At 52.4% G+C, this 115,343-nt stretch carries 102 protein-coding genes, 1 tRNA gene, 1 pseudogene, 1 riboswitch and 1 other annotated feature (2 of these 106 cut by a window edge); of the genes and pseudogenes, 57 read left to right on the forward strand and 47 right to left on the reverse strand.

The genetic code is table 11. The features are described 5' to 3' along the window. From FAZ14_RS15195 to FAZ14_RS15230, 8 genes are all read left to right on the forward strand, one after another. A protein-coding gene (locus tag FAZ14_RS15195) for a baseplate J/gp47 family protein (protein WP_153508834.1) crosses the window boundary here: on the forward strand, nucleotides 1-16 show its 3' end. 3,752 nt of this gene lie to the left of the window's left edge; 16 of the gene's 3,768 nt are visible here — the last part of the coding sequence; its start codon lies beyond the left edge, outside the window; the stop codon is at nucleotides 14-16. After that, nucleotides 13-2,856 carry a hypothetical protein gene (locus tag FAZ14_RS15200; protein WP_153508835.1) on the forward strand — a complete coding sequence of 948 codons (2,844 nt, stop codon included), beginning with the start codon at nucleotides 13-15 and terminating at the stop codon, nucleotides 2,854-2,856. The genes FAZ14_RS15195 and FAZ14_RS15200 overlap by 4 nt, the downstream gene beginning before the upstream one ends. Then, nucleotides 2,853-6,770, forward strand: coding sequence for a contractile injection system tape measure protein (locus tag FAZ14_RS15205; RefSeq protein WP_153508836.1), 3,918 nt, complete (start codon nucleotides 2,853-2,855; stop codon nucleotides 6,768-6,770). The genes FAZ14_RS15200 and FAZ14_RS15205 overlap by 4 nt, the downstream gene beginning before the upstream one ends. Nucleotides 6,771-6,832: 62 nt before the next feature. Continuing rightward, the gene (locus FAZ14_RS15210) at nucleotides 6,833-8,605 is read left to right on the forward strand and encodes a hypothetical protein (protein WP_153508837.1); all 1,773 of its coding nucleotides are present in this window, start codon (nucleotides 6,833-6,835) and stop codon (nucleotides 8,603-8,605) included. A 19-nt stretch (nucleotides 8,606-8,624) separates the two neighbouring features. After that, nucleotides 8,625-9,764: a hypothetical protein gene (locus tag FAZ14_RS15215; protein ID WP_038925939.1), complete on the forward strand. Its 1,140-nt coding sequence runs from the start codon at nucleotides 8,625-8,627 to the stop codon at nucleotides 9,762-9,764. A gap of 116 nt (nucleotides 9,765-9,880) precedes the next feature. Continuing rightward, on the forward strand, nucleotides 9,881-11,257 hold the full coding sequence (locus tag FAZ14_RS15220; protein ID WP_016941232.1) for an ATP-binding protein: 1,377 nt from the start codon (nucleotides 9,881-9,883) through the stop codon (nucleotides 11,255-11,257). Further along, nucleotides 11,254-11,529, forward strand: a complete 276-nt coding sequence (locus FAZ14_RS15225; protein WP_016941233.1) for a hypothetical protein — start codon at nucleotides 11,254-11,256, stop codon at nucleotides 11,527-11,529. The genes FAZ14_RS15220 and FAZ14_RS15225 overlap by 4 nt, the downstream gene beginning before the upstream one ends. Nucleotides 11,530-11,544: 15 nt before the next feature. Then, complete coding sequence (locus FAZ14_RS15230) at nucleotides 11,545-15,612, forward strand: eCIS core domain-containing protein (RefSeq protein ID WP_153508839.1); 4,068 nt, start codon at nucleotides 11,545-11,547, stop codon at nucleotides 15,610-15,612. 82 nt (nucleotides 15,613-15,694) lie between these two features. On the opposite strand, the gene argS is transcribed toward FAZ14_RS15230, so the two are convergent. Next, on the reverse strand, nucleotides 15,695-17,425 hold the full coding sequence (argS, locus tag FAZ14_RS15235) for an arginine--tRNA ligase (protein ID WP_016941235.1): 1,731 nt from the start codon (nucleotides 17,423-17,425) through the stop codon (nucleotides 15,695-15,697). 700 nt (nucleotides 17,426-18,125) lie between these two features. On the opposite strand from argS, the gene FAZ14_RS15240 reads away from it, so the two are divergent. From FAZ14_RS15240 to FAZ14_RS15250, 3 genes are all read left to right on the forward strand, one after another. Continuing rightward, on the forward strand, nucleotides 18,126-18,713 hold the full coding sequence (locus tag FAZ14_RS15240; RefSeq protein WP_016941236.1) for a VOC family protein: 588 nt from the start codon (nucleotides 18,126-18,128) through the stop codon (nucleotides 18,711-18,713). A 281-nt stretch (nucleotides 18,714-18,994) separates the two neighbouring features. Then, nucleotides 18,995-19,759: a copper homeostasis protein CutC gene (cutC, locus tag FAZ14_RS15245; protein ID WP_016941237.1), complete on the forward strand. Its 765-nt coding sequence runs from the start codon at nucleotides 18,995-18,997 to the stop codon at nucleotides 19,757-19,759. A gap of 268 nt (nucleotides 19,760-20,027) precedes the next feature. After that, a complete protein-coding gene (locus FAZ14_RS15250) occupies nucleotides 20,028-20,324 on the forward strand; it encodes a hypothetical protein (protein WP_016941238.1) in 297 nt (98 codons plus the stop codon). Nucleotides 20,325-20,416: 92 nt separating this feature from the next. On the opposite strand, the gene cmoB is transcribed toward FAZ14_RS15250, so the two are convergent. The 4 genes from cmoB to FAZ14_RS15270 all read right to left on the reverse strand — a co-directional run bounded on the left by cmoB (nucleotide 20,417) and on the right by FAZ14_RS15270 (nucleotide 23,724). Then, nucleotides 20,417-21,388, reverse strand: coding sequence for a tRNA 5-methoxyuridine(34)/uridine 5-oxyacetic acid(34) synthase CmoB (cmoB, locus tag FAZ14_RS15255; protein WP_016941239.1), 972 nt, complete (start codon nucleotides 21,386-21,388; stop codon nucleotides 20,417-20,419). Then, a complete protein-coding gene (cmoA, locus tag FAZ14_RS15260; RefSeq protein WP_016941240.1) occupies nucleotides 21,385-22,128 on the reverse strand; it encodes a carboxy-S-adenosyl-L-methionine synthase CmoA in 744 nt (247 codons plus the stop codon). The genes cmoB and cmoA overlap by 4 nt, the downstream gene beginning before the upstream one ends. Nucleotides 22,129-22,261: 133 nt before the next feature. Next, the gene (locus FAZ14_RS15265; protein ID WP_012884874.1) at nucleotides 22,262-22,657 is read right to left on the reverse strand and encodes an MAPEG family protein; all 396 of its coding nucleotides are present in this window, start codon (nucleotides 22,655-22,657) and stop codon (nucleotides 22,262-22,264) included. Between the two features lie 254 nt (nucleotides 22,658-22,911). Next, the gene (locus FAZ14_RS15270) at nucleotides 22,912-23,724 is read right to left on the reverse strand and encodes a DUF72 domain-containing protein (protein ID WP_038925937.1); all 813 of its coding nucleotides are present in this window, start codon (nucleotides 23,722-23,724) and stop codon (nucleotides 22,912-22,914) included. Between the two features lie 327 nt (nucleotides 23,725-24,051). Here FAZ14_RS15270 and aspS point away from each other — a divergent pair, with 327 nt between their 5' ends. The 7 genes from aspS (at nucleotide 24,052) to ruvB (ending at nucleotide 30,753) form a co-directional block, all read left to right on the forward strand. Further along, nucleotides 24,052-25,842: an aspartate--tRNA ligase gene (gene aspS / locus FAZ14_RS15275; RefSeq protein ID WP_153508840.1), complete on the forward strand. Its 1,791-nt coding sequence runs from the start codon at nucleotides 24,052-24,054 to the stop codon at nucleotides 25,840-25,842. A gap of 1 nt (nucleotide 25,843) precedes the next feature. Further along, entirely contained in the window at nucleotides 25,844-26,293 is a 450-nt protein-coding gene (gene nudB / locus FAZ14_RS15280; RefSeq protein ID WP_153508841.1) for a dihydroneopterin triphosphate diphosphatase, read from the forward strand. Between the two features lie 71 nt (nucleotides 26,294-26,364). Further along, entirely contained in the window at nucleotides 26,365-27,108 is a 744-nt protein-coding gene (locus FAZ14_RS15285) for a YebC/PmpR family DNA-binding transcriptional regulator (protein ID WP_016941244.1), read from the forward strand. Nucleotides 27,109-27,148: 40 nt separating this feature from the next. After that, entirely contained in the window at nucleotides 27,149-27,670 is a 522-nt protein-coding gene (gene ruvC, locus FAZ14_RS15290; RefSeq protein ID WP_016941245.1) for a crossover junction endodeoxyribonuclease RuvC, read from the forward strand. A 229-nt stretch (nucleotides 27,671-27,899) separates the two neighbouring features. Next, nucleotides 27,900-28,928 (forward strand): HoxN/HupN/NixA family nickel/cobalt transporter, encoded by a 1,029-nt coding sequence (locus FAZ14_RS15295; RefSeq protein ID WP_038925935.1) that lies wholly within the window; start codon nucleotides 27,900-27,902, stop codon nucleotides 28,926-28,928. 189 nt (nucleotides 28,929-29,117) lie between these two features. Beyond that, nucleotides 29,118-29,735: a Holliday junction branch migration protein RuvA gene (ruvA, locus tag FAZ14_RS15300; RefSeq protein WP_016941247.1), complete on the forward strand. Its 618-nt coding sequence runs from the start codon at nucleotides 29,118-29,120 to the stop codon at nucleotides 29,733-29,735. Between the two features lie 7 nt (nucleotides 29,736-29,742). Beyond that, nucleotides 29,743-30,753, forward strand: a complete 1,011-nt coding sequence (gene ruvB, locus FAZ14_RS15305) for a Holliday junction branch migration DNA helicase RuvB (protein WP_020477026.1) — start codon at nucleotides 29,743-29,745, stop codon at nucleotides 30,751-30,753. 141 nt (nucleotides 30,754-30,894) lie between these two features. On the opposite strand, the gene znuB is transcribed toward ruvB, so the two are convergent. Beyond that, nucleotides 30,895-31,680 carry a zinc ABC transporter permease subunit ZnuB gene (gene znuB, locus FAZ14_RS15310; RefSeq protein ID WP_153508842.1) on the reverse strand — a complete coding sequence of 262 codons (786 nt, stop codon included), beginning with the start codon at nucleotides 31,678-31,680 and terminating at the stop codon, nucleotides 30,895-30,897. Then, a complete protein-coding gene (znuC, locus tag FAZ14_RS15315) occupies nucleotides 31,677-32,435 on the reverse strand; it encodes a zinc ABC transporter ATP-binding protein ZnuC (RefSeq protein WP_016941250.1) in 759 nt (252 codons plus the stop codon). Before znuC ends, znuB begins: the two co-directional genes overlap by 4 nt. Nucleotides 32,436-32,510: 75 nt before the next feature. On the opposite strand from znuC, the gene znuA reads away from it, so the two are divergent. The 5 genes from znuA (at nucleotide 32,511) to FAZ14_RS20390 (ending at nucleotide 37,299) form a co-directional block, all read left to right on the forward strand. Next, nucleotides 32,511-33,536 (forward strand): zinc ABC transporter substrate-binding protein ZnuA, encoded by a 1,026-nt coding sequence (gene znuA / locus FAZ14_RS15320; protein ID WP_029456329.1) that lies wholly within the window; start codon nucleotides 32,511-32,513, stop codon nucleotides 33,534-33,536. A gap of 12 nt (nucleotides 33,537-33,548) precedes the next feature. Continuing rightward, nucleotides 33,549-34,967, forward strand: a complete 1,419-nt coding sequence (gene mepM, locus FAZ14_RS15325) for a murein DD-endopeptidase MepM (protein WP_016941252.1) — start codon at nucleotides 33,549-33,551, stop codon at nucleotides 34,965-34,967. 149 nt (nucleotides 34,968-35,116) lie between these two features. Beyond that, nucleotides 35,117-36,103 carry a lauroyl-Kdo(2)-lipid IV(A) myristoyltransferase gene (gene lpxM, locus FAZ14_RS15330; protein WP_038925933.1) on the forward strand — a complete coding sequence of 329 codons (987 nt, stop codon included), beginning with the start codon at nucleotides 35,117-35,119 and terminating at the stop codon, nucleotides 36,101-36,103. A 412-nt stretch (nucleotides 36,104-36,515) separates the two neighbouring features. Next, a complete protein-coding gene (locus FAZ14_RS15335) occupies nucleotides 36,516-36,920 on the forward strand; it encodes a hypothetical protein (RefSeq protein ID WP_016941255.1) in 405 nt (134 codons plus the stop codon). A 256-nt stretch (nucleotides 36,921-37,176) separates the two neighbouring features. Next, nucleotides 37,177-37,299, forward strand: a complete 123-nt coding sequence (locus FAZ14_RS20390; RefSeq protein ID WP_268906969.1) for a hypothetical protein — start codon at nucleotides 37,177-37,179, stop codon at nucleotides 37,297-37,299. A 153-nt stretch (nucleotides 37,300-37,452) separates the two neighbouring features. Here the strand turns inward: FAZ14_RS20390 and pyk are convergent, their stop codons facing one another. Continuing rightward, entirely contained in the window at nucleotides 37,453-38,895 is a 1,443-nt protein-coding gene (pyk, locus tag FAZ14_RS15340; RefSeq protein WP_016941256.1) for a pyruvate kinase, read from the reverse strand. 184 nt (nucleotides 38,896-39,079) lie between these two features. Next, nucleotides 39,080-39,949 (reverse strand): MurR/RpiR family transcriptional regulator, encoded by an 870-nt coding sequence (locus tag FAZ14_RS15345; protein ID WP_016941257.1) that lies wholly within the window; start codon nucleotides 39,947-39,949, stop codon nucleotides 39,080-39,082. Nucleotides 39,950-40,314: 365 nt separating this feature from the next. On the opposite strand from FAZ14_RS15345, the gene zwf reads away from it, so the two are divergent. Then, entirely contained in the window at nucleotides 40,315-41,790 is a 1,476-nt protein-coding gene (gene zwf, locus FAZ14_RS15350; RefSeq protein ID WP_016941258.1) for a glucose-6-phosphate dehydrogenase, read from the forward strand. 154 nt (nucleotides 41,791-41,944) lie between these two features. Then, on the forward strand, nucleotides 41,945-42,586 hold the full coding sequence (locus tag FAZ14_RS15355; protein ID WP_016941259.1) for a bifunctional 4-hydroxy-2-oxoglutarate aldolase/2-dehydro-3-deoxy-phosphogluconate aldolase: 642 nt from the start codon (nucleotides 41,945-41,947) through the stop codon (nucleotides 42,584-42,586). 95 nt (nucleotides 42,587-42,681) lie between these two features. Here the strand turns inward: FAZ14_RS15355 and purT are convergent, their stop codons facing one another. Next, nucleotides 42,682-43,860, reverse strand: coding sequence for a formate-dependent phosphoribosylglycinamide formyltransferase (purT, locus tag FAZ14_RS15360; RefSeq protein ID WP_153508843.1), 1,179 nt, complete (start codon nucleotides 43,858-43,860; stop codon nucleotides 42,682-42,684). A 277-nt stretch (nucleotides 43,861-44,137) separates the two neighbouring features. Here purT and FAZ14_RS15365 point away from each other — a divergent pair, with 277 nt between their 5' ends. Beyond that, entirely contained in the window at nucleotides 44,138-46,189 is a 2,052-nt protein-coding gene (locus tag FAZ14_RS15365) for a S9 family peptidase (RefSeq protein WP_016941261.1), read from the forward strand. 626 nt (nucleotides 46,190-46,815) lie between these two features. Here FAZ14_RS15365 and FAZ14_RS15370 read toward each other — a convergent pair. Then, nucleotides 46,816-47,046, reverse strand: coding sequence for a DNA polymerase III subunit theta (locus FAZ14_RS15370; protein WP_016941263.1), 231 nt, complete (start codon nucleotides 47,044-47,046; stop codon nucleotides 46,816-46,818). A 161-nt stretch (nucleotides 47,047-47,207) separates the two neighbouring features. Here FAZ14_RS15370 and copC point away from each other — a divergent pair, with 161 nt between their 5' ends. The 3 genes from copC to ftnA all read left to right on the forward strand — a co-directional run bounded on the left by copC (nucleotide 47,208) and on the right by ftnA (nucleotide 49,338). Beyond that, nucleotides 47,208-47,588 (forward strand): copper homeostasis periplasmic binding protein CopC, encoded by a 381-nt coding sequence (gene copC / locus FAZ14_RS15375; protein WP_016941264.1) that lies wholly within the window; start codon nucleotides 47,208-47,210, stop codon nucleotides 47,586-47,588. An 18-nt stretch (nucleotides 47,589-47,606) separates the two neighbouring features. Then, nucleotides 47,607-48,485, forward strand: coding sequence for a copper homeostasis membrane protein CopD (gene copD / locus FAZ14_RS15380; protein ID WP_016941265.1), 879 nt, complete (start codon nucleotides 47,607-47,609; stop codon nucleotides 48,483-48,485). 343 nt (nucleotides 48,486-48,828) lie between these two features. Next, on the forward strand, nucleotides 48,829-49,338 hold the full coding sequence (ftnA, locus tag FAZ14_RS15385) for a non-heme ferritin (RefSeq protein ID WP_016941266.1): 510 nt from the start codon (nucleotides 48,829-48,831) through the stop codon (nucleotides 49,336-49,338). 208 nt (nucleotides 49,339-49,546) lie between these two features. Here the strand turns inward: ftnA and FAZ14_RS15390 are convergent, their stop codons facing one another. The 6 genes from FAZ14_RS15390 to FAZ14_RS15415 form a co-directional block, all read right to left on the reverse strand. Continuing rightward, nucleotides 49,547-50,818 carry an alanine racemase gene (locus FAZ14_RS15390; RefSeq protein WP_016941267.1) on the reverse strand — a complete coding sequence of 424 codons (1,272 nt, stop codon included), beginning with the start codon at nucleotides 50,816-50,818 and terminating at the stop codon, nucleotides 49,547-49,549. A gap of 11 nt (nucleotides 50,819-50,829) precedes the next feature. After that, on the reverse strand, nucleotides 50,830-51,567 hold the full coding sequence (locus tag FAZ14_RS15395) for an amino acid ABC transporter ATP-binding protein (RefSeq protein ID WP_016941268.1): 738 nt from the start codon (nucleotides 51,565-51,567) through the stop codon (nucleotides 50,830-50,832). Continuing rightward, nucleotides 51,564-52,208, reverse strand: a complete 645-nt coding sequence (locus FAZ14_RS15400; protein ID WP_016941269.1) for an amino acid ABC transporter permease — start codon at nucleotides 52,206-52,208, stop codon at nucleotides 51,564-51,566. The genes FAZ14_RS15395 and FAZ14_RS15400 overlap by 4 nt, the downstream gene beginning before the upstream one ends. Continuing rightward, nucleotides 52,205-52,945, reverse strand: coding sequence for an amino acid ABC transporter permease (locus FAZ14_RS15405; protein ID WP_016941270.1), 741 nt, complete (start codon nucleotides 52,943-52,945; stop codon nucleotides 52,205-52,207). The genes FAZ14_RS15400 and FAZ14_RS15405 overlap by 4 nt, the downstream gene beginning before the upstream one ends. Nucleotides 52,946-52,993: 48 nt before the next feature. Continuing rightward, complete coding sequence (locus FAZ14_RS15410; RefSeq protein ID WP_016941271.1) at nucleotides 52,994-53,830, reverse strand: ABC transporter substrate-binding protein; 837 nt, start codon at nucleotides 53,828-53,830, stop codon at nucleotides 52,994-52,996. A gap of 132 nt (nucleotides 53,831-53,962) precedes the next feature. Continuing rightward, the gene (locus FAZ14_RS15415) at nucleotides 53,963-54,355 is read right to left on the reverse strand and encodes a RidA family protein (RefSeq protein WP_016941272.1); all 393 of its coding nucleotides are present in this window, start codon (nucleotides 54,353-54,355) and stop codon (nucleotides 53,963-53,965) included. 403 nt (nucleotides 54,356-54,758) lie between these two features. On the opposite strand from FAZ14_RS15415, the gene FAZ14_RS15420 reads away from it, so the two are divergent. Next, complete coding sequence (locus tag FAZ14_RS15420; protein ID WP_016941273.1) at nucleotides 54,759-55,511, forward strand: IclR family transcriptional regulator; 753 nt, start codon at nucleotides 54,759-54,761, stop codon at nucleotides 55,509-55,511. An 899-nt stretch (nucleotides 55,512-56,410) separates the two neighbouring features. On the opposite strand, the gene FAZ14_RS15425 is transcribed toward FAZ14_RS15420, so the two are convergent. After that, nucleotides 56,411-56,749: a YebY family protein gene (locus FAZ14_RS15425; protein ID WP_016941275.1), complete on the reverse strand. Its 339-nt coding sequence runs from the start codon at nucleotides 56,747-56,749 to the stop codon at nucleotides 56,411-56,413. 295 nt (nucleotides 56,750-57,044) lie between these two features. On the opposite strand from FAZ14_RS15425, the gene FAZ14_RS15430 reads away from it, so the two are divergent. Then, entirely contained in the window at nucleotides 57,045-57,440 is a 396-nt protein-coding gene (locus FAZ14_RS15430) for a hypothetical protein (RefSeq protein WP_016941276.1), read from the forward strand. 101 nt (nucleotides 57,441-57,541) lie between these two features. Here FAZ14_RS15430 and FAZ14_RS15435 read toward each other — a convergent pair whose 3' ends face one another. Together FAZ14_RS15435 and yeaG are read right to left on the reverse strand one after the other, a co-directional pair. Further along, entirely contained in the window at nucleotides 57,542-58,819 is a 1,278-nt protein-coding gene (locus FAZ14_RS15435; protein ID WP_033581391.1) for a YeaH/YhbH family protein, read from the reverse strand. A gap of 36 nt (nucleotides 58,820-58,855) precedes the next feature. Continuing rightward, entirely contained in the window at nucleotides 58,856-60,790 is a 1,935-nt protein-coding gene (yeaG, locus tag FAZ14_RS15440; RefSeq protein ID WP_012884836.1) for a protein kinase YeaG, read from the reverse strand. Nucleotides 60,791-61,239: 449 nt separating this feature from the next. Here yeaG and FAZ14_RS15445 point away from each other — a divergent pair, with 449 nt between their 5' ends. Next, complete coding sequence (locus tag FAZ14_RS15445) at nucleotides 61,240-61,989, forward strand: MipA/OmpV family protein (protein ID WP_153508844.1); 750 nt, start codon at nucleotides 61,240-61,242, stop codon at nucleotides 61,987-61,989. Nucleotides 61,990-62,103: 114 nt separating this feature from the next. After that, nucleotides 62,104-62,955 carry an aldo/keto reductase gene (locus FAZ14_RS15450; RefSeq protein WP_153508845.1) on the forward strand — a complete coding sequence of 284 codons (852 nt, stop codon included), beginning with the start codon at nucleotides 62,104-62,106 and terminating at the stop codon, nucleotides 62,953-62,955. 67 nt (nucleotides 62,956-63,022) lie between these two features. Here FAZ14_RS15450 and FAZ14_RS15455 read toward each other — a convergent pair whose 3' ends face one another. Together FAZ14_RS15455 and gapA are read right to left on the reverse strand one after the other, a co-directional pair. Continuing rightward, nucleotides 63,023-63,895: a D-hexose-6-phosphate mutarotase gene (locus FAZ14_RS15455; RefSeq protein ID WP_153508846.1), complete on the reverse strand. Its 873-nt coding sequence runs from the start codon at nucleotides 63,893-63,895 to the stop codon at nucleotides 63,023-63,025. An 88-nt stretch (nucleotides 63,896-63,983) separates the two neighbouring features. Next, the gene (gene gapA / locus FAZ14_RS15460) at nucleotides 63,984-64,979 is read right to left on the reverse strand and encodes a glyceraldehyde-3-phosphate dehydrogenase (protein WP_012884832.1); all 996 of its coding nucleotides are present in this window, start codon (nucleotides 64,977-64,979) and stop codon (nucleotides 63,984-63,986) included. Nucleotides 64,980-65,329: 350 nt separating this feature from the next. Between gapA and msrB the strand changes: the two genes are divergently transcribed. Next, nucleotides 65,330-65,746 carry a peptide-methionine (R)-S-oxide reductase MsrB gene (msrB, locus tag FAZ14_RS15465; protein WP_016941280.1) on the forward strand — a complete coding sequence of 139 codons (417 nt, stop codon included), beginning with the start codon at nucleotides 65,330-65,332 and terminating at the stop codon, nucleotides 65,744-65,746. Between the two features lie 84 nt (nucleotides 65,747-65,830). Beyond that, nucleotides 65,831-66,106: a YeaC family protein gene (locus FAZ14_RS15470; protein WP_016941281.1), complete on the forward strand. Its 276-nt coding sequence runs from the start codon at nucleotides 65,831-65,833 to the stop codon at nucleotides 66,104-66,106. A gap of 105 nt (nucleotides 66,107-66,211) precedes the next feature. Here the strand turns inward: FAZ14_RS15470 and pncA are convergent, their stop codons facing one another. The 3 genes from pncA to sppA all read right to left on the reverse strand — a co-directional run bounded on the left by pncA (nucleotide 66,212) and on the right by sppA (nucleotide 69,893). Continuing rightward, the gene (gene pncA / locus FAZ14_RS15475) at nucleotides 66,212-66,850 is read right to left on the reverse strand and encodes a bifunctional nicotinamidase/pyrazinamidase (protein ID WP_016941282.1); all 639 of its coding nucleotides are present in this window, start codon (nucleotides 66,848-66,850) and stop codon (nucleotides 66,212-66,214) included. A 53-nt stretch (nucleotides 66,851-66,903) separates the two neighbouring features. Then, nucleotides 66,904-67,923 carry an asparaginase gene (gene ansA / locus FAZ14_RS15480; RefSeq protein ID WP_016941283.1) on the reverse strand — a complete coding sequence of 340 codons (1,020 nt, stop codon included), beginning with the start codon at nucleotides 67,921-67,923 and terminating at the stop codon, nucleotides 66,904-66,906. A 119-nt stretch (nucleotides 67,924-68,042) separates the two neighbouring features. Further along, entirely contained in the window at nucleotides 68,043-69,893 is a 1,851-nt protein-coding gene (sppA, locus tag FAZ14_RS15485) for a signal peptide peptidase SppA (protein ID WP_016941284.1), read from the reverse strand. Between the two features lie 246 nt (nucleotides 69,894-70,139). Between sppA and FAZ14_RS15490 the strand changes: the two genes are divergently transcribed. The 3 genes from FAZ14_RS15490 (at nucleotide 70,140) to FAZ14_RS20490 (ending at nucleotide 73,144) form a co-directional block, all read left to right on the forward strand. Further along, nucleotides 70,140-70,691 (forward strand): NAD(P)H nitroreductase, encoded by a 552-nt coding sequence (locus FAZ14_RS15490; RefSeq protein WP_016941286.1) that lies wholly within the window; start codon nucleotides 70,140-70,142, stop codon nucleotides 70,689-70,691. Between the two features lie 84 nt (nucleotides 70,692-70,775). After that, nucleotides 70,776-72,701 (forward strand): DNA topoisomerase III, encoded by a 1,926-nt coding sequence (locus FAZ14_RS15495; protein WP_153508847.1) that lies wholly within the window; start codon nucleotides 70,776-70,778, stop codon nucleotides 72,699-72,701. A gap of 164 nt (nucleotides 72,702-72,865) precedes the next feature. Then, the gene (locus FAZ14_RS20490; RefSeq protein ID WP_050544595.1) at nucleotides 72,866-73,144 is read left to right on the forward strand and encodes a DUF1496 domain-containing protein; all 279 of its coding nucleotides are present in this window, start codon (nucleotides 72,866-72,868) and stop codon (nucleotides 73,142-73,144) included. A 36-nt stretch (nucleotides 73,145-73,180) separates the two neighbouring features. Here FAZ14_RS20490 and xthA read toward each other — a convergent pair whose 3' ends face one another. Next, on the reverse strand, nucleotides 73,181-73,987 hold the full coding sequence (xthA, locus tag FAZ14_RS15505) for an exodeoxyribonuclease III (RefSeq protein ID WP_153508848.1): 807 nt from the start codon (nucleotides 73,985-73,987) through the stop codon (nucleotides 73,181-73,183). Between the two features lie 242 nt (nucleotides 73,988-74,229). After that, a riboswitch (glycine riboswitch) is annotated at nucleotides 74,230-74,324 on the forward strand. A 21-nt stretch (nucleotides 74,325-74,345) separates the two neighbouring features. Here xthA and FAZ14_RS15510 point away from each other — a divergent pair. Further along, the gene (locus FAZ14_RS15510) at nucleotides 74,346-74,966 is read left to right on the forward strand and encodes a trimeric intracellular cation channel family protein (RefSeq protein WP_016941290.1); all 621 of its coding nucleotides are present in this window, start codon (nucleotides 74,346-74,348) and stop codon (nucleotides 74,964-74,966) included. A 195-nt stretch (nucleotides 74,967-75,161) separates the two neighbouring features. Here the strand turns inward: FAZ14_RS15510 and FAZ14_RS15515 are convergent. The 3 genes from FAZ14_RS15515 to FAZ14_RS15525 form a co-directional block, all read right to left on the reverse strand. Further along, nucleotides 75,162-75,246 (reverse strand) — tRNA-Tyr (locus FAZ14_RS15515). Between the two features lie 200 nt (nucleotides 75,247-75,446). Further along, entirely contained in the window at nucleotides 75,447-76,298 is an 852-nt protein-coding gene (purU, locus tag FAZ14_RS15520) for a formyltetrahydrofolate deformylase (RefSeq protein ID WP_016941291.1), read from the reverse strand. 77 nt (nucleotides 76,299-76,375) lie between these two features. Then, nucleotides 76,376-76,843 (reverse strand): YchJ family protein, encoded by a 468-nt coding sequence (locus FAZ14_RS15525; protein ID WP_016941292.1) that lies wholly within the window; start codon nucleotides 76,841-76,843, stop codon nucleotides 76,376-76,378. A 237-nt stretch (nucleotides 76,844-77,080) separates the two neighbouring features. On the opposite strand from FAZ14_RS15525, the gene rssA reads away from it, so the two are divergent. From rssA to galU, 3 genes are all read left to right on the forward strand, one after another. Further along, nucleotides 77,081-77,983, forward strand: a complete 903-nt coding sequence (gene rssA, locus FAZ14_RS15530; protein WP_029456332.1) for a patatin-like phospholipase RssA — start codon at nucleotides 77,081-77,083, stop codon at nucleotides 77,981-77,983. Between the two features lie 60 nt (nucleotides 77,984-78,043). Further along, nucleotides 78,044-79,060 carry a two-component system response regulator RssB gene (gene rssB / locus FAZ14_RS15535; RefSeq protein ID WP_016941294.1) on the forward strand — a complete coding sequence of 339 codons (1,017 nt, stop codon included), beginning with the start codon at nucleotides 78,044-78,046 and terminating at the stop codon, nucleotides 79,058-79,060. A 395-nt stretch (nucleotides 79,061-79,455) separates the two neighbouring features. After that, nucleotides 79,456-80,367: a UTP--glucose-1-phosphate uridylyltransferase GalU gene (gene galU / locus FAZ14_RS15540; protein WP_016941295.1), complete on the forward strand. Its 912-nt coding sequence runs from the start codon at nucleotides 79,456-79,458 to the stop codon at nucleotides 80,365-80,367. Between the two features lie 296 nt (nucleotides 80,368-80,663). On the opposite strand, the gene hns is transcribed toward galU, so the two are convergent. Next, a complete protein-coding gene (hns, locus tag FAZ14_RS15545) occupies nucleotides 80,664-81,071 on the reverse strand; it encodes a histone-like nucleoid-structuring protein H-NS (RefSeq protein WP_029456333.1) in 408 nt (135 codons plus the stop codon). 380 nt (nucleotides 81,072-81,451) lie between these two features. Between hns and FAZ14_RS15550 the strand changes: the two genes are divergently transcribed. Beyond that, complete coding sequence (locus FAZ14_RS15550) at nucleotides 81,452-82,051, forward strand: thymidine kinase (RefSeq protein ID WP_016941297.1); 600 nt, start codon at nucleotides 81,452-81,454, stop codon at nucleotides 82,049-82,051. A gap of 529 nt (nucleotides 82,052-82,580) precedes the next feature. On the opposite strand, the gene adhE is transcribed toward FAZ14_RS15550, so the two are convergent. Continuing rightward, a complete protein-coding gene (gene adhE / locus FAZ14_RS15555; RefSeq protein ID WP_153508849.1) occupies nucleotides 82,581-85,274 on the reverse strand; it encodes a bifunctional acetaldehyde-CoA/alcohol dehydrogenase in 2,694 nt (897 codons plus the stop codon). A 556-nt stretch (nucleotides 85,275-85,830) separates the two neighbouring features. Between adhE and FAZ14_RS15560 the strand changes: the two genes are divergently transcribed. The 6 genes from FAZ14_RS15560 to oppF all read left to right on the forward strand — a co-directional run bounded on the left by FAZ14_RS15560 (nucleotide 85,831) and on the right by oppF (nucleotide 93,229). Then, nucleotides 85,831-86,475 carry a YchE family NAAT transporter gene (locus tag FAZ14_RS15560; RefSeq protein ID WP_016941300.1) on the forward strand — a complete coding sequence of 215 codons (645 nt, stop codon included), beginning with the start codon at nucleotides 85,831-85,833 and terminating at the stop codon, nucleotides 86,473-86,475. Nucleotides 86,476-87,639: 1,164 nt separating this feature from the next. After that, a complete protein-coding gene (gene oppA, locus FAZ14_RS15565; protein ID WP_153508850.1) occupies nucleotides 87,640-89,283 on the forward strand; it encodes an oligopeptide ABC transporter substrate-binding protein OppA in 1,644 nt (547 codons plus the stop codon). 100 nt (nucleotides 89,284-89,383) lie between these two features. Next, a complete protein-coding gene (oppB, locus tag FAZ14_RS15570; protein WP_012884812.1) occupies nucleotides 89,384-90,304 on the forward strand; it encodes an oligopeptide ABC transporter permease OppB in 921 nt (306 codons plus the stop codon). A 12-nt stretch (nucleotides 90,305-90,316) separates the two neighbouring features. Next, on the forward strand, nucleotides 90,317-91,225 hold the full coding sequence (gene oppC / locus FAZ14_RS15575; RefSeq protein WP_038908034.1) for an oligopeptide ABC transporter permease OppC: 909 nt from the start codon (nucleotides 90,317-90,319) through the stop codon (nucleotides 91,223-91,225). A 16-nt stretch (nucleotides 91,226-91,241) separates the two neighbouring features. Beyond that, nucleotides 91,242-92,228, forward strand: coding sequence for an ABC transporter ATP-binding protein (oppD, locus tag FAZ14_RS15580; RefSeq protein WP_023639746.1), 987 nt, complete (start codon nucleotides 91,242-91,244; stop codon nucleotides 92,226-92,228). Continuing rightward, nucleotides 92,225-93,229, forward strand: a complete 1,005-nt coding sequence (gene oppF / locus FAZ14_RS15585; protein WP_038904421.1) for a murein tripeptide/oligopeptide ABC transporter ATP binding protein OppF — start codon at nucleotides 92,225-92,227, stop codon at nucleotides 93,227-93,229. The genes oppD and oppF overlap by 4 nt, the downstream gene beginning before the upstream one ends. A 111-nt stretch (nucleotides 93,230-93,340) precedes the next feature. On the opposite strand, the gene FAZ14_RS15590 is transcribed toward oppF, so the two are convergent. Together FAZ14_RS15590 and cls are read right to left on the reverse strand one after the other, a co-directional pair. Beyond that, the gene (locus FAZ14_RS15590; protein WP_012884808.1) at nucleotides 93,341-93,664 is read right to left on the reverse strand and encodes an HI1450 family dsDNA-mimic protein; all 324 of its coding nucleotides are present in this window, start codon (nucleotides 93,662-93,664) and stop codon (nucleotides 93,341-93,343) included. A gap of 53 nt (nucleotides 93,665-93,717) precedes the next feature. After that, nucleotides 93,718-95,178 carry a cardiolipin synthase gene (gene cls / locus FAZ14_RS15595; RefSeq protein WP_016941305.1) on the reverse strand — a complete coding sequence of 487 codons (1,461 nt, stop codon included), beginning with the start codon at nucleotides 95,176-95,178 and terminating at the stop codon, nucleotides 93,718-93,720. Nucleotides 95,179-95,385: 207 nt separating this feature from the next. Between cls and FAZ14_RS15600 the strand changes: the two genes are divergently transcribed. After that, entirely contained in the window at nucleotides 95,386-95,562 is a 177-nt protein-coding gene (locus FAZ14_RS15600; RefSeq protein WP_012884806.1) for a YciY family protein, read from the forward strand. 75 nt (nucleotides 95,563-95,637) lie between these two features. On the opposite strand, the gene FAZ14_RS15605 is transcribed toward FAZ14_RS15600, so the two are convergent. Continuing rightward, a complete protein-coding gene (locus FAZ14_RS15605) occupies nucleotides 95,638-97,341 on the reverse strand; it encodes a methyl-accepting chemotaxis protein (protein WP_153508864.1) in 1,704 nt (567 codons plus the stop codon). Nucleotides 97,342-97,475: 134 nt separating this feature from the next. After that, nucleotides 97,476-97,772, reverse strand: a complete 297-nt coding sequence (locus FAZ14_RS15610; protein ID WP_016941307.1) for a YciI family protein — start codon at nucleotides 97,770-97,772, stop codon at nucleotides 97,476-97,478. A gap of 175 nt (nucleotides 97,773-97,947) precedes the next feature. Between FAZ14_RS15610 and tonB the strand changes: the two genes are divergently transcribed. Then, nucleotides 97,948-98,700 carry a TonB system transport protein TonB gene (gene tonB, locus FAZ14_RS15615; protein WP_153508851.1) on the forward strand — a complete coding sequence of 251 codons (753 nt, stop codon included), beginning with the start codon at nucleotides 97,948-97,950 and terminating at the stop codon, nucleotides 98,698-98,700. A gap of 80 nt (nucleotides 98,701-98,780) precedes the next feature. Here the strand turns inward: tonB and yciA are convergent, their stop codons facing one another. From yciA to FAZ14_RS15635, 4 genes are all read right to left on the reverse strand, one after another. Further along, nucleotides 98,781-99,203, reverse strand: coding sequence for an acyl-CoA thioester hydrolase YciA (gene yciA / locus FAZ14_RS15620; RefSeq protein WP_012884802.1), 423 nt, complete (start codon nucleotides 99,201-99,203; stop codon nucleotides 98,781-98,783). Between the two features lie 52 nt (nucleotides 99,204-99,255). Beyond that, nucleotides 99,256-99,816 (reverse strand): septation protein A, encoded by a 561-nt coding sequence (locus FAZ14_RS15625; RefSeq protein WP_016941309.1) that lies wholly within the window; start codon nucleotides 99,814-99,816, stop codon nucleotides 99,256-99,258. A gap of 197 nt (nucleotides 99,817-100,013) precedes the next feature. After that, entirely contained in the window at nucleotides 100,014-100,766 is a 753-nt protein-coding gene (locus tag FAZ14_RS15630) for a YciC family protein (RefSeq protein ID WP_016941310.1), read from the reverse strand. Between the two features lie 113 nt (nucleotides 100,767-100,879). Further along, on the reverse strand, nucleotides 100,880-101,248 hold the full coding sequence (locus FAZ14_RS15635; RefSeq protein WP_016941311.1) for a YkgJ family cysteine cluster protein: 369 nt from the start codon (nucleotides 101,246-101,248) through the stop codon (nucleotides 100,880-100,882). Between the two features lie 281 nt (nucleotides 101,249-101,529). Between FAZ14_RS15635 and ompW the strand changes: the two genes are divergently transcribed. Then, nucleotides 101,530-102,159, forward strand: coding sequence for an outer membrane protein OmpW (ompW, locus tag FAZ14_RS15640; protein WP_016941312.1), 630 nt, complete (start codon nucleotides 101,530-101,532; stop codon nucleotides 102,157-102,159). Nucleotides 102,160-102,227: 68 nt separating this feature from the next. Here ompW and FAZ14_RS15645 read toward each other — a convergent pair whose 3' ends face one another. From FAZ14_RS15645 to FAZ14_RS15675, 6 genes and pseudogenes are all read right to left on the reverse strand, one after another. Continuing rightward, nucleotides 102,228-102,944 carry an oligogalacturonate-specific porin KdgM family protein gene (locus FAZ14_RS15645; RefSeq protein ID WP_016941313.1) on the reverse strand — a complete coding sequence of 239 codons (717 nt, stop codon included), beginning with the start codon at nucleotides 102,942-102,944 and terminating at the stop codon, nucleotides 102,228-102,230. A 533-nt stretch (nucleotides 102,945-103,477) separates the two neighbouring features. Further along, nucleotides 103,478-104,287, reverse strand: coding sequence for a tryptophan synthase subunit alpha (gene trpA / locus FAZ14_RS15650; RefSeq protein WP_038925916.1), 810 nt, complete (start codon nucleotides 104,285-104,287; stop codon nucleotides 103,478-103,480). Then, nucleotides 104,287-105,480, reverse strand: coding sequence for a tryptophan synthase subunit beta (trpB, locus tag FAZ14_RS15655; protein ID WP_193744085.1), 1,194 nt, complete (start codon nucleotides 105,478-105,480; stop codon nucleotides 104,287-104,289). Before trpB ends, trpA begins: the two co-directional genes overlap by 1 nt. A 15-nt stretch (nucleotides 105,481-105,495) precedes the next feature. After that, nucleotides 105,496-106,881: a bifunctional indole-3-glycerol-phosphate synthase TrpC/phosphoribosylanthranilate isomerase TrpF gene (gene trpCF / locus FAZ14_RS15660; RefSeq protein WP_029456335.1), complete on the reverse strand. Its 1,386-nt coding sequence runs from the start codon at nucleotides 106,879-106,881 to the stop codon at nucleotides 105,496-105,498. A gap of 8 nt (nucleotides 106,882-106,889) precedes the next feature. Beyond that, nucleotides 106,890-108,485, reverse strand: a pseudogene (trpD, locus tag FAZ14_RS20215) (bifunctional anthranilate synthase glutamate amidotransferase component TrpG/anthranilate phosphoribosyltransferase TrpD). Next, nucleotides 108,485-110,047, reverse strand: a complete 1,563-nt coding sequence (locus FAZ14_RS15675; RefSeq protein ID WP_016941319.1) for an anthranilate synthase component 1 — start codon at nucleotides 110,045-110,047, stop codon at nucleotides 108,485-108,487. Before FAZ14_RS15675 ends, trpD begins: the two are co-directional and overlap by 1 nt. Nucleotides 110,048-110,069: 22 nt before the next feature. After that, nucleotides 110,070-110,169: a sequence feature (Trp leader region), on the reverse strand. Here FAZ14_RS15675 and FAZ14_RS20395 point away from each other — a divergent pair. From FAZ14_RS20395 to rluB, 4 genes are all read left to right on the forward strand, one after another. Continuing rightward, a complete protein-coding gene (locus tag FAZ14_RS20395; RefSeq protein WP_268906970.1) occupies nucleotides 110,107-110,232 on the forward strand; it encodes a hypothetical protein in 126 nt (41 codons plus the stop codon). It overlaps the preceding feature by 63 nt. A 189-nt stretch (nucleotides 110,233-110,421) precedes the next feature. Then, nucleotides 110,422-111,294: an RNase RNM gene (gene rnm, locus FAZ14_RS15680; RefSeq protein ID WP_153508852.1), complete on the forward strand. Its 873-nt coding sequence runs from the start codon at nucleotides 110,422-110,424 to the stop codon at nucleotides 111,292-111,294. Nucleotides 111,295-111,484: 190 nt separating this feature from the next. After that, nucleotides 111,485-112,105, forward strand: coding sequence for an L-threonylcarbamoyladenylate synthase (locus FAZ14_RS15685; protein WP_016941321.1), 621 nt, complete (start codon nucleotides 111,485-111,487; stop codon nucleotides 112,103-112,105). Between the two features lie 223 nt (nucleotides 112,106-112,328). Beyond that, nucleotides 112,329-113,219 carry a 23S rRNA pseudouridine(2605) synthase RluB gene (gene rluB / locus FAZ14_RS15690; protein WP_016941322.1) on the forward strand — a complete coding sequence of 297 codons (891 nt, stop codon included), beginning with the start codon at nucleotides 112,329-112,331 and terminating at the stop codon, nucleotides 113,217-113,219. 93 nt (nucleotides 113,220-113,312) lie between these two features. On the opposite strand, the gene cobO is transcribed toward rluB, so the two are convergent. Further along, nucleotides 113,313-113,903: a cob(I)yrinic acid a,c-diamide adenosyltransferase gene (gene cobO, locus FAZ14_RS15695; RefSeq protein ID WP_016941323.1), complete on the reverse strand. Its 591-nt coding sequence runs from the start codon at nucleotides 113,901-113,903 to the stop codon at nucleotides 113,313-113,315. A 33-nt stretch (nucleotides 113,904-113,936) separates the two neighbouring features. Further along, the gene (locus FAZ14_RS15700; protein WP_016941324.1) at nucleotides 113,937-114,698 is read right to left on the reverse strand and encodes a YciK family oxidoreductase; all 762 of its coding nucleotides are present in this window, start codon (nucleotides 114,696-114,698) and stop codon (nucleotides 113,937-113,939) included. Between the two features lie 282 nt (nucleotides 114,699-114,980). Between FAZ14_RS15700 and sohB the strand changes: the two genes are divergently transcribed. Further along, nucleotides 114,981-115,343, forward strand: the 5' end (the start) of a protein-coding gene (sohB, locus tag FAZ14_RS15705) for a protease SohB (RefSeq protein ID WP_016941325.1). It continues 684 nt past the right edge of the window; only the first 363 of its 1,047 coding nucleotides appear in the window; it begins with the start codon at nucleotides 114,981-114,983; its stop codon lies beyond the right edge, outside the window.

A 115,343-nucleotide genomic window follows, 5' to 3' on the forward strand; every position in this document is an offset into this window, starting at 1 on the left:
GGAGGTGTCAACATGAGCGATATGGCTGCGCCGTTGCCGCTGGATCAACAGGTAGGGGAAAACAGCATCAATGCCGGGCCACTACCGGCGGAGCAGAACTTCACCTTCCTTAAGCAGGAAGGGATCAAACAGATTAAGGCCATCGCCGGTCATGGCTGGAGCAACTACAACGACAGCGATCCGGGCGTTACGATTCTGGAACAACTCTGCTATGCCCTGACGGAACTGGGTTACGTCAACAGCTTCCCGGTTGAGGATGTGCTGACGCAGGCAGACCATCAGATTGATTACGCCTGTCAGTTCTACCCTGTGGAACAGATTCTGACCACTGGACCGATTACCGTAGAGGACTACCGGCGTTTGGTCATTGACCGCATTCCTGAAGTCGACAATCTCTATCTCTGTGCCGTGATACAACAGCAGCAGCCTACCGGGCTGTATCAGGTGGCGATTGTCACCAATCGCGATCCGGGTGGCGGTGATCCGACGGCCCACCAACTGACGACGCGGGTGCATGACTTGTTGAACAGTCAGCGCAATATCGGAGAGTATTTTTTACCGCCGACGCTGCTCAAGGAACAAACGGTGGTGATTAGCGGGCGGTTATTGCTATCTCCGAATGCGGATCTGCAGCAGATTTATGCCGATATCGATCGAGCGCTGTCCGATTACGTCAGTCCGCTGGCGCAGCAGTTGGGCTATGACCAGTTGCGTGAGCAGGGCATCGAGCCCGACGTTATCTTCAACGGCCCAACGATGGAAAAAGGCTGGATCGCCGGTGACGGCGCGTCGGCGGGCAAACGAAATATCATCCGACTGATCGACATCGTGGTATTAATTGGCCGCATTCCGGGGGTGCTGGCGATCGAACAGGGACAATTCAGCCACCAACCGGGGATAACCAGCCTGACGATTGCCGATGATTGCATCGCCCGGCTGTGTTTCGAGCCGCAGCAAGCCAATCCGCAAGGAAACGCGGCTGCACCATCGGATGGCATCACAGCGCTCAATGCACTGGCGCGGCTTCACGCGCGGCATCAGACCAGCAGCGTGGACGCGAGTGTTGATTTGGCACCACCGCTGCCATCCGGACGCTATCGTGATATCGAGCGCTACTATTCTATTCAGAACACCTTTCCGGACATTTATGCCGTTGGGCCGAATTCGTTGCAGGCGGACACGCCGGACTATCGGGTCGCGCAGGCGCGACAGTTGAAGGGCTACCTGCTGATGTTCGATCAGGTGATCGCCAACCAGTTCTCACAACTGGCAAACCTCGGCAACTTGTTCTCATTCAGTTTTACCCGCACTCCAACCCTGAGGCTGAGTAACGCCGGGACGCTATCGGAAAAACCAGATCCGCTGGCAGGGTTGCCCGCCGAACCGGCCGTCCGTACCTTTTTCTGTCAGCCGCTGTATGACGTGCCGGACGTACAGGCGCTGTTGCAGGGCGAAGCGCGCTATCAGTATTTCTATCCGGGGGATCCCGATGACCCGCGCCTGCGGGCAGAGTTGGTCTGGCAACGTTTTCAGCGCGACCCGTTCAATGTTTACCACTATGGGTTGGTGCAGGCGATGGAGAACACGGATGAGGCGGAACAACGGCGGGATGAGATGCTCAGCCACCTGCTGGCCCGACACGGCGAACCTGCTGATGCTTACAACGACATCATTGATGCGCTGCAATGGTTCGGTGGCAAGCTGAAAAGCCGTATTTTTGTCAAAAGCGTCTGGTTGCAGAACCTGCAAGCGCTCTCCTACCGTCGGGCTCAGGCGTGCGACTTCACCCGCGCCCAGCCGCTGCCCGCACCAGGGCGCTATCGGTTGAGCGATGAAGACTATCACTCATGGCTGAATCAGTGCCCTGCCGAACTGAGTGAACTGTTGACCTCGGTATACCAGCACAGTTTTGACCATCGCGACGCGCTGCTCCGCTATCTGGATTCGATACCCGTCTCGCCAGCGACTGCCGATTTGGCGTCAACCACAAGCTGGCGTCAGCGCCTGCTTGACGGTGTGCTGCGGCAGGACGGCAATCAACACGTTATTGCGGCTTCCTGGAATGACGAACGGTTATTACGCCATGACGGGCAGTGGGATTTGTCGGCATTGGAGCGGCAGGCCAGATTACCGTCGCAGACGTACACTGACGTCAGCACTTTTGAGCTGAAATGCGCTCTGTTACTGGGTTTTCCCCGTCATTTGCGGTTGCTGGCCGCTACGCTGGCGCAACTGTTGCAAGACCCGTTGTTTCTTGCCTGGCTGCCGACACCGGCCCCGGGAGTCTACATGCTATCGACGGACGATGATCACATCATCGGCGATATTTCGGTGCAAAAAAGCCCGTCCTGTCTGGATATTCTGATTGGCGCGCAGCCGGTACTGCACTTACCGATTGAGGCTGGGGGGATGGGGGCCGAATGGGTACAACAGTATGTGGATCAGCTTGCCTGGCTGAGCCAGTCACGTCAGGGTGTACTGTTGGTGGAGCATACCTTGCTACAGTTGGCGGTGGGAGTACCGGAAGGAACCGACGATGCGGTGCCAACGCCGCCGGGCGGCTGGCCCGGCGCGACGTTGGTGCTGCCGGACTACGTAGCGCTGACCGGCCAGCCCGCGTTTCTGAACGGATTGGCGCTGATGCAACAGTTGCACTGGCCAGCGCATATCAGCCTGCGTGTCGCGCACGGAAACTGTACACAAATGGCGGCGCTGATCGACGCTTACCGTACCTGGTTCAATCAACAGCTTCAGTCCAGCCAGATTCAGGTGCCGAATGCTGATCCAGCAGCAGAGCCATCGGCGCGTTCGGCATTGATGGCCGCGTTGCAGGCTTTGTGTCAGGAGGGCGTATGACGGTTTCTGACCATGTGATCGCGCGCTGTGAGTGGCAAACCCGCTTTGATCAGGAAGCGCACGCTGTGGCACTGCAAAATGCGTTGAGTCAATGGAGCCATCAGGTCATGCCGGGCATTCTGTGCCGGTTTTTCGATGCACATTGTCCGACGACGGACAACTGGCGCATTGAGCGTCTGGAGGTCGATCTAGGGAGTGTACCGCTGCTTTCGCTGGACGACACCCTGACGCAGCGGTTGGTGGCCGCGTTGGAAGAGGCGCTGGGGAGGGCATTTTTGCAACAGCAGGTACGCTGTCTGCCCGTGCGCATCTCCGATGCGCCGGCAAAAGATGCTGATACGACAGCGCGGGAAACACTGCGCTGGTTCTTGCGCCACGGGACATTGCCCTGGTGGAGCCGCGAACGTACATCGCTGTTGTCGCTGGTGGATCGGTTGCTGAACCAACAGCCGCAACATTTGGCGTCACTGGTGCGGCATGTCGGTCAGGAGACCGCGGCGCGGCAGCGTATCGCGTGGCAGTGGGGCGATAACCGTTTGTGCCGCACCGTCACGCTGCTGGAGCCCTGGCATGCACGCTTTATCTGCCGTTACGCCGATCAGGTGCGCGACAGCCAGCGGCGGTATGCCCTTGTGCGCCAGCAGGACAGCCGGTTTGGTACCCACCTCTGGTACTGGATCCTGACGCACCTGCTGGTAGATCGCGGCACGCTATTCAATACGCAGCAGTTTGTGTACTCAACGCTGTGGCAGATGGCGCAACATTATCAGTTGGATTTTCAGACGCTGGTTGCCGAGTTGAGTCGGGCTGTCAGTCGGCTACAGCGCGACGGCGCGGTCGCGCCGTCTTTCCTACAGGTGCTGGTGCGGTTACAGCAAGACGGAGCAGGCCTTTCCGTGCCGGAAACACCGGACGACAGTGGGTTATGGGGGACATTGCAGCGTCTGCTGCATCGCCGCGAAGCGATCGTCCAGCAAGGGCGTGAATCCGTGCATATTTCGGAGTTGCTGATGCGGCTGGCCTGGCAGGATCAGACGCGCGCTGCGGCATTGCTGCGCCAGGAAGGACGCAGCGCTGACGTCCGCGAACACTTGCTGCGGCACCTGAATCAGGTGCAACTGGCGCAGGTGGTGGCGGTGTTGGCACCACAGGATCACCGCTTTATCATGCTGCATGTCACTCGCACGCAACTGTCACTCCGCCAGCAACGTCGTCCTTCCTGGCTTATCTGGGAGGTGTTGCTGGCCTGGCTGCTGGTGAATCCGGGCAGCCATTTCAGTCGGCGCCAGTTTGTGCAGCAGACGCTGCTCACCCTAAGCCAGCGCACACGTATCGACTATGTGCTGTTGCTGACGATGCTAACGCAGGCGTCGGTACAGCAACTGCAAGCAGGGCATTTTGAGCTGCTGACTATTCTGCATGAACTGCAAAAGCAACATCTGAAAGCACATCAGCGTGACGATAGCCTCTGGCTACCGCTGGCTATTTACCTGCGGGAGGGCACTCCGGTGCGCTCAACTCACCATCAGGGGGGGATGTTTCACGTCGTGTCCGGGCGTGCCGGACTGCGTGCAGTGTTGTTAATGCCGTCCGCGTCAGACCGTCTGCGCAGCGAGTTGCGGCAGTTACGACAGACTCATGGCGATACTCATCAACTGAGTCAGCGGTTGGTTGCCGCGCTGGCTGGAAATGGCGGTGTGACCTTGTCCGATCTGCAGCGGTTGATGACGGCGTTGTCCGCGACGCTGTGCGCCCCGGCGATGGCGTTGCTGACGTCACTTCAGGTCTGGCAGCGACAGGAGCGGTGGCTGGCTGGTGTGACGCGGCAACTGGCGGAAGCAATGGTCGAGGCGATGCTGTGCGATCTTGATGGACCGCAGAACGCCAGACGATGGCTGCATCGCCTGCTGTCGATTTTGTCCCGACGCACCGCAGTGCCAGCGGTGAGAATCGTCGCCGAGTGGCGTGACAATGCTCATACCGACAAGACATTCGGCCAGTTGGACGCTGATCTGGCACCACTGTTGCTGCACTACTCTGTCAGCCGACGCCGGGCATCGGCACTACCGGGATTGCCGCGCGTGTCGGCGTCGGAGCAGAGGAAAACGAATTCGCTGCCAACTGGTGATGACACATCGACGGGCTCGGTCGTCATTCCGGTGATTCGACCGGATAGCCTGCTGAATCATCCGCAAGCCGGGCGGCTGCTTGAGGCACTGAGCCGGACGCCGCAAGGCCAACAGTGGCTGGCTGAGACATTACCGGCCGTCTGGCGTACCAGGGAGCAGCGGGAGCAACTGTGGCGTGAGTTACTCAGCGTAACCCGTCAGGCGTTGTCCCGGTCGGTGGGGGCTGAACCGGTTGTTGATACTTTTTTGCTGTTTCGTCTTCGTCAGCTGTTCTGGCTGCAATTGAGCCAGACATGGCGGGCATACTGGCTGGCGCACCGCACGCTGGTAGGCAGCCTCACGGATGTCACCGACTTTATAGCGCGGCTGCTGCTGCGCTGGTGTCGGCAACAGCCTGTTTATCCGCAGCAGATGACTACCGTATTGCAACAGCGACTGACGGCACCGGCGGGTGCGCAGGCCGTTGCGTTGTGGCGTAGTTGGCTGCGAGTGGCGGGGGTGCAGACGGCAGGGAATGACACTCCGAATGATAACCAGTTAGTGACACTGTCACAAGTTATCGCCTCTGATGCGACCGCCTTGTCTGAGGAACCGACCACGGCCGCATCGCAAGAGAGTGGGCAATCGGATGCGTCGACGTCTGACTCGTCTTGCTGGCCGTGGCCTGGGACGGACAAGGCGCTGGCGACCTGGCTGACGCATGGAACGTTGCCGGCGTCGGCAAGTGAGGTCGACAGTATCCCATGCAACGAGCAGACCTGGCTGATGATGCTGTTGCTACACGCTCCCCGTCATTTCGCGCAATGCGTCCGGCCGCTGTATGCGCGACCTGCGGTAAAAGCCCGGTTGTTAAATCATCTGCCAGTGAGTGCGGTAGTGGATGCGCTCGCCCAATCTGGCCTCTCTGTCACCGTATCAATACAGACCGTACAGGCATTGCGTGCATTGCTGGCTCGGCTGGCGTTGCCGTCGGTGAATCAGGCGGTGCGCCAACAGAGTTTGCTGTCGTGCCTGCTGGATGCCTGGTTACTACCTGGCTACGGGCAAATGGATACCGACGCCCTGGTCAGGCAACTGTTTTGGCGGTTGTTGCGAGATGGCGGGTGTAGCCGTATCCAGTTGCAGCGGGCATTAGGTGCGCCTGGGCTGTCTGTCGGACACGGCCTGCGCCATGCACTCGACGCACTTATCGGCATTTTGGCGCGGGGCGATGCGTCGGAGCGCGCGCTGTCCCGGTTACGACCGGTCGAACCAGTACGTCATGACGTTGCCCCGCAGGCGATGCCGCTGATCGTCGGCAATGCCGGCGTGGTGCTGTTGCAGAGTTATATCAGGCCGCTGTTCGAGCGATTGCGGTTGGTGAGCGACAACGCGTTTGTCAGTGCCGGGGCGCAGCGTGCCGCCGTGCATTACCTGCAATACCTGATCACCGGTCAGAGCCATAGCGAAGAGCATGAGTTGGTGCTGAACAAACTGCTGTGTGGCTTGCCGTTGTCGCATCCACTAGACGCGGGTATTGAGATCAGTAGTGATGAGATTGCCACCATTCACAGCCTGATCGAGGCCATTGCGCAGTATTGGTCGGCGATTGGCAAAACGTCGGTGGAGGGGTTCCGCGGTAACTGGCTGGTTCGAGACGGTGCCTTGACGGAAAAAAGCGAGTACTGGGAGTTGGTGGTGACGCGCCGATCGTACGACATCCTGATCGGCCGCTCTGCGCTGTCATACACCATCATCCGGTTACCGTGGATGAGTAAACCAATTTATGTCACCTGGCCAGTCTGACCGCCGGGTTGCTTTGGTATGCCGTGAATCGTTAATCAACGAATGAAGGGGAAGGTGAGACTATGAATTCGTACAGAGAAAACTTGCAGGACACAGTGGGCAACGCCCTCTTGGCCCTGTATACGCAACAGCAACAACTGCAATCGCAGTTGTACAGTGCGCAGTATAGCCTGTACTACGCGCAGGGCGCTCAACTGAACGCCATCGAGCACCTGACGGCCACTGGCGCGCAGCTTCTCGCCAGTCGGATTATCAGTGAGCAAGGGGTCAAAAACGATAATCTGCTGACGAATCTGTTGTCATCGGCCACGCAGATCCAGACTGCGACAGCGACCACCGTGACCAATAGCGCTACGGCCGCCGCTAACATCCAAACGGCCACCAAAGCGATATCAAAATTGTCGGCGGAGTTGGGTAGTGCGCTGAATATCGCTGCGGCGGCGTGCTATGGCACAGATATTTACAAGAAGACGCTGGAAGCCAACAGCTTCATTCGCAGTACCGCGAATTATGCGGAGTATGTTTCGAAACAGGCGATGGATGCGGCGGCGGCCAGCTCGGAGATTATCGCCACCGATCTATTGAACCAGGCGACCCATTCCCAGACGGCCCTAAAAATGGTGCTGACGGCCACCAATACCCAGTTTGATGCCTTGTCGGCGCAGGCGGTGACCGACCAGAAAGCGGTGTCCAACGCCAGCAAGGCCGAGAAACAGGCGGAAGGCGTGCTGGAAGACGCCGAACGGGATATGTACGCCATCAGAAAAACCGTGGCCGATAGCAATCTGGCGCTCAATTTTGGCCTGACCGCAGCGGCCACGGATAAGGCAGATGGCATCACGGTCAGTTTCACTCCGTATGAACAACCGTTCCCTACCTATCCGGCCGACTCCGGCGTACATCCGGGCAACGATGGTGCGATCCCAGATGCCGCCCCCGTCTGCCATGTGTTTGTCGTCAGAGCGGATAAATCCGCCGGCGTAAAGTTGGAACAAGTCGAGGCAGTGTTTAACGCCTATGCTACTTCGCGTTTTGTTCAGGTGGACAAGGCTCCGTACCAGACCACTATTCTGTTCTCAGGTAATGGGAAGTCCATCACTGATATCGATGGTGACCCGCTTGCCACGGGTGTGGACTATGTGGTTTACCTGTACATGGTACTAAGCTTGCCTTACCAGAAATACATCAATTCTTTCAGCAACATCCTTTCCAGCGCCTCTCAGCGCGTGAACGTGAAGACACCGTTGGCGGTAGCGAAAAACGTCGGCTTTAGCGCGGATAAAAAATCGGTCCTGTTTACTATCCAGTCCGACAATATTGGTGCGCAGGTGTTTCGCGTCATGCTACTCCCAGCCTGGCAGCCGTTGACCGGTGGCTTGCTGACTGATGACTCGTTTAAAGAAAAAAGTGCTGGCGGCAACTTCATTAATTTCTATTTCAACAAGACCATCGCGGCACAGGTCTCCAGTGCCAATTATCAACTGGCCTACTGTAAAGCGACCTACATCGACAACGGCGCGGTGATGCGTACCATGGAAGCGGCCATTGTGGATGATATGACCGACAACTTCGGCTCGTCATTGATCGCCGGTATGTATTATCTGCCGGTGGTGCTCACCGTTCCTTCTGACAGCGTCGATCAGAATGCCTACGCCAGTGTGATGTCGTCGCTGTGGGCCACGACGCCTGCAGTGTTGGTGGCGCTGGCTGGCAGTGAAAACGAGACTTCCGCCAGCACGACCTCGGTTACAACCACGACCGTCTCCAGCGACAGTACCCCCTCAGCGGCACCTGCCAGTGGCGACGAAAACAACGAACAGCAGACTGATAGCTAATCTGTAAGGAGCGCATACCGTGAAAAAGATGAAAATTGGCATCGCTGAAAAGAAAAATGCAGAGATTGACGCACTGGTGAATCAGGTCAATAGCGCGCAGTACCGGGTCAACGAACTGACGGCCGTGGTAGCGGCATTGACGGCAAAGCAGAGCTATTTTACCTCATTGCTCGGCGACGCCGACGCGAAAAAAGATACAGCTCTTACGAATCTCAATCAGGTTAAGTCGCTGGTGGCCAATGTGGAAGAGCTGCGGCGCTATTCGCAGCAGGTGCAGCAGCAGACCGAAAAGAGCCGCAGTAAGGTGAAAGACACCACCGATGATATCGCGGTGTTGATTGAGCAGCTTATTTTTTCGGTAGATGTGATCGAGAAATTGTCCGGGTTCGTTAACCGCCAAAAAGCGGCGAATAACGTCATCCCAAATGATTTGGTCACAGTGCTGAATCAGGCTACGACCGATGCCAACAGCGCGGTGGCACTGACGCTGACCGCGCTACAAAGCAGCTACGCCACCGCCGCATCGGTGGATGAAGCGGGCAGCGTCGCAGCGCTCGAATGCCAGCAGGCGGCGCAATTGCGGCAGTTGCTGGTGGGTGACGAAGGCGATTCGCCACAAGCGGGCGAGCTGTACGGACGCGTGATCGATGCGATCGGCAATGTCGAGGGGGCGTTGCAGGCGTTAACCCTGGCGCAGCAAGACAACCAGAAGCTACAGGCGGCACAGTACGCCCAAACAGCCGCGTATCAAACTCAGTTCAATTTGATGAGTGCGCCGACTGAAACAGCAACGGCGGACAGCAGCAATGCGCAGCGTCAGCAGCAACTGCAGGTGATACAGGCGCACCAGGCGATGGAGCAGGCCTGTCAGGCTTATCAGCAGTCCAATGACACGCTGGTGGATATCACGGTTCAGGTGGATATCTATATCGTCCAACTGAATCAGATTATCCAAAGTCAGCAGGACAATGCCTTGTTCACCCTAGTCCAGAAAAGCTATCAACAGGCAGTGAAAAGCTATCAGTCAGCGTTGGCGGCCGGGAACATGGCGAGCATGCAGTTGGATACGGCGCAGGCCGCTTTGGCGAGCGCCACCGTGCTGTTGAATTCGCTGACGGCCGGTTTGGGGGCAGCCAGAGCCGCGGCCTACGCGGCATAACCCGCAGGGAGACGTAACATTGACGTTGGTTCATGCCGGGCCGTTCTCCTACGATCGCGCCCTGGTCATGAACCCGATAGGTTTGCTGTCACCGGATGTTAATAAGGAGCCAGGTCATGATTTCACCCGAACACAATATTGCTGCGCTTTACCGGGAGATGCACTGGCTGTCGCAAGTGGTTAGTCAGGTGATTGGCTGCTATCTCAAGCATGAAGGGCATGAAAATCACTGGCTGGAAATTACCCCACCACGGTTGGAACACCACGGCAGTGTGTATGCCGATCTGGTCCTGAATTGGGAACTGAATACGTTTGAGCGTCTGGCGCTGGCGCTGGCTATGGCTCCCGCTTTGAGTCCCAACGTACTGGATAAATTATTCGGGCTGAACCTGAGTACTGAGCGGGGGTTTAGCGAATTCGGCGGGGTGAGCGATAAAGCGTTCAGCGGGTTCATTCCCACCGGACAAACACTTAATTTCCTGATTGCCGGCAATGATCCGACCTGGCGGCTGGAAGTGATGCATATTCTATCGCCCCGGCACCGGTTTATGGCGGAACAAGTGACCAAGTTGTTGCCAGCCGACCCTGCATTGCCTGCCTGGGCCGGTGTCTATCGGCTCAGCGACCGCTGGCTGACCTATTTGATTACCGGCGAGCATCCGCGTCCCGAACTGAGCATGAGCTTTCCAGCCCATCCGCTGGAGACGCCGCTATGCTGGGACGATCTGGTTTTGGATTATCGGGTGATGAACCGGGTGAATGAGATCCGCGCCTGGCTGTCTTACGGCGATACCCTGATGCAGGAGTGGCGGCTCGATCAGAAAGTCAAACCCGGTTATCGCGCGCTGTTTTTCGGCCCACCGGGGACGGGAAAAACTCTCACTGCCGCGTTGCTGGCCAAAACCACAGACCGGGATGTGTATCGCGTGGACGTGTCGATGGTGGTTTCTAAATACATCGGCGAAACCGAGAAAAACCTGTCGCGGGTATTTGACGCTGCCAGTTACAAAGACTGGATCCTGTTTTTTGACGAAGCGGACGCCTTGTTCGGCAAGCGTACGCTCACCCAGTCCTCCAACGATCGCCATGCCAACCAGCTCACCGGTTATTTGTTGCAGCGCATTGAGGATTTTCCCGGCACCGTGATTCTAGCCACCAACCTGAAGGCCAATATGGATGAGGCCTTCACCCGCCGCTTCCAGAGCATGGTGGAGTTTGCTCTTCCCGGCCCGCAAGAGCGGCTGCTGCTGTGGCAGAACGCCTTTCGGGGGGTGTGCGAACTGGGCGATGATATCGACTTATCGCGCATCGCCGAAGATTTCGAGCTGTCCGGCGGGCAAATTATCAACGTCTTGCGACAGTGCGCGCTGCAAGCCATCCGTCGCAACGAACGCGTCGTACATCGTGACGATCTGCTGAACGGTATCCGTCAGGAATTCCAGAAAGACAACAAAACCATTCGCTTAACCCATTCACCGCGGGGGGCATCATGAAGCATGCCAGTCTGCAGCATCACACCGCAACGCCCCAGCGCCAGGCGCAACGCCAGCCACGTCAGCCGTTGCAGGATAATCGGGCATCGCCGTCGGCTACCTTGCAACTCAAAGGCGATCGCTATTACTGGGTCAAACTTGCAGGCGGGAACTGGACTTACGTTGGCTCGTTCAAGAGCCATGCCGCGGCTAACCAGTGGTGGGCGGCCAATAAAAGCGCGTATCCCGGCGGGGTGTTCAGCCAGGGAAATTCGTCATCCAAATTCAAATGACCAGAGTGTAACGACATGGCTGACTTTAATTCCGCATCGCGGCAGCAACGCCACCACACCCAGTCCGTCACGCAGCGTAAGCCGCATCGGGGAGGCGCGGCGCTGCCGGATAATCGTCAGTCGGCGCCGTCAGCGGGACAAACCGGTCTGCCGTCATCGTTGAAGTCAGGAATGGAGCAGCTATCCGGGCAATCGCTGGATCACGTCCGGGTGCACTATAACTCGGATAAACCGGCGCACTACGGCGCGTATGCCTATGCGCAGGGCGCCGATATTCATCTCGCGCCAGGGCAATCGCACCATCTGCCGCATGAACTGGGTCATGTGGTGCAACAGGCGCAGGGGCGGGTGCGCGCTACGACGCAACTGCATGGCGCAGGCATCAATGATGATCCGGCGCTGGAAGCCGAGGCGACCCGCATGGGGCAACAGGCGCAGCAGATGGCGATAGCATCGCCGTTGACCGGCGATCGCGGTCTTGCCGCGTCGTCTGCCGGGCCGGTGCAGCGTTATGCCTGGTCGGGCTCCCATCAGGCGATGCAGCGCAGCGTCGTGTCTGATTTCACTTTTTCTCTGCTGAAAACTCATCTGCTGCCGTTGGGTCTGAACAACATATTGCTGTTTGCCGACGGTCAGGCGCTGAAGATGCTGTCGCATTACGAGTCCTTTGGAAAAATCATCGACAAAGTGACCGTATTCAGCAATGCGCTCAGTACCGCCATCGGCATCTGGGAAGCGCTGCCGGCGCCGGTGAGAACCGGTATCTTGTTTCTGGCCGGCAAGGTGGCGAGCTACCTGCCGAGTCAACGGGCGGTCAGCTTTAGCCACAGCTTACTGGTGGCTGCCGACGAAGGGGCGTCTACCCATGTGCTATTGCAGGTGGTGGATATCCTCAAGATCGCCATTAACGCGGCCAGCCATCCGATCAGCAGCGCGGTCAAATTCGGTCAGTACCTCTACGCCAACTGGTGGCAGGGGCCGGGCGCTGGACGCGCACCGACATCAACAACAGGCAAGCAAGGAAAAACAACATCGCCGGATGAACAGAAAAAAGCGATCGCCAGCCTGGATTTGCACATCATCTGGCTGAAGGTCGGCTCCGTAAAACTGAAAAATACCCAGCAGGAGAGCGACGGAAAAACGACGCAGGGCGGGCTGCACGCCGGGTTTTCACTCGGCTATCGGCTGTTTGATCATGAAGGATCGCTGGGGCAGAACGGCAAGCTGACGCTGATCCTGCCTTGGGAGGGCGGGGCGATTCTGGAATCGCAGGAAAGCATCAACCTGAGCAAGGAAATCGTGTTCGGCAGCGATTTGTTTGTAGTGCGCCAGTTGGATATGACGTCGCTGTCGGTCAGCAATGAAGGGCTGCAACAGCTGGGCTTTTTCCTGAAGGAGTTTTCCATCGGCAATCGCACGGTGCTGGCGCAGGACATACGGGCCAGGTACCAGAAAAATACCGGGATGACCTTTTCCGCCTACGCCGGCATTGGTCTGTATGGCTGGAATGCGGGCGCGCATTTGATGTTGGAGCTTGATGAAACTGGGCATTTTAAGTCGGGCAGTCTGGATGACTTTCATGAAAGCAAAGGCGTCGTCACTATCAAGCAGGCGGCCATCAGTAAAACGAACGGGCTAAGCCTCACCGACGCCGAACTGAATCTACAACCGCTGACCGGACTGGATATCCGCGGGATGATCGCAAGCTTAGCGGTGAATAATAAAGCGGTAACCGGTGAAGGTTTGATCGTCGGGCAGCGGATCCCGTTGCTTGGCGATCGGGTCATGCTGGAAAAAGTGCAGGGTGAATTGCGCGCCGGTACTGACGAATGGGAGGCGGCGGCCAGCGCCACCCTCAACATACTGTTTTCCGAAGTGAAGGCCGGCGGTACGGCGAGTATTCGCTACAACAGCCGCGAGAAGAAAACGCACATCGTGCTCAGTAACGGGCACTTCGAGGCGGATTATCAGGCCTTTCACCTGAAATCCAGCGAGCTGGGGTACGACCATGACCAGCGACGCTTCACCATGAAACAGGCGGTATTGCGTATCAAAGCCATCGATGTTGAAGGCGAGGTGAATGATGTCAGCATTGATAGCAACGGCGTGAATTTCTCTTCCGCTATTGTGCGCGGTCCGCAGAAGTTGGCGCTGTTTTCCGGGTTTACGCTGGAGCAACTGCAATTCCTGATCGCAGAGAACGGCAAGTCGATGACGTTGACCAGCGATGCAGCGCTCAAGCTGGCTAAAGTCACCGGCAGTGCGAAACAGCTGCGCCTCAGCATGGGCGCAGATGGCTTCCAGGGGACTGTGGCTTCCGCCAGTGTAGCAACATCGCTGTTTTCGTTGGGGATCAACGATGCGCAGATCAACCGCGATGGTTTACACGTCGATAAAGCGGGCCTGACGCTATTGCCTAATCGACCGGCCAGCGATGATAACAACATGACGGAGTTTGTTCCCGGCTTTAATACCGGGATCATGGATTTTTTGCCGATAGGTCCGGTGACGTTTCTGGTTTCCGGCGTAGACCTCAGGCAGAGCGGGCTGACGGTGAAATCCTTCCAACCGAAACTGGATGAACTGCATTTTTCGGCGTTTGGCGCGTCGGCGCGGCTGAACCCGTCGGAACTGTTCGGCGAAGTAGAGTACCAGAATCAGTTGTCGCTGGAGAGGCTGGCCGCCGGATTGCCGCTCAAGGTTGAGATAATATTTCCGATTTTCACGGGGCTGGAGGTCTATGGCTCGCTGGAGGCGAAAGCCAATCTGAATATCAATATTTTACTGAACGCGAAGGGCAAGGATGGCATATGGGCCATCGGCAAACATGCCATTTTTAAGGGCGAGATCGGCCTGCGCGCTGAACTGGGGGTGAATGCGGGTACTCAACTGCTGCTGGCGCTCAGCGCCGGGGCTTTTGCCGAAGGCAAGGCCATGCTGAACAGTCAGGTGAACCTGGGGGGACAGGCTCGGTTCGATCGTGATACGCGCCAGTTTAAGACGACCGAACCGTTGGTGATTGATTATCGCTTCAAGCCGGAAGCAGTGGCGTCTATTGGGGTGGTGGTAAAGGCCAAGGCATTGTATTTCTTTAATAAAACTATCTTTGAATATACCGCCGCCGAGTGGCGCATGGGGAATTACGAGCTGGTGGGCAAAATCGGCAGCACGAAAGACGCGATGGTGCCGGAAAAGCCGGAAACACTGGGAATAGGGAAAAAAGCCAATCCGCCGGAATACCGCGCCATTAAAGGAGCGGAAGCGAAGAGCCTGCTGCAAGGGAATCAGCCGATTGCCGGCAGCGGCGACGAGCGAATGCGTATTTTGCGTGATGAACGTAAGACCATAGAAAAATACCTGCAAAAACTGAAACAGCGCAGCCTGAGCGCAGGAAATAAAAGGAAAACGCTGGAAACGAAATATGTGGAGCTGCTGCAGCGTAAAAGTCAGTACCACCGGGCGTTGGTGGGAAAATTTAATGATGAACAGGCCAATCGCCAGCTTGCTGAATTCAACAAAAAATATGGTATCGAGATGTTGCAAAACCAGTATGCCGAACTGGTTGATGAAGAACATAAGCTGATGCAAGGCATTGAAGCCAATATAGAGAAGTTGCGATCGTTGTCGAATGTTGATGGCGCTATGTTGGAAAAACAGGGATTGACGTCATCGCTGGAGGCGGTTGAAGACAGCAAGAACCACATCAAACAACTGCATCTTCCCGATTCCCAGGCGTTCGGCAAATCACTTGCCGAGGCCAGCGACGGGCTGACGGCCGCGATAGACAAAGACGCGGTGGTGATGGTCGGTATCAATCGCGTGATGGGGTATAACGAATTTATTCAACAGTCCACCACTCGTGAGTTTTTAATGACCACGACTCGCAAGAATATTGTTGCTGTCGATGCGGCGCTGGCGAATTTCCATCAGCAAAAATCCCAGGCGAGTGTGGAAGCCCTGCTGCATGCGATCGGCGTTTATCTGACGAATAACAGCCATAGTCAACGCACGCCGATCGTCAGACTACTGCAACATCAGGCAAAAGCGGCACTGGAGAGTTTCAACGCGGCAAAGGTGCAATGAGCTGAGGGGGTATCGGAACAGGACGGTTGATGATATCGAAAAAACCTCCCCATGACGGGGAGGGAGGTGGATGCAAAAGAAATTACATCTTCTCAACGGTCTGGATGCCAAGCGTATCCAGGCCGGTTTTCAGCGTTTTCGCGGTCAGCTGTGCCAGTTTGAGACGGCTCTGGCGGGTACTGTCGTTGTCAGCATTGAGAATAGGGCAGTTTTCGTAAAAACCGGAGAACACCCCAGCCAGATCGTAGAGGTAAGCACACATCACATGTGGCGTACCATCGCGTGCTACGGTCGTTACGGTTTCTTCAAACTGCAGCAAACGGGTAGCCAGCGCCTGTTCGTGTTCTGCTGTCAGCACGATAGGCTGAGTCAGGCTGCTTTCTTCCACGTCAGCACGTTTGAAAATAGACGCCACGCGAGTGTAAGCGTACTGCATATACGGCGCGGTGTTGCCTTCGAACGCCAGCATGTTATCCCAGTCGAAGATGTAGTCGGTGGTGCGGTTTTTCGACAAGTCAGCGTATTTGACCGCGCCGATAGAGACCACTTGCGCCAGTTGTTCCAGCTCGGTACGTTCCATGTCTGGATTTTTACCGGCAATCAGCGTCAGTGCACGTTCGTAGGCTTCATCCAGCAGTTCGGACAATTTGATGGTGCCACCAGCACGGGTTTTAAACGGTTTGCCGTCTTTACCCAGCATCATGCCGAACATGTGGTGTTCCAGGCTGACGGATTCCGGCACGTAACCGGCTTTGCGTACGATGCTCCAGGCCTGCATCAGGTGCTGATGCTGGCGAGAATCGATGTAATACAGCACACGGTTGGCACCCAGCTTTTCGTAGCGATATTTGGCACAGGCGATGTCCGTGGTGGTATAGAGGTAGCCGCCATCCTTTTTCTGGATGATGACGCCCATCGGCTCGCCTTCCTTGTTTTTGTATTCATCCAGATAGACCACGATGGCGCCTTCGCTCTCTTCTGCCAGCCCTTTGGCTTTCAGGTCTGCGACGATGTCAGGCAGCATGGCGTTATAAAGGCTTTCGCCCATGACATTCTCTGGCGTCAATGACACATTCAGGCGGTCATAACTGCGCTGGTTCTGCACCATGGTGATGTCGACCAGTTTGCGCCACATTGAACGGCAGTACTCATCGCCGCTTTGCAGTTTCACCACATAGCCACGTGCTCGCTCAGCGAACGCTTCATCGTCGTCGTACTGTTTTTTCGCTTCGCGGTAGAAGGCTTCCAGATCAGCCAGTTCCAGGTCTTGGGTGCTGTCATTTTGGACATCTTCCAGATGCGCGATCAGCATGCCAAATTGTGTCCCCCAGTCGCCGACATGGTTGGCACGGATAACGTAGTGACCGAGGAACTCCAGTGTTCGCACGGCCGCATCACCGATGATGGTGGAGCGCAGGTTGCCGACGTGCATCTCTTTTGCAACGTTGGGGGCGGAATAGTCAACGACGATAGTTTGCGGCTCAACCGGTGAAACACCCAGTTTCGGTGCCGTCAGCGCGTGCTCCAGTTGGGCAGACAACCATTGAGGATCGAGAAAGATATTGATGAAACCGGGACCGGCAATTTCCGTCTTGGCTGCAATGCCATCTAATTGCAGCGTGTTAACTACTTTTTCGGCCAACTGGCGTGGCGGCATGCCTAATTTCTTGGCGGCAGCCATGATACCGTTTGCCTGATAATCACCAAATTGCGCTTTTGCTGACTGGCGAACCATTGCTTCGCTGTCAGCGGGTGCGCCCGCCGCAATCATTGCCTGATGGACTTTTTCTGAAAGAAGAGCCTGAATATTCACCGGTTTACCCTAAATGACGAATCAAGCCTTTCTTTATACCATATTTGGGTGGTGTAGTCAGCAGAGCCGCATAACAAGCGCCCCGGGCGGGGCGGCAATAAAAATAAATACAGTGCCTGATAATGCGGCAAGATACTTGCTGTCATTATCGATAGTCAGAATTAAGGTAAAACACACGGCTTACCGACAAGCCGGAATAATGAAGGGGGGGATTATAAAAAAACTTAGCGCCGTTTGTGTCGGCGATCCGTACTCAGGCGTGTGCTCTGTATCGTTTTGAAATGGCGGAACAGAGAATAGCCAGCAATGACAACCAGCATAGAGAACGTTATTAGCAACATGATGAATGCCCTTCAGTCATTTAGTGGAGAGTGGGTAGTTTCGAAGTTATCTGCTTTTCGTTTATTTCTCAATGTTACAGGGAATATTTAAGAATACTCTCACCGGGTTTTAAAAGTCATTTAAAATCAATGAATTGTAATTTATATTATATTTCTTTCATTTTGTTAATGGTGCCTGTTGGTATTATTGTTTGATTGAAATGAAGTTTGTCCAACATTGTCAATGATGACATGAAAAGACAAGAATAGGGGGCTAATGTCAGCATTGTTTGATACAAAAAGCGGAAAAAAGACGGCGGTTATTCTGCCTATGTTAAATTATACTGAAAAAACTTTTTATTCAGGCTAATGAGGAAATAATGACCGCTCTGTTACCGTCGACGCTTCCCCCCTCCTTAATGAATGATCTTTCCCGCTTTACGATAGAACTCCAGCAACTCGCGCAACAGCTTGAGCTTGATCTGGCTGCGTTTGAAGCCGACCACATATCCCTGCGTTGTCATCAAAACAGTACCGCTGAGCAGTGGCGTACCGCATTACTGGCTTGTGGCACGTTGTTATCGGAAAACGTGATTAATGGCCGAACAATCTGTCTGTTCACGCTGCACCAGCCATTAACTGTCGGACCGTGGCAGATTGATTGCGTGGAGTTACCCTGGCCAGGCAATCGGCATTACCCGCATGAAGGGTGGGAGCATGTGGAATTGGTATTGCCCGGCGACCCGGCGACACTTCATCCCCGCGCACTGGCCTGTTTGTCGGATACGGCCCTGACCGCGCCCGGGATTAAACTGAAATTCAGTCATCCCCAGGGTGAGCATGAGCGATTGCCCAACCCGACGCTGGCAGTGACCAATGGTCGCATCACGTTAAAATTCCATCCCTATCGCATTCAGGACATCGTAGCCAGCGAACAGTCAGCCAGCGAACAGTCGACCCGTCAGTAGGTTAAGTCCCGCTACATGCTATGCAACCCACTGCGCCATATATAACAAATGGTATGTCATCAATGACATGGTCGTGGTGGCCGGCAAGGGATCGGTAAACTGTGTGGCGCGTCATATTCCATGTGTAAATGCTGTCACCAGTGTGACATGCCTCTCTTCGCCACCTGCGAGGGGATGCCAGTATTAGGCCGTATGCCATACGGTCAACGCATTATGAGCGGGCAATTGTTTCGGAAAGTCTGGTGTTTTTCCGATGTGGTTATTTTTTCGAAGGAGGGGGTATGCCAATGTTGGAGGTCTGCTGTTACAGTCTGGACTGCGCACTGACGGCACAGCAGGCAGGTGCGGATCGAATCGAGCTCTGTGCTGCACAGCGAGAGGGAGGCTTAACGCCGGGGTACGGTGTGCTGCGTTGTGCACGGGAAATGTTGTCTATCCCGGTACACCCGATGGTTCGACCGCGTGGGGGAGATTTTTGTTACAGCCAGCAGGAATTTAACGCCATGCTGTATGACATTGATCAGATTAAGGCGATGGGGTTTCCTGGGTTGGTCGTCGGCGTTTTGGATGAGGAAGGGCATATCGATATCGTGCGGATGCGGCAGGTGATGGCGCGGTGTGATGGGCTGGCCGTTACGTTTCATCGGGCATTCGATATGTGCCTGAACCCGCGTCTGGCGCTGAATCAACTGACGGATTTGGGCATCGCCCGGGTGCTGACATCCGGGCAACAGCAAAGTGCCGAAAATGGTTTAACGCTATTACGGGAACTTAATGAGGCCAGTTGTGGTCCAATTATTATGGCTGGTGCTGGGGTGCGTTTGACTAATTTGCACAAGTTTCGCGCTAGCGGCATTCAGGAGTTACATACATCCGCAGGCCAGTGGCTACCTTCACCGATGCGTTATCGCAAATTAGGCGTCACGCTCTGCTCTGAAACCGACATGGATGAGTTCCAGCATTACTGTGTTGATGGCGATGTCGTCGCGGCCATGAAAAACGCGTTGAGCCCACAGATGGCTCCCTCTGCGACATCTGCTTCCTAGGTGGTACCCCGTGGGGTGGGCACCATCAGGTATTCTTCCGATGCCCTTTGCCGCGCAGCATTCCCTTTTCGGTCTGCTTGCGAGTACCAGGCCCCGACGACTTTGTCGGGGCTTTTTTTCTGCTATAAATTTTCTACTATAAATTGCATTGTAGCCGTTCACGTAATGTGGGGTTGGTGTGGCGATTATTCCGGTATCGAACGTGATCCATACCCAAAAATGCGCTGAATTGTTATACGCTTATCTTTTATCATTCTAAGCCGGTGATATGCTGCTTACTATCTCAACAGTCAAAAGGAATCCTGTTATGCGTGGAGTCGTTGTGCATCATGAGCATCGCATTGGTCTCATCGTTATCCGCGATCCTGAAGAGCGGTTTATCGTTGCCAAATTGCTGGATATTTATGAGGTGGAAAGAGGAGACACGGTAACCGGTGATTTTCATACCGTTGGTAATACGACGCTTTTTAATGAAACCAGCAATCAGGACATTCAGGTCGAGATCCAGAGTACTGATATGACCGAAGAGGCGGCCATTGATATGATCGTCAAGCACCGCAACTGACGTTCTGTGCAGTATGGGGCGGCGAGATTATGCCAGTTGGTATTGGGGCTGGCATGTCGCGCCGCTCTGTTTTTGTATATCGTGTTGCCCGGTCAGGGTTTGCGTGCAACCAGTACCGCACGTAACGGCGCAGGATAGCCTTCGACTGTCTTGCTGCGGTCATGTGGATCAAGAAAATCCGCCAGTGACCCGGTTGTCATCCAGTCGGTGCGGCGTTGCTCTTCCAGCGTCGTCACGCATTGATCCACGATACGGATGTCGACAAAACCGCATTTTTCCAGCCAGCGAGCAAGTGCGGCAGCCGAAGGCAGGAAATAGACATTGCGCATTTGAGCGTAACGCTCGCCCGGTAGCAGCACCGTATTCTCATCGCCTTCCACCACCAGGGTTTCCAGCACCAGTTCTCCGTCGGTAACCAACTGATTTTTGAGCTGCCAGAGATGGTCGAGTGGTGAACGCCGGTGGTACAGCACGCCCATCGAGAATACGGTATCAAATGCCGCCAGTGCCGGGAGTTGTTCAATGCCCAACGGCAGCAGGTGCGCACGTTGATCGTCACCCAACAGCTTGCGTACCGCTTCAAACTGACACAGAAACAGTTGCATTGGGTCGATACCGACGGCCAGTTTGGCACCGGCACCGATCATGCGCCACAAGTGATAACCGCTGCCGCAGCCTACATCCAGAATCAATCGGTCCTGCAAGGGGCTGATATGCGGCAAGACGCGATCCCACTTCCAGTCAGAACGCCACTCGGTGTCGATAGTGACGCCGTAGAGCGAGAACGGACCTTTGCGCCAGGGCATCAGATTGCGCAACAGGCGCTCAACACCCGCTTGCTGACGCACCGACAACGGCGTGTCCAGACTGGCCGTCACGCCGTGGGTGAGGTCGAGCTGGTCGGGCGTTAGCACAGGCAAATGTGAAACGCTATTGAACCAGTGCTTGAACTCGCCGTGCAACGACTCCTGCTGCCATTGGCTGATCTGGGGTGGCAGCGTGTTGAGCCAATGGCTAAGCGGCCCTTTGGCGATCAGTTGATAGAAATTACCGAAATCGATCATGGTTGTGGCTCCGCTTTTAGCGCTAGCAAAGAGCCGAAGTTGAAGCACTGAAACCACACGTCGCTGTGTGCAAAGCCAGCCTCACGCAGCCGGGCTTTATGGGTATCAACCGAATCGGTGAGCATCACGTTTTCCAGCATGCTGCGCTTTTGGCTGATTTCCAGCTCGCTGTAGCCGTTGGCACGTTTGAAATCCAAATGCATATTGAAGAGCAATTCGCCGATAGAAGCATCGTCAAAACTGAATTTCTCCGACAGCACCAGCGCACCACCGGGACGTAACCCTTGCCAGATACGTTTTAGCAGCAGCAAGCGCTGTTCAGGCGGGATAAATTGCAACGTAAAATTGAGCACGACCAGTGACGCATTTTCAATGTCGATATCCAGAATATCCGCTTCGCGTACGTCTACGGGAGTCTCGGCACGGAACGCTTCAATATGGCGGCGGCAGCGTGCCACCATCGCCGACGAATTATCCACAGCAATGATACGGCAACCCGGCACATGAATGTTGCGACGCATCGACAAGGTGGCCGCTCCCAGAGAACAACCAAGGTCATAGACCTGAGTGTCCGCCTGAACAAAGCGCTCCGCCAGCATGCCGATCATGGAAATAATATTCGAATAGCCAGGAACAGAGCGCTGAATCATGTCTGGAAACACTTCAGCGACGCGTTCATCAAACGTCCAGTCACCCAGATTGGCGATGGGCGCGGAAAAAAGCATATCGCGGTTTGACATAGCAGGAAACATACATACAGGGAAGAACAGGCGCGCATTCTAGCAGAAAGATGACACAAAGATGTATGAGAGAAAGGCGGTAAGACATCACTATAAGCGGGTAGGGATGCCTTACCGTGAATAACCAATGGGGTTAACGCAGGGTCAGTATCAACTCCCAGGGCAGATAATAGAGGTTGAACAGGATCATCAGCAGTAACGACACATACGTGGCCATCATGCCGGAACGTCGCCAGTTCAACTCGCGGTGGCGCAGGCCATAATAATGGCACAACCGACCAAGCAACAGCATAATGCCGCACAGATGAATCATCGCATTCATGGCTCCGTTCATCTCCATCAGTACCAACAGCAGGCCACCGATGGGGATGTATTCGACCGCATTGCCGTGAACGCGAATGGCTGTCTGTAACTCGTAAAATCCGCCATCGCCGTAAGCCACCCGGTATTGCATCCGCAGTTTTACGACATCAACTGATAATTTCACTAACAACAATGCGCTGAGCACCACATAAAGCGCGCTTACCATTTTTTACTCCATTGCCTGACCAGAAACGGCAGCTGTTATCATAACGTGTCTGTTGAACGCATAACACGAAGATATTGTAGGTAAAATTGTCGGATATCCAATTCTGTTAATAAGAAATTGTGATAGAAGCCAACGACGGCAATCATGGGGCCGAGTGCCGAAAAATGCGCTAAAACAGTCACTTCAAGACATCATCTTCAAAAAACTATTTTCAATACACGCTTTTTAAAACGCTATGCGTTAAGCCGTAGGTTTTAAAAGAGCGAGGTCTGCTGCGGCCAGTCGGGGCAGGGCGGCATGCCGGGAATCACGGCGCTCAGAAGCGGCCATAGCCGTTGCGCCAGCTCAGGGGCGCTGGCGGTACCTGCTGTGTGGATAAACAGATAAGGCGAGTGTGATTGCCACTGCGCCAGTTTGTCTATCCACGGTGTAAACCAGCGGAGATTGTCGTCGGCGTCTTCATTACCAATAAACCGAATTAAAGGGGCATCGGCAGTGCGCACCACATGGAGTGGTACTTTGGGTTTCTTGCGTTGCGCATCGCGCAGTACCTCGCTGACTGGTGCGGCATGGTGCACTGGCCGGCTGTCCATAATAACCCGGTTCAGGCCGCGTTGATGCAACCCTTGGTTGATACGGCGTTCATCGTCACCCTTAGCGAAAAACAGTGGGTGACGCACCTCGACCCCGTAGCAAAACCCTGTGGGCAGTGTATCCAGGAATTGCCACAGCGTTTCTTCCTGGTCGGGGCCAAACGCGGACGGCAACTGTAACCACAGTTGCCCCAGACGAGGGTGCAGAGGTTCAAGACAACGGAAAAACTCGGTCACTTGCTGCTGGCAATGGCGTAAACCGGCCTGATGGCTAATGGCAGAGGGAAATTTGAAACAGAAGCGGAAATCATCATGGGTCATGTCGTGCCAGCGTAATACTGATTCGGCCGACGGCAACGCATAAAAGGTGGTGTTTCCTTCCACGCAGTTGAAATAGCGGGCGTAATCCGCCAGATCGCGCAGGCCCAGCCGGGTCCAACCCGGATGCTGCCACTGCGGTAAACCAATATACATAAGCCCTTGTCCTGATAGGTTTCTCTGCGAACCAACATCCTGATGCTATCCACTTTTATGGCGATGGATGTAACAGGGTTTTAGCATAATAACTCGCAATTGTGTAACCAGCAGGCAAATGCACGGCAAAAAACAAAAAAGAGTATGCGGGGCGGCCCGCAGACCGCTACCATCATACTTATCGTTGTGGGGAAATTCCTTTATAATGCCCCCCTTTTTTCATTGGACTGTAATCCAGAAAAACCATGCCGACCGGTTCACCGATTCTTATCGTTGCTATCTGGCAAGCGAAACAGAGCACCGGCGGCGGTGTAAAAGGACATCGTAATGCGTACTGAATATTGCGGGCTGTTGAATTCGTCCCATGTGGGCCAGGAAGTGACGTTGTGCGGTTGGGTCAATCGTCGCCGCGATCTGGGTGGGTTGATTTTTATTGATATGCGCGACCGCGAAGGTCTGGTGCAGGTGTTCTTCGACCCGGACCGTCAGGAAGCATTCAATCTGGCTTCCGAGCTGCGTAACGAATTCTGCATCCAGCTCACTGGTGTGGTGCGTGCCCGTCCGGACACTCAAATCAACAAAGACATGGCGACCGGCGAAGTAGAGGTACTGGCGACAGCACTGACTATCATCAACCGTGCTGAACCGCTGCCGCTGGACTCTAACCAGAACAATACCGAAGAAGCGCGCCTGAAATACCGCTACCTGGACCTGCGCCGCCCTGAGATGGCTCAGCGTCTGAAAACCCGCGCCCGCATTACCAGCTTTGTACGCCGCTTCATGGACAGCCACGGATTCCTCGATATCGAAACGCCGATGCTGACCAAAGCCACACCGGAAGGCGCTCGTGACTATCTGGTGCCAAGCCGTGTGCACAAAGGCAAATTTTATGCGTTGCCGCAGTCGCCGCAGCTGTTTAAACAGCTGCTGATGATGTCTGGTTTTGACCGTTATTATCAGATAGTCAAATGCTTCCGTGACGAAGACTTGCGTGCTGACCGTCAGCCAGAATTCACCCAGATCGATGTGGAAACTTCGTTCATGACCGCGCCACAAGTGCGTGAAGTGATGGAAAAACTGGTGCGTGAGCTGTGGCTGGAAGTGAAAGGGGTGGATCTGGGCGATTTCCCGATCATGACCTTCGCAGAAGCCATGCGTCGTTTTGGTTCCGACAAGCCTGACCTGCGTAACCCGCTGGAACTGGTGGATGTGGCTGACCTGCTGAAAGATATCGATTTCAAAGTCTTTTCCGGTCCGGCCAACGACCCCAAAGGCCGCGTAGCCGCGATTCGTGTGCCGGGTGGCGCGCAGTTGAGCCGTAAGCAGATAGATGAATACGCTAAATTTATCGAAATCTATGGCGCTAAAGGGCTGGCTTATATCAAGGTTAACGAGAAGGCTAAAGGGCTTGAGGGTATCCAGAGCCCGGTAGCCAAGTTCCTGAATGACGGCATTCTGGCCGCCTTGCTGGAGCGTACCGCTGCCGATGACGGCGACATTCTGTTCTTTGGTGCTGATAGCGCGAAAGTGGTTACGGACGCACTGGGTGCGCTGCGCCTGAAGCTGGGCCGTGATCTGAAGATCACCAATGAAAACAGCTGGCAGCCGCTGTGGGTCATCGACTTCCCGATGTTTGAAGATGACGGCGAAGGCGGTCTGGCCGCGATGCATCACCCGTTTACGGCACCGCGTGATATGTCTCCGTCGGAGCTGAAAGCCAACCCGACAGCCGCTATCGCTAACGCTTACGATATGGTGCTGAACGGTTACGAAGTCGGTGGTGGTTCCGTGCGTATCCACAACGGTGAGATGCAGCAGACGGTGTTCCGTATTCTCGGTATCGACGAACAGCAACAGCGCGAAAAATTTGGCTTCCTGCTGGATGCCCTGAAATTTGGTACGCCGCCGCATGCCGGTCTGGCGTTCGGGCTTGATCGTCTGGTGATGCTGCTGACTGGTACCGACAATATCCGTGACGTGATTGCCTTCCCGAAAACCACCGCGGCAGCCTGCCTGATGACCGAAGCGCCGAGCTTCGCGAACCCGTCTGCGCTGGAGGAGTTATCCATTGCGGTGGTGGGTAAGGGCAAAGCCGCGCAGGATGCAGAGAATCAGTAAGATGAACTATAAGCGACCTGTCTCGGTGTTGGTGGTGATTTATGCCCAGAACACGGGGCGGGTGCTCATGCTTCAGCGGCGTGATGATCCGGATTTCTGGCAGTCGGTTACCGGCAGCCTGGAAGAGGATGAAAGCGCGCGATGTGCCGCACAGCGTGAAGTGAAAGAAGAAGTTAACATCGACATCGCCGCTGAGGCGTTGTCGTTGCTTGACTGTCAACGCTGTGTGGAATTCGAGCTTTTTGCTCATTTGAGACGTCGCTATGCCCCAGGCGTAACGCATAACCTGGAACACTGGTTCTGTCTGGCGTTGCCCGATGAGCGTCAGGTAGATATCAGTGAGCATCTGGCTTACCAATGGCTGGATGCACCTGATGCGGCGCGGTTGACCAAATCCTGGAGCAACCGGCAGGCGATTGAAGAATTTGTTATTTGTCCAGCCAGGCCCTGACCGCTTTTGGGTCGCTGCAATGCGGCGGCCCGATAACGTTAGGGAATAACAGGCTTTTTTCGGAGATTTTTATGGCAGGTCATAGTAAGTGGGCCAACACTAAACATCGCAAAGCGGCACAGGACGCTAAACGCGGTAAAATTTTCACCAAGATTATCCGCGAACTGGTTACCGCGGCCCGTTTAGGCGGCGGCGATCCCGGCTCTAACCCACGTCTGCGTGCTGCTATCGATAAAGCGCTGTCCAACAACATGACGCGCGATACCCTGAACCGGGCGATCGCGCGTGGTGTGGGTGGCGATGAAGAAGCCAACATGGAAACCATCATTTATGAAGGTTACGGTCCTGGTGGTACAGCGGTGATGGTGGAATGCCTGAGTGACAACCGTAATCGTACGGTATCTGAAGTGCGTCATGCCTTTACCAAATGTGGTGGAAACCTGGGAACCGACGGCTCTGTGTCCTATCTGTTCTCCAAGAAAGGCGTGATTTCTTATGCACCGGGTCTGGATGAAGATACGGTGATGGATGCCGCGCTGGAAGCCGGTGCTGATGACGTGGTGTCCTATGATGATGGTGCCATCGATGTGTTTACACCGTGGGAAATCTTCGGTCAGGTAAAAGATGCGTTGGACGCCGCGGGTCTGGTGTCTGAGGCTGCTGAAGTCTCGATGATTCCGTCCACCAAAGCGGATATGGATGCAGAGACAGCACCGAAACTGATGCGCTTGATCGACATGCTGGAAGATTGTGATGACGTTCAGGAGGTTTACCACAACGGTGAGATCTCCGACGAGGTAGCGGCACTGCTGTAATGGCAGTCCCTTCCTTTCTACCGGTGACTGGGGAAGAACGATGAGCATTATTCTCGGTATCGACCCCGGTTCCCGCGTGACCGGCTACGGCATTGTTCGTCAGCAGGGGCGGCAGATAAGCTATCTGGGCAGTGGATGTATTCGCACTGCGGTGGATGATCTGCCTACGCGTCTTAAGCTGATTTATGCTGGTGTTAGCGAAATCATCACTCAATTTCAACCCGACTATTTCGCTATCGAGCAGGTGTTTATGGCTCGCAATGCGGATTCGGCGCTGAAACTGGGGCAGGCACGCGGTGCGGCCATTGTTGCAGCGGTAAACCAGTCTCTACCGGTATTTGAATACGCCGCGCGGCAGGTGAAGCAAACAGTGGTTGGCACGGGGGCGGCGGAAAAAAGCCAGGTGCAACACATGGTGAAAACGCTGCTCAAGCTGTCGGCTAATCCGCAGGCAGATGCTGCCGATGCACTGGCGATTGCCATCACCCATTGCCATTTTAGCCAGAATCTTTCACGTATCAGTCATGACAAACTGACGCTGGCGCGTGGACGAATTCGTTGAATGGTGTGATGTTTTAACCCCGGCTGTCGTTTGACTGCACCATAACGTTTGTCAGACGGCAGCCTGATTCCTCTTCTTTCTTTTCCTCTATTCCTGAAACGTCTTCTTTGTACAACCACGCCCTGTTTTGATCTGGGATAACACAGCAGTGTATGAACAATTCATAAAATCTCATACCCGCAATTTACCCGACGGCAATGACCCGCCGGATCGATACAGAGATATTGTTATGCTGTCTTCGCTTCTCAAAAATAACCCACGCGCTGTGGTCATACTGAGCGCGCTGGGTGTGGTCAATGTAGTGGTGTGGTTACTGGCATGGGGTATGTTTCACAATCAAACCGCACTGATGGCGACGTGTCTGTTAGCCTGGTGCTATGGCCTGCGCCATGCGGTGGATGCAGATCATATTGCCGCCATCGATAACGTTACCCGAAAAATGATGCAGGAAGGAAAGATGCCATTAGGCGTCGGAGCCTGGTTTTCGCTGGGGCACTCTTCCATTGTAATCCTGGCATCGCTGGCGCTGGCAGCCACCGCGGCGGCCTTGCAAGATGACATGGCGTGGTTTCATGAGATTGGCGGTGTTATCGGCACCTCGGTTTCTGCCGGTTTCTTGCTGCTGATGGCTCTGGTGAATTTGGTGATTTTGCGTGGTGTCTGGCAGCGTTTTCAGCAGTTCAAGCAAGGCGGAGGGATACTGGGCCAGACTGACGCGGTACCCACTACAGGCGTTATGGGATGGTTATTCCGCGCCACGTTTCGGATGGTGAACAAAAGCTGGCATATGTATCTGGTCGGTTTGTTGTTTGGTTTAGGGTTTGATACCGCTACCGAAATTGGCGTGCTGGGGATTTCCGCTGCGGGGGCATCGCAAGGAATGTCTATCTGGTCAATCATGATTTTCCCGGCGTTATTTACCTGCGGTATGGCATTGGTGGATACGTTGGATAATGTGCTGATGGTGGGGGCTTATGGTTGGGCGTTCAGCAAACCACAGCGCAAGCTTTACTATAACCTGACGATTACGGCGACGTCGGTGGTGGTAGCCGTCTTTATTGGTGGTATGGAGGCGCTCGGGTTGCTGGCGGATAAACTGGACCTGCATACCGGGTTTTGGAGCCTCATCGATGCGTTCAATGAACAACTGGGTAATGCCGGATTTTATGTGGTCGCGCTGTTTATCGCCTGTTGGGTTGTCTCGCTGTGTAATTATCGCTGGCGCAATTACGACGCCATTAATAGCCAGGCAGTGTAATTAGCAAGCTGACTGGACGATCTCATCACCAATTTCTCCGGTGTTTCGCGGTTTTCATGCCGTCACCGGAGAACGCTCACAACCCTGTCTGATATCTGGATATGCATCCAGCTTTTCTGTATCCGCCTTTTTTTTTGTGTTATAAGCTATACGCCACGTTTACGTCAGCCAGATTAAGGAAAACATCACGTGATAGGTCGTCTCAGAGGCATCGTATTGGAAAAACAGCCGCCACTGGTACTGATTGAAGCCAGCGGTGTCGGATATGAAGTGCATATGCCGATGACCTGCTTTTACGAATTGCCGGATCTCGGTCAGGAAGCGGTGATTTTTACCCATTTTGTGGTGCGTGAAGACGCGCAACTGTTGTTCGGTTTTAACAATAAACAAGAACGCTCTTTGTTTCGTGAGCTGATTAAAGTCAACGGCGTAGGGCCGAAGCTGGCGCTGGCTATCCTGTCCGGCATGTCGGCACAGCAGTTTGTTAGCGCGGTGGAACGCCAGGAAATTAACGCACTGGTGAAATTGCCGGGCGTCGGCAAGAAAACCGCCGAGCGGCTGGTCGTGGAAATGAAAGATCGCTTTAAAGGTCTGAATGGTGATTTGTTTAATGCCACCAGTGATATTGCCTTGCCGACGGCAACCGGGAATGCAACGCCGGAAGCGGATCCGTTGGCGGAGGCTGAAGCCGCACTGGTCGCGCTTGGTTATAAACCGCAGGAGGCGAGCAGAATGGTGAGCAAAGTGTCTCGTCCGGGCGTTGACTGCGAAACCCTCATCAGGGATGCGCTACGCGCTGCGTTGTGAGGTATATATGATTGAAGCCGATCGTCTGATTTCACCTGCCGCGGTATCCGATGAAGAGATACTGGATCGCGCCATTCGTCCTAAGCTGTTGTCGGAATATGTCGGACAGCCGGTGGTGCGCGAACAGATGGAGATTTTTATCGAGGCGGCCCGCAAACGAGGTGATGCGCTTGACCATCTGTTGATTTTCGGCCCTCCGGGGTTGGGGAAAACCACACTGGCGAATATTGTCGCCAATGAAATGGGCGTCAATCTGCGCACGACTTCCGGGCCGGTATTGGAAAAGGCAGGTGATCTGGCGGCGCTGCTGACTAACCTTGAACCACACGATGTGCTGTTTATCGATGAAATTCATCGACTGTCACCGGTCGTGGAAGAAGTGCTCTATCCGGCGATGGAAGATTATCAGTTGGATATCATGATAGGTGAGGGGCCGGCGGCACGTTCTATCAAGCTGGATTTGCCTCCTTTTACGCTTATCGGCGCGACAACCCGTGCGGGCTCGCTGACATCACCGCTACGAGACCGTTTTGGTATTGTGCAGCGGCTCGAGTTCTATCAGGTGGCTGATTTACAGCATATCGTGCAGCGCAGTGCGCAATGTCTGGGGCTGGATATGACGGATGACGGTGCGCTGGAGGTAGCCCGCCGGTCACGCGGTACGCCACGTATCGCCAACCGATTGCTGCGCCGGGTGCGGGATTTCTCCGAAGTGAAATCAGACGGCGCAATTTCAGCAACGGTCGCGGTGCAGGCGTTGGACATGCTGGCGGTTGACTCCGAAGGTTTTGATTATATGGACCGTAAACTGCTGCTGGCGGTTATCGATAAATTTATGGGCGGTCCGGTGGGGTTGGATAATCTGGCGGCAGCTATTGGTGAAGAACGCGAAACCATTGAGGATGTGCTGGAGCCTTACCTGATTCAGCAGGGTTTTTTGCAACGCACGCCACGGGGGCGTATTGCGACACAGCATGCCTATCGCCATTTCGGACTCACTCGTGAACACGGTGAGTAAGCAGGACAAGACGATATAGTCAGCCACCTCTATCCGTTATTGCCGCCAGTTTATAAGCTGGCGGCAACGCTGGTTCTTGCAACTGGTGGGTATTGTTTTACCACTGGTGGGTATTGTTTTACCGTAGCGTGATACGTCAGGTCAGGCGGCCTGCTTTTTCAGCAGACTGAGAATGAACAGCAGTGATGCGCATAGCACAACGGAGGGACCCGCTGGTGTATTCGCTTCGGCCGAGAAGGCAAGCCCTCCCGTAACAGCCAGAATACCCGCGCCCATCGCGCAGAGTGCCATCTGTTCCGGTGTGCGAGAGAATCGGCGTGCGGTAGCGGCGGGAATAATCAACAGTGATGTGATGATCAGCGCACCGACAAATTTCATCGCCAGCCCGATGGTTAATGCCGTGACTAGCATCAGAATCAGTTTGGTGCGGGCGATAGCTACACCGTCAACGTGCGCCAGTTCAGGGCTGACCGTCATTGAGAGTAGTGCCTGCCATTGCCACCCCAGTACACCAAGCACCAGTAGTACACCGGGGCCTATTAGCCACAAGTCTTCACTGGTAACGGCCAACAGGTCACCAAACAAATACGCCATCAGATCGACGCGGACATTATTCATCATGCTGACAACCACCAGACCTAGCGACAGTGCGCTGTGCGCCATGATGCCAAGCAGGGTATCGATGGCAAGTCCAGGGCGGCGCTCCAGCCAGACCAGCCCTACCGCCAGTAACAGGGTAATGGCGATCACCGCATAAAACAGGTTAACACCCAACAGTAACCCCAGTGCGACGCCGAGTAATGAAGCATGGGCGAGGGTATCGCCAAAATAGGACATGCGGCGCCACACGACAAAGGAACCCAGCGGCCCTGCCGCCACAGCCAGACATACCCCTGCCAGCCAGCCGGGCAACAACAACTCGATCATGCGTTATTACCATCCTGTCGTTTTAAAATAATTTTTCCGTTCAGATCGTGACGGTGATTGTGATGATGGCGGTAAATAGCCAGTTGTCCGGCACCACGGTGGCCAAACATGGCTAAAAATTCCGGGTGTAGCGACACGACTTCCGGCGTGCCTGAACAACAAATATGTTGATTAAGACACAGGACCTCATCGGTTTTCGCCATCACCAGATGCAGGTCGTGGGAAACCATCAACACACCGCATTGGTATTCTTGTCGCAACTGGTTAATCAACTCATACAACGCCAACTGCCCATTGACGTCGACCCCTTGCGTGGGTTCATCCAGCACCAGCAGTTGCGGGCGGGCGAGGATCGCGCGCGCCAACAAAACGCGCTGGGTTTCACCACCCGAAAGCTTTTGCATCGGTTGCTCTAGCAGATGACCGGCCTGCACGCGTTTTAATGCCGGCATAATATCTTGCTTATTCACCCCAGGGCGTAATTGCATAAAGCGTTTGACCGTCAAGGGCAGGGTCGGGTCCAGATGCAGTTTTTGCGGTACATAGCCAATGCAAAGACCCGCAGACCGTGTCAGCTTACCGTGGGTGGGAGGCTGCAAACCCAGTACAACCCGTACCAGTGTGGATTTCCCCGCGCCATTCGGTCCAAGCAGCGTCAGAATACGACCAGCCTGCAATGTGAAAGAAATATCATTGAGTACAGATTTGTTGCCAAACTGCACGCCAATATTTTCCAGTGAAACCAGCGTTGACATAGAATTCTGTTTGCAGAGGGTGTGTGACGTTATAATATAACGCGTTTTTGTTAATAAATCGACGGATGATTGGGAATGTTGCGAGTCACTCATTATAAATGGCTAAACGCTGTGCTGGCCACCGGAGCACTATTGGCGTCTCTGGCTACCATGTCGACGGCCTGCGCCGCGGTGGTTACGTCTATTCGCCCGCTGGCATTTATTGCCGCCGCTATCGCTGACGGTGTGACACCGACGGAAGTGCTGCTCCCGGACGGCGCATCACCGCATGATTATGCACTACGTCCGTCTGATGTACAGCGCCTTAAATCGGCGCAACTGGTCATCTGGGTCGGGCCGGAAATGGAAGCCTTTCTGTCTAAAGCGTTACAGCCGTTACCCGCGGAGCGGCAAATCGCGTTAAGTCAGCAACCGGCAATCCGCACGCTATTGTTACAGGAATCACATCCTGAGCATGCGGCAGCAGAAAATGATGCGCATCATGACGCTGATCATGACAATCACGCCAGCCACGAGCATGATCACGGTAATGAGCCTGAAAATCATCAGGATAGCGATGATGATGGGCATCATCATGGCGAGTTTAATATGCATATCTGGCTGTCGCCGGAAATGGCGCAGGCATCAGCCATTGCGATTCATGCAAAATTAGTGGAACTCATGCCGCAGAATAAAGACAAACTGGATACAAATCTGCGTAAATTCACTGAGAAACTTGCACAGACAGATAAAAATATTGTTAATATGCTGACGCCTGTGCGCGGCAAAGGGTATTTCGTGTTCCATGATGCCTATGGCTACTTCGAACAGCATTACGGGTTGACCCCACTGGGGCATTTTACTATCAACCCGGCGATTGCACCCGGCGCACAGCGTTTAAACCAAATACGAACACAGTTGGTTGAGCATAAAGCGGTTTGCGTTTTTGCTGAACCACAATTCAGGCCAGCGGTCATCAATGCTGTCGCCAAGGGAACTGACGTGCGCATCGGCGTGCTGGACCCATTGGGAAGTGACATTGCACTGGATCAAGACAGCTATATGCGTTTTCTGTCGCAACTGTCTGAGCAGTATTTGAGCTGCCTGAAGGAAAAATCATGAGGATAGGAATAAGTGCAGCAGATAGTCCGAACTATCGCTCTGGCGTATAACAGCCTGCCCCGACCTCACCGTGTGATGTTGGGGTCACTGACTGTTGTTACACTGGCCGCCGCTGTCTGGCGGCCAATGACATATCCACCAGTCAATGACGCACCTGTTATCGTAAGAGACGCGGAAAGCGAAAAAACGCAAACACAGACCCAGAGCCAGGCTCTGAATCCCCCAGCCAGTGAACCCCTGGATAGTAATCCGTTGCCGCCTGTCGCTGCCCAGCAAACGGCTGCCTCTGCACCAACGATGGATGTTTCCGAAGTTAACAGCGAACCGCTGGATCAACCCTCAACAACGAATGGTATTGCCAGCGACGAGTTGGACGACAAAGACTCTGATAATACACATGAGTACGTTGTTTCTACCGGTGACACACTGAGCAGTATTCTGACCCAGTATGGCATCGATATGTCCGATATTGCTGCACTGGCTGACAAGAATGCGGCGCTGCGCAATTTGAAAATTGGTCAGCAATTGAGCTGGACGTTGGATGCCGATGGCGCACTGCAAACTTTGACCTGGCAAGTCTCCCGACGTGAAAGTCGCACGTATACCCGCAGCGGCGACATATTCCGTGAGGAAATCGAAAACGTTGAGGGCGACTGGCAAAACAAGGTGCTGACCGGACGGCTCGACGGTAGCTTTGCCAGCAGCGCGCAGGCTGCCGGGTTGACCAGTAGCGAAGTGCGCGAAGTGATTCGCGCGTTACAATGGCAATTGGATTTCCGCAAGTTGCGTAAAGACGATAGCTTTGCTGTGCTGATTTCCCGAGAAATCCTGGATGGTCGCAGCGAACAAAGTGAATTGCAGGGCGTTCGCTTGCGTACCGGCGGGAAAAATTACTATGCGTTCCGCGCTGAAGACGGCAAATTCTACGACCGGGAAGGTTCAGGGCTGACCAGAGGATTCCTGCGCTTCCCAACCATGAAGCAGTTCAAGGTATCTTCTAATTTCAATCCACGTCGTCTCAATCCGGTCACCGGTCGTATTGCGCCGCATCGTGGCGTCGATTTCTCCATGCCGGTAGGTACCCCTGTTCTGGCCGTGGGTGATGGTGAAGTGGTTGTGGCGGAGCGTGATAGCGAAGCCGGTAATTTTGTGGCCTTGCGTCACGGGCGTCAGTATACCACTCGCTATATGCACATGACCCGCTTGCTGGTGAAGCCGGGGCAGAAGGTGAAACGTGGCGACCGAATTGGATTATCCGGCAATACCGGGCGCTCAACCGGCCCACATCTGCATTATGAACTGTGGATTAATCAGCAGGCGGTCAACCCGCTCACGGCGAAATTGCCACGCTCTGAGGGCCTGATGGGTAAAGAACGTCGTGATTATCTGGCGCATGTACGCGAAGTTCTGCCTCAACTGCAGCTGGATTGAGTGTCGTTGTGGATGATCGACAGCCGGCAGTCAACGCTGCCGGCTGTTTTTTTATCGCGTACGGGTAAATGTCAGGCCAGTGCGTGTTCAATTGCAAAACATCGGGTAGCGATTATCATTAACCCGATTTTGTAATGAAGAGTGGTTGCATGGAACAAGAAAAGAAAGAAAGAAAAACCAACGCTGAATTCATTCCACAGTTTACGTCGGCTTTTTTGTATCCGCGTTACTGGGGAATTTGGCTGGTGGTCGGGGTGATGGTGCTGCTGGTATGTATTCCAGCTCGTCTGCGCGATCCTATCCTGGGGACGCTAGGTCGGTGGGTAGGGAGATTGTCCAAAGGTGCCAGACGGCGCGCACGCATCAATTTGTTGTTATGCATGCCGCAACTGACGGAAAGCGAACGCGAGCATATTATCGATCAAATGTTTGCGACCGCGCCGCAAGCGATGTTGATGATGGTGGAACTGGCGATATTACCGGCCAGCCGCGCTTATCGTCGCGTTCGCTGGCACGGTATGGAGATTGTCGATGCGTTGCGGGAGCAGCAGCGTAATATTATTTTCATGGTGCCACATGGCTGGGCTGTCGATATCCCGGCGATGCTGATGAGCTGGCAAGGTCAGAAAATGGCGGCCATGATGCACAATCAGAAAAACCCGCTACAGGATTATTTGTGGAATACCTTGCGCCGTCGTTTTGGTGGTCGTCTGCATACCCGTAATGATGGAATCAAGCCGTTTATTGGTTCGGTGCGCGAAGGGTATTGGGGGTATTATCTGCCAGATCAGGATCATGGCGCAGAGCATAGCGAGTTCGTCGATTTCTTTGCGACCTATAAAGCGACACTCCCTGCTATTGGCCGTTTGATGAAGGTCTGCCGGGCTGAAATCGTACCGCTGTTTCCGGTTTATAACGGCAAAACGTCACAACTGGATATCTACATTCGCCCGCCAATGAGCGATATTAGTGGTGCAGACGATCATACTATCGCCCGTCGTATGAATGAAGAAGTTGAGCATCTGGTGACGCCGAATCCTGAGCAGTACACCTGGATTCTGAAGCTGTTGAAAACCCGCAAACCGGGGGAAACTGAACCCTATTTGCGCAAAGATTTGTACCCACGCAAGAAATAAATCACTCGCGTGGTTTAAGCGCACAGCCAATAAGGGCGATACCAGTGGTATCGCCCTTATTGGTCTTCACCAGGTATAGGTCATCTTATCTGCGTTTTTAAGATGCTATTTTTGTGTTGTGTACCCAACACATAGGCGTCCGGTACATAAGACTCGGCAGGAAATACATAATCTGTAACAGTTAACCTCTTCTTAATTTAGTAACTGCTGGAACTTATAAAAAAACTTAAAAATAGCGTTGAATGTCGTTCTTTTTTTCTCAGACTATTCCATATTCTTTTTATTATCGCTTTTGATTTAATAACCCCCGAAGCCGCTCTGTTATGACTTCAACCGTTAGCCACCATAAATAATGCGAGATTGCTTATTTAATTCCGGCTAATAAAAAAATTTCTGCTGAAGGATTTCAACCATGAATCTGAAACCACTGTTTTTAGGCGTTTTACTGGCAACGACTTATGTAACTGCCAACGCAGCGACCACCACGGTGGAAAAAAGTGCAACTAACGCCCCGGCAACCAGTACGACACCCGCATCGGCGGAATCTTCACTGGGTAAGGCGGTGGATAAAGCCAACACGGACGCAGCCAAACGGGCAGAGCTTGACGCATCGGCCGTGAAAGCCAATGCTCGTGGGGATGCAACTATAAAACCTGAAAAGGCCACGGCACAAACACAAACGAAAACTGAAGAGAAGTCGGCGAAGAAGGTGGTGAAAAAACATCATACTGATAGCGCTAATACCAGGGAAAAAACGAAAGCCAGTACCGGAGAAAAACAGGACGACATAAAAAACACCACCACGAATGCCCAATAAAACGTCCGTTAGTCAATAAACAATAAGATGAACATCACGCAATAATAAAAGAAACAGTAGTGTTTGCGCAGATGGCAATAATTTACCGGTCAGGAAATAGCGATAGGTGTTATGGCAATGAAGTCCAATTTGCCAGATAACCAGAACGCTATTCCTGACCGGCGTTATACCCAAAATAATTTGAGTAATGCAGCCACACACCTGCAACTCGGCGTATGAAGGGGATATATCCCTTTTGGATGAAAGCTTGGTTTTTATGAATAAATTATTTTTATGTCTTGCGTTACTGACTGCACATATTCCTTTTTCCCAGGCGGAGAGTTGTCGCGCCAATCGCTCTGGTGGGCTGGATAGCGAGCCTGTGGTGGGGGCACGTTAACCCGACGCGGATCAGGCAAAAACGAACGCAAGGCAGAGGGTGCGTTGGTGAATGAGTAAAAAAACGGGGCAGCTAACGCTGCCCCGTTTTTTTACTATCTAAGAATGCACGATAGTGTGATTACCGGGTATCACCGGCGTTGCCTATAGGCGGTTATTCAACCCGCAGTACGCGCACAGTATTGGTGGTTCCGACCGTTCCCATCACGTCCCCTTGGGTCACGATAACCAGATCGCCGGAGACCAGGAAGCCTTTGTCACGCAGCAGCAGTACCGCATCATTAGCCGCAGCGACGCCATCGGTATAGCTGGTGAACTGCACCGGAGTGACACCACGGTACAAGGCAGTCAGGTTAAGGGTATGCTCATGACGCGACATAGCGAAAATCGGCAGGCCTGAACTGATGCGGGACATCATCAATGCGGTGCGGCCGGATTCGGTCATGGCGATAATCGCGGTAACACCGTTAAGGTGGTTGGCCGCATACATAGCGGACATGGCGATCGACTCTTCCACGTTATCGAACTGCACATCAAGGCGGTGTTTGGAGACATTAATGCTGGGGATTTTTTCTGCGCCCAGACACACTTTAGCCATAGCGGCAACCGTCTCGGCTGGGTACTGACCCGCCGCGGTTTCTGCAGAGAGCATCACGGCATCGGTGCCGTCGAGTACGGCGTTGGCGACGTCCATCACTTCCGCGCGGGTTGGCATCGGATTGGTGATCATCGACTCCATCATCTGTGTTGCCGTAATAACGGCACGGTTCAACTGACGAGCACGGCGAATCAGTTTTTTCTGGATACCGACCAGCTCCGGGTCACCGATTTCTACGCCCAGATCACCACGAGCAACCATGACCACATCAGAAGCAAGGATAATGTCGTCCATCGCTTCATCCGTTGATACGGCTTCTGCACGTTCTACTTTCGACACAATTTTGGCGTTGCTGCCAGCTTCGCGAGCCAGACGACGGGCATAGTGCAAGTCTTCGCCAGTACGAGGGAAGGAGACAGCCAGGAAATCTACACCGATTTTGGCCGCGGTAACGATGTCCGCTTTATCTTTTTCTGTTAACGCTTCCGCCGACAGGCCGCCACCGAGTTTGTTGATGCCTTTGTTGTTAGACAACGGGCCGCCGACAGTGACTTCGGTGAACACTTTCATGCCATCGACTGCCAGTACTTTTAACTGCACACGGCCATCATCCAGCAGCAGAATATCGCCTGGAACCACATCGTTGGGTAATCCTTTATAGTCGATACCCACTCTCTCTTTGTCGCCTTCGCCTTTTTCCAGGTTGGCATCCAGCAGGAACTTGTCGCCGACATTCAGGAAAATTTTCCCTTCTTTGAAGGTCGATACACGAATTTTGGGCCCCTGAAGATCACCCAGAATGGCAACATGGCGGCCAAGTTTAGCTGCGATTTCGCGAACTTTGTCGACCCGCAGAAGATGGTCTTCCGGCGTACCGTGAGAAAAGTTCAGGCGGACTACGTTTGCGCCTGCGGCAATGACCTTTTCCAGATTATTGTCGCGGTCCGTAGCCGGCCCCAGCGTGGTAACGATTTTGGTTCTTCTGAGCCGTCTGGACATGTATAACTCCGTTGACTGGTGAAGCTGTTGTAATGTGGTAATGCCGTCAGGCGAGGGCATGGTATAGCGCTGTTTTTGCCGCTCTGCACTGTCCGGATGCCGCGCCTGTAGTTATGATTGGGCGACAGGTTGGCCTTATCATCGATATCACACCTTGCCACCCGATGTTGATGTTATAGCATAATTAGTTGAACGGGTTGCTGAATCGTTCTTCCTTATCAAATCTCGATTCGCGCAATGCTTCCTTGACCCGCTTCAAGTTATCGCGGAATTTTGCACCGCGCCGCAGAGTAAAACCGGTTGCCAGCACATCGATCAGTGTCAACTGTGCGATACGCGATACCATCGGCATATAAACATCGGTATCTTCCGGGACATCAACCTGCAAGACCAGCGAGGCTTCGCGAGAAAGCGGGGAACCTTCCGAGGTAATGGCGATCACGGTTGCGTCGTTTTCCCGTGCCAGCCGTGCCACCTCCACCAGGCTTTTCGTGCGCCCGGTGTGGGAAATCAGCACCACCACGTCGCCCTCGCCAGAGTTCATGCAGCTCATGCGCTGCATAACCAGGTCGTCAAAGTAAACCACGGGAATATTGAAGCGAAAAAACTTGTTCATTGCATCGTGGGCTACCGCCGCCGAGGCACCAAATCCGAAGAAGGAAATTTTGCGCGCCTGGGTAAGCAGATCTACCGCACGGTTGATGGCCTGGATATCCAGGGATGATTTCACTTGTTCCAACGCAGCCATGGTGGATTCGAAAATCTTGCTGGTGTAAGACTCTACCGAGTCGTCTTCCTCCACGTTGCGGTTCACGTAAGGCGTACCATTAGCCAGGCTTTGCGCCAGATGCAGTTTAAAATCGGGAAACCCTTTGGTGTCCAGACGACGGCAGAAGCGGTTAACAGTAGGCTCGCTGACCTCAGCCATACCGGCCAGAGTGGCGATACTGGAGTGGATGGCTGTCTGTGGTGAGGCAAGAATAACCTCCGCCACCTTTCGTTCTGACTTGCTCAACAGCTCCAGATGACTCTGGATTTTTTCCAGCATATTCATATGACAACGACCATCTATGGTATTTTGGATTTCAGCCAAAGGTGAAACCGATGCGGATTTTGTGAAATATACTACGAGCCCGCTACGGTTGGCAGAGGTGGACACACCCAGTCATCGGCTTTTTTTGTCAGAACATGATGTGTGTCTAACTTTCAGAACGGTAACTGGCTGTCAGAAACGATGGAAAATTTCTCTTTTAGGCGGATGCCAGACTCGTTTCCTTCATCGGCACAACAGGTTCTGAGGCCTTATGGTATCAGAATCAGTCGATAATGTGGTTTTCTTACGGGTTTACTGGCTTGCGTCAAAAAGAGTACATTATTGATGTAATAAAATTACAGCGTCCTGCAATGAGGAGATTGAAAATGGCGGTAACGTCAACAGCCCAGGCGTGTGACCTGGTTATTTTCGGTGCGAAGGGCGATCTTGCGCGCCGTAAATTGCTGCCTTCACTGTATCAACTAGAAAAAGCAGGCCATATTCATCCAGAAACCCGCATCATCGGTGTCGGGCGTGCGGCGTGGGACCGCGACACGTATGTTGGTGTGGTGCGCGAAGCGCTGGAAACCTTTCTCAAAGAGCCGCTTGATGCTGCGTTATGGGCAACATTGAGCAGCCGCCTCGACTTCTGCAACCTTGATGTGGAAGACACCGAGGGGTTCAGTCGGCTGGGAACGATGCTCGATCAGCAAAATCGTACCACCATCAACTATTTCGCCATGCCGCCCAGCACATTCGGCGCTATCTGCCGTGGTTTGGGGAAAGCGGGTCTTAACAAAGAACCCGCCCGTGTGGTGATGGAAAAGCCGCTGGGTACCGATCTGGCATCCTCCCGGGTTATCAACAATCAGGTGGCGGAGTTCTTTAACGAGTGCCAGGTCTACCGTATCGACCACTACCTTGGCAAAGAAACTGTGCTGAATTTGCTGGCGCTGCGTTTTGCCAACTCCCTGTTCGCCAACAACTGGGATAACCGCACTATCGATCACGTGCAGATTACCGTGGCCGAAGAGGTGGGGATTGAAGGGCGCTGGGGGTATTTCGACAAAGCAGGCCAGATGCGCGACATGATCCAAAACCATCTGTTGCAAATTCTGACCATGATTGCCATGTCGCCGCCAGCGGACCTGAGCACTGATCGCATCCGCGATGAAAAGGTGAAAGTGCTGCGCTCATTACGCCGTATCGATCGCTCTAATGTGCATGACTTAACCGTGCGTGGTCAGTACACCAGCGGCTTTGTGCAGGGCAAAAAAGTACCTGGCTACCTGGAAGAAGAGGGAGCCAACAAGGCTAGCAATACCGAAACGTTTGTCGCGATTCGTGTTGATATCGACGACTGGCGTTGGTCCGGCGTGCCGTTCTATTTGCGTACCGGCAAGCGTTTGCCGTCGAAATGTTCAGAAGTGGTGGTTTACTTCAAAAACCCGGCACTCAATTTGTTCCATGACTCCTACCAGCAGTTACCACAGAACAAATTGATCATTCGCCTGCAGCCGGATGAAGGGGTCGAAATTCAGATCCTCAACAAGATCCCAGGGTTGGATCACAAACATCGGTTACAGACCACCAAGCTCGACCTGAGTTTCTCCGAAACCTTTAATCAGCAACATCTGGCGGATGCTTACGAGCGGTTGTTGCTGGAAAGTATGCGCGGCATTCAGGCGCTGTTTGTACGTCGTGACGAGGTGGAAGAAGCCTGGAAATGGGTAGACTCCATTATGGATGCCTGGGCAATGGACAATGACTCTCCCAAGCCTTATCAGGCCGGGACCTGGGGACCGGTGGCATCTGTCGCCATGATTACCCGTGATGGGCGTTCCTGGAACGAAGTGGAATAACGCGGTTTTGCACTGCCGAAAGGCGGAGTGAGGCCGTTAGCATTTTTTTGGCTGACGGTGCGGTCGGACATCCGTGGGTAACTGCGGATCCCTGTGGCAGGGGCGCGCCAGATATTAATCAGTGCCCGTTGGGCATGACTGGAGATTACCCTCGATGAAAAACTGGAAAACCAGTGCGGAACAGATTCTGACAGCCGGTCCGGTTGTTCCTGTTATTGTAATTAACAAACTGGAACACGCGGTACCGATGGCGAAAGCCCTGGTAGCGGGTGGCATTCGTGTCCTGGAGTTGACGTTGCGTACCGACTGCGCGGTAGAGGCTATTCGCCTGATCGCACAGGAAGTGCCGGACGCTATCGTTGGCGCAGGTACCGTGACCAACCCACAGCAGCTGGCGGAAGTGACCGCAGCGGGTGCGCAGTTTGCCATCAGCCCCGGCCTGACCGAACCGTTATTAAAAGCAGCAACAGAAGGCACTATTCCGTTGATCCCTGGGATCAGCACCGTGTCTGAGCTGATGTTGGGGATGGACTACGGATTACGTGAGTTTAAATTCTTCCCGGCTGAAGCGAATGGCGGTGTGAAGGCATTGCAGGCGATTGCCGGTCCGTTTGGCAAAATTCGCTTCTGCCCAACTGGCGGTATCTCACTGAAGAATTATCGTGAATATCTGGCGCTGAAAAGTGTGCTGTGTGTTGGTGGTTCCTGGCTGGTGCCTGCTGATGCGCTGGAAAGTGGTGACTACGACCGTATCACCGCGCTGGCGCGTGAAGCCGTTGCTGGCGCAACAGCCTGATAGCGTTATCCCTTTCTTCATACCAAAAAGCCCGCATCGCGGGCTTTTTTTGCATTCTGAATCGACGGGCCGACAGGCTGGCTTTATCGCAGGTCTCAGCCGCTTACACTGACGGCTGATGCACAGGATTTTGCCAGGTCTACTGCTGCGTCTGTGTTGTCGGCTGTCGCCAGCGCAACCCCCATACGGCGGCGCCCGCTGATGTCTGGCTTGCCGAAGAGGCGAATCTGGGTATGCGGTTTCAGAGCCTGTTCCAGGCCTTGATAGCGCACATCATTGCTGGTCAGCTCTGGCAGGATAACCGCCGAAGCGGATGGTCCATACTGGCGGATAGCGCCGATCGGCAAGCCGAGAAACGCGCGGACATGCAAAGCGAACTCGGACAGATCTTGTGAAATGAGCGTCACCATACCGGTATCATGCGGGCGTGGCGAAACTTCACTGAAAATGACGTCATCGCCGCAAATAAACAGCTCCACGCCAAACAAACCGAACCCGCCCAGCGCTTTTACTACGTTGCCAGCAATCTCTTTAGCTCGCGACAACGCCAGGTCGCTCATGTGCTGTGGCTGCCAGGATTCACGGTAATCGCCGTCTTCCTGACGGTGGCCGATAGGGTCACAGAAGTGCAGGCCGTCGGCGGCATGGATGGTCAATAATGTGATTTCGAAATCGAACTTCACCAGACCTTCGACAATCACTTTTCCGCCACCGGCCCGGCCGCCTTCCTGTGCATAGCGCCAGGCGTGATCCAATTGCTCCGGTGAACGAATAAGGCTCTGGCCTTTCCCTGAGGAACTCATGACGGGTTTGACGATGCAGGGAAAACCTAATTCCTCTGCAGCCTGACGAAATGCCGCTTCGTCGGCGGCAAAACGATAGCTGGATGTGGGTAACCCCAGCGTTTCTGCTGCCAACCGGCGGATACCTTCGCGATTCATGGTCAGGCGGGTGGCTTCAGCGCAAGGCACGACTCGCTGCCCTTGCTGTTCCAGAGCGACCAGCATATCGGTGGCGATAGCTTCGATCTCCGGCACGATATAGTCCGGGCGTTCCTGTAACACCAGCTGTTTTAATGCGTCACCGTCCAGCATATTGATGACATGGCTGCGGTGAGCGACTTGCATCGCCGGGGCATCAGCATAGCGATCAACCGCAATCACCTCGATTCCCAAACGCTGACACTCAATCGCTACTTCTTTTCCCAGTTCACCGGAACCTAGCAGCATAACGCGAGTGGCGCCGGGACGCAGGGCTGTTCCCATTGTTAACATAACCTGATACCTGATGGTGTTGTGAAAAGAGGGGGTAAAAACGGGCGGACGATGGCCCGAACGTGGCCGCAGTATAAACGAAAACGTTTGCGTTTGGCATCACTCGCGTACTGGTACGCAAAAGCGAGTGAAAATCCGTGCAGATCTCGGTACGAGCTGGATTCCCCTGCTGATTCATGACAGGCTTTGGGCATTTGCTGTTGCCCCATGGCTGGTGTGCCAGTGTGGGGCAGCGGTAAGGCAGAGTCTGACAAATGAATGGAAAGGAGTGATGTGCATGAGCGCGCCGCAAGCCGAAAAACGCCCGCATAAGATGACAATGCATGGCGATACCCGTATCGATAACTACTATTGGCTGCGGGATGATGAACGCAACAATCCGGATGTGCTTGCCTGGTTACAGCAAGAGAATCGCTATTGCGAACGGGTAATGGCACCTCATGAGGCTCTGCGTCGAACGTTGTACGAGGAAATGGTGGCGCGTATCCCCGGTGAAGATGTTTCGGTGCCTTATGTCAAACGTGGCTACCGCTACCAAAGTCGTTATGAACCTGGCAAAGATTACGCTATCTATCAGCGTCAAGCTGAGCAGGAAACGGGGGCTGATACCTGGCAGGTATTGCTGGATGGCAATCAACGGGCGGCTGGCAGCGAGTTCTACAGCCTTGGTGCGTTGGGGGTGAGCCCGGATAACCGACTGATGAGCGTGTCAGAAGATCTACTCTCCCGTCGGCAGTATGTGGTGACGTTTCAGGACCTGACCACCGGTGAGTGGCTGGATGATCGGCTGGAGAATGTGTCTGCCGGTAGTGAGTGGGCGGCAGACTCTCGCACGCTCTATTATGTGCGTAAACACCCGCAGACGTTGCTGCCTTATCAAGTGTATCGCCATCGTCTGGGGGATGATCCACAGCAGGATGAGTTGGTGTATGAAGAAACAGATGACACATTTTATCTCAGCCTGGATAAAACTACCTCCGAGCGCTATATCCTGCTCTATCTGGATAGTACTACCAGTACTGAAATTCTGTTGCTGGATGCGACTGACCCACAGGCAAAACCGCAGGTGTTTCTACCACGACGGCCGGATCACGAGTATGTGATTGACCATTTTCGTGATGATTTTTACGTTCGCTCCAACAAAGACGGCAAAACATTCGGCTTTTATCGTGCACATGATGCCAGCGAATCCACATGGCAGCCCTTGATCAGCCCACGTCCTGACTGTGTGCTGGAAGGGTTTGCACTGTTTGATGACTGGTACGTAGTTGAAGAACGTGAACGTGGGTTGACCCAGATTCGCTATATTCACTGGCAGACGGAAGTTTCTCGCCAGATTGCGTTTAATGACCCTGCCTACGTGAGCTGGCTGAGCTATAACCCAACGCCCGAGAGCAAACAACTGCGCTACGGTTACTCTTCAATGACCACGCCCATGACCATCTATGAACTGGATATGGCAACCGGTGTGCAGGCGGTACTCAAACAATCCGCAGTAAAAAATTTTGATGCCGACAATTACCGCAGCGAACGAGTCTGGATAACCGCCCGTGATGGTGAATCGGTACCGGTATCGTTGGTGTATCACAAAGACTGCCAACTGGCGCAAAGCCCATTGCTGGTTTACGGCTACGGTGCGTATGGCAGCAGTATGGATCCAGAGTTCAGTAGCAGTCGTTTAAGTTTACTGGATCGCGGCTTCGTGTATGCGCTGGCGCATATTCGCGGCGGGGGAGAATTGGGGCAGCAATGGCACGATCAGGGACGGCTATCCAACAAGATGAATACCTTCACCGATTTCATTGATGTCACGCAGGCGTTGCTGGCGCAAGGTTATGGCGACCCGAAAAAAACCTTCGCCATGGGGGGCAGCGCCGGCGGGTTACTGATGGGGGCCGTCATAAACATGGCTCCTTCACTGTTTTATGGGGTGGTGGCGCAGGTGCCGTTTGTCGATGTCCTCACGACCATGTTGGATGAGTCCATTCCGCTTACTACTGGCGAATATGATGAATGGGGCAATCCGAATAACGCGGCTGATTACCAGTACATCAAGCAATATAGTCCTTATGACCGAGTCTCGGTGCAGTGTTATCCCCACTTGCTGGTGACGACAGGCCTGCACGACTCACAAGTTCAGTATTGGGAACCGGCCAAATGGGTAGCAAAACTGCGTGAACTGAAAACCGACGATCATCTGTTGTTGTTACACACCGATATGGGGGCTGGTCATGGTGGTAAATCTGGTCGCCTGGCCCAGTTTGAAGACATTGCACAGGAGTTTACCTTCCTGTTAATGGTGCTTGAAGGTCAGTCACTGCAGGGGTAGCACTTCAGATTGGTGTAGCGGAGAAAGATGGACGGCATAGTTTGTCGAACCTTTACACCAGAAGACCGTGCCGAAAAAACGGTACAGGAAAAGTAGTACAAGAAAGTAGTACAAGAAAAACGAGCAGCCAGACGGAGAGAACTGGAACTGCGATCACCGGGTGTCAGGAGGCAGAGGGTGATCGCAGAATGTTGCCTGACGCGGATGTCGCCTGAGCCGATGTTGCCTGAATACTGCAGCATTCGGCAAGCAGCCAAATTTAGGCAACGTGGTTAGTTTCAGTTGGTTTCAGGCTGCGGTTGCGCCCGTTTAGCCCGCTTTTCCGCCCGTTTTTGCGCGGCGGTTTTCAGCGGTTTTTTCTTGGCGTTTTTCTTGCTGTCCATTCCTTTACTCATCTTGTGCCTCGCTTGGTAAAAGGTTGGTATGCCTGTTTATTAACCTCCTGTTTGTGAGGAGATGCAAGTGAAAAAGTGCTTTTTTGGCCAGTAAAATGACGGCGAAGAATTGAGCAAGTAAGGGTGGACCGAATAGAAACGGCGGCGAAAATCGGTATAGGGTGGGTAATCAGGCGCTATCCGAGGGTATTGGATAGCGTCGTGGTGAACGTGTGCTGATGAACGGAGCCGTTATTTACTGTTTGGGTCATACGGTAAGGTGGAGAACTGGTGGGAGATTCCCCGGTAGTAACTGACCCTTTCACGAAAATAGGGGCGCAGATGTGCGGGTTGCTGCTGTTCGATTTCATCCATGATCACCGGCATGTTATAGCGTTCGCGAAACGCCACGCTGGATGCCGCCAAATCCACATTGACCTTTTCCATTTCTTCATAGGGCAGGTCGGCCAGATTGTATCCCATGATTGCCTCCTCTGTGTTGCGCCACAAAAGTAAAGCAGAAGTGCGGAATTGGCAAATTCTGTTACTCTCCAGACCCTCGACAAGGCAGTGGGTGGCTCGTATCCTTGCCGTTGTTTTGCGTTAACTGAACGTAACAGGAAACTACTAGAAAGGGTAACACCATGTTGAAGCGTACATTTTTCCCGGCGATGAAGGCAGTACTGTTCGTAGGAAGCCTGTTTATCTCTCAGGCTGCACTGGCCCATGCTCATCTCAAAAGTCAGACTCCAGCGGCAGACAAGGCGATTACGGCACAAACAGCACCGTCTTCTCTGACGCTGCTTTTTTCAGAAGATATCGAACCTGCGTTCAGTGGTGTGGAGTTGACGCTAGCGGGGCAGGCTGTGTCGGTAGGCAAGGCGACGGTAGAAAATGATCATCATAATGTAATGGTGGTGCCGATTGAAAAGCCGTTAACCAGTGGTAGCTATCAGGTTTCCTGGCATGTGCTGTCTGTCGATGGTCATAAAACGCAGGGAAGCTATCGTTTTGATGTCAAATAATACGGCAGTGATTGGCTGATGCTGCTGGAGGCGGTATACGCAGGATTGCGTATCGGACATTTTTCCAGCCTCATGTTGCTGGTGGGGACAGCCTGTTATTGTCGGTTACTGTCACCCCGTACCTATCGGGCGCAGTTGGCGTCGCAGTTGTATGGGGTGATGGTGATCGGTAGCGCTGTAGCCATGTTGACCGCTGTTGGCATTCTGGCGGCGCAGACAGGATTGATGAGCGGTGACTGGCGCAATATCGGTGATGTGAGTACCTGGTATGCTGTATTGGGTACCCGTTTCGGGATGCTATGGGTCTGGCAACCGGTGCTGGCGTTAATCACGTGTGCGACGGTGTTCTGGCACCGTAGTAGGTGGCTCACGGGTATGCTGGTGTCTGGCGTAGCCCAACTCTGTGGTATGGCGTGGGTAGGTCACGCGGCGATGTTGGAGGGCTGGCCGGGGATAGTGCATGGCCTGAGCCAGACGGTACACTTGCTGTCGGTAACCTTTTGGGTCGGTGGGCTGGTGCCGTTACTGCCAGTATTGCGGGATGCGCAGCGGGTGTCGGCACGCGAGGATGCCATCCTGACGATGATGCGCTTTTCTCGTTTCGGTCATCTGGCCGTTGCGCTGGCAATCCTGACCGGTCTGGTGAATACCCGATTGATTCTCGGCTGGCCGTTGCCAGCGTTCGGGGTGTATAGCACATTGCTGGCGGTGAAGGTTCTGCTGGTCGCTGCTATGGTGTTGTTGGCGTTGTTCAATCGCTACTGGGTAGTGCCGCGCTTTCAGCATGCTGGGCATGCTGCTTACAGTTATTTTCTTCGGTTGACGATGGCAGAACTGTCGTTGTCTGTTCTGGTGGTTGGGCTGGTCAGTGTTCTGGCGACATTGTCTCCAGCATGAGTGCTCTGGTGGGGGAAGGGGAATATGCCGGTGTCGGGCATATTATGCAGACAAGCATACTGACTTTATTTTTAACAAATATAGATTTTTAACAAACCTGGATTTTTAATAACCCCAGATTTTTAATAAACCCAGAATGCTTAATAAAACCAGTTAATGAAAATAGTTATCAACGCCATTTTCTAATCATGGGAATAATGAAAATTATTCTCATAACCAAATGATAATGCATTGAAGTTATAAGGAATTTATTTCAATTTTGTGTTAACGGAATGTTTTAAATCCCACCCTTTACAGGCATAATATGAAAATCAGTCACCTGCCAGTAAAATAAGGAACGGCCATGTTAAAGAAAGAAATGATTCAGAAGCTGAATGAACAGCTTAATCTTGAATTTTACTCCGCCAATTTATATCTGCAGATGAGCGCCTGGTGTGGCGATAAAGGTTTTGAAGGTGCGTCGATTTTCCTGAAATCACATTCCCGTGAAGAGATGGATCATATGCAACGCCTGTTCGATTATCTGAACGACACCGGCAGCATGCCGCAATTGGGTGCGATTGCCGCACCACCGATCGAGTTTGATTCATTGCAGGATGTCTTCAAACTGACCTATGAGCACGAGCAGTTGATTACCCAAAAAATCAATGAACTGGCTCATTCAGCCATGACGTTGCAGGACTATTCCACCTTTAATTTCCTGCAGTGGTATGTAGCGGAACAGCACGAAGAAGAAAAACTGTTCAAGTCCATTCTCGACAAGCTGGGTATGGTGAATGCACAGGAAGGTGGCTTGTTCTTTATTGATCAGGATTTGAAAAAAATGGCGGCCTCGGTAACCCCATCTGCCTGATATGAGTCGGGTAATAGCTTCCCTATTACCCGTTCCTTTTTTACCCATTCCCCTTGCGATGCTCTTGCCAGACCTTCCTCATCCCACGTTAAATCCAATCCGCTGTGACACCTGTTGCGTTTAAGGTCTTATCGACGTGGTGTTTATTGTTCAGTCGTTTTCAACCGTCATGATGGTATACCCCATCCGTGGGGCTGGGGCTAGCGTCTTAAAATACGGTTTCCAGTGAATCGGTTACACAGTAATGATCATCCACCAATGGCAGGTAGCGCCATTTATCAAATGCCGTACAGGGATGGGAAATGCCGCATCCCACCCAGTCTCCGGGTTGTAACCGTTCTGTGTCTGGCAGACTAAGGTACGCATGCTGATCGTTCACTTCCGTGATGCGTAATTGTGTCGCCGTGCGTGCGGCACTACCGTCTGCCTGGCGGATCCATAACGGAATAGGTAAATCTTGATCGAATGGCACATCACGTCGTCCAAAATCGAGAAATGCCAGTCCAGGCTCTGGACGCGACAACACGCGTCCCCAGATTTCCAGTGCGGCCGTGAAATGATAGTGGCTACCGGGTTGGGCGAATGGCGCGATACGTGCATAGAGGCCGTTGTCATGTGCCATGTAGGCACCGGAGCGGATCAACGGGATAACCGGTAATGGTAAGCGTGCGCTAGTTAAACTGTCAGTGACCACATCAAACCAGGCTCCGCCACCGGCGCTAAGAATAATACTATCGCTGCTGAATAAGTGCTTCTCCGCCAGTTGTGTCGCGGTGGCGATCAGCATGTCGCAATAGTCTTTCACTCGTGCGATACCGTGAGCATCCCGCCCGGCACCCAATGCCCCTTCATAGCCCGATACACCAACCAACTGTAACGATGGGCTTGCCGCGATGGCGTCAGCAATCATCACCGCGTCCTGGCGTGTTCGACAACCGGTGCGACCGCCGCTGACTGACATCTCCAGCAACACCGAGATACGGGTATTACCAAGATGCTGCTCCAGCAATTTTACCCCGTGCAGTGAATCGACGTAGCAGAGGAAACCATGGTCGGGGTGCTGTTGTTGCCATTGCGCTATCCAGCGGATACCGGCAGGGTCAACCAATTGATTAGCGAGAAAAACGTTACGAATGCCGAAGTGACGCAGTGCACGCACTTGCGCAGGCGTCGCGGCGCTAATGCCCCATGCGCCACCTTCGGTAATCGCCCGGCGCAAAACAGTCGCAGACATGGATGTCTTACCGTGGGCCGCCAGCATTACGCCTCGCTCGCGGCAGAAGGTCGCCAACTGGCGCAAGTTGTTCTCCAGAGCGGACTGCTTCATCAACATCAACGGAGAGAATACCTTTTCACTGCTCAACACTGGCGTTCCGACAGGTAAGTATTCCGTACCGCTACCGGCAACAGATTTAAAACGCGGTGCGGTGTGCGGCGCATCCAGTAAGCCATCTGCCTGCAACGGAAAGTGAATCGACATGTCGCCTCCTGTTAATGTTCAAGTACGCGGGATAAAAACTGTTGAGTCCGTGGATTTTGCGGATGCACGAAAATCTGCTCGGGTGAGCCTTGCTCGGCGATGATGCCTTGATCCATAAACACCACACGGTCAGCCGTTTTGCGTGCGAAGCCCATTTCGTGGGTTACCACCACCATCGTCATGCCATCACGAGCCAGACTGCGCATGACTTCCATTACTTCACCGACCAACTCAGGGTCGAGTGCAGACGTGGCTTCATCAAAGAACATAATTCTGGGTTCAACAGCCAATGCCCGCGCGATGGCAACCCGCTGCTGTTGCCCACCGGATAACTGTGCAGGGTAGTGGTGCGCGCGTTCCGCCAGCCCGACACGTTCCAGTGCTGCCATACCGCGTTTAGTGGCCTCGGCTTCAGACAGTTTTTGAGCCTTTATTAGCGCTAAGGTCACGTTGCCGAGCGCCGTTTTGTGAGGGAACAGATTAAATTGCTGGAATACCATACCAACATGGCCGCAGATTTCATGGCTGCGGTTGGCATCGTGCAGTGGCACGTCATTGACCCAAATCTCGCCGCTGTCGGCACTTTCCAGCCCGCTCATAATGCGCAATACGGTGCTTTTGCCGGAACCGGACGCGCCAATCAGTACCAAAACTTCACCTGGTGAAACGTCAAGACTGATGGCTTTCAACACCTGTGTGGTGCCAAATGATTTGGAAATACGGCTCAGTGTAATGGCGGATTTGCTCATGATAACTGGCTCCTGGCCTGGTGATGTTGAACCCAACGGGAAAGCGGAAAACAAACGGCGAAATAGAGCAGGGCGACCAGCCCATAAATGATGACCGGCTGGCCGATGCGATCGACAATCGCCTGCCCCTGATGCATCAGTTCTGACATGCCAATCATGCTGACTATTGAGGTATCCTTAATCAGCGACAGGTATTGCCCAGTCAGAGGGGGCAGCACGATGCCACGAGTCTGGGGCAGGATCACACTGAGAAAGGTCTGGCGTTTGGATAACCCTAAAATCCATGACACTTCCCATTGCCCTTTGGGCACCGCTTCAATGCCAGCGCGAAACACTTCCGCGATATAAGCACCCTGATAAATACTTAGCCCCAGGATCCCGGCGGCGAACAAATTAATGTCGTATCCAAAATACGCTACGCCAAAGTAGATAAACATCAGCGTAATGAGTACGGGTGTGCCGCGAAACAGCTCGATGTACAACAGGGCGAGTTGCCGGGCGATAGGCAATCGGCTGGTGCGTAGCACCGCTGCCAGCAAGCCAAGCAACGTACTACCAATAATTGCGGCCACCGAGAGCACCAGCGTGGTACCCAAACCGGTTAACAGCAACGGCAGAGCACGGATGATGATGTCGTTCATAGCGCATTCTCCCGTTTCGGCAGCGAATTAATCAGCCATCGTCTTATCAGCCCGGCGGCGGGCTTTTTTACCGGGGTGACCAGCGGCGGGGTAAACAGACGCCGTCCTGCCAGATGACCTAACCATGAAAACAGATTGCTGAGCAGTAAATAAATCACCGTTACGATGCTGAAGGTCTGGATATACAGCAATGTGCGGGCGTTGATGACGGTTGCCGTACCCGTCAGTTCCGGCAGAGCAATGGCGGATAACAACGAGGTGCCTAACAGTAATTGGATCAGGTTGTTGATAATCGCGGGCCATACAGCGCGTGTGGCCTGGGGCAGTATCACGCTCAGGAAAATGTGTCGACGCGAAATACCCAGGATCCAGGCGGCTTCCAATTGGCCTTTAGGCACCGATTGAATGCCGGCCCGAAAGGTTTCCGATAAATAGGCACCGACATTAATGCCCAATGCCAGAATCCCTGCTGTTGTTGCACTCATGGTGATGCCGAGTGAGGGCAGGCCGAAGAAAATAATGAAAATTTGTAATAGCACCGGCGTGTTACGAATGAATTCCACATAACAGTGGCTCAGCCAGCGTACCAGCGTCAGCGATGAGGCTTTTGCCAGCGCCGCTAATAGTCCAAGCGCTATTGCCAGTGCAAAAGCCAGCAGAGTGACCTGCAGTGTTAGCCAGGTGGCCGTAAGAAACGTACCACCGTAGTGCCACAGGGTTAGCCATTGATAATTCATGGGTCTACTCCTTTGAGTGGCGCAACAGGAATGTTGCGCCACGCGCGGTCAATATTGTGGGTTCAGTGGGTAGCGGGGTTTACTGCCAAACCATTTTTGATATAGCGCGGCGTTTTGGCCGGACGCATTAATCTCAAACAGGAATTCATTCAGGTAATTCAGCCAGACCTGGTCGCCTTGCTTCACACCGAATGCGTTGTATTCAAGCGGAACCAAGGCTTCATTGGTGACCGTCAGTGTTGAGTCGAGCTTACTTTGATAGGCGAGGAAATTATTATCTTCGATCATCGCATCAGCCTGACCTTGTTTTACCGCCAGAATGGCCGCCTGGGATGAGTCGTATTCCTGAATCTTGACATCGATACCGAGATTGCGCACTTCGTCGCCGTTTGTTGACCCTTTCACTGTGGCGATGGTTTTGCCCGCCATATCATGAGCGGACTGAATTCCGCTGTTCTTACGCACCAGCATGGCTTCGCTTGCCACGACATACGGGGCGGTGAAACTGATTTCTTTGGCGCGTTCCAGGTTGCGGGTGAAGTTACAAAACACGACATCCACTTTATTGGTCTGCAGGTTAGGAATGCGGTTGGCACTGGTGGTATTGACCATCTCTAGCTTGACTCCCATCGCTTTTGCCAGTGCTTTGGCCAAATCCACATCGTACCCATCAGGGTTACCCGCCTGGTCATAAAAGCCGAATGGCGCGAAGCTCAGACAATCACCGACGCGTAGCGTCCCACGTTGCAAAACGGTTTGAAGGGCAGACTGCGGTGCAGCGTTATCAGCCTTCTTCTCATCGGTAGGCGTACAGCCTGCCAGGGTCAACAACACCAGCGCGCTGGCAAAGAGCCTGGTGTTTATTTTTAGCGATGTTGTATTCATTTTATGCTCTCTTATTGAATGGAGATGATATGAAAACCGTTATTTTGCAGAAAAGTGGAAAACGCTTATTAATAACAGGCTACCCTGGTTTTGACGCATAAAATAATTAGCCTGTTTTTAGCGTGGACTTAATTACTTGCGATCGGCACGAAAGCATTTCATATCCACTTCCACTTTGCAGTCGACGACCAAATCCTGCACGCTGCAAATTCGTGCGGGCGGATGGCCGTTAAATATTTCACTGAATACTTTATTAAATGAACTGAAGTAACGGGCGTCGGTTAATACTGCCGTGACGTGGACGACATCTTCCACACGGTAACCCGCTTCACGCATGATAGTCAGGCAATTATCGAACGCTAATTGCGTTTGCTCGATGATGCCACCTTCCACCACTTCGCCATTGCGCATGGGCGTTTGACCGGAGATATACAGCCATCCATCGGCTTCGACGGCCCGTGCGAATGGCAGTTTTTGCCCGCCAGTCCCCGTCCCACCCTCAATGCCGTAGCGTTTGATCGTCATGCCACCTGCTCCTTATTCATGATAACTCGGGTATTGTGTTGCCTGTATCTTTGTCCGATATATCAGACTAAAATCTGCAATACCGGATAGCGCAAGATTTGCACAGGATTTTTATTTTTGCAATATAGGGATCCGTATTTAATTTTTAATCCTGCTGACAGGATCCCAAAAATAAGAGAAACGAATATCAGTTTTAGGGATGAAAACATCGGCAGTATTGATATTTTTAACCCTGCTATTATTTATTGCGCCAACATGGGGCACTAAAATGGAGCGCAGGTATTATCGGTATCCAGAGTAAAAAATTATTTTATCGAGATGGGTTAACGAGGGCTGGCAGTGTATGATGCTTTCTTTTTTCAGCGTATTTATCATTGCATGATTGCAACAGGAGAATGTGCCTATGTCTGACGAGAAAACGTCACGGGCGCGCGGTGTGGACCGGGTCATCGAGATTTTTCGCCAACTGCATATTTCCAGAAAACCCATGGCCATGCGTGATTTGATTGACGCGACAGGTGCTCCCCGTTCCAGCGTCTATGAACTGGTGAGCCTGCTCAGTGAGGCTGGCTTGCTGGAACTGGATGCTGATGGTGCCGTGTTCTTCGGTCGTGAGATGCACTACTATGGTGCGGACTACATGGCGCACAATGATTTAATTCGTCGTGCGCACCAGCTCATGGTGGAACTCGTTGCGCGTCATGGTGAAACCGTGCAGCTCTGCATGCTGGAAGGGAATAAATACACCGTCGTGCTATCGGAAAGTAACGCACATCCCTTCAAGATAACCTCGGATATCGGTGTACGCGTTCCCATTCCGTGGACGGCGACGGGGCGGTTGCTACTGAGCAATTGGTCAGACAGTGCCATTCTTGAGCTGATCCCTGAAGAGGATTATCGTCTGGCGAATGGAACCGTTCTGGATAAACAGGCGTTTCTTGATGATATTCATCAGGCAGGGCTGCAAGGGTATTGCCAGACGGAAGGGCTATCGGAAAGTTTTACCTGTTGCATGGCTGCCCCGATTCGCTCACGCAGTGGTCAGGCGGTAGCGGCTGTCTGCTTTATGATCAGCCGCGATACGCCGCCAGAACGCCGTAAAATGCTCTTGGAAGAGTTGATTGTTTCCGGGCAGAAGCTGTCTGATTTCACCTGATGTGATTTCCTGGAGGCTCCGGTACAGCCCAGTATTTTCTGTGTCGGGGACTTTCATCGATAATTCACCTGAGAGCCACTATTAAGTGGTTTTCATGTGTTGCCGGGGGTTACGCGTCAATGGCCAGTAGACTGCATCTTACGATCGGTTATAGCGATCAATTCTGAATAATTGATCTATAGAAACGTCTATAAAATAATCGATTTAGATGCCATCATGATTATGCTTAAAACGCTAATTGAAACGCCAGGGAAGCGGCCCACTGAGCAATCAGTGGGTTTTTAGCGATTTAATACGGCTCCCCATTTCATCGAGTGCATCGAACATTGTTTCACACTGAGCTATATGCAGTGGTATTGCTATACCAGGTAATATTTTGACTGCCAACCAGCCACTAATATCCTCAAAAACTGCATAAGCCCATGCGGACATTCGGTTAGCATTTCGTTATTTTCGAGTACACAAATTATATTTCCATGGTGGTCGATAGTTCTCATTTTTTATTACATCCATGTAATTGAATAGTCTATCTTGCTACAGAAAGTAGTAGATATCCAGCTTGCAGCAATTTACACCGGGTACGGAATTTCGGGCCAATTTCGGGCATTTTCGGGCCGACTGATATTTTTTTGTTTTAAATCAAAGATATAAAAAAAGACCGAACACGATTCCTGTGCCCGGTCTAGGGAAATGGCTCTTGGGAGAGAGCCGTGCGCTAAAAGTTGGCATTTGTTGCAAGTTGCATCACAACCTGCTCTTTAAGCGTAGACGACCCCTCTCTGTTTTCCAGTCTGGCACGCGCTTTGACGGTCAATTCCGAAACAATCTGTACACTTTGTGACAACCAACGCAAACCTGCATATTGACGAGCCACTCGCTTTTCTGTCGTGCTATATGTGCTATTGGCACAGGCGTTGTGCCCGGTCAATAAAGGGTTGCAGACTCATTTTTTGTCCCGGATTTTTTGGGTCATCCAGAAGGATGGTTTCCAACGAGCTGGCGTTTACCTTACCGGTGCTGACTTGTTCACGAGCGATGTCGTTAAGTGGATACTGTACCAGCGTGCTGGGGTTAATCACGTACATCGCGTGGTCAGCCCGGCAGATTAGCTGAACCTCTTCACGATTAAATGCCCAATTTGCGCCATATTCCAGCTTACTTAAATTTGCCAATTGCGTGGCAGCTAATGCCTGCGCTGACAGGGCCGAGACAATCAGTGGCAGTACTACTTTTTTCATCGTGATATTCCATGTAAAGCGCACCCTGACCGGAGGTCACCTCAGGCATACTGTCGGGTGCTGGATTCGCTATGGTTAAGGCGTGAGATAAACCAGTATGACTGAAGCCGTGATCATAACGGCCTGCTTTGATGAAGTCGAGCTAACGGCGTAGCGAGTGCAACTGATGCGAAGTTAAGCGCCAGGTTGCTCAAGATTAAGGATAAAATGTGGAGACCGGGTAGCGGTTAAGGTGCCGTTGAGGTCAATCCTGAGATGTTGCAATGGGAAACAACCATCAACGGGATTACACATAATGAAAAAAATCATTGCCGCGGCTGCGCTGTCGGTCGCGTTGGTTGGCTGTGCGAATCAGTCAGCCTCAATGCGGATGGCCGCTGAAACGGCGGATTATGGAACATTACCGGCAGATTATAAAAAACAGATTTACAGCTATTGCAGCTTTGCGCTGAAAGACCCGTATAGCGCGCATTATTCATTCATGGCGCCATACAAAGGTTATTTGGAAAAGGACTCATTCACATCAAAGAATAAAGTCACATTTGGCTGGGTGGTCCCGGTGGTGATCAATGCGAAGAACGGGTTCGGTGCCTATATGGGGAAACATAAGATGTTGTTTGTGTTCTCTGAGGGGAAAATTAAAGACTCGTCATTCAACAAATCGTTCGGCAAGGTGGTACCGGTTATTTAAATGTTTGCTGGGTTGATGAAATATCGGTCCGTACAGCAGAAAAGGGTAGGGATAACAGGGGAAGCAGCCAGCGTGTAACACGCTGGCTGATGTAGGTCTGGTTAATTGTTGACGGTTTGTTTGTGAAAGATTTCGCGAAAGACGGGGTAAATATCGTCCTGATCGCGAATATGCTGCATGGCAAAATTATCAAAATTCTCCCGCAGCACTTCATATTCCCGCCACAGCGTTTGGTGAGAGCGGCGGGTGATCTCTATATAGCTGTAGTAACGCACCACCGGCAGCAGGCGGGTGGTCAGTAATTCACGACAGAGCGGCGAATCGTCCGCCCAGTTATCGCCATCGGAAGCCTGCGCGGCATAAATATTCCACTGCGCGGGGTTATAACGTTCTTTGACGACATCCTCCATTAATTTCAGGGCGCTGGAGACAATCGTGCCACCGGTTTCCTGAGAGTAGAAGAATTCCTGCTCATCCACTTCCTTGGCCTGTGTATGGTGGCGGATGTACACCACCTCCACATTTTTGTAGGTTCGACTCAGGAACAGATACAACAGGATGTAAAAACGTTTGGCGATGTCCTTGGTGGCCTGGTCCATAGAACCAGAGACATCCATCAGACAGAACATCACCGCCTGGCTCGACGGTTCCGGTCGGCGTTCGTAATTCTTGTAACGCAGATCGAAGGTGTCGATAAACGGCACACTGGCGATACGCTGGCGTAACTCGGCGATTTCCTGACGCAGCCGCTCCTCCTCCAGCAGCTGAGCCGGTTCCGTGTTTTCCAGCAATGCCAGGTCTTCCTCTCGCTGGTGAAGATCGCGTCGTTTACCGGCGGTCATCGCCATGCGGCGGGCCAGCGAGTTTTGCAGTGAGCGCACCACGCTGATATTGGCGGGGACGCCATTGGCGGTGTACCCCGCACGGTGGGTTTTGTACTCGTTCAGTTGCCGATGCTCGGTTTTTTTCAGGTTTGGCAGCGCCAGATCTTCGAACAGCAGGTCAAGATATTCATCTTTGGATATCTGGAACACGAAATCATCCTGGCCTTCACCGTCTTGTCCGGCATCCCCCTGGCCTGAGCCGCTACCGCCGCCGCCACCCTGAGGGCGCTCGATCTTGTCGTTCTCGACAAAGTGATCGTTACCGGGGTGTACCCGGTGACGAACCCCGCCACGCCCCTGATGGAACATCGGTTCACTGATATCCGCGTTGGGGATCGAGATAGACTCCCCATTTTCCACGTCGGTGACCGAACGCTTGTTAATGGCCCCGGCAATCGACTGCTTTATTTGCGACTTGTAACGGCGCAAAAAACGCTGGCGGTTAACCGCGCTTTTGTTCTTGCCGTTCAAGCGCCGATCAATGAAATAGGCCATGTTTCCCCCAAACGACATGCCTGTCGATGTCCGGCATCAGGATGACTTCCTCACGCGCAGGTACCATTCGCACAGCAAACGCACCTGTTTGCGGGTGTAGCCTTTTTCCATCATGCGATCGACAAAGTCGTCGTGTTTTTTCTGCTCTTCCGTCGATGTTTTGGTGTTAAACGAAATCACCGGCAGCAGCTCTTCGGTATTGGAGAACATCTTTTTCTCAATGACCGTGCGCAGTTTTTCATAGCTGGTCCAGTTCGGATTACGGCCGCTATTGCTGGCGCGGGCGCGTAATACAAAGTTGACGATCTCGTTGCGGAAGTCTTTCGGGTTACTGATACCCGCCGGTTTTTCGATTTTCTCCAGTTCAGCGTTAAGTGATTCACGATCAAACAACTGACCGGTATCCGGGTCACGGTATTCCTGATCCTGAATCCAGAAGTCGGCATAGGTCACATAGCGATCAAAGATGTTTTGACCGTATTCCGAGTAGGACTCAAGGTAGGCCGTCTGTATTTCCTTACCGATGAATTCGGCGTATTTTGGAATCAGGTAGCCTTTCAGGTGTTCCAGGTATTTCTCCGCGACATCCTGCGGGAACTGTTCCCGCTCAATTTGCTGTTCCAGTACATAGAACAGGTGAACCGGGTTGGCCGCTACTTCGCTGTGATCAAAGTTGAACACGCGCGAGAGGATCTTAAAGGCAAAACGGGTGGAAAGCCCTTTCATGCCTTCATCGACACCTGCGTAATCACGGTACTCCTGATACGACTTGGCCTTCGGATCGGTATCTTTCAGGCTTTCACCATCGTATACCCGCATTTTTGAGTAGATACTGGAGTTTTCTGGATCTTTGAGCCGCGACAAAATGGAGAAGCGGGCTAGTGTTTCCAGCGTGCCGGGGGCGCAGGGGGCGCGACTCAGCTCACTGTTTACCAACAACTTGTCATAAATTCTGACTTCTTCGGAAACCCGCAGGCAATAAGGCACTTTGACGATGTAGACACGGTCGAGAAAAGCCTCGTTGTTTTTGTTGTTACGGAATTGCACCCATTCAGATTCGTTGGAGTGGGCGAGGATAATCCCGTTAAACGGCAGCGCGGCAATACCTTCGGTACCGTTATAGTTGCCTTCCTGTGTGGCGGTCAGTAAGGGGTGAAGCACTTTGATCGGTGCTTTAAACATTTCCACGAATTCCATCACGCCCTGGTTGGCACGGCACAGCGCGCCGGAGTAGCCATAAGCGTCCGGGTCGTTTTGTGCGAAATGCTCCAGCTTGCGGATGTCCACTTTACCGACCAGCGCTGAAATGTCCTGGTTGTTTTCATCACCCGGCTCGGTTTTGGCGATAGCCAGTTGGGCCAGAATAGAAGGCCAGACTTTGACGACACGGAACTTGGTGATATCACCACCAAATTCCTGCAGGCGTTTGGCTGCCCAGGGAGACATGATAGTGCCCAGATAGCGGCGTGGAACGCCGTATTCTTTCTCCAGGATTGACGCATCTTCTTGCGGGTTGAACAAGCACAGCGGATGGTCGTTGACCGGGCTACGCTCGCCGTTGGCGCTCAGGATATAAATAGGAACACGCTGCATCAGTGCTTTCAGTCGTTCAGCCAGCGAGGATTTACCGCCGCCGACCGGGCCCAGCAGATAGAGGATTTGTTTCTTCTCTTCAAGCCCTTGCGCGGCATGTTTCAGATAGGAAACAATTTGTTCGATGGCTTCTTCCATGCCATAGAACTCTTCGAACGCAGGGTAGCGGGCAATTACCCGGTTGGAAAACAAACGAGACAGACGTGGTTCCTGGGCGGTGTCTACCATAACCGGTTCACCGATAGCCATTAACAATCGCTCAGCGGCGTTCGCATACGCACTGCGGTCTTGCTGGCAGATGGTAAGGAACTCTTGCAGAGTGAACTCTTCGTCTTTGGCAGCGTCGTAACGCTGACGATAATGATCAAATATGTTCATAGCGTTGCCCGTCCTTCGTCGATTAACACAGAGTAAGAGAGCGAATGGTATGTATAAAGCCTATGTAATGGATGGCTCTCCCGGAAGAAGACCTCATACTGGAATACAGCAACCCTTATGCCAACTTGGCTGGCAATGGGTCTGGGGATTACTGGCACCCGGCTGTAGTCAGCGGAAATCCTCTGCCTTGTTTAAAGCGTAGTTTGCATCCATAAATTTGCCTCTATTCTTGCGTCGCATTTTTAAGATATTTCAATGACTCACTTCGGCATGAGGGCGTAAAGCTGGCTTTTTTATCCGCCAACGCAGACCCGATGCGGGGTGATGATTGGCAGACGAAATCGTTATAACTTATGTATCTTTCACATTAATGTGATGTATGTAGGACTCCGGCGCTGCTATGCTGCCGAATGCGATCAAATGTGTAACATCGAAGGAGCGCGACGACCGTGAAAAAACACGTATTCACTTTCTTAACGGCGACACTGGCTGGCGCGGTTATGACTGGCACTGCACTGGCGGACGAGTTCTCGCTGGGCGTGGGTGCGGTTGGCGGAACGGCACTATACCGTGGCGATAGTGGGCATGTTTATCCTTTCCCAATGGTGAACTATGACGGCGAGAATTTTTATCTGCGTGGTCTGCAAGGTGGGTATTACCTGTGGAATGACGCACAGAACAAGCTCTCACTAACCGCCTATTACAATCCTTTCGGTTTTAGACCGGGAGACAGCGACGACAGTCAGATGAAGCAGCTCGACCGGCGACGTGGCACGTTGATGGCGGGGCTGGCGTATCGTTACGACGCGCAGTGGGGGACGTTGCGCACGGTTTTCGCTGGCGACACGCTAGACTACAGCAACGGCCTGGTGTGGGATTCTGCCTACCTCTATCGCTTCAATGACGGCAACTGGAGCCTGACGCCGGGAATAGGGATTACCTGGTCGAGCGAGAATCAGAACCGCTACTACTATGGTGTGACGGGCGATGAAGCGGCACGCTCTGGATTACGCAATTACCAACCGAACGATGGCTGGTCGCCCTACGTCGAGTTGAGTGCGGGTTATCAAATCAATTCCAACTGGAGTTCCTGGGTGAGTGGGCGTTATATCCGCTTGTCTGATGACGTGAAAGACAGCCCGATGGTCGATAAAAGCTATAACCTGATGCTGAGCGGTGGTGTCAGTTATCGTTTCTGACATGGCGTGCTCGCGTATTGTGCATTAGCTGCACAAAAATGGGGTGTGTTCACCCCATTTGCACATTAATGGCGCAGCCAAGGTTTGTTACCCTGAGCGCAGGAGGGTAAGAGCATGCTAAAGCAGGTGGTATTCCCTGAGGGGAGAACGGTTCCCGCGATAGGTCAGGGAACGTGGTTTATGGGCGAGAGTGCACAACGACGACGTGCGGAAGTCAGTGCGCTACAGGCGGGTATTGATCTGGGCATGACGCTGATCGATACGGCGGAAATGTATGCGGATGGTGGCGCGGAAGAGGTCGTCGGGGAGGCGCTGCGTGGCCGTCGTGATCAGGTTTATCTGGTTTCCAAGGTGTATCCGCATAATGCCGGTGGTGAACGGGCGATTGCCGCTTGCGAACGCAGTCTGAAACGTTTGAAAACTGATTATATCGACCTGTATTTACTGCACTGGCGTGGCGGGATTCCGTTGACTGATACCATTACCGCGATGGAGCGCTTGCAACAGGCTGGCAAAATTGGGCGCTGGGGTGTCTCTAATCTGGATACGCGGGATATGGTTGAACTGTGGTCATGTCAGGGAGGCAATCAGTGCCAGACTAATCAGGTGTTGTATCATCTGGCTTCACGCGGTATCGAATATGATTTACTGCCCTGGTGTCAGCAGCGCCAACTTCCGGTGATGGCGTACTGCCCTTTGGCTCAGGCCGGGCAATTACGACATGATTTATTGGCTCATCCGGCGGTCGTGCAGGTTGCTCACCAGCAGGCGCTGACACCCGCGCAGGTGTTGCTGGCCTGGGTGGTTCGCCAGTCTGGCGTTATTGCTATTCCCAAAGCCAGTACACTGGCACATGTCAAAGAAAACGCCGCTGCACTTGATGTGACGTTGTCACCTGAGCAGATAGCTACCCTCGATGAGGCTTATCCGGCACCTCGTCACAAACAACCGCTGGATGTCGTATAAGCGGGATAACCCAAGCATGACTGGCTTTCGCCAGTCATGTAATGCAGCAACAAAACAACAGTAAAGATTACTTACGCAGACGAATCGTGGAGGTCAGGCGGGCGGGGGTTTGCGTGGTTGCCACAGCCGGTTGCGTTACGCGTGCCGTTTCAACACAAACAAACGTCTGGTAGCCGTCATCCGTCATATCGCTGATGGTGCGAGACAACTCTGCACCTGGGTTCCAGGCCACAACATCGCTGTGATGGGTGTGATGCACTTCAATGGTGCGTTGCAGTACCGGGTCTTCAATCAGGCTGACTGACGCCGGATGGGTATAGATACGATCGGTACGGGTGGCAAAGGTCAGGTCGCCTTGTTGTGTATCGGTTTTACCGTCGTTAACCTTATCGATGAAGGTCTCACCCAGGCCGCTAATCTGAATTTTGCTGATGTCACCAATCTGGAAGTAGGTATGCAGCGCCGTGGTCAGGCTGTAGTCACCATGACATTCAAGTTCCATACGGCATTCTTGGGCCGTCAAATGGAAGCGAGCCAGAACGGTAAACGTATGTGGCCAGGCGGCGCGTGTCTGTTCGGAGTCACGTAACGTAAAGGCGAGGGTCACGCCATGGGCGTCTTCACTGTGCGAGGTGAATTCCCAGGCCAGCAGACGACCGAAGCCATGGTTGGGCTGCGCAGCCGGACCAAACCAGGGGAAACAAATAGGCACACCGCCGCGAATGGCCACACCGTTTTCAAATGGCGTGTTGTCGCTTAACCACAGCACCGGCTGTTCGCCAGTAGGCTGCCAGCTCAGCAGGTGAGCACCCTGTAATGCAACGGCAGCACGAACCTGCGGATGATCGACCACAATCACCGGCAGTTGGCCCAGTTGACGTTGGCTCAGATGGGTGGTGATCGCATGAGTGAGGGGAAGTGAATAAATGTTGTCGTTCATGGTATTGGTTTTGCCTTAGTGGTCTTGTTGTATACCCAATAAAAAAGGGCGACTCACGTCGCCCTCTTATCATCTGTTCATCGCCACATTATTTGGAGATGTGAGCGATCAGATCCAGAACCTTGTTAGAGTAGCCCGTTTCGTTGTCATACCAGGAAACCAGTTTCACGAAGGTGTCGCTCAGTGCGATACCGGCTTTGGCATCGAACACAGAGGTCAGTTTTTCGCCGTTGAAATCGGTGGATACCACGTCATCTTCGGTGTAACCCAGAACGCCTTTCAGTTCGCCTTCAGAAGCGGCTTTGATTGCTGCACAAATTTCTTTGTACGTTGCCGGTTTTTCCAGACGAGCAGTCAGGTCAACAACAGATACGTTCGGGGTCGGTACACGGAACGCCATACCAGTCAGTTTACCGTTCAGTGCCGGAATAACTTTACCTACAGCTTTAGCTGCACCGGTAGAAGACGGGATGATGTTCTGAGCTGCGCCACGGCCGCCGCGCCAGTCTTTGTGAGACGGGCCATCAACGGTTTTCTGAGTCGCAGTGGTGGCGTGAACGGTGGTCATCAGTGCTTCAACGATACCGAATTTGTCGTTGATAACTTTAGCCAGCGGTGCCAGGCAGTTGGTGGTACAAGAGGCGTTAGACACGATATCCTGACCAGCGTAGGAAGCGTGGTTAACACCCATAACGAACATCGGCGTGTCGTCTTTAGACGGGCCAGTCAGAACCACTTTTTTAGCGCCAGCCTGGATGTGTTTACGCGCGGTTTCGTCGGTCAGGAAGATACCGGTTGCTTCAGCAACAACGTCAACACCAACTTCGTTCCACTTCAGGTTAGCCGGATCTTTCTCAGCGGTAACACGGATGGTTTTGCCGTTAACAACCAGGTGACCGTCTTTAACTTCAACAGTACCTTTGAAGCGGCCATGGGTGGAGTCATACTTCAGCATGTATGCCATGTATTCCGCATCCAGCAAATCGTTGATGGCAACGATTTCGATGTCAGAGCGTTCCTGTGCAGCGCGGAAAACGATACGGCCAATACGGCCAAACCCGTTGATACCTACTTTGATAGTCATATATTCCACCAGCTATTGGTTTGTGAATAAAAGGTTGGTTGTAAAATTACAAAAACCTTACTGAGCGTCAAGCGGAATCGTGTCAATCGTTGCGGTAAGTCAAAAGTCCGCTCAACAGTTGCACGATAAACAGCTATCAGCCTAACTAAAGGACATAACCCAATCATATGAGGAATGCACAGGCATGGAAACACCTGCCATAGGTGTAATTGTGATAGTGATCACAATTAAATGTGCCATTACTGCGTGGGGATAAGTGTAGGCCAAAATAGGCTGTGGTGGTGTTAACTTTTTGTTAGAATTATGCGGCATCATTCTGGTGAAAAAAATCGTGTTTCAGTGAGCATCTGATGACCAAGATAACTGTTTCCCAACGCAATCTGGATGAGTTAACCGACTTGCAACGGCACGTGACACAGCAACGGGGGACGGAAAGTCCCTATACCGGTAAGCTGTTGCATAACAAGCGCACGGGGGTTTATCACTGCCTGTGCTGCCATCAGCCGTTGTTTTATTCCGATAGCAAGTATGATTCCGGCTGCGGCTGGCCGAGTTTTGATCGCCCAGTGAATGAGCAGGCTATCCGCTATCTTGAGGATTATTCCCACCATATGCACCGTATTGAGATCCGTTGTGGTCAATGTGACGCTCATCTGGGGCATGTCTTCCCGGATGGTCCACAGGAGACGACCGGCGAGCGTTATTGTGTAAATTCTGTATCACTCAGCTTTATTGATGCAGAAAATGGTCAGCAGACGGATGGTTAGCCGGGCTAATACAATCGATTGACTTGAAACCAATAGATTGACTTGAAACGTTTCAGCTAAATCTGACTTCAGGCAGAGAAAAACATGCAATTAGACGATTTAATAACCAGCATGACGCCGGAGATTTATCAGCGTCTGACGACGGCGGTAGAACTGGGAAAGTGGCCAGATGGCGTGGCCCTGACAACGGAACAAAAAGAAAACGCACTACAGATGGTGATGTTATGGCAGGCGCGTAATAACACCGAGGCTGACCATATGACGATCAACACCCGTGGTGAAATCGAAATGAAGAGTAAGCAGGAATTAAAACAGCGCTTTGCTGGTGATACGATTACCACGTTGAAACCACAAGACTAAGGTTTAAACCACAAGACTAAGGTTTAAACCACAAGACTAAGCATTAGCGATATCGGTGGCTTGGGCACGCCAGCGCTGAGCGCTGGCGTGATGAGAAGGGCGTGATTAACTCAGTGACGCAATAAACGCTGTCAGAGAAACCTGGGTGGCACCGTGTTTTACCATCACATCTATCGCCAGCTCGCTGTCGTTGGGTTGCAGGTTAACGCCTCTGCAGCCATCTGCCAGCACCTCGGTTTGATACCCCAGCGCCAGTGCATCCAGCACGGTGTATTTGACGCAATAATCGGTTGCCAGCCCCATGATGGTCAAACGGGTAATGTTTCTGGCTTTCAGCCAGTCGTTCAGGTCGGTGCGGGTGCGGTGACCGTTATCGAAAAATGCGCTGTAGCTGTCGATAAAAGGGTGCGTCCCCTTACGCACTACCCAGTCGATGGCACGCTGATTCAGCCTGGGGTGCAGGTCGGCACCCGGTGAGCCCTGTACGCAATGCACCGGCCACCAAATCTGTGGCAGGCCATCCAGTTCACCTTGTTCACCCACATGGGTGCCGGAATTAATGGCGAAACTGCGGTGATCCGCCGGATGCCAGTCCTGACAGGCTACCACCATAACGCCAGCCGACTTGCAGGCCGCGATAGCCTGATTGGCGATCGCGACCACACTATCCCCGTCCGAGACAGCCAGTGCGCCCCCCGCACAGAAGTCATTTTGGATATCCACCAGCAAGAGTGCTCTGTTCATCGTCTCTTCTTCTCATTGATGTTGTCTACCCTAATACATCGGCTGCAGGTGATTTAATCTTTATCGCTTAATTCTCCGCGCAGGTTTTGCTGCATGAGTTGGCGAATTTGCTCAGGGGAGAGATCGTTTCGGCTTAACAGATAATGCAGTTTCGTCAGCGCGGCCTCAACCGTCATATCAAACCCGCTGATAACGCCCGCTTGTGCCAGTGCATTACCGGTTGCATAACCATCCATATTGACCCGACCGGAGATACATTGCGTCAGGTTAACCACTACGATACCGCGTTCAGATGCGCGGCGTAGTTCATCCAGCAAACCTGAACTTTGTGGCGCATTACCAACACCATAGGAGCGCAGAATCAGTGCCTTGACTGGCTGGCGCAGGAAATTACTCACCACATCGGCAGAAATACCGGGATAGATGGTCACCACGCCGATAGGTTGTGGTGTGATGGCATGGACAATCAGTGACCCGTCGAGTGGTTCGGGATTAGCGGGTGTTAAGCGGCGAATGTGGATACCGGCTTCCAGCAAGGGAGGATAGTTCGGGGACGCGAAAGCATCGAAACCATCGGCATGTGCTTTGGTCGTCCGGTTGCCGCGCAACAATTTGTTGTTGAAGAACAGACTAACCTCGTTGACCGGATGATTGGCTGCCACGTACAACGCATTGAGCAGGTTGGTTTGCCCATCAGAGCGCAATTCTGCCAGCGGAATTTGTGACCCTGTCACGATAACCGGCTTGGCGAGATTCTCCAACATGAATGACAACGCGGAAGCGGTAAACGCCATGGTATCGGTACCATGCAGAATGACAAAGCCATCGTATTGATCATAGTGTTGCTGAATATCGTTGGCGATGGATTGCCAGTCCGAGGGGGTCATATCGGAAGAGTCAATCAGCGGCGTATATTCATGAATAGCGAATGATGGCATCTCCGGGCGATGGAATTCCGGCATTTGCGCCAATTGCTGTTGCAGGTGACCAGAAACCGGGACGTACCCGTGGGCAGAGCGCTGCATACCGATAGTGCCACCCGTATAGGCGACGTAAATGGATTTCTTTTGCATGGGTGTTATGGGTCGGGACTCGATTGGTTATAGAAAGGGTTAGCCCTGAAATGCCGGGATTATAAAAAGGTTTCAGTAGTAAAGACAGCCCGACTCGCGTCGGGCTGTGTAAGGGAGTGTTATCGTAAGTCGCCGCAGTTCAGGCACAGCGCGTAGCGGTTTTGTGGATCGTTTAGCGCGTCCAGAATCGAAGTCTGGGCACGAACGGTTTGCGCCAGTTGAGCCACCGGTGCCGGTACTAACGCCTGCACGGCGGAAGGCAGCAGCGCATAGACCGAACTTCTGACCTGGCTGAACATCACGTTGAGCAGATCCGGCTCTTCTGTGTACCAGCTCAACTGATACTGTTCCAGTTTGGCAAGCTCTGCGGCTTTCTTCACGGCATCGTCGAAGTCGCCCAATTGATCTACCAGACCATTAGCTTTGGCGTCACTGCCGACCCAGACATGCCCCTGGGCTATCGCATCGACTTCCTGCGATGTCTTCTGGCGTGACTGGGCTACCAGAGAAACAAAGTTTTGGTAACCACGCTCGATGCTAATCTGCATCAGTTGGCTTACTTGCGGTGGCAGGGTCTTGGTTTGAGACAAATCAGCCAGCGGCGAAGTGGCAACACCATCGGTATGCACACCAATGCTATCCAGCGCGTTTTCAAACGTGGTTACCACGCCGAAAATCCCAATCGAACCGGTCAGGGTACTGGGGCTGGCGATGATGGTGTTAGCTGGCGTAGAAATCCAGTAACCGCCAGATGCAGCCATCCCCCCCATGGAGACGATAACCGGCTTACCTGCCTGGCGTGCAGCCATCAGCTCAGAACGAATCAGTTCAGACGCCGTCACGCTGCCGCCGGGGCTGTTAACCCGCAGGATAATGGCCTTCACTTTCGGGTCCAGCCGCGCATCACGAATTTGTGCGGCGGTGGTATCGCCACCAACGTATCCGGGGGTTTCTTTACCATCAACAATGGTGCCGCTGGCAAACACGACCGCTATCTCATTGCTGCTCGTGGCCGGTGGCGTTGGGGTGTAATCATAAATGCTGGTGAAATTGAAGTTTTTGGTTTTGGCATCCCACCCAAAGGCTTTGATAAGCGATTGCTCAATCGCCGAATGGGGAGCCACTTCATCCACCAGTTTATTTTCCAGTGCGTAACGCGCGGTATCACCATCTATCTTCTGCAGACCCGCGAGGATAGCGTCAGCGCCGGGGAACAATTGCTGCGGGGTGATTTGACGGTTAGCCGCGACGGTATCGAGATAGTGTTGCCACAGGGTGGAAATCCAACGATTGTCGGCTTCGCGAGCATCGGGCGACATGTCATCGCGGATAAACGGCTCGACGGCGGATTTGTACGTGCCCACGCGGAAAATGTGCGCGGTGACTTTCAGCTTATCCAACAGCGTCTTGTAGTAGAGGTTATTGGTGGCAAAGCCATGCAGGTCAACATTTCCCTGAGGGGTCAGGTAGATTTTGTTGGCAAAGCTGGCCAGATAATATTGCGTTTGGTTGAAATTGTCGCCGACGGCAAAAATCGGTTTGCCCGCATCACGAAATTCGCGCAGCGCTTTACCGATGTATTGCAGTGAAGGCTGGTCAGCGCCGACAAAGTCAGACAAATCCATCACCATGCCGGTAATATTGCTGTCGTTTTTGGCCTGTCGAATACTTTCAACAATATCAAACAGCGAATTTTCCTGATGGCGGCTTGCCGACGCACCGAAAAATTCGCGGCCAAACTGGCGCAGCTTGTTATTAACGGACGGCTTATCCACCACCACCCCTGTCAGATCCAGCAATAATGCGCCTCGCACAGGTTCAGCCGGCGGGGCTTTGAACTGGCTGTAGATCCCGATAGCGACCAGGATCAGGCAAACCAGAAAGAGGTTGAGGATAAATTCGCGGATGAAATTCAGCAGGCGCCATCCCCATCTGAATATTCCACTGAAAATTCGCCACATTGTGCGCATGTCCACTCCGTCAAAAGAAAACTGGGTTTAAGCTGTGCCTCGGGTTCGCGGTGAATCTGCGCGAACGCATCCGAACGCGAGCACTGGCGGTATCCTAATGAGCGACAGAATAAAAGTCAGCTATTTATCTTGCCGCAGGGTCAGTAGCAGGGCGCTAACTTGTAACAAATCTTCTACCTGTGCTACCGTGGCGCGCAACCGGATTTTATTCACCGACAGCAGATTTTTCATGACAGGAGAGATGTGATGGATGCTCTGGAATTGCTACTGAATCGCCGTTCGGCCTCGCGTCTGGCCGCCCCTGCGCCGACAGGTGAGGTACTGGACAATATCCTGCGAGCGGGTTTACGGGCTCCTGATCATGGTGCACTACAACCCTGGCGTTTTTCTATTATCCAGGATGATGGGTTATCCCGTTTTAGTGAGTTGCTGGTTAGAGCGGCATTGCAGGATAAGCAGGATGAGGCGGCCGTCGAAAAAGCGCGTCAGGCACCGTTTCGTGCGCCGATGATCATTACCGTGGTAGCGCACTGTGTGGATAATCCGAAGGTTCCCCATTGGGAGCAAGTGGTCTCAGCAGGATGTGCGGTACAGGCGATGCAAATGGCCGCACTGGCACAAGGTTTCAACGGTATCTGGCGTAGTGGTGCCTGGACTCATCATCCGCTGGTTCGTGATGCTTTTGGTTGCCGTGCGTCGGATGAAATTGTCGGTTTCCTCTATCTGGGGACTCCGCAGCTTAAAGCCTCCGCCGCTGTCGCGTCCGTTGATAGCACGAAGTTTGTCAGCTATTTCTAATCCTGTATTGACGATGTTTCCCTTGCGCTACATGCCCGATGGGCCGGTGAAGCAAGGGATATCCGTTCTGTTGTGCGGTGTAACATGCGACTGTTTATTGCGGAAAAACCCAGTCTTGCCAGAGCGATTGCCGATGTCTTGCCTAAACCGCACCGGCGGGGCGATGGCTTCATTGCCTGTGGCGAACAGGATATGGTGACCTGGTGTGTGGGGCACCTGCTGGAACAGGCACAACCAGACGTGTACGATGCCCGCTACGCGCGCTGGTCGCTGGCTGACTTGCCGATCGTGCCACAAAAATGGCTGCTCCAGCCGCGTCCATCGGTGAGCAAGCAACTGAATGTGATCAAAAAACTGCTGACGCAGGCCGATGAAGTGATCCATGCCGGTGACCCGGACCGGGAAGGGCAGTTGCTGGTCGATGAGGTGCTGGAGTATCTGGCGCTGCCTGAGGCGAAACGCCAGCAGGTACGCCGTTGTCTCATCAACGACCTGAACCCGCAGGCGGTGGAGCGTGCAGTATCGCGCCTGCGTGAAAACCGGGAGTTTGTTCCGCTGTGTGTTTCCGCACTGGCGCGTTCACGTGCTGACTGGTTATATGGCATCAATATGACCCGCGCCTATACCTTGCTGGGGAAAAATGCCGGGTATGAAGGTGTATTGTCAGTCGGTCGGGTACAGACGCCAGTATTAGGGTTGGTTGTCCGTCGTGATGAAGAAATAGATAATTTTGTGCCGCGCGACTATTTCGAGGTTAAGGCCCACATTGTTACCCCCGCCAATGAGCGGTTTGTTGCATTGTGGCAGCCAAGTGAGTCGTGTGAACCGTATCAGGACGAAGAAGGGCGCTTGCTACACCGTCCGCTGGCTGAGCACGTTGTTAAACGCATTGAAGGACAACCTGCACAGGTCACGGCCTATAATGATAAACGGGAATCGGAAACCGCACCGTTGCCGTATTCGCTTTCCGCCTTGCAAATTGAAGCGGCTAAACGCTTTGGGTTGAGCGCCCAACAAGTGTTGGATATTTGCCAGCGGTTGTATGAAACGCACAAGTTGATCACCTACCCACGTTCGGATTGCCGGTATCTGCCGGAAGAGCATTTCGCCGGGCGACACGCGGTACTGAACGCGATTGCTGCACATCAGCCGGATTTATTGCCGCAGCCTGTGGTGGATCCTGAACGCCGTAATCGCTGCTGGGATGACAGCAAGGTTGACGCACACCATGCCATTATCCCCACCGCGCGTAGCACCCGCACGTCGCTAACCGAGCAGGAAAATCAGGTTTATGGGTTGGTTGCCCGGCAATACCTGATGCAGTTTTGCGCCGATGCTGTGTTTCGTAAATGTGTTATCGAGCTGGATATCGCTGGTGGCAAGTTTGTGGCGAAAGCCCGTTTTTTGGCAGAGGCGGGGTGGCGCACGTTGCTCGGCCATAAAGAGCGGGACGAGGAAAACGAGGGAATGCCATTGCCGGTGGTGGCGAAAGGCGATGAATTGCTGTGTGAGAGGGGCGAGGTGGTTGAGCGACAGACTCAGCCTCCCCGGCCGTTTACCGACGCAACGTTGCTATCTGCCATGACCGGGATTGCCCGCTTCGTGCAGGATAAGGCGCTGAAGAAAATCTTACGTGAGACAGATGGATTGGGCACCGAAGCTACGCGCGCAGGCATTATCGAACTGTTGTTTAAACGTGCGTTTCTGATAAAGAAAGGGCGCTATATTCATTCGACTGATGCAGGTAAGGCGTTGATTCATTCGCTACCACCGATCGCCGCGCACCCAGATATGACGGCGCACTGGGAAGCGACGTTGACGCAGATTAGTGAAAAACGTTGCCGCTATCAGGATTTCATGCAGCCGTTGACGCAATCGCTGTACGAACTGATTCAGCAGGCACGACAAAGTGGTAATATCTCGGCGTTCAGAGGATTACCGCCCGTTAAGAGCGCTTCGCCCGAGAAGCGCAAACGTCGTCAGTCACGTTCAGCCAGCACCAAGGAGTAACGCAGATGAAAGCATGGGGCACCTTCCTGATGGCAACCGGCTTGTTGCTATCTTCCGCTACGCAGGCGGCGACGCAAACCACGGTGGTGACGCAGGGGCATCCCGTCATTTTGCCGGGAAACAATGTCGCAACCCAGGGCACGGTATCCGGCGCGCAGGGTGCGATTAGTACGCAGGGCGTTGCCAATGCTCAGGGGACGACCAACACAGACGTGGTGGTGCCTGTGCCGCCACAGGTCGTGTGGGGTAACGGTGGTAATGCCGGTGGTAATGTTCAGCGAGAAACTCAGGTTAATTGCATGAGTTGCTGTATTTATCAAAACAGAAGCTACTCTGAAGGCTCGGTCGTCAGGGCGGAAGGGGTGTTACTGCAATGCCAGCGCGATAAAGGCAACCTGGGCACCAATAATCTGGTGTGGCGGATCCTCAAAGATCAGCAATAAACAGCGATAACGGGGCGATGTAGCCCCGTTGTTCTTTCAGAGAGTGAATTCCGCCCATACCGGCGCATGGTCAGAGGGTTTCTCCATTGCCCGAATGGCGTAATCAATACCCGTGGCGGCGCAGCGGCTCGCCAGCGGTGAGGTTGCCATGATCAGATCGATACGCAGCCCACGGTTATCATCAAATCCTGATGAGCGGTAGTCAAACCACGAGAACTTATCCTGACATTCGGGATTGGCAGCCCGGAATGTATCGACCAGCCCCCAGCTTTTCAGCCGTTCCATCCATTCACGCTCTTCCGGCAGGAATGAGCACTTCCCAGTGCGCAGCCAGCGTTTACGGTTATCTTCCCCAATACCGATATCCAGATCGGTCGGGCTGATGTTCATGTCACCCATGATAAGCACCGGCTGGTCCGCCTGATGGTGCAGATCAAGATAGTGCTGCAAATCCTGGTAAAAACGGGTTTTGGCAGGAAACTTGACCGGGTGGTCGCGGCTTTCACCCTGCGGGAAGTAGCCATTCACCACCGTCAGTGTGCCGAGCGGCGTTGCCAGATCCGCCATAATGATACGGCGCTGGGCGTCATCGTCGTCGGTGGGAAAACCGCGCCGAACCGCCAATGGTTCAGCTTTGGTCAGCAGCGCAACACCGTAATGGCCTTTCTGTCCATGATAGAAAACGTGGTAACCGAACTGTTTTACATCGTCGAGTGGAAACATGTCGTCATGGACTTTGGTTTCCTGTAAGCCGATTACGTCAGGCTGGTGTTGTTCGATGATTGCGGCCAGTTGATGGGGACGGGCTCGCAGCCCATTGATATTGAAAGAAACAAATTTCATGTTCGCTGCCGTTGTTAAAAAAGCGTGCTCTGATGTTAGCAGAAAGGCGGCAGAGGAGTCACGGCGGCGATACGATCGTGTCAACAGTCATAACTATCGGTGATGGCTGGTTGAACCGGTTCACAATAGCCCGTATACTCCGCGCCTTGCAGGAGAGCGGAAGGCACGACATACCACGACAGGCCTTCCCGCCGAAGGCGCAAACTCCCATAATCGCTCAGGCCACCTTACTGCACATTTCAATGACGCCAACTGGAGAGCGGTTGCGAGACAACCCACCGAAGGGGCAAGCGGTATCACCGCGTAAACTCTCAGGTAAAAGGACAGAGGGAGGGGCACATTTCACAAGGGTACATGTGTGCTGACCTATATCTATCTGATCGCTATTACTGCTGAGGGGATGTCCGGTGCGCTGGCCGCTGGCCGTCGTAACATGGATATTTTTGGTGTTTCGATGATCGCCTTTATTACCGCGCTGGGTGGCGGTACGGTGCGCGATATCATGCTAGGTAATTATCCCATCGCCTGGACGCAACACCCTGCCTATATCTATCTCACCATCGGTGCAGGTCTTCTGGCCGTGCTGGCATCACGTGTGATGCATCACTTGCATCGGCTGTTTTTAGTGCTGGATGCCATGGGGTTGGTGGCATTTACCATCATCGGTTGCAATGTGGCTATCGAGCTGGGTTATTCACCCACCGTGGTTGTAATGGCTGGCATCACCACCGGTATCTTTGGCGGCATCTTGCGGGATATTTTTTGCAACCGCACGCCCATGGTGTTGCGTAAGGAGCTTTACGCTTGCGTGTCACTGCTGGTGGCACTGGTGTACCTTAGCTTGCGTGAAATCGGCATAAACCACGACATCAATCAGCTTATCTCTTTTTCTATCGGTCTGGCGCTCCGTCTGGCGGCCATTTTCTGGTCCTGGCAGTTACCAGTATTCAGTTATATGCCAGAACGCTGGAAAGAATAATGGTTCTTTCACCGGACACGGTGACACTGACGATTACATCGCTGTAGGACATCACGGATGCGATAACGCCTACAGGCCGCATCGGTTTTGCCGCGAGATATCGTTATCTGGCGATTGATTGTTTTTTGTAAGAGTGAGTGTATCGGGAAATAACAACGTGATGGATTTCAGCGAGTCGCGATAACGCGGTAGAGATGGTGGTGGGGGAAGGATTCGAACCTTCGAAGTCTGTGACGGCAGATTTACAGTCTGCTCCCTTTGGCCGCTCGGGAACCCCACCACTGGCCTGATTGCTCTTTTGTGTGTCGAGCGGGGCGCATCATATCAAATGCCGCGCCTCTGTAAAGACTGAAAAAACAAAAACAAGTTCGTTTGCCGTTTTTTTATGCCGCCCGATGTAATTGTAGGCAAAGGGCGGCGAAGTGCTAATCAACGCAGGATGGCTAATTAACTCAGGCCTAACTAGCGCAGGATAGTTAACTAACGCAGGATAATAGTGCGGTTGCCGTAGACGAACACGCGCTGGGCCAGAACATGATAGAGCGCCCGGCTCAGGACGTTTTTCTCTACGTCGCGTCCGGCACGCATCATGTCGTCGGCAGTGTAGGTGTGGTCAACATTAATCACGTCCTGCATGATGATGGGGCCTTCATCCAGATTGTCATTCACGTAATGCGCGGTTGCACCGATGATTTTCACGCCACGCTCGTAAGCCTGATGATACGGGCGTGCACCGATGAAGGCTGGCAGGAATGAGTGATGAATGTTAATAACCCGGTTAGGGTAGTTCTGGACAAATGCGGGGGTTAAGACGCGCATATACTTCGCCAGTACAACGTAGTCAGGTTTGTATTGGTTTATCTGCGCGACCATTTTCAGGTCGTGCTCTTCGCGTGTCAGGCCGTCATGGCTGACCAGATGGAACGGAATATCGAAGCGTTCTACCAGCGTGCGCAGCGTGTCGTGGTTACCAATCACGGCAGCGATTTCAACATCGAGACCACCGTAGGTGCTTTTCATTAGCAGATCGCCAAGGCAATGCGCTTCTTTGGTCACCAGAATGACGACACGGCGACGCCCGGCGCTGCTCAGTTCGCGCACGGAACCTTCCGGTAAGGCGCTGTCCATATCGGCCAGCAGTGTAGTGTCATTGAAAATGCCTTCCAATTCCGTGCGCATGAAGAAACGACCAGTACGGTGATCAACGAATTCCGAATTCTGCACAATATTCAGTTCGTGCTTGTAACAGATGTTGGTGATCTTGGCGATAAGCCCTTTTGCATCAGGGCAGATTGTCCGTAAAATTTTTCGTTGGATATTCTGGGATTGCATGGAGTTGGGATCCTGTCCAAAACATAAATCAAGTATTGCTGTTACGCGATGCCGGAATCACCGCCGTAATCAAGGTGTCATTGTCCGCAGCACTTTTTGTATTTTTTGCCGGAGCCGCACGGACAGCTATCGTTCCTGCCGGTTTGCAAGTGAACGCCGTCGACATAGTACCAGCGATCGTGACAGCGAAGGAAGCGAGAACGCTCTCTCATTAATACCCGCGAGTCTGGATGGTCGGCTGTGCTATAGCTGGCAGCGAACTCAACATACCCTTCGTCTGCTGTTTTTCCCGGGGTAACATCCAGTATCCGTAGACTGAGCCAATGGGTATCAGCACAACTGGCGGCAATATCGGTTCGCCAGTTTTCCGCGTGACAGTCTGGATGCCAGGTGGCGACCAGATAGTCAACGTCTTGTTTGACGTAAGCGGTATAGCGTGAACGCATCAGCAACTCAGGACGAGGAGCCTGACTGTCATGAAGCAGGTAAGGCTGACAACAGCGTTCGTACGGCTGGGCGCTACCGCATGGGCAATATTCGGACACAATATCTCCTGCAAAATTCTGCAATAACGTTAATTAATTAAGACACCATCGATAAGACGTGGGGTATGTTACCTAATACGGTTTGTCGGCCGCAATCATCTGGTCTTGCAGGGACATCACGGCGATATCGCAACCAGTCGGCACTCGTAGCGGAATGACCATCAGCGACTGTCACGCACGATAACTGTCACACACGATTGTGTGACACCGCCTAGAATAAGACATAGGAGGAACACCATGCGGAAGGTAAAAATAGGTCTGGCATTGGGTTCTGGTGCTGCCAAGGGATGGGCACATATCGGCGTGCTGAATGCACTGGAGGAGTTGGGGATTTTTCCTGATGTCGTTGCAGGATGTTCGGTGGGCGCACTGGTTGGTGCCGCCTATGCCACACATCGACTGGATAGCATGGCGCATTGGGTGAACGGTTTTCGCTACTGGGATGTCATCCGATTGATGGATTTTTCCTGGCGTCGTGGTGGATTATTGCGGGGCGATCGTGTTTTCAACCACGTAAAGCATCTGGTACTTACGCAACATATTGAAGAGTGTGCTATCAAATATGGTGCTGTAGCGACTAACCTGAGTACAGGAAGGGAACTATGGCTCACACAAGGTGATTTGCACTTAGCTATTCGTGCCTCCTGCAGCATGCCGGGGTTATTGGCACCTGTTCAACTGAATGGGTACTGGCTGGTAGATGGTGCCGTGGTGAATCCCGTGCCGGTCTCATTGACGCGGGCGATGGGAGCGGATGTGGTGATTGCGGTGGATTTGCAACATGATGCCAGCTTGCAGCAACATAATCTGTTGTCCGGTAAAATGGCTCCAGCGCAAGAAATGACGACTCCGCATAGTTGGCGTGAGCGCATTCGTCATCGTTTATCTCATCGCTTTCGTCAACAGACGGAGGTGACGCCTACCGCGATGGAGATAATGAGTACTTCTATACAGATATTGGAGAATCGCCTGAAAATGAACCGTATGGCGGGTGATCCCCCTGATGTATTGATTCAACCTTATTGTCCGCAAATTGCCACGCTGGATTTTCATCGGGCGGGAGAGGCTATTGAGTCTGGCAGGGCGGCGGTAGAAAAACAGCGGGAGTTATTGTTACCGCTGGTCAACCGGGTCATCTAAGGAAGTTTTTCGATTTAGGATTCGGCAACGAATGATAATAAGCGTTTCAAGGGGTCGCGGATGGCACAACCATTGACGGGAAAACACATTTTAGTGGTTGAGGATGAGGCTGTTTTCCGTTCTGTGCTGGCTGGTTATCTGACATCCTTGGGCGCGGATGTGCACGAGGCGGGTAACGGTAAAGAAGCGCTGGAAAAAATGGCTGTTCAGCCACCCGATCTGATTATTTGCGATCTCAATATGCCCATGATGGGCGGTTTTGAATTCGTCGAACGCTTGCGCCTGCACGATACTACAACGCCGGTACTGGTAGTATCCGCCACCAGCCATCTGGCAGATGTCGCCAGAATATTACGTCTTGGCGTACAGGATGTTCTGCTCAAACCCCTGCACGATTACACGCGTTTGCGTGAGTCGGTCATGGCGTGTCTATATCCGACAATGTTTACTTCACAGGCGAATGAAGTGGAACAACTGATGCGTGATTTGGATACATTAAACCAGTCTCCGGGCGCTGCATTGAAACTTCTGGAGCAATTGCAGCCACCGGTCCAGCAGACGCTGGCTCGCTGTCGTATCAACTATCGGCAATTGATGGCGGTAGACCGACCAGGATTGGTGCTGGATATTGCAGCGTTATCTGAGGATGAGCTGGCGTTTTACTGTCTCGATGTGACGCAGGCTGCGAATAATCACGGCGTATTGGCGGCATTACTGTTGCGAGCGTTATTCAACAGTCTTTTGCAGGAGCATCTGGCTCATCAGCAGCGCCGCTTACCTGAATTATCGGTCTTGCTTAATCAGGTCAACCAGCTATTGCGTCAGGCGAATCTGCAAGGACAGTTTCCTTTGCTGGTGGGGTATTACCATCGCGAATTGAAACGGCTGATTCTGATTTCAGCTGGTCTGCATGCCACGTTAAGTGTTGAAGATCATAATATCGGACTGAATAACGGCGTACCGTTAGGCACATTAGAGGGTGCTTATATCAATCAGATGAGTTACCCGTGTGAAGCATGGCAGTGTCAGATGTGGGGGAGTGGCGGTCGTCTGCGCCTGATGTTGTCTACAGACTAATCCGATAGCGGCGAGTCTCCCCGCACTTCAGACTCTGTGTATCTATCGTAATTATTCTTTATCCCCTACTATACCCAAAATAATTCGAGTTGCAGGACAAAACGCGTTGCGTTTTGAACAACGCAAAGCGTTGGCCCTCAGGGCAAGACACATAATGAGTCTTGTAACGCGGCAAGAGAGGGAGTCCCGATGAGCTTACTTAAGTAAGAGATTCGGGTGAGCGAACGCAGCTAACACACCTGCAACTTGAAGTATGACGGGTATAGTGGCCTATGATTTTTCTCATCACACATCCAGATTGGACGAGCATCACGCATTGAACCTGATATACTTTCGCGGTTTTATGCACCGGACAAATAAAACTCATTATTTGAACGATATATACGAGGCTGTTTATGTCAACTGTTAATAAAAAAGTAAAAAAAGCGGTCATTCCAGTGGCCGGGTTGGGAACACGTATGTTGCCTGCGACTAAGGCTATTCCCAAAGAAATGTTGCCGCTGGTCGATAAGCCGTTAATCCAGTATGTAGTTAATGAATGTATTGCGGCGGGTATCAATGAAATAATTTTGGTTACACATTCCTCCAAGAATTCAATAGAAAACCATTTTGATACCAGCTTTGAACTGGAAGCTATGCTGGAAAAACGTGTTCAGCGTCAGTTGCTGAAAGAAGTTCAAGCTATTTGTCCAAAGCATGTCACTATTATGCAGGTTCGTCAGGGGTTGGCGAAAGGATTAGGGCATGCGGTGCTGTGTGCACATCCTTTAGTGGGTGATGAACCGGTAGCGGTTATTTTGCCGGACGTCATCATCGATGAATATGAATCTGATCTGAAGAAAGACAACCTCAGTGAAATGTTGCAACGTTTTTATAGCACGGGTCATAGCCAGATTATGGTAGAGCCAGTGGAAAACGTCAGCAGCTACGGTGTGGTGGATTGCAAAGGCGTCGAATTAAAGCCGGGCGACAGTGCACCTATGGTTGGGGTTGTTGAAAAACCAAAAGCGTCAGAAGCGCCGTCTAATTTGGCTGTGGTTGGCCGTTATGTGTTGTCTGCTCAGATCTGGGATCTGCTGAAGAAAACAGAGCCTGGTGCGGGTAATGAAATTCAGCTGACAGATGCTATTGCCATGCTGATGGAAAAAGAAACTGTTGAGGCTTATCACCTGAAAGGCGTAAGTCACGATTGCGGCAATAAACTGGGATACATGACTGCATTTGTAGAATATGGTATTCGTCACGACGCATTGGGTGAGGACTTTACCCAGTGGCTGAAAGAAGCGATAGAAGAAGACGCTAATTAATCCCTCTCTTTCTCTCTAGCCGTAACGTCACACGCAACACATATCCTCAGTCGTTTACATGGTTAAACGGCTGAGGGTGTCTAAAACTGGGGGAGTGCATTTGCTAGAGCACCACCAGAAAGACCTGCTTATTTATAGAGCGAGTAAAGGTTAAAGGCGAGGTGAGTAAAAAGCCTGCAGGCCTGTCGTTGCGAAGTATGGCGAGAGTATCAGTTGGACGATCGTTTGGTTGCGCTAATCAGACATAAAAAAACACCCCGTTAATGGGGTGTTTTTATTTATTCTTAAACTAAGAATTACAGCAGGAAGTCATCCAGGGATTTGCCCTGTTCTTCGATGGCTTTCTTGATAACTGCAGGCGTACGGCCCTGGCCGGTCCAGGTTTTCAGTTCGCCGTTTTCGTCAGTGTATTGATATTTAGCCGGACGTGCAGCACGTTTAGCTTTACCCGCTACTTTGCTCGCACCCAGAGATTGCAGTAATTCGTTAGGATCAATGCCATCAGCAATAAGCATTTCACGATACTGCTGTAATTTGCGTGTGCGTTCTTCAATTTCAGCCTGAGCCTGGTTTTCTTCTTCACGACGTTCGTTAACCACGACTTCCAGCTTTTCCAGCATTTCTTCCAGTGTTTCGAGACTGCATTCTCTTGCCTGGGCACGCAGAGTGCGGATGTTGTTTAGAATCTTAAGTGCTTCGCTCATTGGATTAATCTCAAAATAAATATTATCGGTGACAGTACAGAGATAATAGAGTGCTGTTTTATTTTCTGCAATAGGCAAAATTGTCAGGTTGTTAAAATTTAGCAAATTTAAATCGAAAATCACGTATCAGACGAGCAATATAAATTTCTAACAAACCAGCTAATACATTCTGTTAGCGTGCTCTGTAGCGGAAATAGTCATGCACAAGTGTAGCGATAGTTTCTTGGGGCTCATGATGGCGCAGTCAATATTACTAAACCACAGAATGATTGTGGTACTGACAACGCCGACGGTATGACTAAACCCTCGTCAGCATCAATACCTATGTTACAATAAATTTTAACGATTACTGACCGGTGAATGCCGTTGAACGAGGAGCCATGGCGCAGCTTTATTTTTATTATTCCGCGATGAATGCAGGGAAATCTACCGCACTGTTGCAGTCTTCATATAACTATCAGGAGCGGGGAATGCGCACGCTGGTGTTTACGGCTGAAATAGATGATCGTTCCGGCCGGAGCGGCATCGTCAGTTCGCGTATCGGCCTCTCTTCACCCGCGTTATTGTTTAACGAGCAGACAGATTTATTCCAGGCTCTTGAACAGGCCCATCGTCAGCAAACTATTCACTGTGTGCTAATTGATGAAAGTCAGTTTTTGACGCGTGAGCAAGTGAATGCGTTGTGTGATGTTGTCGATCAATTAGACATTCCGGTTCTTTGCTATGGCCTGCGCACCGATTTCCGTGGGGAATTGTTTAGTGGCAGTCATTATTTATTGGCCTGGGCTGACAAACTGGTTGAACTTAAAACCGTCTGCCATTGTGGGCGTAAGGCGAATCACGTATTGCGAGTAGACTCACATGGCAAGCCTGTCATTGAGGGCGCTCAGGTTGTGATTGGTGGAAATGAAAGTTATGTATCGGTATGCCGTAAGCATTATAAAATCGCACTGGGGCTGACGCGGGCTGAGGCGGAATAATCCATATCAATAATAGGTTAAGTATTTAGCCTGCCTTATTAATGGCCGGAGCGTGGCACATCGGTCCGGTTATAGCCCTCGGTAAATATTGCTAATAAAAATTAAATATTCGTTACTTTGTGTGTATGGAAGCCGTGTCTCAGGTTGCCAAACGTCGGCAGTAAGATTTCCCCATGTCATGACGGTTATTCTAAAAGACGCGCGTGTGGTGTTGCCTAAAATGGGGTGGTTTTGCCCCGAAAGGGGAACCGTTGCTGGCAGGCTCGCCACGCTTTTCTTTTGTTCACCCTGGCTCCCCCTTCAGCATCCTGAATTTCAGGCTTATAACGTGCGTTTATGGCCTCGATTCTCGTCTTCTTATGGCTGGTTGAGACATACAGACACATAGCGTTATACAAGCCTATAGGCGCCTCAGCCAGCGGCGGTTAGGAAGAGGGCGGCAATTACATTACTGGATAAAAAATGACTGGATAAAAAAAGCCCTGTGCGCTAGGCACAGGGCTTGATAGACGTTGTGGGTTAACGACTATTAGTTAACGGCTTTCTTCTCTTTCTTTTCCGCTTTGGCTGGTGCGCTGGCGGTGACCGCGGTGGCTTTGGTGTCCGTCACGGCATGCTCGACAAACGGACGTCCATAAAACGAATCCAGCAGGATTTGTTTGAGTTCGGCAATCAGCGGATAACGAGGGTTAGCGCCGGTGCACTGATCGTCAAAGGCATCTTCAGAAAGCTTGTCCACTTTGGCCAGGAAATCGGCTTCCTGCACGCCCGCTTCACGAATAGACGCCGGGATCCCCAGCTCTTTCTTCATGCTTTCCAGCCAAGCCAGCAGTTTTTCAATTTTCTGAGCGGTACGGTCACCGACGGCACTCAAGCCTAAATGATCGGCGACTTCGGCATAACGACGGCGCGCCTGCGGACGGTCGTACTGACTGAATGCCGTCTGTTTGGTCGGGTTATCGTTAGCGTTGTAACGAATCACGTTGCTGATCAGTAAGGCGTTAGCCAAGCCATGCGGGATATGGAATTCAGACCCCAATTTGTGTGCCATTGAGTGACAGACACCCAGGAAAGCGTTGGCAAAAGCGATACCGGCAATGGTGGCCGCGTTGTGGACGCGTTCACGTGCTACCGGGTTTTTGGCACCTTCGTGGTAGCTGGCTGGCAGGTTGTCTTTCAGCAGTTTCAGTGCCTGCAACGCCTGTCCGTCGGAGTATTCGTTTGCCAGTACTGAAACGTAGGCTTCCAGCGAGTGGGTGACGGCATCCAGACCGCCGAAAGCACACAGCGATTTCGGCATGTTCATCACCAGATTCGCATCGACAATCGCCATATCCGGTGTCAACGCGTAGTCTGCCAACGGGTATTTCTGACCGGTGGTATCATCGGTTACTACGGCAAACGGTGTGACTTCAGAACCTGTCCCTGAGGTGGTCGTGACGGCAATCAGTTTTGCTTTCACACCCATTTTCGGGAACTTGTAGATACGTTTGCGAATATCCATGAAACGCAGCGCCAGCTCTTCGAAATGGGTATCCGGATGTTCGTACATGACCCACATGATCTTGGCGGCATCCATCGGCGAACCGCCACCCAGTGCGATGATGACGTCAGGTTTAAACGCGTTCATCTGTTCAGCACCTTTGCGAACGATGCTGAGTGTCGGATCCGCTTCCACCTCGAAGAAAACATCGGTATCCAGACCTTGCTGTTTCAGTACGGAGGTAATCTGGTCTACATAGCCGTTATTAAACAGGAAACGGTCGGTTACGATGAAGGCGCGTTTGGCACCATCAGTCGCCACTTCTTCCAGCGCGATCGGCAGTGAACCGCGACGGAAATAGATAGATTTAGGAAGTTTATGCCACAGCATGTTTTCAGCTCGCTTAGCAACGGTTTTACGGTTGATCAGGTGCTTCGGTCCGACGTTTTCGGAGATAGAGTTACCGCCCCATGAGCCACAACCCAGAGTCAACGATGGTGCCAGCTTAAAGTTGTACAGATCACCGATCCCACCCTGAGAAGCTGGGGTATTGATCAGAATGCGGGCAGTTTTCATCTTGTCGCCAAAATGGTTCACACGCTGCGGCTGATTATCCTGATCGGTATACAGACACGAGGTATGGCCGATCCCGCCCATCGCAACCAGTTTTTCCGCTTTCTCTACGGCCTCTTCAAAATCTTTCGCCCGGTACATAGCCAGTGTCGGGGAGAGTTTTTCGTGTGCAAACGGTTCAGACTCGTCTGCATGGGTGACTTCACCGATCAATACCTTCGTACTGGCTGGGACTATAATACCGGCCATTTCGGCGATCTTGATGGCGGGCTGGCCGACGATAGCGGCATTGAGCGCGCCGTTTTTCAAAATCATCGCCTGCACGGCCTGCAACTCTTTGCCTTTAAGCAGGTAACCGCCGTGCGTAGAGAAACGTTCACGTACCGCGTCATAGATCTTATCAACGACGATGACCGACTGTTCGGAAGCACAAATTACGCCATTATCAAAGGTTTTTGACATCAAAATCGATGCAACAGCGCGCTTGATGTCAGCAGTTTCGTCAATCACGACAGGGGTGTTGCCCGCGCCTACGCCAATAGCCGGTTTACCGGAGCTATAAGCGGCTTTCACCATGCCCGGGCCGCCGGTTGCCAGGATCAGGTTGATATCCGGGTGGTGCATCAGCTGGTTGGACAGTTCGACGGAGGGTTCATCAATCCAGCCGATAATGTCTTTCGGGGCACCAGCGGCAATTGCTGCCTGCAGCACGATATCGGCTGCTTTGTTGGTTGCGTTTTTCGCACGTGGGTGAGGAGAGAAAATAATACCGTTACGTGTTTTCAGGCTGATCAGTGCCTTGAAGATAGCGGTAGACGTCGGGTTGGTGGTCGGGACGATACCGCAGATAATACCGATAGGTTCGGCAATCGTGATAGTGCCGAATGTGTCGTCGACGGACAGTACACCACAGGTCTGTTCGTCTTTGTAAGCGTTATAGATGTATTCGGAAGCAAAGTGGTTCTTGATGACTTTATCTTCGATGATCCCCATGCCTGATTCTGCAACCGCCATTTTTGCCAGCGGAATACGCGCATCTGCGGCAGCCAGTGCTGCTGCACGGAAGATTTTATCAACCTGCTCTTGCGAGAAGTTTGCGAACTCATGTTGCGCTTTTTTGACGCGTTCGACCAAAGCGTTAAGTTCAGCAACGTTTGTTACGGCCATAATGCTCTCCTGTAATGTTAAGCTCTTTCAGTCAATGGTCCATCGATAAATAAGCAGTATAGATAATGGTTGAGGTACCTGATAATTTGGCTCTTACGATTATCCATTGACTCAAAGCGCTCGATTAATCTTCTGATGCGTGTCATTGCCTTTTTACGGGCAGAAACCATGGTTTCTCAATGCTATTCCTAAAACGGCTGCCGATATAAGGGCAATGTTCGCTGCTTCAGGTGCTGTTCTTTTCTCTGAAGTCAGAATACCCCGTTGCTAGTCGGTTTTTTGTGATCTCACTCGCTAAATTGTCATGCTGACACCATTCAGCATGGTGTTGTTGAGAATTAATATCATTTATGTCCGTGGTTTGTTAAAAATAAATGACCATTCCATGTGCTCTTATGGGTGATTTTGTATCGAAAATTGGCGTGGTGACAGAGAATAATCGTCAGATGAAAAAGTGGAGGCACGTTGTACTTTACATTACTGTAGGCGATGTCACGGTGTGTGCCGTCGATCGCCAAAGACACCTGGCGTTGACAATAATCTTCAGAGGTGAAAAGTGATTCAGCCTGTTCTGGATTTCTCTGGTTACATCAAGTTTTTTATTGGGCTGTTTGCGTTGATAAACCCGGTAGGTATTCTGCCTATCTTCATTAGTATGACCAACTACCAGGCAGGGGAAGGGCGGGCGAGAACCAACCTGACAGCCAATGTCTCCGTGGTGATTATCCTTTGGGTCGCGCTATTTTTTGGTGACGCTATCCTACGACTGTTTGGCATCTCGATTGATTCATTCCGCATTGCAGGCGGTATTCTGATTACCACTATCGCGATGTCGATGATCAGCGGCAAACTGGGTGAGGACAAACAGAATAAACAGGAGAAGACAGAAACCGCCAATCGGGAAAGTATTGGTGTGGTGCCGCTGGCATTACCATTGATGGCAGGGCCGGGTGCCATTAGCTCCACCATTGTCTGGAGTTCCCGCTATCACGGTTGGCAGAATTTACTAGGTCTGTCGTTGGCGATTGCTGTTTTTGCATTTTGTTGCTGGTTGTTGTTTCGGGCCGCACCCGCGTTAGTCAGGTTGCTGGGACAAACCGGTATCAACGTCGTGACACGTATTATGGGGCTGTTGCTGATGTCGCTTGGTATTGAGTTTATCGTGACAGGCATTCGCGCGTTATTTCCAGGATTGTCCTGATAACGAATGTGTCGAGGCTTAGGTGTCGATATGTGATGTCTGAGCCGTGTTGCCTTTATTTATCTTTATACTCTGCTGCTGGGCCGCTGGTGAATCTGCCTGAGAGCGTGACTTTGCTCAATTCGGCTCCCGGCGGCATGGCTATGTTGTTGGCGCTATGGCTATGTCGTCGGCGCTAAAGTGCCGGTGGACTAAAGTGGGAGAGCAACGATAAGTTAATGTGTTACCTGCTTCATCTACCAATCCACCCCGATCTTACAACACTCCTATCCCCCGATTGCGTACATTCCGTTCATCTGATTCGCCTTATTTTTATTACTATTTTTTTCTTATGCCATTTCCCGGTCATCATCAGCAGAAAAAGGCGCATTCCCTACTATTATTTATCACACGAGGCGGCATAACTTATTTTTATACCATGTGAATGCCTTAGATAAGCTAATGCATGTGGCGTAAAACACAGCAGATGTTTTATTGCAATGCACATGAGATTTCACTGTTAATTTATTCACATGTAGAGGCGCGGGCGTTGGAAAGTCATTGATGGCGGTAGAAGTTTTTTATCGTGCATTTTTTGTCCTTGACTATGGTTAATTCTTCCATGCCTGCCACTTATTGGACAATCTGCTGTCGGGGGCGCTTTTGCCATAGTTGATGCCATGCTCGGGTGCTTTTGTGTCCATTTACACATACTGGTTTTTTTGTGACTTTCCGGGATTGAAAAGAAATTTAAGTAACAGCCTGCAAAATCTATTGGCGAAGACGGATTCTTCTGATACGTTCGGCATCACGCTATTTTCCCAAGCCGTTACGGATAAGTTAATTTTATTAGAACGTTATCCCCGGCGACTTTTGTGGAATTTGGGGAAGGCGTACCATCAGGGAAGAGTGGAAATGGCGACAGACTGCCGGTCCTGGGAAGGGACAGCGGCAGTTTTTGGGTTGCTGATATGTGCTGTTTTTATCTCTGTTGATTTTTCCAACACGTTGTTGCGGCATTAAGCGTATCGAGTCGTGCGACGTGGATAAAACAATTTTGATGTGATTAAGCGGCCATGTTGCCAGAGTCGTTCCTCTGGCGACGGTATTGTCTGTCCGCGTAATACGTAAAAAACGTTATATGCCTGATTGGGTGATAACAGTAGAACAGGAGCAAGGTAAATAATGGTAAACAACACTATTAAAAAAAGACTGGCAGTGAGCATTTTCGCTGCGATCACGGCTTCCGCAGGCGTTTCTGCCTGGGCTGCTACGGTGCCTGCTGGTGTGCAACTGGCTGAAAAGCAGGAACTGGTGCGTAATAACGGTGCTGAAGTCGCTTCCCTCGACCCGCATAAAATGGAAGGCGTGCCGGAATCTAACGTCGCGCGTGATCTGCTGGAAGGGCTGCTGGTTACCTCTCCGGATGGCAGCCCGGCACCGGGTGTTGCAGAAAGCTGGGATAACAAAGATTTCAAAGTATGGACCTTCCACTTGCGTAAAGACGCTAAATGGTCCAATGGCGATCCGGTAACTGCACAGGATTTCGTTTATAGCTGGCGTCGTGTTACCGATCCGAAAACAGCATCGCCTTATGCCAGCTACCTGCAGTTCGGTCATATCGTTAACATTGATGAAATTATCGACGGTAAAAAATCCCCGGATACGTTGGGTGTGAAAGCCATTGACGATCATACGCTGGAAGTCACGTTGAGTGAGCCAGTTCCGTACTTCTATAAGCTGTTGGTTCACCCCTCTACCTTCCCGGTGAATCAGAAAGCTGTTGAAAAATACGGTGAAAAGTGGACTCAGCCAGCTAACTGGGTCGGCAACGGCGCTTATACGCTGAAAGAGTGGGTTGTAAACGAGAAAATCGTTCTGGAGCGTAACCCGAATTACTGGGATAACGCCCATACCATCATCAACAAAGTGACCTATCTGCCGATTTCTTCTGAAGTGACGGATGTTAACCGTTACCGCAGCGGTGAAATCGACATGACCTATAACAACCTGCCTATCGAGTTGTTCCAGAAGTTGAAGAAAGAGATCCCCAACGAAGTGAAAGCGGATCCGTATCTGTGTACCTATTACTACGAGATCAACAACCAGAAGGCGCCGTTTAACGATGCGCGTGTACGCCAGGCGTTAGTGCTGGGTCTGGATCAAGACATTCTGGTTAACAAGGTGAAAGCGCAGGGTGATACCCCGGCGTTTGGTTTCACCCCTCCGTACATCGATGGTCTGGATGGCAAACTGACTCCGCCTGAGTGGATGAGCTGGTCGCGTGAGAAACGTAACGCTGAAGCGAAGAAACTGCTGGCTGAAGCTGGCTTCACGTCAGAAAAACCGTTGACCTTTAATCTGCTATACAACACCTCCGATCTGCATAAAAAACTGGCGATCGCGGCGTCCTCTATCTGGAAAAACAACATCGGGGTAGATGCAAAATTGGAAAACCAGGAGTGGAAAACATTCCTGGACAGCCGTCATCAGGGCACATTCGATGTCGCTCGTGCTGGCTGGTGTGCAGATTACAACGAACCGACCACGTTCCTGAATACCATGATTTCCAACAGCAGCAGCAACACCGCACATTACAAGAGCGCAGATTTCGACAAGTTGATGGCAAAAGCATTGGCTGCCACCACTGAAGAAGCGCGTGGGGATGTTTACAAGCAGGCTGAGATGCTGCTGGAAAAAGACGCTGTCGTGGTTCCGGTGTATTACTATGCCAACACCCGTTTGGTTAAACCGTATGTGGGTGGCATTACAGGTAAAGATCCACTGGATAACCTGAACGTTAAAAACCTTTATATTATCAAGCATTAATGATGACAGGGCTGTGTGTCTGGCACACAGCCCTTATTCGGTTTAATAAAGTGTGATAAATAGAAGCGAAAATTTCAGACCGGTTTTATAGGTAAGGTCAATGTTAAAATTTATTTTCCGTCGTTGCCTGGAAGCGATCCCGACACTGTTCATCCTGATCACGATCTCGTTTTTCATGATGAGGCTGGCCCCGGGAAGTCCGTTCACGGGAGAGCGTAATCTTCCCCCTGAAGTGATGGCGAACATCGAAGCCAAATACCATCTGAATGATCCGATGATCAAACAGTATGGCAATTATCTGGTGCAGTTGTTGAAAGGTGACTTTGGTCCCTCTTTCAAATACAAAGATTATTCAGTCAACGATTTGGTTGCCCAGGCTTTCCCTGTGTCGGCCAAGTTGGGGATTGCTGCTTTTCTGCTGGCGGTAGTGCTGGGGGTGACCTCCGGTGTGATTGCCGCGTTGAATCAGAACAGTAAATGGGATTACACCGTCATGGGGTTTGCCATGACTGGCGTGGTGATCCCCAGTTTTGTTGTGGCACCGCTGTTGGTGTTGATATTCGCGATAACCCTGCACTGGTTGCCGGGGGGCGGTTGGAACGGTGGAGCGCCAAAATACATCATTCTGCCGATGGTCGCGCTCTCGTTATCGTATATCGCCAGCATTGCGCGTATTACCCGTGGTTCCATGATTGAAGTGCTGCATTCAAACTTTATCCGTACTGCGCGTGCCAAAGGGCTGCCGTTGCGTCGGATCATTTTGCGCCATGCACTCAAGCCTGCGTTGTTGCCAGTGTTGTCCTACATGGGGCCGGCTTTCGTAGGGATTATCACTGGCTCTATGGTGATTGAAACCATCTTTGGTTTACCTGGTATTGGTCAGTTATTTGTTAACGGTGCGCTTAACCGTGACTATTCGCTGGTGCTGAGCCTGACTATTTTAGTGGGTGCGCTGACCATTCTGTTTAATGCGGTCATCGATGTGCTATATGCGGTCATCGATCCGAAGATCCGTTACTAAGGTAAATCACTGATGTTCTGGAATAAACGTAACCGTGAAGCGCTGGATAACTTCAGCGAGAAACTGGAAGTGGAAGGGCGTAGCCTGTGGCAGGATGCGCGCCGTCGCTTCATGCACAACCGTGCCGCGCTGGCCAGTCTGTTTGTCCTGACGTTGATTACGCTGTTTGTTGTTATCGGCCCGATGGTGGCACCGTTCAATTATGCGGACACCGACTGGAATATGATGTCCAGTGCACCGGATATGGCGTCTAAGCACTACTTTGGTACCGACTCTTCCGGTCGCGACCTGTTGGTGCGAGTGGCTATCGGCGGGCGTATTTCGCTGATGGTCGGTGTTGCTGCAGCTCTGGTGGCGGTCATTGTCGGGACACTGTATGGTGCGGCGTCGGGGTATCTGGGTGGCAAAGTCGACTCAGTGATGATGCGTCTTTTGGAGATCCTCAACTCCTTCCCGTTCATGTTTTTCGTGATTTTGCTGGTGACCCTGTTCGGGCAGAATATTCTGTTGATCTTTGTGGCTATCGGCATGGTGTCCTGGCTGGATATGGCGCGTATCGTGCGCGGTCAGACGCTGAGCCTGAAGCGCAAAGAGTTTATTGAAGCAGCGCTGGTATGCGGTGTCTCTACCCGTAGCATCGTGTTGCGTCATGTGGTACCAAACGTGCTGGGTGTGGTGGTGGTGTACGCATCGCTGTTGGTGCCGAGCATGATCCTGTTTGAATCCTTCTTGAGTTTCCTTGGCCTGGGTACCCAGGAACCGCTGAGCAGTTGGGGGGCATTATTAAACGATGGTGCGAACTCAATGGAAGTGGCGCCATGGTTGTTGCTTTATCCCGCCGGTTTCCTGGTGGTAACCCTGTTCTGTTTCAACTTTATCGGCGATGGCTTGCGTGACGCCCTCGACCCGAAAGACCGCTAAGGAGACGCTTCATATCATGATGAATACGTCAGAAACCCACGCCTTGCTTGATGTTAAAGATTTGCGCGTGACGTTCAGTACGCCTGATGGTGATGTCACGGCGGTAAACGATCTTAATTTTTCGCTCAGTGCCGGTGAAACACTGGGTATTGTGGGTGAGTCCGGCTCGGGTAAATCCCAGACGGCATTTGCGCTGATGGGGCTGCTGGCTGCTAATGGTCACATTGGTGGTTCGGCACGTTTCAACGGGCGTGAGATTCTCAATCTACCGGAGCGTGAACTTAATCGCCTGCGAGCAGAAGAGATCGCCATGATTTTTCAGGACCCGATGACCTCACTGAACCCGTACATGCGTGTTGGCGATCAGTTGATGGAAGTGCTGATGCAGCACAAGAAATTGGGTAAAAGCGATGCGTTTGAAGAGTCGGTACGCATGCTGGACGCGGTAAAAATGCCAGAGGCCAGAAAACGGATGCGTATGTATCCGCATGAGTTTTCGGGTGGGATGCGCCAGCGCGTGATGATTGCCATGGCGTTGCTGTGCCGCCCTAAATTACTGATCGCTGACGAGCCGACCACCGCGCTTGATGTGACGGTGCAGGCGCAGATCATGACGCTGCTCAATGACCTGAAGCGTGAGTTCAATACCGCCATTATCATGATTACCCATGACCTGGGCGTGGTCGCCGGTATTTGCGACAAAGTCCTGGTTATGTACGCCGGACGTACTATGGAGTACGGCAGTGCGCGCGAGATTTTCTATGAGCCAACCCATCCATACTCTCTGGGTCTGCTAAAAGCGATTCCTCGTCTCGATGAAGAGAATGCTGAGTTGGCTACGATTCCGGGGAATCCACCTAACCTGTTGCGCCTGCCGAAAGGATGCCCTTTCCAGCCGCGTTGCCCGTATGCACAGGAACAATGTCAGCATGCACCTGAATTGAAGCCGTTTGGTGAAGGTCGTCTGCGAGCCTGTTTCCGGAGTGTGGGGGAATTAGTATGAATGAGCTGGAAAACAAAAAAGTCTTGCTTGAAGTGGATGAACTCAAGGTCCACTTTGATATCCGTGATGACAAACAATGGTTTTGGCAACCGGCTAAAAAGCTGAAAGCGGTAGATGGCGTTACCCTGCGTCTCTATGAAGGGGAAACCCTGGGCGTGGTCGGGGAGTCGGGGTGTGGTAAATCCACACTGGCTCGCGCCATTATCGGTCTGGTAAAAGCGACCAGCGGACGCATTAGCTGGCTGGGGAAAGATCTGCTGGGAATGCGTGACACTGAATGGCGTGATGTACGTAGCGATATTCAGATGATTTTTCAGGATCCGCTGGCATCGCTCAACCCGCGTATGACCATTGGTGAAATTATTGCCGAGCCGTTGCGTACCTACCACCCGGATATGTCGCGTCAGGAAGTAAAAGACCGCGTCAAAACCATGATGATGAAGGTTGGCTTGCTGCCGAACCTGATTAACCGTTACCCGCATGAGTTTTCTGGCGGCCAGTGTCAACGTATCGGTATCGCCCGTGCACTGATTCTGGAACCCAAACTGATTATTTGTGACGAACCGGTTTCTGCGTTGGACGTGTCGATTCAGGCTCAGGTGGTGAATCTGCTGCAACAGTTGCAGCGTGAGATGGGGCTGTCATTGATCTTTATCGCCCATGATTTGTCGGTGGTAAAACACATTTCTGACCGTGTGCTGGTGATGTATCTGGGACATGCGGTAGAACTGGGGACCTATGATGAGCTGTACCATAATCCACAGCATCCTTACACCCGTGCGCTGATGTCGGCGGTGCCGATTCCGGATCCAGACAAGGAGCGCAACAAACAGATTCAACTGCTGGAAGGCGATCTCCCTTCGCCGATTAATCCGCCGACGGGCTGTGTATTCTGTACCCGCTGCCCGGTTGTGGGGCCGGAGTGCACCAAAACCCGTCCAGTATTGGAAGGTAGCTTCAGACACGCTGTATCCTGCCTGAAGGTCGACCCATTACCGTGATTCGCTGATACGTCTGGTATCCAGTATCACGCAAAACGCCCCAAATATGGGGCGTTTTGCGTTTTAACACAGGCGGTTGACCCGCCAGTCAGGTTATATTCGACGAGAGTGTCACTCTTTCCACAAGATGTGGCACAGCTTGTGGTCTTTTTCCCGGCAGATGAGAATACGAGCGAAAATATCTGTAATTTCTTCACCGTCCTGCTCGGCCAGCCCAATCACCACTTCGGCGAAAAAATCCGGATTCAGGTCGAAATCCACGTGCTCTTGCCAGTCTTCCGCCGGGTCAAACAGTTCCGCACCGCCACGCTCTTCAAACTGCAAGTTGAACAGCAAAATATCTGCTGGATCCAGATTATCCGGTGCCAGTTCCAGAAAGATATCGTAAGCCTGTTCCAGCGCTTCATCTTCTGTCAGGCGGTTATTTAAATCCATACAACATTCCTGTTAAAACGTAATGGGGTATTAGAGCATGAAGGGCGGTGTGATTACAGCAGTGGGCTGAAAAAGTAAAACAGTCGCTCGACAATCCGTTGCCAATAAGGGCGTGTTAACCACTCCTTGGTATTCAACAGTCGTGAGCGGGACATGTAGTCCTCCTGCACACAGGCCAGATCGCTACCAAAACCGTCATCGTCAATCACCAGCGTGATTTCAAAGTTCAGCCAGAGGCTACGCATGTCCAGATTAACCGTACCGACCAGGCTAAGTTGCCCATCGACCAGCACGCTTTTGGTATGCAATAAACCGCCTTCGAACTGGTAGATTCTGACCCCCGCCGCCAGTAACTCAGTGAAAAAGGCTTTACAGGCCCAGCCCACCATCATGGAGTCATTTTTATACGGTACGATAATACTGACCTCTACACCACGCTGGGCTGCGGTACAGATGGCGTGTTGCAGGTCATCACTCGGTACAAAATAAGGGGTAGTCATGATGAGCTGGTGCCGTGCAGCGTAAACCGCTGTCAGCAATGCCTGATGAATCATCTCCTCAGGGTAGCCGGGGCCAGAGGCGATAACCTGTACGGTATGGCCGCGCTCTTGCTCGAATGGCATGATATTGACATCCGGCGGCGGTGGTGGCAGGCGCTGACCAGTTTCCATTTCCCAGTCGAGACTATAAATCACGCCCATGGTCGTGGTTACCGGGCCTTCGATACGTACCATCAGGTCCACCCACTGACCGACACCGGAATCCTGCTTGAAATAACGCGGGTCCACCATATTCATGCTGCCGGTGTAGGCGATGCGGTTGTCTATCAGGATGACCTTGCGGTGCTGACGCAAATCCATACGACGCAGGAAGGCGCGTAACAGATTCACCTGTAATGCGTCCACCACGGTGATGCCAGCAGTACGCATCATCTCCGGGTAGGTACTGTGAAAGAACTGTACGCTGCCTGCCGAATCGAGCAGGATTCGACATTTGACCCCACGGCGTGATGCTAACAGCAGGGCGTTCATCACGTGATCCACCAAACCGCCCGCCTGCCAGATATAGAACACCATCTCAATATTACTGTGTGCCAGTTCGATATCGCGGATTAACGTTTTGATGGTGTCGTCAAAGGAGGTCAGCAATTGCAACTGATTGCCCTTGATACCACCAATTCCTTGTCGACGTTCACACAGTTGAAATAATGAGCGGGCGACCTCGCTATTCTCGGTGGCGAAAATGCGACGATATTCCTTCAAGTCTCGCAGCCATTGGGCTGTCACTGGCCACATTTGTCGGGCGCGCTCCGCACGGCGCTTTCCCAAATGTAGCTCGCCGAACAACAGATAGGCGACGATACCGACCAACGGCAGAATATAAATCACCAACAGCCAGGCCATCGCAGAAGGGACGGCCCGCCTTTTCATCAGAATACGCAACGTAATACTGGCAACAAGCAGCCAGTAACTGAAAACCAGTAATCCGCTAAGTACAGTATAAAATGCTGTCATAGTAACAATGTACGGTTCCCTGCTGCGAAATGTTCACCAGCTCAAGTGTATGCATAGTTCCCCTGAGGGGAAAGTCCTTTACTCTGAATACTATAGCGTATGTCTGGCAAGCATGCGGATTCGGGAAAATCCTGCATTCTCTCTTGGCGCGCGAAAACAGGGGGATATAATAGACGCGCCCATCATGTTGATCATAAGAGTCGTGCCATGAAACGCAGCCGGAATGAAGTCAGCCGCTGGCGTATGCAACGTCAGGTGCAGCGCCGTCGGAGTCGCTGGCTTGAGGCCCAATCGCGTAGTTACCGACATATCCATCACGTACGTTATCTGTGCCAGAAACAGCAGCGCCGTGCGTTATTGTATGCCGTAGCTTACGAGTGGTAGTCGCCGGGTAGTGAGTGTCAGGCCCAACAACCATCAGGTTGTTGGGCTTTTTTATCCAATCAGATTATCTGAAGACTACAATGCGGGGGAATGCTGCGGCAGGGCGACGTAGTTTTTGGCGACCTGAATCGGTGTCGTGTGCTGGGCATTGATTTCCCTTGGTGTGTCTTCCATCACGGGCAAATGGAACAGTGATACTGACAGGTTGAGCTGTTCTGCCTGTTCAAGGAGTTGAAGACAGGTTCGGGCCGAGGCTTCCACCTGCAGGGCGTTTTGCTTCACGGTATCATTGAGTGAACTGATTCGGTTGGTGACCTCATGAATGCTCTGATTCTGCTGTTGCGAGATGTCAGTGATTTCATTGAGAAAGGTACTGGTACCTTTGGCGGCCTGAATAATTTCTTGCAAGCTATCATTGAGGCGAACAACCAGCCTGGCACCGGTGGCAACACTGCTGTCTGATTCGTGAATCAAGGCATTAATGTTGTGCGCTGACTGGCTGCTTTGCGAGGCCAGCGTACCGACTTCTCGCGCCACGACCGAAAATCCTTTGCCCATTTCACCGGCCCGTGCGGCTTCAATCGCTGCATTCAGTGACAGGATATGCGTCTGGAAGGCGACGTTTTCTATCAGTGAGATCACTTCCGTCATTTCTTTACTGCGACTGGAAATATTCTGCATCGCATTTCTGACGTCACTCATCATGCCTTCGCCCTGTTCGGCGATATGGCTGGTTTCTTGGGCATGATGGCTGGCTTGCTCTGTGTACTGGGCATTCTGTTCCAGATGTTGGCTAATCTGAATGATGTGCTCGGTGGTGACTTTCAGTTCCGCAGATTGCAGGTTGGCCTGCTCTGATAACTGGCGGTTGTCGCTGGTGACATGACTTACCTGCTGCATCATGGTTTCCATGCCCTGACGAACCTGGCTTATCAGCTCAACCAGACCGCTTTGCATCTGGACTACACTGTTGTTCAGGACGGCGATTTCACGGGTTGCACGTTTTTCTATGGCAATGTCGTGGGACAAATCACCGGATGCGATCAGTTTCAGATGGTCGGTGATGCGTTTAAGTGGATGAACGATCACCTTGTTGACACCAATCCAGACCAGCACCGAAATGACCAGCAGTAACCCCAGAATCACGATAAACAGGGTGTGTGCAGCATCGAGGTTATTCAACAACTGCTGAGCATGCTGTTTCTGACGGGCATCGTTTTCCTGCAGGAATCGGGAATACTTCTGGGTGAACTGCGTCTGGTAAGCCTGAATAGGTACGGCAAAGAAAATGTCGATTTCGTTCGTTTTTTTAATACCCTGGGCAAGTTCAACTAACCCGTTATAAAGCTGCTGATAGCTGTTTTTGAGGTCAGTGAAAGCGGCATCATTACGTGCGGAGCCAGAGAAACGCTCTAGTTTTTGGTAAGACCCTTGTGCGTTAGCTAATGAGGTTTCTGCTTCTGACATCAGGCTATTCCAACTGCCGACAGAGCCGGTTTCCTTATCAAACATCAGGTAGATACCCGCGCGATTGAGCTTATCGCTGGCGTTCATGACCTCCATTCGCGCCTGATCCATCAGTGCCTGTTGCTGGCGCAGTGCCTCGTTGGCGGCGCTATCCTGACGCACCTCGGTCATGGTTTTCGAGATCATGCCTACAGACAACAACTGTAATAAGGAAAAGAGTCCGATGATCAACAATAAACCGGAAAGGAAACTCAGGCGGTACTGGCGTAATTTGCCCAGAAAACCGGAGCGTGACGGGGTGGATGTTGACATTGACATGACAATTTACTCGCTAAAGAAAACTGCCGCCAACATAACATCATTAAATGAATAAAATATTTCAGATGTTTGGGGTGAAAATGGAGGTCATGTTTATTGAAAATTCCATAACCTCCGTCAAGTTTAGATTAAAAAACTTTTCTAAAGGGTTTAACGCTGACCGCGTCGTAAACACCTGCGGCGACATAAGGATCGTCGTTAGCCCACTGACGAGCTTCTTCCAGCGATGGAAATTCGGCAATAACGGTGGAACCGGTGAATCCGGCGGTCCCTGGGTCTTCACTGTCAATGGCAGGTAGCGGACCTGCTGTTAACAAACGCCCCTGATCGCGTAGTGTTTGCAATCGTTCAAGATGTGCCGGACGGGCAGCAAGACGCTTTTCCAGTGAGCCAGGGACATCGGTGGCATAAATCACATACAGCATAGTAAACCTCATTGTGTCATATCGTTATGAGATGAAGCGTCATCATACGCTATGATGCTGACAGGCCGAAACCGGATAAATCGTGACGTCGTTTATGACAGGAATTGAAGTGATGCTATTGAATATGATTGTCATTTGCATTTAAAATTGAGCGGTGAGAGGACATCATATAACTATGCCGCAGAAAACATTTTTCCTGACCCACCGATACTCATGGCCTGTATTGGTTTCCGTCGTATTCCATGGTTCATTGATAGCTGGGTTGTTGTTTGCTTCGTTTAATACCTCAGTCACTCTGCCGACGGCGCCGCAACCGATCCAGGTTATGATGGTTAACACCGCACCGCAGGAAGCCGCACCCGCACCGACCGCTGAGCCAGAGCCAACACATGAACCCGAACCAGTGCCGGAACCACAGGTTCAACCTGAGCCGCCGCCGTTGCCAAAACCGGTCCCCATTCCGTTACCGGAACCTAAACCTCAGCCGAAACCCAAGCCTAAGCCGGAAACAAAGCCCAAACCGGTGAAAAAGCTGGAGCCGCAAAAGGACAAGCCCCAGGAACGTGTGCCTGAGCCGAATGCCGCACCCGCATCCAGCCAGACCGTGAACCATAATCCGGCACCGGTTAGTCAGGCTCCGGTTGCCAGCGCCCAGCCTGCTGGTCCCAAACCGGTAAATCGGGCTCAGCCGGAATATCCTGCCCGTGCGTTAGCCCTGCATATTGAAGGCCGGGTTAAAGTACAGTTTGATGTGGATGAGTCGGGTCATGTAGGTAATGTCCGGGTGTTGTCAGCTGAACCGCAAAACCTGTTCGAGCGAGATATCAGGCAGGCGATGCGTAAGTGGCGTTATGAAGAGAATCGACCAGGGAAAGACCTGGTGGTGACGATTATTTTCAAAGTTAATGGTGCTACGGCGATGGAATAAGCCCCGGGTCAGTGTCGCACCAATGAATAAGGCACCACTTGTGGTGCCTTATTGTCATGCTTCCAGAATGGTTAAGGTGATTATTGTTCTGGTGCGAAATTGCTTTTCCCTTGCGGCAATTCTCGTGGACGCCCCTCTTCATCGACTGCGACATAAGTAAACAGGGCTTCGGTCGCACGATAGCGTTGGCCAATGGGGTCTGTTGATACTTTTTTCACCCACACTTCCACATTGACTGTCATTGAACTACGTCCGGTACGAACGCAACGGGCGTAGCAACAAACCACATCACCAACGGCAACGGGCTTGAGAAAGGTCATGCCATCGACGCGAACGGTGACAACGCGGCCTTCTGCAATCTCTTTTGCCAGAATCGCGCCACCGATATCCATCTGTGACATTAACCAGCCGCCAAAGATATCGCCATTGGCATTGGTATCCGCTGGCATGGCCAGGGTGCGCAGCACCAACTCGCCGTGAGGTAATACATCTTGTTTGCTCATAGGATCAACGAATCCGCTTGTGAGTAGTCAATAATCAGTCTGTGGCGGTAGGTTATTTATCGCCTTCATTTTCCGTCTTCTCCGGTTCGCCCGGCAGGTGACGGTAAATGTAAACGCCGCACAGTAATGTAAATACCAGAGTCAGGCCGGTGAGGCCAAATACTTTAAAGTCGACCCAAACGCTTTGTGGTAACCAGAAGGCAATATAGATGTTCGCCAGTCCGCACAGCAGGAAAAAGATAGCCCAGGCTATGTTCAGTTTTGCCCACACCATTTCCGGTAAGACCAGCTCTTTGCCGAGCATGCGCTGAATTAGCGGTTTTTTCATGACAAACTGGCTGAACAGCAATGCGGTAGCGAACAGCGTGTAAATGATGGTGACTTTCCATTTAATGAATTGATCGTTATGGAAGACCAACGTCAGGGTGCCGAATACGGCCACCATCAGGAAGGTCAGCAGCATCATCTTTTCTATCTTGCGGTAAATGAACCAGCTAAACAGTAATGCGGCGGCTGTTGCTGCGATCAATGCACCCGAAGCGACATAAATATCATACAGTTTATAACAAACAAAAAAGACAATAAGTGGAATAAAATCAATTAGTTGCTTCATTATGTTAATCCGTCACGTATCCGGTGTGGGGCCGCGTATACCAAAAAAGGGTGAACTCTCTGCGAATTATTATCGCTGTTTATGCGGCACGATTCCCGATTTATCGTAACAATTTGCAGAAAATTACGTTGTCACCGTTATAACGGCGGGTTGAGAGGGAGCGGCGCTGGCGCCACTCCCGTTCAGGATAGGCAGCATTAACTGCGTACCAGCATGTACAGACGAAATACGTAGACCAGCAACATGGCAGAGATAATGTTGCTGATGGTATTTAACACCACCGCCATCGCGGTTGGCGACACCATTGGCAAACGGGCGATCAGTAGCAGTAGTGCGACTTTGACCAGTAACCATAGCATGACGGCGGGTGCTGTCTGGCGGAAATGGGCGAATGCCAGCTTGCTGCTGGCTCGCATAGCAGCAAATACGCCGCGCTTTTCCGTTACGGCGATCACCGGTGACAGGCTAAAGGCGATGGATAATAAAATCCCCGGTACCACCACCAGTAGCATGCCTAACTGAATTAACAGGGTACAAACCAGCACCAGCAGAAGCAGGCGGGGTAACAGCGGTGCGGAAGCGGCAATGGCCCGCAGCGCGCTGGTCCGGTGGCCCGCTGAGACCAGTTGGATCAGCATAAGGATACCGCCAGTTAACAAGGCATTACCTACCAGCGTCGCAAAAGTACCTGCAGCAGATGCCTTCAACAGAACGAGTTGTTGCTCAGGGGAGAGCTGCGCAATGATATCGCTGATGCCTGGCTGCTCAATGGAGGATAAATCGACATTGCTGTTACTGAGTAGTTGTAGTTGATCGCTATCGGGAGTAAAGACGTGCCCAAGGACGACGGTGATCAATGACGTCAGCAGCGCCAGCATGAGAATGCTGAAAAACTGGTTACGCGTAAAATTCAAGGTGTCACGGTACAACCTGCTGGCCGTGATAGGCATGAAAACTCCTTGGCAAAAGTTAGCAATAGGCATTAGCTGGCTATTGTAACCCGTTCAGGTGTTCCGTGGCACCCCGACATTTATTTCATCTATCTGCTTATTTTTGCTCTGATTTATGAGCACGGCTGCAGCAAACTGGCCGGGATGAGCGGCGGTAAGCCATAGGCCGCACGTGCCCGATCACAGGCATCGTTAGACCGCCCTTCTTCGCCCGACTGCGCAAACTCGTGGCATGGCGATGGGCGTTGGGCATAAATGCGACAACTGACCGACTCGCCGATGTTACCTTCCAACGCGCAGCAACGGATCGGTTTGCTGTTTGTGCCTGCCATACAGCGTAGAAACGGCGTGACTGGCTCAGTTAGATCAACGGGTACTGCGCCGCCTCCATCATTCGCTTCTGACCAGTAAAACGATACCCGGAAATAGCCGCAGCATGCGCCACATTCCATACAAGGGTTAACGTGACTGTGATGACTCATAATTGATTACCCACCGGCCTCACTCGGCGCTGAATCTCAGATGAAAAAATAACATTACGCCGGAATATCTGGCAGTGCAGCTTTTTTTTGTGCTTGCGGGGGATTTGCCTTTCCCGTGCTTTTTGATTTGGATCAATTCTATGTTTTTTAGTGACTTGGGGTGATTTGATTGAGGTCGTTTTGCTGCAAAAAACCTGTCAGGATGTGATCTGGATTCAAACAAATCTACCCCTTAGTGGGTATAGTTCGCACGGACATTAACCTTACAAATGGAGTGGATAATGAAAAAGGTTGCTTTATTGATGGTAGCAGCGGCGATGGTACCTGCATTGGCAGAAGCCCATCAGGCAGGGGATATTATTGTTCGTGCTGGAACCGCAACGGTACGCCCTAATGCTGGCTCTGATAATGTGTTGGGGTTAGGCTCTTTCAGTGTAAATAGCAACACTCAGCTAGGGTTAACCGCTGGTTATATGTTTACCGATAACATCGGGATGGAATTACTGGCGGCAACGCCGTTTAAGCATAAAGTTAGTCTGGGTAGGCTCGGCTCAATCGCTGAAGTTAAACACTTACCACCTACATTAATGGCACAATATTATTTCGGGCAAAGTACTGATAGTCTGCGGCCCTATTTGGGTGTTGGTTTAAACTACACCACGTTTTTTAATGAAAAATTTACCCAGGATCTCGGTGGTCAATTGAGTGATTTACACCTTAAAAGTTCTTGGGGAGTTGCTGCACAAGCTGGCTTGGATTACAACCTGAATAAAAATTGGCTAGTAAACATGTCGGTATGGTGGATGGATATCAACACTACTGTAAAATTCAAGGCTGCCGGTCAGGATCAGAGCATCAAAACTCACCTCAATCCTTGGGTATTTATGTTTGGTGTCGGTTACACGTTCTAATAAACGATGTAACAAGCAGAAAAGGCGGAACCAAGGTTCCGCCTTTTTTATAACCGCGATAACAGTTATCAGAAGTTGTACTGCACACCGACGCGGTAGCGAGTCTGACGCTCGTCAGTTGTCTTGCTGCCATCAATATTGGCAAGCTGAATGTAAGGTGTCCAGTTTTTGTCGATCTTGTAGGCCAGCTTCACGTCGTGGGTGAAGTTATCATTATCTTTGTCAGCAATGTAACCGAATGAACCGGCTTTAGTATTTTTATTGTACTCCAGTTCGTATTCAATGGTGAAATTGTTCAGGAATTTGTACCCCAGTGTGCTGGTAATCGTATAGCCCTTCATGGTGGTGTCGGTACCGCCGATATTACCGCTATACCGCTTGTAGGAAGGACGGTAACGCAGGAAGTAATACAGATCATTCGTTATATTGACGCCGCCTTTGATATAAGGGCGGTAGTTGCTGTACGTGTTGCTGGAGACCAGGTTGAAGCCACTTTCCAGACTGAATGTCTTATCGAATTTATATAGATAACTGGCAGTCACTTCGGTCTCGTTGCTGACAGGTTCATTATACGGCTTGTTTGGGGTTGTATCTTTATCGCTTTGTTTCCACTTCACTTCAGAAGACAGACCAAATCCATTGTCAAAACGATGCGAAATCAGCAGTCGATCTTTGTGATCGGCGTTTTTGGTATCGTTCATCTCATGGCGATAATCAAACGTCACTGCCATTGAACTCATACTTACCAAAGATGCAACCATCACTGTCAGAATTTTAAATTTCATTGTTATAACCCTCTCAGAGATCATTTCTTATAAGTGTTGTGTCGCCGATGCGGCGCAGCACGATGCCGATTTTTATTTATCTCTGCTTACAAATGTGTGATCGGGAACATTAAATTGAAAAAAATGAAAAGCCATTTCATTGTGTGATGTTCGTCTATTTACATAGCAGGAAATCTATGCCTATAGAAATAAAACCATGTTTCAATAAATATGAATTATATTATTTCATTATATTACATAATGTTACATATAAATATTTATTTTTATTGGATTTTATATTTTTTTGTTAATTTTTAACAATTTATCTTCTTCTTAATGAATTCATATTTATGAGTATGTTTATCATTTTGTGACGTTAATCCTGCTTGTGAATGAGGGCGATATGGAGTGGTAGGGGGCAACATAACCAAACGGCAGGATACTGGGCAAGGCAGGGGTCAGCATCGCCGCGGATAAGATCTGGAGTGATTGACACGAAAACGCCATAGCCGGTCAACAGCTATGGCGTCAAAACGACGGGAGGGGGAGATAAATCAGCGAGTGCGGGTGGCCGCTTTCATCGTGCTGACAAATTCGCTCAGTTTTGCCAGCATCGTATCTGGTTGCTCATGGTGCTGCTCAATGATTTTGACAATCGCTGAACCAGAAATCGCTCCGGCGGCGCCAGATGTTAACGCCTGCTGCACCTGAGTCGGTTCAGAAATACCGAAACCGAGTAACGGTGGTGCCGCGTGGTATTCCTGCAATTTTTCCAGTAAATGATGTAATGGTAGCTGTGCACGGGTTTCTGCACCGGTTACCCCGGCCCGAGAGAGCAGGTAGGTGTAACCGCGACCAAAGGAAGCGATTTCACGCAATAACTCGTCATCGGCATTCGGCGGACAGATAAAGATAGGCGCGACACCATGCTTGATTGCTGCAGTACGAAATTGTGCGGATTCTTCTACCGGGACATCGGCGACTAACACAGAGTCAACGCCAGTTTGCGCACAACGCTGATAAAAGGCATCAACACCGTTGCTGAAAACCAGGTTGGCATACATCAGCAACCCAATCGGCAGGTCAGGGTATTTCTGACGGATAGTGGCCAGCATTTCAAAACACTGGGCCGGGGTTACACCTGCGGCGAACGCGCGCAGCGTGGCATTTTGAATGGTTGGGCCATCTGCCAGCGGATCGGAGAAAGGGATACCCAACTCCAATGCATCCGCTCCGGCGGCAACCAGCGTGTCGATTATCTGCAGTGACAGTGCCGGGGAAGGATCACCCAGGGTGACAAACGGCACGAACGCCCCTTCCTGCTTTTCCGATAACCGTTTAAACAAAGCGTGGTAGCGTTCCATCAGATTTCTCCCCGGGATTTCAGAATGTCGTGAACCGTAAAAATGTCTTTATCGCCGCGCCCGGACAGATTCACCACCAGAATTTGTTCTTTTTCCGGCTCAGCGCTGATCATTTTCAGCGCATGTGCCAACGCATGGGATGATTCCAGCGCCGGAATGATACCTTCATGACGAGACAACTCCCGAAAGGCGTTCAGCGCTTCATCGTCGGTTACTGACACATACTCCGCTCGCCCGATACTGTTTAGGTGCGCATGCTGTGGACCGACAGAAGGGAAGTCCAGACCGGCTGAAATCGAGTATGATTCTTCAATCTGCCCGTCATCAGTCTGCATCATCGGTGATTTCATCCCGAAGTAAATACCGGTGCGACCATGTTTCAGTGGTGCGCCGTGGTGCCCGGTTTCGATCCCGAGTCCCGCCGGTTCTACACCGATTAAGCGTACAGAAGGCTCATCGATGAAGTCGGCGAACATACCAATCGCATTGGATCCGCCACCGACGCAAGCCAGCACCGCATCCGGCAGGCGACCTTCTTTTTCTTTCACCTGAGCTTTCGTTTCTTCCCCGATCATGCGCTGAAATTCCCGCACAATAGTGGGGTAAGGGTGTGGGCCTGCGGCAGTACCCAGCAGATAATGCGCCGTTTCATAACTACCGGACCAGTCACGCAACGCTTCGTTACACGCATCTTTCAGTGTGGCAGAACCGCTGTGTACCGGGATGACTTCTGCGCCCATCAAGCGCATACGAAATACATTCGGCGACTGACGTTCGACATCTTTGGCACCCATGTAGACCCGGCATTTCAATCCCAACAGCGCACACGCTAGCGCCGTGGCAACACCATGTTGGCCCGCACCGGTTTCGGCGATAATTTCTGTTTTACCCATCCGTTTTGCCAGCAACGCCTGACCCAATACCTGATTGGTCTTGTGGGCTCCGCCGTGCAGCAGGTCTTCACGTTTCAGGTAGAGTGTGGTGCGAGTGCCTGCCGTCAGGTTTTTACACCGTGTCAGCGCGGTCGGGCGACCGGCATAATTCTTCAGTAAATCACTGAATTCAGACTGAAACGCGGGATCACGCTGTGCGCTAACAAACGCCTCTTCCAACTGACGCAGGGCGGGCATCAGAATCTGTGGTACATACTGACCACCGAATTCGCCAAAATAAGGGTTAAGTAATGTCATAATCAGCCTGTACCTTCTTTATGCATGAGAGGTGCGGCGGGATTGCGCCGCACGCAGCGTTTGAAATACCGCCGCAATTTTTTGTGAATCTTTGATGCCGGGTTGCGATTCAACGCCGGAGTTAACATCCAGTCCTGCCGCGCCGAATTTGGCCGCCTGCGCGATGTTGTCCGGATTGAGGCCACCGGCCAGCAGCACCTGCTGTAACGATTGTCCTTGCAGCAATGACCAGTTGAACGATTGACCACTGCCACCCTGACCGTTGTCGAGCAGTATCCGATCAACCTGTGGCAGTGCCAGAAGGGGCAGCGTATCGCCGACCGGTTGGGCTTTCCATATCTGGCAGGTTGCAGGCAGTTGCTCCCGCAGTGCAGCAACGGTGGCATCGTCTTCATGGCCATGTAGTTGAACTGCTGCCAGTTGAAGCGATGATGCCGCTTCCACGATTTCAGCCAGTGGCGCGTCACGGAATACCCCGACATAGCGCAACGGGGCACCGGCCATGACAGTACGTGCTTGTGACGTTGTCACGTAACGAGGTGAGCTGGCAACAAAAATCAGCCCGCCATATACCGCACCGGCCTGGAAAGCGGCAGCAGCATCTTCAGGCCGAGTCAGCCCACAGACTTTGTTTTCGCCCAAAATAACCCGACGCACCGCCATGGACAGATCGTCTTCCTCCATCAGCGAACTGCCGATCAGAAAGCCGTTGGCATACTGACTTAATTCCTGAATATGGGCATAGCGGCTGATGCCAGATTCGCTGATGACCGTGACGCTGGCGGGTAACTGTGGTGCCAGTGTGCGGGTACGGTTCAAATCGATGGACAGATCGCGCAAATCGCGGTTATTAATGCCGACAACGCGAGCCTCCAGCGCGATGGCACGCGCCAGTTCGGCTTCATTGCTCACTTCAGTCAGAATGCCCATATCCAGACTGTGTGCCACCTGTGCCAACTGGCGATACTGGTCATCATCGAGCACTGAGAGCATCAGCAGGATGGCGTCTGCCTGATAGTAACGGGCCAGGTAAATCTGATACGGGTCGATAATAAAATCTTTGCACAGAACCGGCTGGGCAACCGCGGCGCTCACCTGGGTCAGAAAGGTGAAGTCGCCTTGAAAGTACTTCTCGTCAGTCAACACGGAAATGGCGGAGGCGTAATCCTGATAAACTCGCGCGATAGCCGCCGGGTCAAAGTCAGCCCGAATCAACCCCTTGGAGGGAGAGGCTTTTTTACATTCCAGAATAAATGCCGGGCTGGCCTTTTTCAGCGACTGATAAAAATGGCGTGAACTGGGCGTGACCTGCGACTGAAAGCCGTCGAGCGGCTGTCGTTGTTTGCGCTCGGTTACCCACAGTGCTTTGTCGCGTACGATTTTGGTTAATACGGTTTCCTGCATGTTCATCATCATCCTCTGGTTGCCAGTTCCAATACCCGTTGGTAAGCCTGACCGCTATGAATCACGTCCAGTGCTTGTTGGGCATTCTGCCGTAGATCTTCCTGTCCGAACAGTTTTAACAAGAGCGCCACATTAGCCGCGACGGCGGCATCGTGTGCGGGGTGTCCTTTGCCCTGAAGCAGTCGGGCCAGAATATCACGGTTTTCTTCCGGTGAGCCGCCCAGTAAATCGTCCAGTGAGAAGGAGTCCAGCCCGAAATCATGGGGGGTTAACTGGTAAGTGGTTACCTGCCCGTCACGCAGTTCTGCCACGTGCGTTGGGGCATGAATGGCGACTTCATCCATTCCACCGCCGTGTACCACAGCGGCACGCTGATACCCCAGTACTTTCAGTGTTTCGGCAATTGGCGCGACCAGCTCGGGCCGGTAGACGCCAATCAGCGCCAGCGGCGGACGTGCAGGGTTAATCAGCGGCCCTAACACGTTGAACAGGGTGCGAGTTTTTAACTGCTGACGCACTGGCATCGCATGACGAAAACCGGTGTGGTATTGCGGTGCAAACAGAAAACAGACGCCCAGATCGTCCAGTGCCTGACGGGATAGCTCTGCCGACATATCGAGTTTGATACCAAAGGCCGACAATAAATCAGACGATCCTGAACGGCTGGATACGCTACGGTTGCCGTGTTTGGCGACTTTTACCCCGCAAGCAGCCGCGACAAAGGCACTGGCGGTAGAAATGTTAATGCTGTTAGAGCCATCGCCGCCGGTGCCGACAATATCAGCAAATAGGTAATCCGGACGTGGGAACGGTTTGGCATCAGCCAGCAGCGCCGTTGCGGCACCCGCGATTTCATCGGGGTGTTCACCACGAACTTTCATGCTGATGAGTGCCGCCGCCAACTGTGTCGGCTCCAGCTCGCCCTGAATAATAGCCGCAAACAGTTGCTGGCTTTCTGCCTGACTCAGAATGTCGGCACGGTACAATTTCTCAAGAATCTGTTGCATTCGTGTGTCTCCTTCCATTCAGGCCAAAGCCCAGTCCAGCGTTTGATTCAGCAACTGCGCACCTTGTGTCGTCAGAATCGATTCCGGGTGGAACTGGAAACCACAGACACGGTGTTCATCATGGCGTACCGCCATCACCATGCCGTTAAAACTGGCGTTAATCACCAGTTCTGCTGGGATGTTGCTTCCCACCAGCGAGTGATAGCGTGCTACCGGCAACGGGCTGGGTAACCCGATGAACATGGCCTGACCGTCGTGTTCAACACTGGAGGCTTTACCGTGCAGGATCTCACCGGCCTGACCCACATGACCGCCGTAGGCTTCGACGATGGCCTGATGTCCCAGACAAATCCCGATGATCGGCAGTTGGCCGCGTAAGCGTTGCAGCAGTACCGGCATGCACCCAGCTTCAGCGGGGGTGCCGGGCCCGGGAGAGAGCATCAACACCGGCTTTTCCATCTGCTGCAGGCGTTCGATGATCACATCCGCAGGCAATTGGTTGCGGTACACCACGACGTTGTGGCCGCTGGCACGCAGTTGATCGACCAGGTTATAGGTAAAAGAATCAATGTTATCGAGTAATAGGATATCGGCCATCAGAACACCTCCCGGGCATGATGCGCGCTGGCAATCGCGCGCAGAACCGCGCGGGCTTTGTTACGGGTCTCGTCGGCTTCGGCTTGCGGCTGGGAATCCAGCACGACGCCAGCACCAGCCTGCACGGTAGCGATGCCATCTTCCACATAGGCGGAACGGATGACGATGCAGGTATCGAGGTCGCCACGTGCGGTGAAGTAACCTACCGCACCGCCGTAGCTGCCGCGGCGTGTTTTCTCACTTTCCGCGATCAACTGCATCGCCCGGACTTTAGGCGCGCCGCTGAGCGTCCCCATGTTCATACATGCGCGGTAGGCGTGCAGGACATCCAGATCGTGACGCAGCGTGCCAACCACCCGAGAAACCAGATGCATCACGAATGAGTAGCGGTCCACTTTGGTCAGGTCAGCCACATAGCGGCTACCGGGTTCGCAGATCCGCGCCAAATCGTTGCGAGCCAGGTCAACCAGCATCAGATGCTCGGCCAGTTCTTTATGGTCGGTGCGCATTTCCAGTTCGATACGGCTGTCCAGATCCCGGTCCAGCGAGCCGTCAGCGCGACGCCCACGAGGACGAGTGCCTGCAATAGGGTAGATTTCAATCTGGCGGCTGATGGCGTCATATTTGAGCGAGCTTTCCGGCGAGGCACCGAACAGGGTGAAATCCTGATCTTGCATGTAAAACATGTAAGGGCTCGGATTGTTGTCTTTCAGTGTCTGGTAGGCGGCCAACGGTGACGGGCATGGCAGCGAGAAACGACGGGATGGGACGACCTGGAAGATCTCACCGATGCGGATTGCCTGCTGCATCTGGCTGACGACGGCACCATAGTCTTCATCGCTTTGATTGCAGTTCAGGGTCATGGTGTCTACTGTCTGGTACGGCAACGCTGGCGCAGGCTGGCGTAACTGGTGTTGTAACTGCTCCAGACGCTGTTGCAGACGCAGACGCTCAGTAGCATCAGGTGTAAACAGGCTGGCTTGCAGGTGGGTGACCCGTTTTTGGTGATCCACAATCAGCAGTGTTTCAGCCAGATAAAAACAGTAATCCGGGCAGCGCTGTTGCTGGCTGAGTGGCGGCAGGCTCTCGAAGCCGGCTACCAGATCGTAGGCGAACAGGCCACCGAAGAACATCGCTTCACGTTCGTCTGGCGGGCAGGTCACCAGTGTCAGCATCTGGCGTAGCGCATCGAATACCGACAGCGAGCGCAGGCGCGCATCTTCATCTAACAGGCCGTCGATGCCAGGAAAGGTCAGTTCGCGACCGTTTGGACGCACATCGACCGTGACATCGCTCGGTAGTGCCTTGTCCAGCAACGGTAACAGCGAGGCACCGTTAGCTGTTAATGCCTGAATGGATACCTGCGAGCCGAGGGCGGTAATACGCAATGCACTGTCGACAATCAGCAAGCTCTGCAGATTCTGCTTGCTATCGATCTCGGCTGACTCCAGCAACAGCGTTGCCGGACGCGCGCCGCATAATTGATGGAACGTGGCGCTGGGATCGTTACGGTATTCGGCGTCGACGCGCAACAGCTCTAGTTCAGGTTGTGGTGTGTGCATGATGTTTACTCGTATTTTGTCCATAAAAAAACCCGCTACCAGCGGGTTTCAGGATAGGCATGTCGGAAAATGGCTATGCGTTATCACTTCACCCGCAACAGGGAGAAGCGCCACCAACCAGCATGATTTTTCAGGGGCAGGGTTGTTACCGTCATCGCCATATCCTCACTTATCGCTACGCTTGAACTTGTGTACTAGTTAACTGGAACACAGAAAGGAAGTCAATAACATTTAACCGGATTTTTTCGGGGGAATGTCTGGTGGCTGATGGCAGGATGGTGAGAGCAGGCAGCACGGACCGATCTTTTTTCCTTTTTGGTCAGGTTGATGGCATCATGCCGCCTGAAATTTCCTGAAACAGCGAGATACCCGACGTGCCAGATGAGTTACCCGCATCACCTGCATTTCCCCTGTATGACTTGCACAGCCACACCACGGCGTCTGACGGATTACTGACGCCTGCTGAATTGGTGCAGCGAGCGGTGAGTATGCGCGTCAGCGTGCTGGCAATTACCGATCACGACACCACGGCGGCATTGGCGCAGGCACAGGCGGCTATTGTGCAGCAGGCATTACCATTGCGGCTGATTGCTGGTGTTGAGATTTCCACGGTCTGGGAAAATCACGAAATTCATATCGTCGGACTGGGGATGGATTGTGACCATCCCGCCTTGACCTCGTTGCTGCAACAGCAAGTGCAGTATCGTCAGCAACGGGCCGAACAGATAGCTCTGCGGCTGGAAAAAGCGCTTATCCCTGATGCGCTGGCTGGCGCATCGCGGCTGGCGGAGGGCGGCATGATCACCCGCGGGCATTTTGCGCGCTACCTGGTCGAGCTGGAAAAAGCCGACACGGTCGCCCAGGTGTTTAAAAAATATCTGGCTAAAGGGAAAACCGGCTATGTACCGCCACAGTGGTGTACAATACAACAAGCCGTGGACGCTATCCGTCAGTCGGGTGGAGTGGCGGTGCTGGCGCATCCTGGCCGTTATGACCTGACCACCAAATGGCTCAAACGCCTGATCGGGCATGTTGCTGATTGTGGTGGGGAAGCGATGGAAATCGCCCAATGTCAGCAGGCACCGGATGAGCGTTCACAACTGGCGCGTTATGCGCAGGACTATCATTTGCTGGGGTCACAGGGGTCGGACTTTCATCAACCCTGTGCCTGGATAGAGTTGGGGCGAAAATTGTGGTTGCCTGCGGGCGTGGAGCCAGTCTGGCAACACCCGGCGTTAGCGGGCTAAGTTACGACGGTACGACGCGGGATAGGTTCATTTCATTTACTCGTTGCTGTTACCAGGTCATCGTGATGGTGCTGGTATACCGGTTTCGCCTTTACCCCGCTCGCTATTCATACAGCATTTTGTCGCGTGTCACTTCTGTTGTGGCGGCTTGCCTGAGAGTGACGCGTTTTCAGAAGACAGAGGATGTAGCATGAGTCAGTTTTTCTATATTCATCCGCAGAACCCGCAACCGCGTCTGCTTAACCAGACGGTGGAGATCCTGCGTAAAAGCGGTGTTATCGTTTATCCCACCGATTCAGGGTACGCACTGGGGTGCATGCTGGAAGACAAAGCGGCGATGGAGCGCATTTGCCGTATTCGCGAACTGGATCAAAACCATAATTTCACGCTGATGTGTCGCGACCTGTCAGAGTTGTCCTCCTATGCGTATGTGGATAATGCCGCGTTTCGTTTGATCAAAAATAATACGCCGGGTAATTACACCTTTATCCTCAAGGCAACCAAGGAAGTGCCACGTCGCCTGATGAACGACAAGCGCAAAACCATTGGGATGCGTGTGCCGTCTAACCCGATTGCACTGGAATTACTGTCGGTGCTGAATGAGCCGTTAATGTCAACCACGCTGATGCTGCCGGGTAATGATTTTGCCGAGTCTGACCCGGAAGAAATTCAGGAACAGCTGGGTAAGCGGGTGGACTTGATTATTCATGGTGGCTTTTTGGGACAACAACCCACCACGGTTATTGACCTGACCGACGATGTACCAGTGGTAGTACGCGAAGGTACGGGGGATGTGACACCGTTTTTGTAAAACGCCTCCTGTCTGTCATGCGTTATTCTGCAATAAGCCTTACGGTCAGGCGAGGCTTACCGCACAACGCCCATTGTCGCTAACATTTAGCATACAAATGGGTGGAATCAAGGTATAATCGCACTATTCTGCGTTAACGCTTTATTTTTAATGAGTTAACGCATTTCTGGTCATCAATGACATTCCCCCCGACGCCTGTGAAGGCGACATCAGAGGTTGCTCAATGAGCGAAAAGCTACAGAAAGTACTGGCGCGTGCAGGGCACGGTTCACGCCGCGAAATTGAAAGTATGATTGAAGCCGGGCGCATTAGCGTTGACGGCAAGATTGCCACGCTGGGGGATCGCGTTGAGGTTACCCGGGCGACCAAAATTCGTATCGACGGACATGTGGTGTCAGTTCGTGAAACTGAAGAAGCTGTCTGCCGTGTATTAATGTATTACAAACCGGAAGGGGAACTCTGTACCCGCAGCGACCCGGAAGGCCGACCGACGGTGTTTGATCGTCTGCCGCGCATTCAGGGATACCGTTGGGTGGCAGTAGGGCGTCTTGACGTGAATACCTCTGGCCTGTTGCTGTTTACAACGGATGGTGAGCTGGCTAACCGTCTGATGCACCCCAGCCGTGAAGTTGAGCGTGAGTATGCCGTACGCGTCTTTGGCGAGGTGGGTGATGATAAAATTCGTCAATTGAGTAAAGGTGTTCAACTGGAAGATGGCCCTGCGGCATTTCGCGCGATTCGCTATCAAGGTGGCGAAGGCCTGAACCAATGGTACAACGTCACCCTGACGGAAGGCCGTAACCGCGAAGTACGTCGCTTGTGGGAAGCGGTGGGCGTACAGGTGAGTCGTCTGATCCGTGTGCGTTATGGCGATATTCAGTTGCCTAAAGGGTTACCCCGTGGTGGCTGGACGGAGATGGCGTTGGCCGACGTTAACTACTTGCGTGAACTGGTGCAACTGACGCCCGAAACGGTCAGTAAACTGCCAGTGGAGCGCGAGCGCCGTCGGGTGAAGGCTAACCAGATACGCCGTGCGGTGAAACGCCATGGGCAGACGGGCGCGGCGAGTCGTCCTGCTGGTAACCGTCGCAGTGCGCCGAAGCGCAACGGCTGATTGGTTTGTCGGAGGCTGTGCCGACTGGCGCAGCCTCTTTGCTGTTGTCTCCTGGGTGCCCATCTACCTTCGCAGTTTGTTCTTTCCTGATATCTACCAGTCAATCCCTTGCTGGGCTTGGACCCCGGCGTCAAAGGCATGTTTCACCGGTCGCATTTCCGTTACGGTATCCGCCATTTCCAGCAGGTCGCGATGACAACCCCGGCCAGTAATGACAACGCTTTGGTGCGCAGGCCTCTGCTGTAGTGCGATCATGACATCGTTCAGCGGCAGGTAATCGTAGCTCAGCATGTAGGTCAGTTCATCGAGCACCACCAGGTCGAGCGAATCATCGGCCAGCATACGCAGGCCATGCTGCCACACATGCTGGGCGGCTTCGGTGTCTGTCTGGCGGTTTTGTGTATCCCAGGTAAAACCGGTCGCCATCACCTGAAACTCCACCCCATGCTGCTGTAGCAGATTCTTTTCGCCGTTTGGCCATTCACCTTTAATGAACTGGATGACGCCTGCTTTCAGTCCGTGTCCGACGGCCCGGGTCACCGTACCGAAGGCCGCCGTGGTTTTTCCTTTACCGTTACCGGTAAATACCATCAGAATGCCACGTACGTCTGTGGCGGCGGCGATGCGGGCGTCGACTTTCTCTTTAAGTCGCTGTTGACGTTGCTGGTGACGATCATCACTCATAAGCGGGTACCCTTTGTTCCATTGTGTGTTGCATCATTCGGCTGGGCCAGGTTTGCGGTCGGGTTGTGCGTCAAAGCTCATGCCGGTCTTACGGCGGCTGTCATCCCCCATCAGATAGAGGTAAAGCGGCATAATATCTGCCGGTGTTTTGAGCTTGTTCGGATCTTCGTTGGGGAATGCGGCGGCGCGCATCGGAGTACGGGTACCACCAGGATTGATGCAGTTGACCCGCAGGTTGCGGTTGCGATACTCCTCGGCCAGTACCTGCATCATGCCTTCGGTCGCAAATTTGGAGACCGAATAAGCCCCCCAGTTAGCGCGCCCCTGACGACCCACACTGGAACTGGTGAAAATGAGCGACGGACTGGCGGATTTCAGCAGCAACGGCAATAACGCCTGTGTCAGCATAAAAGTCGCGTTAACGTTAACCTGCATGACCTGGTGCCAGACGGTAGCAGATTGTTCCTCCATCGGCACAATGTCACCCAGCAGACCAGCATTGTGCAGCACGCCATCTAGCCGCGGTAGCGCCTGACCAATCTGCCCGGCTATCTGCATAAAGTCATGTTGACTGGCGGTCAGCATATCGCAGGGGATGAGATAACTATGGGTCCCGCACTCTTGCAGGATTTGTTGTTCCACGTCCCGCAGTTTACTCTCGGTACGTCCCAGCAACACCAGGCTTGCACCATGACGAGCATAGGTCAGTGCGGCCTCGCGTCCAATGCCGTCACCGGCACCCGTGACCAGAATAATACGGTGTTGCAACAAGTCTTTTTTCGGTTGGTAATGCAAAACAGTGTCCTCTGGCTGTCATCATTCGTGGATGATGAGGTGTTTCTAAAAAGCCATCATGGTTTTTTTATGCCTGAAACAATAGGTGTTTTCAATCAGAAGGTCCGGCTTTCTCACAGACTACGCAGCAAAAAGCAGCGGAAAGTTCAATTTATATATAAAGATCATCGCCATCACGCTTGTCATACGTTAGGTTAGAAGCTCGGCGCACCGCGCTGTAAACCGTAATGGTTGTTGTAGAATCAACGTCATATATCACATTGGTCAATGAAGGCGGTATTTGTGGAATTACTTTCTCAGTATGGTTTATTCCTGGCAAAAGTCGTCACCCTTGTCGTCGCGATCGGCGCATTGGTGGTGCTGACAGTCGGTATGACGCAGCGTAAACGCCATCGTAAAGGCGAACTGCAAGTGATTAATCTGGGCGAACAATACCGTGAAATGCGGCAGGAGATGCGGTCTGCCGCGATGAGCGACACCGAGCGCAACCTGCTGGAGAAAAAACAAAAAAAAGAAGACAAGGAAACCGCCAGACAGGAAAAGAAACGTGCCAAACGTGGCGAGGAGAAATCCGCTCGCCCGTGCTTATATGTACTCGATTTTAACGGCAGCATGGATGCGGGCGAGGTCAGTTCGCTGCGTGAA

Origin of the sequence: Dickeya oryzae, assembly GCF_009372235.1 — a bacterium.
Taxonomy (GTDB): Bacteria; Pseudomonadota; Gammaproteobacteria; order Enterobacterales; family Enterobacteriaceae; genus Dickeya; species Dickeya oryzae.

Bases quoted from the DNA above. Each gene is read 5' to 3' on its own strand.
- oppF (WP_038904421.1), top strand. From the start codon at position 92,225: ATGAATGAGCTGGAAAACAAAAAAGTCTTGCTTGAAGTGGATGAACTC.
- aspS (WP_153508840.1), top strand. From the start codon at position 24,052: ATGCGTACTGAATATTGCGGGCTGTTGAATTCGTCCCATGTGGGCCAG.
- FAZ14_RS15495 (WP_153508847.1), top strand. From the start codon at position 70,776: ATGCGACTGTTTATTGCGGAAAAACCCAGTCTTGCCAGAGCGATTGCC.
- ompW (WP_016941312.1), top strand. From the start codon at position 101,530: ATGAAAAAGGTTGCTTTATTGATGGTAGCAGCGGCGATGGTACCTGCA.
- FAZ14_RS15400 (WP_016941269.1), bottom strand. From the start codon at position 52,208: ATGAACGACATCATCATCCGTGCTCTGCCGTTGCTGTTAACCGGTTTG.
- znuC (WP_016941250.1), bottom strand. From the start codon at position 32,435: ATGTCAACGCTGGTTTCACTGGAAAATATTGGCGTGCAGTTTGGCAAC.
- FAZ14_RS20395 (WP_268906970.1), top strand. From the start codon at position 110,107: ATGTCGGAAAATGGCTATGCGTTATCACTTCACCCGCAACAGGGAGAA.
- rluB (WP_016941322.1), top strand. From the start codon at position 112,329: ATGAGCGAAAAGCTACAGAAAGTACTGGCGCGTGCAGGGCACGGTTCA.
- ruvC (WP_016941245.1), top strand. From the start codon at position 27,149: ATGAGCATTATTCTCGGTATCGACCCCGGTTCCCGCGTGACCGGCTAC.
- adhE (WP_153508849.1), bottom strand. From the start codon at position 85,274: ATGGCCGTAACAAACGTTGCTGAACTTAACGCTTTGGTCGAACGCGTC.
- FAZ14_RS15355 (WP_016941259.1), top strand. From the start codon at position 41,945: ATGAAAAACTGGAAAACCAGTGCGGAACAGATTCTGACAGCCGGTCCG.
- znuA (WP_029456329.1), top strand. From the start codon at position 32,511: ATGTTGCGAGTCACTCATTATAAATGGCTAAACGCTGTGCTGGCCACC.
- FAZ14_RS15220 (WP_016941232.1), top strand. From the start codon at position 9,881: ATGATTTCACCCGAACACAATATTGCTGCGCTTTACCGGGAGATGCAC.
- cutC (WP_016941237.1), top strand. From the start codon at position 18,995: ATGCCAATGTTGGAGGTCTGCTGTTACAGTCTGGACTGCGCACTGACG.
- FAZ14_RS15365 (WP_016941261.1), top strand. From the start codon at position 44,138: ATGAGCGCGCCGCAAGCCGAAAAACGCCCGCATAAGATGACAATGCAT.
- copC (WP_016941264.1), top strand. From the start codon at position 47,208: ATGTTGAAGCGTACATTTTTCCCGGCGATGAAGGCAGTACTGTTCGTA.
- FAZ14_RS15605 (WP_153508864.1), bottom strand. From the start codon at position 97,341: ATGTCAACATCCACCCCGTCACGCTCCGGTTTTCTGGGCAAATTACGC.
- FAZ14_RS15395 (WP_016941268.1), bottom strand. From the start codon at position 51,567: ATGAGCAAATCCGCCATTACACTGAGCCGTATTTCCAAATCATTTGGC.
- FAZ14_RS15550 (WP_016941297.1), top strand. From the start codon at position 81,452: ATGGCGCAGCTTTATTTTTATTATTCCGCGATGAATGCAGGGAAATCT.
- cmoB (WP_016941239.1), bottom strand. From the start codon at position 21,388: ATGATCGATTTCGGTAATTTCTATCAACTGATCGCCAAAGGGCCGCTT.
- FAZ14_RS15625 (WP_016941309.1), bottom strand. From the start codon at position 99,816: ATGAAGCAACTAATTGATTTTATTCCACTTATTGTCTTTTTTGTTTGT.
- gapA (WP_012884832.1), bottom strand. From the start codon at position 64,979: ATGACTATCAAAGTAGGTATCAACGGGTTTGGCCGTATTGGCCGTATC.
- sppA (WP_016941284.1), bottom strand. From the start codon at position 69,893: ATGCGCACAATGTGGCGAATTTTCAGTGGAATATTCAGATGGGGATGG.
- FAZ14_RS15295 (WP_038925935.1), top strand. From the start codon at position 27,900: ATGCTGTCTTCGCTTCTCAAAAATAACCCACGCGCTGTGGTCATACTG.
- FAZ14_RS15405 (WP_016941270.1), bottom strand. From the start codon at position 52,945: ATGAATTATCAATGGCTAACCCTGTGGCACTACGGTGGTACGTTTCTT.
- ansA (WP_016941283.1), bottom strand. From the start codon at position 67,923: ATGCAAAAGAAATCCATTTACGTCGCCTATACGGGTGGCACTATCGGT.
- yeaG (WP_012884836.1), bottom strand. From the start codon at position 60,790: ATGAACATATTTGATCATTATCGTCAGCGTTACGACGCTGCCAAAGAC.
- pyk (WP_016941256.1), bottom strand. From the start codon at position 38,895: ATGTCCAGACGGCTCAGAAGAACCAAAATCGTTACCACGCTGGGGCCG.
- zwf (WP_016941258.1), top strand. From the start codon at position 40,315: ATGGCGGTAACGTCAACAGCCCAGGCGTGTGACCTGGTTATTTTCGGT.
- FAZ14_RS15230 (WP_153508839.1), top strand. From the start codon at position 11,545: ATGGCTGACTTTAATTCCGCATCGCGGCAGCAACGCCACCACACCCAG.
- FAZ14_RS15600 (WP_012884806.1), top strand. From the start codon at position 95,386: ATGAAACGCAGCCGGAATGAAGTCAGCCGCTGGCGTATGCAACGTCAG.
- FAZ14_RS15685 (WP_016941321.1), top strand. From the start codon at position 111,485: ATGAGTCAGTTTTTCTATATTCATCCGCAGAACCCGCAACCGCGTCTG.
- FAZ14_RS20390 (WP_268906969.1), top strand. From the start codon at position 37,177: ATGAATAAATTATTTTTATGTCTTGCGTTACTGACTGCACATATTCCT.
- hns (WP_029456333.1), bottom strand. From the start codon at position 81,071: ATGAGCGAAGCACTTAAGATTCTAAACAACATCCGCACTCTGCGTGCC.
- FAZ14_RS15635 (WP_016941311.1), bottom strand. From the start codon at position 101,248: ATGAGTCATCACAGTCACGTTAACCCTTGTATGGAATGTGGCGCATGC.
- oppD (WP_023639746.1), top strand. From the start codon at position 91,242: ATGATGAATACGTCAGAAACCCACGCCTTGCTTGATGTTAAAGATTTG.
- FAZ14_RS15370 (WP_016941263.1), bottom strand. From the start codon at position 47,046: ATGGGATACAATCTGGCCGACCTGCCCTATGAAGAAATGGAAAAGGTC.
- FAZ14_RS15390 (WP_016941267.1), bottom strand. From the start codon at position 50,818: ATGTCGATTCACTTTCCGTTGCAGGCAGATGGCTTACTGGATGCGCCG.
- FAZ14_RS15250 (WP_016941238.1), top strand. From the start codon at position 20,028: ATGCTGCTTACTATCTCAACAGTCAAAAGGAATCCTGTTATGCGTGGA.
- cls (WP_016941305.1), bottom strand. From the start codon at position 95,178: ATGACAGCATTTTATACTGTACTTAGCGGATTACTGGTTTTCAGTTAC.
- FAZ14_RS15450 (WP_153508845.1), top strand. From the start codon at position 62,104: ATGCTAAAGCAGGTGGTATTCCCTGAGGGGAGAACGGTTCCCGCGATA.
- FAZ14_RS15205 (WP_153508836.1), top strand. From the start codon at position 2,853: ATGACGGTTTCTGACCATGTGATCGCGCGCTGTGAGTGGCAAACCCGC.
- FAZ14_RS15285 (WP_016941244.1), top strand. From the start codon at position 26,365: ATGGCAGGTCATAGTAAGTGGGCCAACACTAAACATCGCAAAGCGGCA.
- purT (WP_153508843.1), bottom strand. From the start codon at position 43,860: ATGTTAACAATGGGAACAGCCCTGCGTCCCGGCGCCACTCGCGTTATG.
- FAZ14_RS15435 (WP_033581391.1), bottom strand. From the start codon at position 58,819: ATGGCCTATTTCATTGATCGGCGCTTGAACGGCAAGAACAAAAGCGCG.
- znuB (WP_153508842.1), bottom strand. From the start codon at position 31,680: ATGATCGAGTTGTTGTTGCCCGGCTGGCTGGCAGGGGTATGTCTGGCT.
- oppC (WP_038908034.1), top strand. From the start codon at position 90,317: ATGTTCTGGAATAAACGTAACCGTGAAGCGCTGGATAACTTCAGCGAG.
- cmoA (WP_016941240.1), bottom strand. From the start codon at position 22,128: ATGTCAAACCGCGATATGCTTTTTTCCGCGCCCATCGCCAATCTGGGT.
- FAZ14_RS15210 (WP_153508837.1), top strand. From the start codon at position 6,833: ATGAATTCGTACAGAGAAAACTTGCAGGACACAGTGGGCAACGCCCTC.
- copD (WP_016941265.1), top strand. From the start codon at position 47,607: ATGCTGCTGGAGGCGGTATACGCAGGATTGCGTATCGGACATTTTTCC.
- trpA (WP_038925916.1), bottom strand. From the start codon at position 104,287: ATGGAACGCTACCACGCTTTGTTTAAACGGTTATCGGAAAAGCAGGAA.
- FAZ14_RS15645 (WP_016941313.1), bottom strand. From the start codon at position 102,944: ATGAAATTTAAAATTCTGACAGTGATGGTTGCATCTTTGGTAAGTATG.
- FAZ14_RS15225 (WP_016941233.1), top strand. From the start codon at position 11,254: ATGAAGCATGCCAGTCTGCAGCATCACACCGCAACGCCCCAGCGCCAG.
- FAZ14_RS15425 (WP_016941275.1), bottom strand. From the start codon at position 56,749: ATGAAAAAAGTAGTACTGCCACTGATTGTCTCGGCCCTGTCAGCGCAG.
- FAZ14_RS15240 (WP_016941236.1), top strand. From the start codon at position 18,126: ATGACCGCTCTGTTACCGTCGACGCTTCCCCCCTCCTTAATGAATGAT.
- purU (WP_016941291.1), bottom strand. From the start codon at position 76,298: ATGCAATCCCAGAATATCCAACGAAAAATTTTACGGACAATCTGCCCT.
- galU (WP_016941295.1), top strand. From the start codon at position 79,456: ATGTCAACTGTTAATAAAAAAGTAAAAAAAGCGGTCATTCCAGTGGCC.
- lpxM (WP_038925933.1), top strand. From the start codon at position 35,117: ATGGAACAAGAAAAGAAAGAAAGAAAAACCAACGCTGAATTCATTCCA.
- tonB (WP_153508851.1), top strand. From the start codon at position 97,948: ATGCCGCAGAAAACATTTTTCCTGACCCACCGATACTCATGGCCTGTA.
- FAZ14_RS15630 (WP_016941310.1), bottom strand. From the start codon at position 100,766: ATGCCTATCACGGCCAGCAGGTTGTACCGTGACACCTTGAATTTTACG.
- FAZ14_RS15410 (WP_016941271.1), bottom strand. From the start codon at position 53,830: ATGAATACAACATCGCTAAAAATAAACACCAGGCTCTTTGCCAGCGCG.
- FAZ14_RS15335 (WP_016941255.1), top strand. From the start codon at position 36,516: ATGAATCTGAAACCACTGTTTTTAGGCGTTTTACTGGCAACGACTTAT.
- msrB (WP_016941280.1), top strand. From the start codon at position 65,330: ATGACCAAGATAACTGTTTCCCAACGCAATCTGGATGAGTTAACCGAC.
- FAZ14_RS15345 (WP_016941257.1), bottom strand. From the start codon at position 39,949: ATGAATATGCTGGAAAAAATCCAGAGTCATCTGGAGCTGTTGAGCAAG.
- xthA (WP_153508848.1), bottom strand. From the start codon at position 73,987: ATGAAATTTGTTTCTTTCAATATCAATGGGCTGCGAGCCCGTCCCCAT.
- FAZ14_RS15610 (WP_016941307.1), bottom strand. From the start codon at position 97,772: ATGCTGTATGTGATTTATGCCACCGATGTCCCTGGCTCACTGGAAAAG.
- FAZ14_RS15200 (WP_153508835.1), top strand. From the start codon at position 13: ATGAGCGATATGGCTGCGCCGTTGCCGCTGGATCAACAGGTAGGGGAA.
- FAZ14_RS15490 (WP_016941286.1), top strand. From the start codon at position 70,140: ATGGATGCTCTGGAATTGCTACTGAATCGCCGTTCGGCCTCGCGTCTG.
- pncA (WP_016941282.1), bottom strand. From the start codon at position 66,850: ATGAACAGAGCACTCTTGCTGGTGGATATCCAAAATGACTTCTGTGCG.
- ruvB (WP_020477026.1), top strand. From the start codon at position 29,743: ATGATTGAAGCCGATCGTCTGATTTCACCTGCCGCGGTATCCGATGAA.
- rssA (WP_029456332.1), top strand. From the start codon at position 77,081: ATGCGGAAGGTAAAAATAGGTCTGGCATTGGGTTCTGGTGCTGCCAAG.
- rssB (WP_016941294.1), top strand. From the start codon at position 78,044: ATGGCACAACCATTGACGGGAAAACACATTTTAGTGGTTGAGGATGAG.
- FAZ14_RS15675 (WP_016941319.1), bottom strand. From the start codon at position 110,047: ATGCACACACCACAACCTGAACTAGAGCTGTTGCGCGTCGACGCCGAA.
- ftnA (WP_016941266.1), top strand. From the start codon at position 48,829: ATGTTAAAGAAAGAAATGATTCAGAAGCTGAATGAACAGCTTAATCTT.
- FAZ14_RS15455 (WP_153508846.1), bottom strand. From the start codon at position 63,895: ATGAACGACAACATTTATTCACTTCCCCTCACTCATGCGATCACCACC.
- yciA (WP_012884802.1), bottom strand. From the start codon at position 99,203: ATGAGCAAACAAGATGTATTACCTCACGGCGAGTTGGTGCTGCGCACC.
- FAZ14_RS15270 (WP_038925937.1), bottom strand. From the start codon at position 23,724: ATGTATATTGGTTTACCGCAGTGGCAGCATCCGGGTTGGACCCGGCTG.
- oppA (WP_153508850.1), top strand. From the start codon at position 87,640: ATGGTAAACAACACTATTAAAAAAAGACTGGCAGTGAGCATTTTCGCT.
- nudB (WP_153508841.1), top strand. From the start codon at position 25,844: ATGAACTATAAGCGACCTGTCTCGGTGTTGGTGGTGATTTATGCCCAG.
- FAZ14_RS15590 (WP_012884808.1), bottom strand. From the start codon at position 93,664: ATGGATTTAAATAACCGCCTGACAGAAGATGAAGCGCTGGAACAGGCT.
- FAZ14_RS15430 (WP_016941276.1), top strand. From the start codon at position 57,045: ATGAAAAAAATCATTGCCGCGGCTGCGCTGTCGGTCGCGTTGGTTGGC.
- FAZ14_RS15470 (WP_016941281.1), top strand. From the start codon at position 65,831: ATGCAATTAGACGATTTAATAACCAGCATGACGCCGGAGATTTATCAG.
- oppB (WP_012884812.1), top strand. From the start codon at position 89,384: ATGTTAAAATTTATTTTCCGTCGTTGCCTGGAAGCGATCCCGACACTG.
- trpCF (WP_029456335.1), bottom strand. From the start codon at position 106,881: ATGCAGGAAACCGTATTAACCAAAATCGTACGCGACAAAGCACTGTGG.
- FAZ14_RS15420 (WP_016941273.1), top strand. From the start codon at position 54,759: ATGTCTGACGAGAAAACGTCACGGGCGCGCGGTGTGGACCGGGTCATC.
- cobO (WP_016941323.1), bottom strand. From the start codon at position 113,903: ATGAGTGATGATCGTCACCAGCAACGTCAACAGCGACTTAAAGAGAAA.
- FAZ14_RS15265 (WP_012884874.1), bottom strand. From the start codon at position 22,657: ATGGTAAGCGCGCTTTATGTGGTGCTCAGCGCATTGTTGTTAGTGAAA.
- FAZ14_RS15415 (WP_016941272.1), bottom strand. From the start codon at position 54,355: ATGACGATCAAACGCTACGGCATTGAGGGTGGGACGGGGACTGGCGGG.